Here is a 110162-nt window from a genome sequence, read left to right as displayed (position 1 = left end):
CGCCGCTGCCGGACGAGGTGGCCGCCCGGGTCCGGCAGGTCGTCGACGGACTTTCCTGAACGCCCTGCTGGCCGCGCCGCCCGTCATGGGCTGTCGCCCGTCCAGTCCCAGTGGCCGGGATCGCCCGGACGGCACCGGTAGTGGGCGCGCCCGCCCGGACCGTACCGCCCTATCTCCGTGGGGAGCCGGGCCTCTTCGCCGAGCCGGGCCCCGCTCCACCCCGTGACGTCGAGGAGGAGCCCGTCGAGCGGCCCGCCCACGAGTTCGCCGTACTCGCGGTCGGGGCGCGGGCCCGGGTCGGGGTCGTCGTGGTCGGCGCCGTACACCCGGCGCCGGAGGATCCTGTCGTCCATACCGACCAGCTTCACATCCGGCACTGACAGTCGTCCGGCACCGACCGGCGGGCGGTCGGGCGCACGGACGGGAGGGGCCGGGACACGGCGGGCACCCGCCCGGGGCCGGATAGAGTGCCGCGCATGGGGGCGACGTTCATCTTCTGCGCGGATCCGCTCCGGCCCCGGCGGCCGGACGAGCACTACGCGGACGAGGCGGCCGCCGTGCGCGACCTCGGGCACCCCGTCGCCCTGATCGACCACGACGCACTGACCGCCGGCCGCACGGCCGCCGCCGTGGCACGTGTCCCGGAGGGCGCCGGACCGGCCTGGTACCGCGGCTGGATGCTCACGGCGGGACAGTACGCCGCCCTGTCCGAGGCCCTGGCCGCGCGCGGGGTGTCGCTCTCGACGGCCCCCGAGGGCTACCGGCGGGCCCATGAACTCCCCGGCTGGTACCCGGCGTTCGCGCCCGTCACCCCTCCGGCCGTGTGGCTCCCCACCCCGCCCGGCACGCCCCCGGCCGCACCCCGGCTCGCCACGGCGGCCACGACGCTCGGCGGCGGCCCGGCGATCGTCAAGGATTACGTCAAGTCCCGCAAGGACCGGTGGGACGAGGCCTGCTTCGTCCCGGACCTGGCGGACCCGCACCGCCTGGCCGCCGTCGTCGCCCGTTTCGTGGAGTTGCAGGACGCGTTCCTGACCGGCGGCGTGGTGATCCGCGCCTTCGAGGACTTCCGGACCACCGACGGCGAGGCGCGCCTGTGGTGGATCGACGGCGATCCGGCCCTCCTCACGGCACACCCCGACAGCCCGGCGCTGCGGCCGCGACCCGACCCCGCCTTCGTCGCCCTCGTACGCCCCCTGGTCGCCGCGCTGGGCTGCCGCTTCGTCACCACGGACCTGGCCCGGCGGGCCGACGGCGCCTGGCGGGTCGTGGAGGTCGGCGACGGGCAGGTCAGTGATCTGCCGAAGGGCGTGGCCGCCGGGCGGCTGGTCCACCCCCTGGCGACGGCGCTCCCGCCCCGGGCGGTGTGACCCGGCCGGTCGCGGCCGGCCGGTCACCCACCCGCCGCCGCGCCGGGGCGGAGGTCCGGGTGCTGCTCGGCGAGGCGGTCCGGCGCCGCCTGTCTCCACGAGTCGACCAGGATGTCCCGCAGCTCGTCCAGACCCTCCAGGGCGGCGATCCGCACCCGCACCCAGGCGGAGCTCGCCTCGTGCGGCGGCACCCAGAACTTCTCCGGCTCGGCGGCGATCAGTTCCGTGCGCTCCAGCTTGGGGCAGCGCACCGCGAACGAGGTCCGGTCGTCGGGAATCGTCACGTACATCTTCCCGGCCACGCGGAAGGTGGGCATGCTCCAAGCCTCCTTCTCCACCGTCTCGGGGAAGGACAGGGCGATACGGCGGACGTCTTCAGCGTCGATCATGAACACCACGGTAGCCAGCCCCACTGACAGCCCGGCGCCGTCCCCGGCGGCCCGGCGCCGTCCCCGGCGGCCCGGTGCGATCGCCGGCGGCCCGGTGTCCGCGGGGGTCCGGTGCCGGGCGTTCGGCGACCGGCGGACCGGCCTCTTCCGACCCCTCGCCACCGGCTGACCGACCGCTTAGCATGGTGCGCGGCCGCCGCCGGGCCTACCCCGACCGTGGAGAAGCCGCTGCCGCCCGGCGCCGCCGCGCCCCGGTCGGGAACCACACCCCACCGCCCCACGCGGCGAGCCGCCGTGGTGACCACGCACGTCCCGTCCGACTGGAGGGTCCATGCACACCAGTTCCGCCCCCGGTGGCGTCCGCCCGGTCGCCCGCACCACCCACGCCGACGAGGCCCTGCCGGTGCCGGGCGCGGAACCGCCGGGCCCCGAGGTGTTCCGGCGGGCCTGCCGGCGACTCCTCGGCAAGGGCACCGGCTTCACCGACACGGTGGTCCACCGGATCCGTACGGAGGTGCCGTACTACGCGGACCCCGTCCTCGCACCGCCCGACCTGCGGCCGACCGTCGGCACGGGCGTACGGCACGGGCTGGAGGCGGGCACCGACCCCGACGCCGTGGTGCTGGTCGAGCGGTACACGAGGGAACTCGGCGTCAGACGCGCCGAGCAGGGTCGTCCCCTCGACGAGGTGCTGCACGCCTACCGGGTGGCCGGAGCGGCGGTCTGGAACGGCATCGTCGCCGTCGTGGAGCGGGACGGGCCGGGCGAACTGCGCCACCTGGTCCACGCGGCCGAACTGGTGTGGAAGCACAACGACCGCGACGCCCTGCTGGTCGCCGACGCCTACCGGCAGGTGGCCAACGGCCTGGCGAGCAGACAGGCGGAACGCGTCCGCCTGGTGCTCGCGGCCCTCCTGGAGAGCGGCGGCGACCCGTGCTCCACCCGGGACGCGGCGGCGATCCTCGACCTGCCCCCGGACGGCCGGTACGCGGTGGCGGTGCTGCGGGCCCGGCCACCGTACGGCCGCGTACCGAGCTCCCTCCCGGACATCGCCGGGGTCCGGCTCCTGGGCCATCCCCAGGGGCAGTGGCACACCCTCGTCGCGCACCTCGGCGACCTGCCCCTGGACGTGTTCGCCGACGCCCTGGAGGCCGGACCGGGCCTGCGCGTCGGGATCAGCCCGGTCGTGCGCGGCCTGGACGGCCTGCCCCGAGCCCGGGACATGGCAGCCCTCGCGCTCTCCACCTGCCGCTCCGACGGCGAGGTCGCCCGGCTGGACGCCCGCCTGCCGGACGGCCTGCTCGTCTCGCGGCCCGATCTGTCGGCCGAACTGGCCCACCAGGTGCTCCAGCCCCTCCAGGAGCTTCCGCCGGCCGACCGGGACACCCTCATGGAGACGCTCGGGGTCTGGATCGAGTGCGGCGGCTCCGCCGCGCGCACGGCCCGGCGCATGCTCTGCCACCGCAACACCGTGCTCAACCGGCTGCGCCGCTGCGAGCAGATCACCGGCACCGACCTGACCCGTCCCCGCGACCTGGTACGGGTCGTCCTGGCCTTCGACGCCCACCGACTCCTCGGCCCCACCGCCGCGCTCCCCGCCCCCGCCCCCGCGCTCGGTACCGCCCCCGCGCTCGGCCCCACCACCGCGCCGGGCCGCACACCCGCCCCCGCGCTCGGCCCCACCACCGCCGCCCGACCCCGCTGACTGGGCAGCCGCACAACCGGGACGTGCGCGGGGTGGGAGCGGGCAACGACACCGGCGCCGCCCATGGCCCGGCCGGGCGGTCCGTGTTCTGGTGAGGCCGCGTCAGCGCGGGGAGCCACCCGCGACCAGGTCCGCCAGGAGAGCGCATGCCCCCTCAGCACGTCCCCCGCGTCCCGCACGCGCGGCACCCTCTTCCCCACCCGTCCCACCGCCACGGGGCGTCGCCGAGCCGTCCCGGGGTGGCCTTCGCCCTGCTGAACGCCGTCACCCTGGCCGTGCACCTGCTCCTCGCCTGCTCCGCCCCGGAGTTGCTGGCCACCCGTCTCGGCGACGGGGGAGAGGTCACCCTCGGGCTCGTCGCCCTCCTCCTCCAGGCCGCCCTGCTGCTGTGGACCGCGGCGCCCTACGACCACCTGGCCCGCCGCCGCGCCCAGTACCGGCGCGAGAGCGAACACGGGCGCGAGGAGGCGTACGGACCCGGCCGGGACCAGGGCGGGCGGCAGCCGGAGTGGGGGGCGGAGCGGTGACCGCGGCCCGGACACCACTCGCCGTACCGGCCGGGATCCTGGACTCGGACACGCGCGCCGCCGTGCTGGTCGGCTTCCTCACGATCATCGTCCCCGTGCTCTTCATCTGCGTCCTCAGCGGCCCCGAACGCGACCGGGTCCACGACTTCTACACGGCCGGACGCGCGGTTCCTCCCGTCCGGCGCACCCTGGTGCTGTCCGGCATCTGCCTGTCCGCCGCCACGGTCCTCGGCACCACCGGCAACGTGGCGCTGGTCGGCTACGACGGGCTCTTCATCGCGTTGTGCACGGTGCTCTCCCTCGGCGTGCTCCTCCTGCTCGCCGCCCCCCTGCGGGAGTTCGGCGGCTGCACGCTCGGGGACGCCTTCGCCCGCCGCGCCCCCGGGCCCGCGGTACGCGGCGCGGTCGCCCTGGTCACGCTCAGCGCCTGCGTGCCATACCTGGTCGTCCAGCTCACCGGTGCGGGGAAGACCACCGCCATGCTGCTGGGGCTGTCGGGCCCGGGCGCGGAACAGGTCGCGATCGTCATGATCGGCGCGCTGGTCGTCTGCGCCACCGCTTTCGGCGGCATGCGGGGCACCGTCACCCTGCAAGTGATCAAAACGGTGGTGCTCCTCGCGATGGCCCTGGCCATGACGGCCGTGGTGTTCCACCGCTTCGGCTGGAGCCCGGACTCCCTCCTCCGCGGCGCCGCCCGGGGCAGCGGTCGCCCGGACACCTATCTGCGCCCCGGCCTGCTGTTCGGCGCGGGCGGGGGAGCGGGCACCGACACTGGCACCGGGCTGGTGCCCGCACTGGACTTCGTCGGACTGATGGTCACCGTCGTGCTCGGTGTCGCCTGCATGCCCCACGTCGCCATGCAGCTCAACCTCGCGCCCGACGCGGACGCCGCCCGCCGCACGGTACGGAACACCACCGGCGTCATCGCCGGGTTCTGCCTCGCCACGGCGGCCCTGGGCTTCGGCGCGGCCGCCGTGATCGGGCCCGCCGCCATCACGGCGGCCGAGCCGGGCGGCCAGAGCGCCCTGCTGCTGCTCACCGGGGACCTGGCGGGCGGGGGAGCGGTGGGCACGTGGGGGACCCTGCTCGTCGTCCTGGTCTCGTCGGCGGTCTTCCTCACCACCCTGTCCGTCGTCGCCAGCATCACCCTCGCCGCCGCGGGCGCGATCGCGCACGACCTGTACACCCATGTCCTGGCCCGGGGGCGCACCACGGAGGGCCGGGAGGTGGCCGCCGCCCGGTGGGCCTCCGCCGGGGCGGGGGCGCTGAGCATCGCGCTGGCCGTGCGGGTGCAGGGCTGGAACGTCGGCTTCCTGTCGGTCTTCGGGCTGGCCGTGGCGGCCTCCTGCCTGCTGCCGGCCCTGCTCTACTCGCTGTTCTGGCGCGGCTTCACCAGGACGGGGCTGCTGTGGACGCTGTACGGAGGGCTGGGCTGCGCCATCGGCCTCCAAGTGTGCAGCCCCGTCTTCACCGGCGCCCCCACGGCACTGTTCCCCGGCCGGCACCTCGACTGGTTCCCCCTCCAGACGGTCGCCCTGGTGTCGGTGCCCGTCGGCTTCCTGGCCGGGCTGGCCGGCAGCCGCCTCGACCGGTACCGGTACCGGCGGCGGAGGGGAACGGCCGCCACCGCGTCCGCCGGGGGGTGAGGGTTGGCACCCGTGGCCGGCCCCCGTGCTACGGGCGTACGCCGGGTCCCGCTCCGCCGTTCCTGACCGGCCGTGTGTGGATCTTGGCGATGCACGCCGGCATGGCGGCGCCCTGCTCATGGCTCCGGGCCCGGTAGGCGCTGGGGGTCTCGCCGACCAACTGCGTGAAGCGCGAACTGAACGACCCGAGCGAGGTGCAGCCGACCGCGAAGCACACCTCGGTCACGGTCATGTCGCCACGCCGCAGCAGCGCCTTCGCCCGCTCGATGCGACGCGTCATCAGATAGCTGTACGGGCTCTCGCCGAAGGCGGCGCGGAAGCTGCGGGAGAAGTGGCCCGGGGACATCAGGGCGTCCCGCGCCAGCGCCGTGACGTCGAGCGGCTCGGCGTACTCGCGGTCCATCCGGTCACGCGCCCGCCGCAGCCGGACGAGGTCGGCGAGGTCCTGGCGTTTCACCCGAGCAGTTTCCCACAGCGCCCCCACAGCGCCCCCGCCGGCGGCAACGGGCGGCGCCAGGCCGGCCGCGCCGCCCGGACCACCGGCACCGGCACCGGCGCCGACGACGGCCGCGGCGGCGCCGGGACCGCCGCCGCGGACCGGTCAGGAATGGAGAAGCGTCCGCCGGGGGCCGTGCCTAGCCTGGGACCCATGGACCTCACCATCCAATGGACCTTCCTCCCGCACGACGACCCCGAAGCCTCCCTCGCCTTCTACCGCGACACCCTCGGCTTCGAGGTCCGCAACGACGTCGGCACCGACAGGATGCGCTGGATCACGGTCGGCCCGCCCGGCCGGCCGGACACGTCCATCGTCCTGGAGCCCCCGGCCACCGGCCCCGGCGTCACCGAGGACGAGCGCCGCACCATCACCGAGATGATGGCCAAGGGCACGTACGCCCGCATCACCCTCGCCACCGCGGACCTCGACGGCGTCTTCTCCCGGGTACGGGCCGGCGGCGCCGAAGTCGTCCAGGAGCCGGCCGAGCAGCCGTACGGCGTGCGTGACTGCGCCTTCCGGGACCCGGCCGGCAACCTGATCCGCGTCAACGAACTCCGCTGACCCGCAAGGCGATCGCACCCCCGCTCCCACCGCCGGGCGGCACGACGGCCGGCCGGCGCCGGGCCCCTGCCCCCGCCGGCCGGCCCGTCGCCGTGATCCGTACCGGAGGCGAGGGAACCGGACGTAGGCTCTGACCCGGCCGGATCGAGCACGGCGCGACGCCGACGGGGACCACGCAGGCGGCCCGCCCGACAGATGGAGACACCATGAGCAAGGCCAGGACGAGCACGGACGGGCCGTCGCCCGCCCCGCACGCCGCCGACAGCCACGATCTGATCCGGGTGCTCGGCGCCCGGGAGAACAACCTCAAGGACGTCAGCGTCGAGATCCCCAAGCGCCGGCTGACCGTGTTCACCGGTGTGTCCGGCTCCGGGAAGAGCTCACTGGTCTTCGACACCATCGCCGCCGAGTCCCAACGGCTCATCAACGAGACCTACAGCGCCTTCGTGCAGGGGTTCATGCCCACCACGGCCCGGCCCGACGTCGACGTCCTCGACGGGCTGACGACCGCGATCAGCGTCGACCAGCAGCGGATGGGAGGCGACCCGCGCTCCACGGTCGGCACCGCCACCGACGCCCACGCGATGCTGCGGATCCTCTTCAGCCGGCTCGGGAAGCCGCACATCGGCCCGCCCAGCGCGTACTCCTTCAACACCGCCTCCGTCCGGGCCAGCGGGGCCATCACGGTCGAGCGCGGTGCCAAGAAGGCGGTGAAGGCGACGTACCACCGCGTCGGCGGCATGTGCCCGCGCTGCGAGGGCCGCGGCACCGTCTCGGACATCGACCTGACCCAGCTCTACGACGACACCAAGTCGCTCAACGAGGGCGCGCTCACCATCCCCGGCTACAGCATGGACGGCTGGTACGGCCGCATCTTCGCCGGCTGCGGCTTCTTCGACCCGGACAAGCCGATCCGGCGGTACACCAAGAGGGAGCTGCACGACCTCCTCCACAAGGAACCCACCAAGATCAAGGTCGACGGCATCAACCTGACCTACGAAGGCCTGATCCCGAAGATCCAGAAGTCGATGCTGTCCAAGGACATCGACGCCCTTCAGCCCCACGTCCGCGCGTTCGTGGAGCGGGCGACGACGTTCGCCACCTGCCCCGAGTGCGACGGGACCCGGCTCAGCGAGGGCGCCCGCTCCTCGAAGATCGGCGGGATCAGCATCGCCGACGCCTGCGCGATGGAGATCAGGGACCTGGCCGTATGGCTCCGCGGCCTCGACGAGCCGTCGGTGGCACCGCTGCTGACCGCGCTCCGGCACAGCCTCGACTCGTTCGTGGAGATCGGGCTCGGCTACCTCTCGCTCGACCGGCCGGCGGGCACGCTGTCGGGCGGCGAGGCGCAGCGCGTCAAGATGGTCCGCCACCTCGGGTCCTCGCTCACCGACGTCACCTACGTCTTCGACGAGCCGACCATCGGACTCCACCCCCACGACATCCAGCGGATGAACGGCCTGCTGCTGCGGCTGCGGGACAAGGGCAACACGGTCCTCGTGGTGGAGCACAAGCCGGAGACGATCGCGATCGCCGACCACGTCGTCGACCTCGGCCCCGGCGCCGGCACGGGGGGCGGAACGGTCTGCTTCGAAGGCACCGTCGAGGAACTGCGGGCCGGCGGCACCATCACCGGCCGCCACTTCGACGACCGGGCCTCCCTGAAGGAAACGGTCCGCAAGCCCACCGGAACGCTGGAGATCCGCGGCGCGTCCACGCACAACCTGCGGGACGTCGACGTCGACGTCCCCCTCGGGGTGCTGTGCGTGGTCACCGGAGTGGCGGGCTCCGGCAAGAGCTCGCTGGTGCACGGCTCCATCCCGGCCTCGGAAGGGGTGGTGTCGGTGGACCAGGCGCCGATCCGCGGCTCCCGGCGCAGCAACCCCGCCACGTACACCGGACTGCTCGACCCGATCCGCAAGGCGTTCGCCAAGGCCAACGGCGTGAAGCCGGCGCTGTTCAGCGCCAACTCCGAGGGCGCCTGCCCCACGTGCAACGGAGCGGGCGTCATCTACACCGACCTCGCGATGATGGCCGGCGTCGCCACCACCTGCGAGGACTGCGAGGGCCGGCGCTTCGACGCGTCGGTGCTGGAATACCGCCTCGGCGGCCGTGACATCAGCGAGGTGCTCGCGATGCCGGTGGCGCAGGCCGAGGAGTTCTTCCGCGACGGCGAGGCCCGCACCCCGGCCGCGCACAGGATCCTGGAGCGGCTCGCCGGCGTCGGGCTCGGCTACCTCACCCTGGGCCAGCCCCTCACCACCCTGTCCGGCGGCGAGCGGCAGCGCCTCAAGCTGGCCACCCACATGGCCGACAAGGGCGGTGTGTACGTCCTCGACGAGCCGACCGCCGGTCTGCACCTCGCGGACGTCGAGCAGCTGCTCGGGCTGCTCGACCGGCTCGTCGACGCCGGCAAGTCGGTCATCGTCGTCGAGCACCACCAGGCGGTGATGGCCCACGCCGACTGGATCATCGACCTGGGCCCGGGCGCCGGCCACGACGGCGGCCGGATCGTCTTCGAGGGCACCCCGGCCGACCTCGTCGCCGCCCGCTCCACCCTCACCGGCGAACACCTCGCGGCCTACGTCGGCGCCTGACCCGCCGGGCCTCCGGCAACCGCGGCGGGGCCGGCCGTCCGATCCGGGCCGGCCCGCCCACGGCCACGGCCGTTCCGGCCGTACTGCTACCCCGCGTCCCGCCCGGTCCGCAGGGCGAAGACCGCCAGGTTGAGGTCCTTCATGGCCTGCCGCGCGGTTCCGGTGTCGTCGCCCCGGTCGATCGCCTCGAGCGCGGCGGCCGCCGCGGTGCGCACCGGGTGCGGCAGGCCCTCGTCGGCGGCGATGCGGTAGGCGATGGTCCGGCGGGCCGACCGCTCGTCGGGGGAGACCCCGCCACCGGTCAAGGGGAAGGCGGCGGCCTCGTACGCGGTGATGCCCAGCAGCACCGCGTGCGCCAGCCCTTCGGCGTAGCCGTGGTCGTGGGCGTCCCGGGCCGCCCGGCCGTAACCGGCGAAGACCCGCCGGCGGATCAGGAGGCAGCCGCCCAGGACCCCGGAACCGGTCACGACGCCCGCGATCGCCGCGGCGACGGGCCCGCTCACCAGGAGCCCGCCGAGAGCGGCGAGCACCGCGCCCGCGAGCGTCAGTTCGACGGAGATGAGCAGGTGTACGCGGCGGAGGGCGCGGGCCTGTGTCATGCCGGGCATTATGCCGACCGGCCCCGCCGCACACGACGCCCGCCCGGTGCCGTGCTCCCGCACCCGGGCTCAGGCCCCTCCCGGCCGCCCGGCCAGAACGCCGCCGTCGCCCATGGACCGGCGCGTACGTCCGGGCCACCCCCCGGGCCGGCCCCGGATGGCCGGCCGGCGTTTGCGGGGCACGGGACCGGGTGTTCCAGTGGAACCGGACACCGCAGGGCCGGCGAGGCCGCGAGGTGGCGCCCGCCACCGCACCGGTGAGCGCTCGCCGTACCCCCGGTGAGGAGGCGCTGCCCCATGCAGGAGTTCGACCGCGGTCCGACGGCCCAGTTCGCCGAACTGCTCGCGCAGGTGCCCGACCCACCCGTCCCGGCGGCGTTCTGGTCCGACTGGGGACCCGTCTTCTACCGCGGCCGGCTCGACGGTTCGGCCCGGGTGCTGATCGTGGCCTCGGACCCCGGACCGACCGAACGGATCGCCGGACGCAGCCTGGTCGGCAACGCCGGACAGCGGGTGCAGGGCTTCCTCACCAAGCTGGGGCTGACCCGCTCCTACGTCTGCCTCAACGCCTGGGCGTACGCGGTCCACCCCGGCCAGGCCCTGGCGATGAAGGACCGTCTCGACGACCCCGCGCAGAAGCAATGGCGCAACACGGTCTACGACCGGGCCACGGACGCGACACTCCAAGCCGTCGTCGCGATGGGGTTCATGGCCCGGGAGGCGGTACGGCTGTGGACGACCCGGCCCCCGGTGCCACTGATCGAGATCCCCCACCCGTCCAGCCACGACGAGCAGGCGCTGCTGAACGCCTGGCGCGACGCCGTCACCCGACTGCGCGCCATCGTGACGCCGGACGACGACGGCGACAACACCGGCCCCACCTACGGCACCGCCTTCGAGGAGTCCGACCACAGCCCCGTCCCGCGCCGTGACCTGCCCTTCGGCGCACCGGACTTCCTGGGCGACGACGCCTGGGTGCGCGCCCAGCCCGGTGACGCGCAGAACTCCGTGGGCCGCCCGTCGCCGGACGATGGTCACACCCTGGTCTGGAAGGCGCCGAGCTGATGGCCCTCGTCCTCCTCGGCACCGTCGTCACCTTCGACGACGATCACCGGATCCTCGACCCCGGCGCCGTGTACGTCGGCGACGACGGCCGCCTCGACGCGGTGCGACTCGCCGGCCAGGACCCGCCGGCCGGCTACTCGGACGCGCCCCGGATCGACACCGAGGGGCTGATCCTCCCCGGGCTGATCGACCTCCACAACCACATCGCCTACAACACCCTGCCGCTCTGGGAGGCCGTGGGCGTGCCCTACGCGCACCACGACCGCTGGGTCGACGAGAAGGACCCGCCCGACTACTCCACGGCCGTCACCTGGCCCGCCAGGGTCCTGCAACAGGCCGCCCCCGAGGCACTGCTCAAGTACGTCGAGGTCAAGGCCCTGGCCGGCGGGACCACGACCATCCAGGGCGCTCCGCTCTCCACCCGCCCCGTCAACGGCTGGATGCTGCGGATCGTCGACAACGAGAAACTGCCGGCGGGCACCGACATGGTGATGACCGCCGCGCTCCAGCGTGACGCGGAGGAACTGCGCGACGTCCGGGCACCGATGCTCGACGGCACCCGCGTGCTGATCTACCACGTCGCGGAGGGCCGGAAGGGGTCCCTCGTCCACCGCGAGTTCGACGACCTCGAACCGTGCCTGAGGCCCGGCCTGATCGGCGTCCACGGCACCGCGCTGGCCGCCGCCGACTTCACCAAGTGGCGGGACGCCGTCGCGGCCGTCAACGCCGCGGAGAAGGGCACCCTCGTCTGGTCGCCGTTCTCCAACCACTGGCTCTACCACGAGACGACCGACGTGGTCGCCGCCCACAAGAAGGGGCTGCGCATCGCCCTCGGCTCCGACTGGTCGCCCTCGGGCACCAAGCACGTCCTCGGCGAGCTGAAGGTCGCCGACGCCGTCAACCGCCACGACCTGGGCGGGCACTTCACCGACCGCGACCTGTGCGACATGGTCACCGCGAACCCCGGCGACGCCCTGGCCACCGCCTGGGGCCCCCACGTGGGCCGCCTCCGGCGCGGCAGCGCCGCCGACCTGCTCGTACTCGAACACCACGACCCGGCCGAGGACCCGTACCGCAATCTGATCGGCGCGACCGAACGGCACGTACGGCTGGTGATGGTGCGCGGCCGGCCGTTCTACGGCACACAGGCGCTGATGACCGCGGCCGGGGCCACGGACACCGACCCCCTGACCGTCGCCGGGGTCAAACGCCGCGTCGTGGTGCGCCGGCCGGACCGGACCGACGCCCGGCTCGACTGGCCCGGCGTCAAACGCGCCCTGGAGAAGGTCCGCCAGGACCCGGTGGCCGCCTGGCGCGCCGCACAGGACGCCCTCGCCGAATGGGGCGGGCCGCTGGACGACCCCGACGCGCCGCTCGTCCTCTTCGGCGACATGCCGGAGGGCGACCTCGGCGCCTTCGGCGCCGCCGGGGAGGTCCCGTTGGACCTGGTCATCCCGCGCCTGGACCCGCCGGCCCACGACGCCGCCTACTTCGCCGCGGTGGCACGCTCCGGTGTGCCGCGGCTCCAGCACCTCGCGGAGCACTACCCATGAGCCCGGCCATCGCGGAACCCTCCCGGACCCTGCCCGACTCCATCGGCCTCGACGCGTTCACGGCCCACGCCGGCGCCGACCCGCTGCCGCTCGCGGCGCGCTACCGGCTCGTGGCCGCCGCCCGCGTCCTCCTCGAGGAGCTCTACGTCCACCTCCCGCTCAAGCGGGCGATGCACGCCACCGATCCGGTCCAGCGGCTGCGCCTGCTCGAACGGCGGCTCGCCCCGCTCGGCGAGCTCCAGTTCCACGCCGAACTGGCCGGGATCTTCCGGGGACTGGGCGACCTCCACACCGTCTACCAGCTCCCCGACCCGTACCGGGGGCACGTCGCGGCGCTCGGCTTCCTCGTCGAGCGGTACACCGACCCGGACGGCACGCCCCACCACATCGTCACCCGGATCGATCCCTCGCTCGTCCACGCCGGCTTCGACGTCGGCGCCGAACTGGAGACCTGGAACGGCGTCCCCATCGAGCGGGCCGTCGAACGCAACGCGGCCGCGCAGCCCGGCTCCAACGCCGACGCCCGCCTGGCCCGCGGACTGGAGTCGCTGGCCCTGCGCCCGCTGCGGACCGGCCCACCGCCCGACGAGCACTGGGTGCTGCTGACGTACCGCACCCGGACCGGCCGGCGTCGCGAGACCCGGATCCCCTGGCGGGTGCGCGCCGCCGAGTGGTACGCGGGGCGCGCCCAGGACCCGGTGCCCACGCTCGCCACCGCCCTGGGCATCGACGCCGGCAACGAGGCCACGCGCCAGATCAAGCGCGCGCTGTTCGCGCCGCCCCCGGCACGCCGTTCGGCCGCGCGGGCGTTCCGCGGCGTCCTCGACCACCGGACGGTGCGCGTCCGCGGCCGCTCGTACGGCTACCTGCGCGTGTTCTCGTTCAACGTCCCCGGCGCACGGGCGTTCGCCGAGCAGATCGCCCGGATCGCGGCCCGCGCTCCGGCGGGCGGGCTGATCATCGACATCCGCGGCAACCCGGGGGGCCACGTACCGGCCGCCGAGTCCGCCCTCCAGGTCCTCAGCGAGAGCCCCGTCACCCCGGTGAGCTTCTCGCTGTCGACGACGCGCGCCGCACTCGTGCTGGCCCGGTCCCACCCCGGCTTCCGGATCTGGACGAACTCGATCCGCGACGCCGTGGAGACCGGCGAGGTGTACTCGCAGGGCTTCCCGCTCACCGACCCGGAGGCCATCACCGCCGGACTGCCGCGCCACACCGGCCCCAAGGTCCTCATCACCGACGCGCTCTCGTACTCGGCCGCCGACATCTTCGCCGCCGGCTTCCAGGACAACGGCCTCGGCCCCGTCCTCGGCACGGCGCACCGGACCGGGGCGGGCGGCGCCAACGTGTGGACGCACGAACTGCTGCGGGTGTGGCTGCCCGACCTGCTCGGCGACCTGCCGCGCGGCGCCGGGTTCCGGGTCGCGCTGCGGCGGGCCACCAGGGCACGCGGCAACGTCGACGTCCCGCTGGAGGACCTCGGCGTCCAGGCCGACGAGGTGCACCGGCTGACCGAGCGCGACGTCACCGGGCGCAACCAGGATCTGCTGGCGGCCGCCGCCGCGCTGCTCGCCTGATGCCCCGTCCGCCGGACGCCCGGCCGCCCGGCGGCCCGGCGGCCGTCCCGCCCCGGCAGCGGGCGGCGAGCCCGGGCCGGTGTCAGCCCTTCCGTACCGCCGTGACCGTGAAGCGCTCGACCTCGGCGATGTGCCCACCCGTGAACGCGACCACCGTCAGCACCGCGTCCTTGGCGCCCTTGAACGAGACGGACGACGACCAGGGCTGGCCGGAACCGCCCGCCGGGGTGCAGCAGGAACTGCCCAACGGGGCCTCGGAGGACGGCTGGCGCACCTGGACCCGCAGGCTCTCGTCCACGCCGCTGATCCGCCCGCCGACGGTCAGGGGGGAGCGGACCACGGAGCCGTAGGCCGGCGCGGTCAGGGTGAACGTCGTGTCGTCGGTGCCCACGACCTCCCAGGGCGCGTCCCGGCCGGTGCCGTACCGCACCAGGTGCACCACCGCCGCGCTGCCCGAGGACTCCGGACCGCGCAGCCCCACGCCGATGCGTGCCCGTGTCGCGCCGATGGACCGTGACGTGACGCGGTCGATCTCCGTGAAGCCCAGATAGCCCCGGGTGAACGACAGCGCGGTCTGCTCGGCGTCCAGGTGCCAGGGCTGGTGGCCTCCGGCGCGATACGCGCGCTGCCAGTCCTGCGCCTGCGCGGGCGTGGTGAAGGGCCACATGGGCTGGAACCGCCCCAGGCCCGGAACCGGCGCGGTGGCACCGGGACCGGCGGTGGTGGACGCGTCGGGCCGGGGCGTGCCCGGGACGGCCGGCGCGGACGTCGGCCGCCCGCTCGGCGCGGGCGCCGGACGCGAGGAGGAGGGCGGGGCCGCCGAGGACGGCGCCGACGGGACGGGTCTGGCGGACGGCGACCCCGAAGGCGCCGTGTCCGGGCGCCCGTCGGTGCCGCTGCAGGCGAGCAGCGACAGGCCGGTCGCGACCGTGACGGTCATGAGGCGGAAGCGGAGCCAGACGTTCATTGATGCCCCAGAGAACGAGTACCGACCCTCGGCACTGTTCGTCCGGCCATTTTGCCACGGAACGGGCCCGCTTCCCAGAGTGCCCCGGTCCGTCCAAGTGCCCCGCCGGAGCACGGCGTTTATAGGATCGGGAACCACACCGACACGGGAGGCGCACGAAACGATGGCCGTCATCCACCGGACCACGATGTCCCCGACGAAGCTCGAACTCCTCACGTCCTGGCTGCCCACGCGCCCCTGGTACGTCCCCACGGGCGCCACGCCCGCACTGGACAGGGCGGGCGGCTTCCGGCTCGACGACCCGGAGGGCGAGGTGGGCATCGAGTTCATGGTGGTCACCGACGCCTCGGGGGACCGGCCCGTCACGTACCACGTCCCCCTCACGTACCGCGCCGCGCCGCTGGAGCAGCCGGACGCCCACGGCGACGAGGCCCTCATCGGCACCTCCGAGCACGGCGTACTGGGCCGGCGCTGGATCTACGACGGCGCGCACGACCCGGTCCTCCACGCCCAACTCCTCGCCCTCCTCGCCGGGAAGGCGGAGCCCCAGGCACAGAGCGAATCCGGCACCCCCGACAAGACCGTCACCCGGCACGGCGCCGACGCCCCCTTCCCCGCCCCGTCCGGGCCGGGCACCGCCACCGACGGCGCGGAGGGCACCGACATCGTCCTCCCGGCGGGGTCCGGCCCGCTGACGCTCACCGTCACCCGCGTCCTGCGGCCCTCGGCCCCCGCCCCGGACCGCCCGTGCGTCACCGCCGCCTGGCGCCTGCCCGAGGGCACCGAGCACCGGGCCCCCTTCGCCCTCCTGCGCACCGCCCCCTGACGCCCGGGCGTCCCGACGCCGGTCCGCGCGGTCCGCGCCGCCCCGCCGGGCCGGCCGCGCGGGCCCGGCGCCAAGGCGCACGAACTGTCCGCGAGCGGCCGCACCACCGGCAAGATCGTCCTGGCCACCGGTCCGGCGGACCGCTGCTCTTCTTCGACCCCCGCGCCACCCCGCACCCCCTCGCCTCCCTCCTCCAGGCGGTGCGGCTGGAGGGCGGCCTCTGCCGGTTCCGTGACAAGTTCTACGTCTAGGCCACCGGGTGGCCCACCCCGTCGCCCTTCACCGAGCTGTACGAGCGGCTCGGCAAGGACCCGGAATGGCGGACCCACGCCGTCGCCAGCGGGCACAACATCATGCGCGACGCCCCCGAGGCGCTGCTGGAGGTGCTCCTGGGCCACGGGTGACCGGGCCCCGCGCCCGGCGGCACGGCCGCCCGGGTACCCTGTGCGCCGGCCGCCCGGTACCCCTGACGGTCCGGTCGGGAACCGGCCACGGCGCATCCGTGTCCCAGGGGGTGGAGACCGGCGGCAGGGGGGACGGAAAGATGAAGGCGTGGGTGGTCCCCGGTTACACGGAGACCAGAGAACTGGGCTCGGGCGCGAGCGGCCGGGTGGTGCTGGCGGTGCACGACGGGACGGGCATCCCCGTCGCGGTGAAGTACCTCAGCGACCGCCTGCGCCGCGACCAGGCGTTCGTACGGGACTTCCGGGCGGAGGCACGGCTCCTCGGTGGGCTGCACTCGCCGTACGTCGTCGGCCTCTACGAGTACGTGGAGGCGCCCGACGGCGCCGCCATCGTGATGGAACTGGTCGACGGCATCGCCCTGCGCGCCGTGCTCAAGCAGAGCGGGCACACCGACCCCGAGGCCGCCCTGGTCGTGCTCAAGGGCTCGCTGCTGGGCCTGGCCGCCGCCCACCGGGCGGGGGTCGTGCACCGCGACTACAAGCCGGAGAACGTGCTGGTCGCGGCGGACGGCTCGTCGAAGCTCGTCGACTTCGGCATCGCAGCCGACGACGGCACCACGCCCGGTGTCGCCGGCACCCCCGCCTACATGGCCCCCGAGCAGTGGCAGGGCGGGCCCGCCTCCCCGGCGGCCGACGTGTACGCGGCGACGGCCACCTTCTTCGAGTGCCTGACCGGGCGCAAGCCGTACACCGGGCAGAACTTCGCGGAACTGGCCCTCCAGCACATCGAGGCCCCGGTCCCCGAAGCCGACGCCCCGGAGCCGGTCCGGCCGCTCATCCGCCGGGGCCTGGCCAAACACCCCGAGGAACGCCCGGAGGACGCCGAGGCGTTCGTCGCCGAGCTGGAGGGCGTGGCCCGCGCGGCGTACGGACCGGACTGGGAGGAGCGCGGTCAGCGCAAGCTGGCGGCGCTGGCCGCGCTGCTGCCCCTGCTGTTCCCGTCGGCGGGCGCCCCGCCGGCGTCCGCCACCGCGTTCGCCACGACCTCGCTGTGGGCGCCCGGGCGGCGCGGCTGGCTGGGCGCCGGCGCGGCGCTGGCGCTGGGACTCCTGCTGATCTTCACCGAGGCGGAGGCCACGGACCTGACGGGCGGCGCGACGGTGCGCAGCGCGCGGGCGACGACCAGCGCGGCATCGGGCGCCCCCGTCCCGGGAGCGCCGGGAGCACCGTCCCCCTCGGCCTCGACCGGCACCTCCGCCCCGCCGTCCCCGTCGGCGTCCGCCAGTACCTCGCCGTCCCCCTCCGGCTCCACCTCCCCGGGCGCGTCCCCGACGACCGCACCGGCCACCCCCGGCGCGCCGGGGACGACCACGACGCCACCCGGCACCGGACCCACGGACACCAGCCCCACCACGACCCCGCCCACCACCCCGCCCCCACCGGCCCCGGTGGACGTGAAGGCGGTGAACGTGACCTCGTTCCGGCAGACCGACTTCACCGCGGCCCAGGTGACGCTGTCCGTCGACGCCTCCGGCCCGGCGACCGTCCTGCTCGAATGGTTCAGCAGCGACGCGCGGGGCACGCTCGGTGCGCCCGAGGGCTCCATGACCTTCCCGTCCGCCACGGCGGCCACCGCCCGGACCCTCACCTTCTCGGGCCAGGGCTGCTACTGGGGCGTACGGGCCACGACCACGCCCGCGGCCGGCAACGGGGCCGCGACCCAGCAGATCCTGATCAGGCGGTGCGAGATCCGATGAACGACGACGACTACAGCGCCACCGCCCTCGGCAGCCAATGGATCAGCGGCCCGCCCGCCACGGCCGACGTGACGGCCGTGGCACCCGACCGCGCCGACGGCTCCGTGCTGCGCTTCGGACCCGGGGTCACCGCTGCCGCCGTGGCCCCGTTCCCGGTGGAGCCGGCGCCCGCGCCCGCCCGGCGGGGCGGTGGACCGCGCCGGTACGCGCTCGCGGCGGCCGTGCTCGTCGCCGTCATCGGCTACCTCCTGTTCCAGCGCTACGGACCGGGCATCGAGGTGCGGGACCTCACCGTCACCACCGACCCGTCCGGCCCGGCCTGCGGCGCCGCCGCCGACGTGGTGGCCCTGGTGCGCACCAACGGCCGCGCGGGAACCCTGACGTACCGGTGGGTCCGCAGCGACGGCACCCGTTCCGAGCAACTGACCGAGCGGGTCGCGGGCGGCCACCGGGAGGCCACGCTGCACCTGCTGTGGACCTTCCAGGGGCCGGGCCACTACCCGGCCGAGGCGCGGATCGAGCTGCTGGAACCCGCCCGGCGCACGGCGGCGGTGGCCTTCACCTACGACTGCGCGACCTAGAGTCTCAGTCGGTGTCCTCCGGGGCCTCGGCGGAAGCACCCGGGCCCGGGGCCCCCGGCGCGTCCCGGCCGTCCGGTTCGGGGTGGTGGCCCGGCCGGGTGGGCGGGCCGGCGAGGGGCGTCGGCGAGAGGCTGGAGGGCTCCTCGCCGGGCTCCAGCAGCGTGTCGGCGGCGCCCACGATCAGGGGGTCCGGCTCACCGACCGCGGACGTGTCCTTGTTCTCGTAATCGACGCGCCACAGCAGGCTGCGTATCGCCTCCAGCCGGGCCCGCCGCTTGTCGTTGCTCTTGACCACCGTCCACGGCGCGTGCTCGGTGTCCGTCGCACGGAACATCGTCACCTTGGCGGCGGTGTACGCGTCCCACAGGTCCAGCGAGGCCACGTCGGTGGGCGACAGCTTCCACTGCCGCACCGGATCGACCTGGCGGATCGCGAACCGGGTCCGCTGCTCGCCGCGCGACACCGAGAACCAGAACTTCACCAGCAGGATCCCGTCCCGCACGAGCATCGACTCGAAGAGCGGGCACTGGCGCAGGAACCGTTCGTACTCGTCGTCCGAGCAGAAACCCATGACCTTCTCGACACCCGCGCGGTTGTACCAGGACCGGTCGAAGAACACGATCTCGCCGGCCGACGGCAGATGGGCGACGTACCGCTGGAAATACCACTGCCCCTTCTCCCGCTCGGTCGGCTTGTCCAGGGCGACGATCCGCGCCCCCCGGGGGTTGAGCCGCTCGGTGAACCGCTGGATCGTGCCGCCCTTGCCCGCCGCGTCCCTGCCCTCGCAGATCACCACCAGGCGGGCCCCGGTGTCCTTCACCCAGCGCTGGAGCTTCAGCAGCTCGATCTGGAGGATCCGCTTGGTCCGCTCGTACTCGCCGCGCCGGATCTTGCGGTCGTACGGGTAGTTCTCCCGCCAGGTACGGATCGGCTCGCCCGCCGAGTCCAGCACCACCGGCTGCTCCGGCCGGCTCGCGTCCACGCTCAGGCCCGCCAGCAGGTCCTCGGCCCGGCGCTCCCCGTGTTCCATGTCCTCCGCCATGTCCCACCCCTACCCGCCCGCGCCCGGACTACCGCCACCGCCGGCCCGTCCCGCCCGAACGGCTCCGGCGGCCGCCGCGGCGGCCCGTACGGCCCTCCCGGCGTGCAGGAGCGCGGAGGAGGGCGGAGCATGAACGTGAGGAAAGCGGCCAGCGGGGGGCGGTGACCCAGGAGGGTGCCATGCCCGTCCGGGACGAGGCCCGGCACGACGACGCGCTCGTCGTGCTGAAGAACGTCGACAAGCACTTCGGCGCGCTCCACGTGCTGCGCGCCATCGACCTGACCGTCGGCCGTGGCGAGGTCGTCGTCGTCATCGGCCCCTCGGGCGGCGGCAAGTCGACCCTGTGCCGTGCCATCAACCGGCTGGAGACCATCGACTCGGGCGAGATCCTCATCGACGGCAGGCCCCTGCCCGCCGAGGGACGGGAGCTGGCCGCGCTCCGCGCCGACGTGGGCATGGTGTTCCAGTCGTTCAACCTCTTCGCCCACAAGACGGTCCTGGAGAACGTCACGCTCGGCCAGATCAAGGTGCGGCGGAAGGACAGGAAGGCCGCCGAACAGCGGGCCCATGAGCTGCTCGACCGGGTGGGTGTCGCTTCCCAGGCCGACAAGTACCCGGCCCAGCTCTCGGGCGGTCAGCAACAGCGGGTCGCGATCGCGCGGGCGCTGGCGATGGAGCCGAAGGTGATGCTGTTCGACGAGCCGACCTCCGCGCTCGACCCCGAGATGATCAACGAGGTCCTCGAGGTCATGCAGCAACTCGCCCGTGAGGGGATGACCATGGTCGTCGTCACCCACGAGATGGGCTTCGCCCGCTCCGCCGCCAACCGCGTGGTGTTCATGGCGGACGGCAGGATCGTGGAGGAGACCACACCGGACCAGTTCTTCAGCAATCCGCGCAGCGACCGGGCCAGGGACTTCCTGTCGAAGATCCTCCATCACTGAGTCCACGTCCCGTGCCGCGCGCACCAGCTCCAGGGGTGATCACCATGAACCCGTACAAGCTCACCAAGGCCGGTGTGGCCGCGGCGGCCGCGCTCGCTCTCTCCTTCTCCCTCGCCGCCTGCGGCGACGACGGCGGGGACGGCGGCTCGGGAGGGAACGGCGACAAGATCAACGTCGGCATCAAGTTCGACCAGCCCGGCATCGGACTCAAGACCCCGGACGGCGACTACACCGGCTTCGACGTCGACGTGGCCACCTACGTGGCCAAGCAGCTCGGCCACGAGCCGGGTGACATCGTGTGGAAGGAGGCGAAGAGCGCCGACCGCGAGACGATGCTCCAGCGCGGTGACGTCGACTACATCGTGGCCTCGTACTCGATCAACGACGAGCGGGCCCAGAAGGTCGACTTCGCCGGTCCGTACCTGCTGGCGCACCAGGACGTCCTCGTGCGCGCCGACGACGACTCGATCACCAAGCCCGCCGACCTCAACAACAAGAAGCTGTGCTCGGTGACCGGCTCCACGTCCGCCCAGAACGTCAAGACGAAGCTCGCCCCCAAGGCCCAGCTCCAGGAGTACGGCGGGTACTCGGAGTGCCTGACCGGTCTGGAGAACGGTGTGATCGACGCCGTGACCACCGACGACTCGATCCTGGCCGGCTACGCCGCGCAGGAGCAGTTCAAGGGCAAGTTCAAGCTCGGCGGCTTCAAGATGAGCAACGAGAACTACGGCATCGGTGTCCAGAAGGGCAGCGAACTGAAGGCCGAGATCAACAGCGCGCTGGAGAAGATGGTCGCGGACGGCTCCTGGGAGGCGGCCGTGAAGAAGAACTTCGGCCCGGCCGGCTACAAGAACGAACCGGCCCCGAAGATCGGCGTCATCGTCGGCTGAGGGAACCGACGTGTTCGACTTCCTCGAGGGGTACGACCTGCTGGGAGCGTTCTGGGTGACGGTGCAGCTCACCGTCTACTCCGCGATCGGCTCCCTGATCTGGGGGACGCTGCTGGCCGCCATGCGCGTCAGCCCCGTCCCCCTGATGCGGGGCTTCGGCACCGCCTACGTCAACATCGTCCGCAACATCCCGCTCACGGTGATCATCGTCTTCACCTCGCTCGGCCTGTTCCAGACCCTCGGCGTCGACCTCGGCGCCAAGGACTTCACCACCATCAACTTCCGGCTCGCCGTGCTCGGGCTGATCACCTACACCTCCGCCTTCGTCTGCGAGGCACTGCGGTCCGGCATCAACACCGTCCCGCCCGGCCAGGTCGAGGCGGCCCGCGCCATCGGCCTCGGCTTCGGGCAGGTACTGCGGCTGATCGTCCTGCCACAGGCCTTCCGGTCGGTCGTGGGCCCGCTGGCCAACGTCCTGATCGCCCTCACCAAGAACACCACCGTCGCCGCCACCATCGGCGTCGCCGAGGCCGCCCTGCTGATGCGCGAGATGATCGAGAACGAGGCGCAGCTCATCCTCATCTCGGTGATCTTCGCCTTCGGCTTCATCTGCCTCACTCTCCCGACCGGCCTCTTCCTCGGCTGGGTCAGCAAGAAGGTGGCGGTGAGGCGATGAAGGAAACGACGAAGGAAACGACGGACAAGGCGACGAAGAAGGCGACGAAGAAGGCGGCGACGAACCGGCCGGCCGTCCTGTACGACGTCCCCGGACCGCGCGCGCGGCGCCGGAACGTCCTCTACAGCGTGGGCTTCGTCATCGCCCTCGCCGGGCTGGTCTGGTGGGTCGGGCAAAGCCTCGCCGACAAGAACCAGCTCGAGTGGGCCAAGTGGGACCCGCTCATCACCGACGGCCGGGCCTGGACGACGTACATCCTGCCCGGCCTGAAGAACACGGTGATCGCCGCCGCGCTCTCCATGGCCATCGCCCTGCCGCTCGGCGCGCTCCTGGGGATCGGCCGGCTCTCCGACCACCGGTGGGTACGTGGCGCGGCCGGCACGGTGGTGGAGTTCTTCCGCGCCATCCCGGTGCTGATCCTCATGCTGTTCGCCAACGCCGCCTACGCCGAGTTCACCAACATCAGCCCCGAGTCCCGTCCGTTGTACGCGGTGGTCACCGGGCTCGTCCTCTACAACGCCTCGGTCCTGGCCGAGGTCGTACGGGCCGGCATTCTGGCCCTGCCCCGGGGGCAGACCGACGCGGCCAAGGCCATCGGCATGCGCAAGGGCCAGACGATGACGTACGTCCTGCTGCCGCAGTCGGTGACCGCCATGCTCCCGGCGCTCGTCAGCCAGCTCGTCGTCATCGTCAAGGACACCGCCCTCGGCGGCGCGCTGCTGAACTTCTCCGAGCTGTTGGCCTCCGTCCGGCCGATGAGCGCCAACTACGGAGCGAACACCATCGCCAGCTTCACCCTCGTGGCGATCGTCTTCGTCGCCCTCAACTTCGCGCTCACCACCTTCGCCGGATGGCTCGAGCGGCGCCTGCGGCGGGCCAGGAAGTCGACCGGCGCGGTCGTGGGAGCCGGCGCGGTGGAGGAACTGGCGACGCCCGGCGAGCACGTCGGACCCGCGGACGTACGGGACGACGACACCAAGGCATGACGCCCGGCGCCACGCCCGCTGGTAAAATGACCCTGCGCTTCGACGCGACCGGGGCCCGTACCGACGAGGTACGGGCCCCGGTCCGTTCCGGGCGACCAGACCGAGGAAGGTTCCCCATGAACGCGAAGCCACCGTCCGCCGTGCCCCCCGTGCCCCCCGAGACCGGCGCGGCCCGCCCCGAGGCACGGCCCGGCGAGCCCGGGGACCCCGCGACCGTGACCCCGGGCCTGCCGCCGGCCGCGTCCTTCGCCGAGCTGGACCTGCCCCCGCGGCTGCTGGCCACCATGACCGGCCTCTCGGTGCGGGAGCCGTTCCCGATCCAGGCCGCCACCCTGCCGAACGCGCTCGCCGGACGGGACGTCCTGGGCCGCGCGCGGACCGGCTCGGGCAAGACGCTGGCCTTCGGTCTCGCGCTGCTCGTCCGCACGGCGGGCCGGCGCGCCGAACCCAAGCGACCCCTCGCGCTGGTGCTCGTACCGACCAGGGAACTCGCCCAGCAGGTGGGCGACGCGCTGGAGCCCTACGCGCGGACGCTCGGACTGCGGCTGGCGACCGTGGTCGGCGGGCTGTCCATCGGACGGCAGGCCTCGTCCCTCCGGGACGGCGCCGAGGTCGTCGTCGCCACCCCCGGCCGGCTGGCCGACCTGCTCTCCCGCCGTGACTGCCACCTGAACCGGGTCCGGATCACGGTGCTGGACGAGGCGGACCAGATGTGCGACATGGGCTTCCTGCCCCAGGTATCGGAGATCCTGGAGCAGACGCCCGCCGACGGCCAGCGGATGCTGTTCTCCGCCACCCTCGACCGGGACGTCGACCGGCTGGTGCGGCAGTACCTGCACGACCCGGTGCTCGCCTCCGTCGACCGGGTGGAGGGCTCGGTCACGACGATGGAGCACCACGTGCTGCACGTCCACCCCGCCGACAAGTACGCCACCGCCACCGAGATCGCGGCCCGGGACGGACGCGTGCTGCTGTTCCTGGACACCAAGGCGGGCGTGGACCGCTTCACCCGCCACCTCCGGGACAGCGGTGTACGGGCCGCCGCGCTGCACAGCGGCAAGTCGCAGCCCCAGCGCACCCACACCCTGGCGCAGTTCAAGGAGGGCACGGTGACGGCCCTGGTCGCCACCAACGTCGCCGCCCGCGGCATCCACGTCGACGACCTCGACCTGGTCGTCAACGTCGACCCGCCCGCCGACGCCAAGGACTACCTCCACCGCGGCGGGCGCACGGCACGCGCGGGCGAGTCGGGGCGGGTCGTCACCCTGGTCACGCCCGGCCAGCGGCGGGACGTGACCCGGATGCTGTCGGACGCCCGGATCAGGCCGACCGTCACCCAGGTGCGCTCCGGCGAGGAGAAGCTGACCGGCATCACCGGCGCCAGGCGCCCCCCGGCGGGCGACCGGGCGAAGAACTCCGCCGCCGGCACCACCGCCTTCCGGGGCATGGGCACCGGCCGCCCCGCCAAGGAGTCCCGCCGGACCACCGAGGCCCGCAAGCTCGCCGAGGCCCGGCGGGCCGCCCAGGTCCGCAAGTCCCGCTGACCGCCGGGGCGCGTCGCCCCGGCGGTGTCGCGACCCCCGCGAGCCGCTCCCCGGCCAGGTGGGAGGATGGGCGCATGACCGAGATCCACACACCACGCCTCCTGCTGCGCCGCTGGCGCGAGGAGGACCTGATGCCCATGGCCGAGATCAACGCCGACCCGGCGGTAATGGAATGGGTCCGCGACGGCTCCGTCCTCGACCTGGAGGAGACCGCCGAGGCGATCGAGCGCTGGGAGGAGGAGTGGGACGAGGAGGGCTTCGGGCTGTTCGCCGTCGAACTGCTCGGCTCGGGCGAGCTGGCCGGGTTCACCGGCCTGTCGGTGCCGGACTTCCTGCCCGAGGTGCTGCCGGCGGTGGAGGTCGGCTGGCGGCTGGGCCGGCCGTTCTGGGGCCAGGGGTACGCCTCCGAGGCCGCGCAGGCCACGCTGGAGTTCGCCCTCCAGGACCGCGGGCTGGACCGGGTCGTCAGCATCTGCCGGGCCGGTCACACCGCCTCGGAGAACGTGATGCGCAAGCTGGGCATGTCGCCGGAGCGCGAGACCGTCGACCCGCGGTACGGGTTCCCGCTGCGGGTGCACGCCATCGACCTGTCGGAGTACCAGGGCTGACCGCCGCCCGGGCCCGTGCGCGGACCGGGCCGAGAGGCCCCCGCTGCGGGTCGCCGCGGGGGCCTCACCGGCGGAGCGGCCCGCCCAGGGCTGCCGCCGGTGTCAGCGCCGCTCGGGCAGGTCCGCCTCGGCCGGCAGCACCGGCGGCACCCCGCGCGCGGCCCGCGCCTTCGCGGCCGCGGCCGGCTTCTTCCCGCAGAACGCGGCCTCCAGCGTCCCGCCGAGCGCGGTGTTGGCCGCGCCCCGGTTGGACGTGTTCGCCATCGCGGCGAGGCTGCGGCGGCCGTCCCGCGTCGAGAACGCGTAGGTGTAGTACCCCTGTACGGTGCCGGTGTGCCCGAACACCTGGGCGCCGCAGGACAGGTCGTAACGGCGCAGGCCCAGCCCGTAGAACCGTGTGTTGGTGGCGTCCGTCGGGGTGACCGTGGTCATCGCCTCCAGCGTCCGCGGCGACAGCAGCCTGCCCCGCATCAGCGCGGTCATGAAGGTGTTCAGGTCCGCCGGGGCGGAGATGACCGCACCGGCCGACTGCGCCCAGGACACCGTCTGCTCCGTGGAGTCGACCAGCGGCGCTCCGGCCTCGTCGGGGTGCAGGTAGCCGCGCACCCGCGGGCCCTCGATGCGGGTGTCGGGGTGCACGTACGACGTGTTGCGCAACCCGAGCGGCTTGATGATGCGGCGCTCGTACTCCTTGCCCACCGGCTTGCCGGTGACCTTCTCGATGAGCATGCCGACCACCACGAAGTTGGCGTTCGAGTACTTGTACGCCACCCCCGGCTCGGTGGTGCGCGGTTCGGCCAGCGACAGGTCCACCAGCTCCTGGTAGCTGAAGACCCGGTTCCGTACGGACTCGAAGCCCGGCACGGTCCGGGCGAACATGGCGTCGGTGTAGTCCGCCAGCCCACTGCGGTGCGTCAGCAGGTGCCGCACCGTGATCCGGTCGTCCGGCAGCAGGCCGGGCAGGTAGCGGTTGACCGGGGCGTCGAGCTCCACCTTGCGCTCGTCGACGAGCTGGAGCAGTACCACGCTGGAGAAGGTCTTGCTGACGCTGCCGATCCGGAAGCGCGCCCGGGTGTCCATGGCCGCGCCCGAGGCACGGTCACGGACACCGGCGGTCCGGGTCAGCACGCCGTCCGGGCCGGTGAACCGGGCCATCGCCCCGGGCGCCCCGTTGGCCATGGCGGCGTCCAGCGCCGCCGCCACGCCCTCCATGTCGGGGGCGGGCGCGGTGGACGCGGCCGGGCTCGCGGCGGCCGGCGCGTGCGCGGGGGCGGCCGGGGCGGAGGGCGCGGCGAAGGCGGTCGTGGCGGGGGAGACCACCCCACCGGCGATCGCGGCGATCAGGGTGGCGCTCAGTGCCAGGCGTCTGTGCGGCGACAAGGTCACGTCAGGTCCTCGACTCGATCGGTGGGGCACACGGGATGGCGTGTGCCGGGAATGCGGCGGGAGCTCCGGCGCCGTGACGCGCCGTCTCCCGTACCCATGGACCATGAGTGTCAACGCACGCCGCCGGTTCCCGACACGGCCCGCCCTTTTCATGGTTGACGCACCGTCAGGCCCCCGGGCGGGTCGGCGGCGGTGCGCGGGCCGCCGGGCCGTGCCGGACGGGGGCGGGGGCGCGACCGGGGGACCCGATCGGGGGACCCATAGGGTGGCCCCCATGTCTGCCCCCTTGAATTCCCGGAAGGCGGCCGCCGCGCTCCGTACGTCGGCGCGTGTGTCCGCCGAGATGCTGCTGGTGCTCGTGATGGCCGCGGTGGTCCTCTGGCTGCTGGGCCGGATGTGGTCGGTCGTGTGGCCGCTCATCGTGGGCCTGCTGCTCACCACGCTGACGTGGCCGCTGACGCGCTTCCTGCGGCGGCGCGGGTGGCCGCCCGCGCTGGCGGCGTCGGTGGTGACCGTGCTGTTCCTGCTGGCGGCCGCCGGGGTGGTGGCGCTGATCGCCGTGCCCGTGGCGTCCCAGTCGGGCGAGCTCGCCGACGGTGTGGCCGACGGCATCCAGAAGCTGCGCGAATGGGCCGCCGGGCCGCCGCTCAACATAGGCGACGACCAGATCACCGGTGCCCTCGACGCGGCGGTCGCCCGTGTGCAGAGCAGCCTGGGCAGCATGGTCACCGCCGTCGTCACGGGGGTGGGCACCGTGTTCAGCGGTCTGGTCACCGCCGTGCTGGCCCTCTTCCTGATGTTCTTCTTCCTCAAGGACGGCCCGCGCTTCCTGCCGTGGCTGACGCGTCAGCTTCCCGGCCGGCTGGCCTCCGACCTCCCGGTCGTGGCGGCGCGCTGCTGGGACACCCTCGGGGCGTTCGTGCGGTCCCAGGCCTTCGTCGGCCTGCTGGACGCCGTGTTCATCGGCATCGGCCTGTGGATCGTGGGCGTGCCGCTCGTCCTGCCGCTGGCGGTGCTCACGTTCGTCTCGGCGTTCGTGCCGATCGTCGGCGCCCTCTTCGCCGGTCTGGTCGCGGTGCTCATCGCGCTGGTGTCGAACGGGCTGACGGACGCCCTGATCGTGCTGGCGATCATCGTCGTGGTCCAGCAGCTGGAGGGCAATGTGTTCCAGCCGATGATCCAGAGCCGGGGACTCGGCCTGCACGCGGCGGTCGTCCTGCTGGCGGTGACCCTCGGCGGCAGCCTCGCCGGCGTGGTGGGCAGCCTGCTGGCGGTGCCGGCGGCGGCCCTGGTCGCGGTCGTCTGGAACCACCTGCGCGAGCAGCTCGCCGACCCGACGGAGGATCCGGACGCCCCGGAGGCCGGCGAGGAGCACCTGGGTTCCGCCGTCCCGTCGTAACCCTCCCGGCCCGGACGGCCCCACATGCCGTCCGGGCCGCGACCGCCGTGGTGTGATGGCCGTGATGTCAGGTTTCGCCCAGGATCACTCAGGGACGGTTCCATGAGCACCGCGGCTCCGGCGGCCACCCCGCGCGACGAACAGGGCCGCCACGCGGCGTGGCTCGAGCTGTTCTTCGACCTCGTCTTCGTCGCGTTCGCCGCCCAGCTCTCGCACACTCTCCACGGCGACCCGGGATGGCGCGAGTTCGGGGTGTTCCTGGGCCTGTACTTCCCGCCGTGGTGGATGTGGATCAACCTGATGGTGTCCGCCAACCTGTTCGACCTGGACAGCGCGCGCCGCCGGCTGCTGATGCTGTTCGCGATGCTCTGCCTGGCCACGATGGCCGCCGCCGTGCCGGAGGCGGACGAGGACGGGACGCGTTCGGCGGCGTACGCGCTCGGCTACGCCGGGACCCGGCTGGTGCTGCTCGGGCTCTGGTGGCCCGCGACCCGCTACCCGCCGCCCGCCCGTGTGCCCAGGTGGCGGCCCCTGACGTACTGCCTGGTGTCGGGGGTGCTGTGGGCGGCCTCGGTGGCCGTGCCCGGCGAGTGGCGTTACGTCGTGTGGGCCGCGCTCATCGCGGCGGAGCTGGTGCTGCTGCTGACCGCGCGCGGCAGGGGCATGCCCAGGCGGCTGCACACGGGTCTGCTGGTGGAGCGGGTGGGCCTGTTCGTCATCATCGTCTTCGGCGAGTCGGTGCTCTCGCTCGTCACCTCCACGGACCATGTCTGGACGGGCGCGGCCGGCGTCGTGGCGGTGCTCGGCTTCACGCTGCTGGCCGCCCTGTGGTGGTCGTACTTCGACTTCGGGTCGGTCGCGGCGGAGCTGGTGCTCGGCTCGGCCGAACCGGAGCGCGCGTACGTCCTCTCCCGTGACGTGGCGGCCTTCCTGCACTTCTTCGTCACCGCGGCGATCCTGTGCCTCGCGGCCGGTCTCGCGACCGCCGTCGAGGAGGCCGGGCACGCCCATCTGCACCACGGTGCGGTGTGGGCCCTCGCGGGCGGCCTCGCCCTCTACCACGCCGCGCACGCCGCGATCGCGCTACGGTTCGGCCGCCCCGTGGGCGCCGTCGCCGTGTGGGCGCTGCCGGGGATCGGCGTACCGCTGGTGCTGATCGCCGTGTCGGACCACCTGGCCCCATGGCTCGTCGTCGCCCTGCTGGCCGCCGAGGCGGTCCTGCACCTGCTGTACGCCAGGGCCGTCGCCCGGCGCCGGGCGGCGCCGGGCGGCACGGCGCTCGGCTGACGCCCCGGAACGCACCGGCCCCGGGCGGTGCGCGCACCGGGGCCGTACGGCCGCGTGGTGTGACGGCCGGTCAGCGGCCGGCGGGCTCGCCGTCGGACTCCAGCGCCTTCTTCAGACCCTCCAGCGTGGTGCGGATGTTGCGCCGCTGGAAGTCGGAGAACACCTGCCCCCGGGTCGCCAGCCGGTCGAAGGCGTTCGCCAGGGCGTCCGGCCACGCCCGCCGGTCGTCCGTCCACGTCTCCGTCACGCGGGTGCCGCCCTCGGCCGGCTCGAAGCGGTACTCCCACGTCGCGATCGCACCGGGCAGCCACGGCCGCCGCGCCCCGATGGCGTGCACCCGGAACGCGAAGCGCTCCCCGGGATCGGCGGCCGTCACCGTGCACTTGGTCGTCCAGGTGATGGAGCCGCGCTTGTTGTGCCCGGCGAAGACCATGCCCACGTACGCGCCACGCCGCTCACCGAGCACCGTCGCCCCGCGGTTCTCCGGGCTCCAGCGGCCCATCGCCGTGGGGTCGGCGACCGCCTCGTACACGGTCGCGGGGGCGGCGTTGATCACGATGCTGTCCGACACGGACATGGTGCGGGGCATGGTTGTGCCTCCTCGTCGCCGGCTGTCCCGTACAGTCCGGGGCCCACACCCTACTCACAGGTAGCCGGTCCCCGGCGGGGCGGTCCCCCGGCCCCCGCCGCCCCCCGTTCCCACACCGTCCCGGTCCCGGCCGCGCAGCGGGGTACGGCCCGGCTTCGGGAGCGCCGGCCGGCCGTGCATCATAGGCGCATGAACAACAGCGGGGGACGACAGCAGGAACCGACGAGCTACGGGCTCCAGCCACCTCTTCAGGCGTCCGTACCGGCGACCCGGGAGCCGGAGGCCGGGCCGCCGCGTCCGGACGGTCACGGCGGGGCCGCCGCCTCCGGGGCCGGCGCCTCCGGGGCCGGCGCCGCACAGCCCGGCGCGGGCCGCCTCGTCGGCGGCCGCTACCGGCTGCTGGAGAGGCTCGGCTCCGGGGGCATGGGCACGGTCTGGCGGTGCCGCGACGAGGTGGTGGACCGCGACGTCGCCATCAAGGAACCACGCGTTCCCGAGCACTTCAGCTCCGCGGAGCGCCACACCGCCTACCAGCGCATGCAGCGGGAGGCCCGTGCCGCGGCGCGCATCGACCACCCGTCGGTGGTGGCCATCCACGACGTCGTGATCGAGGGCGACAGCCCCTGGATCGTGATGGAGCTGCTGCGGGGCAAGTCGCTCGCCGAACTCCTCGACGAGGGCACGCTGCCGCCGCGCGAGGCCGCCCGGATCGGGCTCGCCGTCCTGGGCGCGCTCAGCGCGGCGCATGAGGCCGGTGTGCTGCACCGGGACGTGAAGCCCGGCAACGTGATGGTCGGCCGCCACGACCGCGTGGTGCTCACCGACTTCGGCATCGCCCAGGTCGAGGGCGAACAGAAGCTCACCGAGACCGGGGGCTTCGTCGGCTCGCCCGAGTACATCGCCCCCGAGCGGGTGCTCGGCCGCCGGGCCGGCGCGGAGTCCGACCTCTGGTCCCTCGGCGTGATGCTCTACCAGGCCGTCGAGGGCGTGTCGCCGTTCCGCCGCCAGACCACGCCGTCCACGCTCCAGGCCATCCTGCTCGCCGAACTCCCGCCGCCCCAGCAGTCGGCGGAGCTGACCGCGGTCGTCACCGGTCTGCTGCGCAAGGAGCCGGAGAACCGGCTCACCGCCCAGGCGGCGCTGCCGATGCTGCGTGCCGCGGCGGACCCCCCTCCCCGGCCGTCGGCACCCGCCCCCGCCCCCACCCGGCAGGCGGGCCCGGAGGCGGCGCTGCCCGCCCCCTCGCTCGCGCGCCGCCTGCTGCGGCCGCTGCCCCTCGCCCTCGCCGCCGCCGCGGTGGTGGCCGCCCTGGTCGTGGCCCTGGTCGTCCCGTTCGGCGGCGACGACGTCCCGGACGGCTGGAAGCGTTACGAGGAGTACCGCATGCGGGTCACCGTCGCCGCCCCGGCCGACTGGACCATCACCACCGCGGACGACCTGGAGAGCTCCGACGGCGCCTACGTCGCCACCCGCTACACCTCCCCGAAGGGCGACATGACGCTCCTGGTCGACAAGAAGGAGAAGGCCACCGAGACCGCCATGGCGACGGCCCAGCGCTGGAAGCAGGAGTACGAGACCGCCTCCCCTCCCACCGGCGGCACCGCCGCGGTCGCCTCCGTGAAGCCGGCCACCGAGCAGGGCCGTGACGCCGCCGTGCTCACCGTCACCTACAGCAAGCAGCAGGACGACGGCGCCCCGCGGCGCCTGTCCAAGACGCTCGTCGTGATCAACAGCAAGCAGGAACGTCTCACGCTCAACGTGGACGTGCCGGCCGGCAAGTCGGCGGAGGCGACGGCCGACGACCTGTTGGCCACCGCCCGCTCGCAGTACCGCATCGGCGACCTGTAGGCACCACGTCGGCCCGCGCTCCCGGCGCGGACCGACGTCCCCGAAAAAAGCCCGGCATGATCGCCGGTGCACGGGGCACCAGCACCTCAAGCCCCGCCGCGTCTCCCCCCCCTCGCGGCGGGGCTTCGCCGTCCCCGCGCGGCACCGGGCCGACACCTACGTCCGCCACCCCCAGGGCCACCGCGACGCCCCATCCGGTGACGCACCGTCAACAACCGGGTCAACCACCTTCGGAGGGCCCGTCCTCCCTGCCGGGCGTGGTCACGCGAAGCCGGCCCCACAGGTGTGTTTTCGGCCTGATCGCGGCGACGGCGCCCGCCGGGGTGATCTCGGCGGGATGCAGGGAAGGCGACACGCATGCACCCACCGCGGGCGCCGCCCACGCCTCACCGGGGACGCCCGTCCCACCGCGGGGCGACCACACCGGTCCGACCAGATTTGGTGATCATTTGGCACCCGGCCGCTGGTCCCGCCCCACGAGCGTGATCTACGTTTCGACTGTTGCACTGACCAGGCACTTTCAGGGGGAACCATGCCCGTCCGAGACACCCCGGACACACACGACGTACGCACGTCACCGGACGCGCCGGGGGACCGGGCCCAGGACGCCCCGGACCGGCCGGCCCGGTCCGGAGGCGCGGCCGCCCTCGGCTGGGCCGTGACCATCACCCTCAACGTCGTCGCGCCCATCATCACGTACAAGCTGCTCCGCGACCACGGCTGGAGCGAGTTCGGCGCGCTCCTCGCGGGCGGTGTCTGGCCGGTCCTCGACAGTGCGGTCCACATCGCCTGGCGTCGCCGCCTCGACGAATTCGCCGTCGTCACCCTGGTGTTCCTGGTGCTCACCGCGGTGGTGTCGCTCGTCGGCGCCCACACGGCCCGGGCCCTCATGGTCAAGGACTCCGCCGTCACCGGCCTGTTCGGCCTGCTGTGCCTGGCCACCCTGCTGGCCCCGCGACCGCTCATGTTCTACTTCGGCCGCAAGTTCGCGACCGACGGCACCCCGCGGAGCACCGCCTGGTGGAACGGCCTGTGGCAGTACGAGGGTTTCCGCAGGACCCTGCGGACGATGACGACGGTCTGGGGCGTGGCGTACTGCGTCGAGGCCGTCGCCCGTATCGCCCTGACCTACCTGCTCAGCACCGACACCATGGTGGTCCTCAGCCCGGTGCTGATCTACGGCGTCCTCGCCGCGCTGGCCGTGTGGACGGCCCTGTACGGCAAGCGCGCCCGGCGCAAGGGGCAGGAGCGCGACGTGGCGGTCGACGCCCCCACGTCGCCGGCGCGGGCGTCATGACGCTCCGCCGCCCGAGCGGCCCGCCGGGGCCCGACGGGGCCCGCGGGCCGACCGCCGGACCGGACGACGGGGACACGCCGGTGAGCGACGCGGAACTCCTGGCCCGCCGCTTCGAGGAACACCGCGCCCACCTACGGGCGGTGGGCTACCGCATGCTGGGCTCTCTCGGCTAAGCGGAGGACGCCGTCCAGGAAACCTGGCTCAGGCTCGACCGGTCCGACGTCTCGGACGTACGCAACCTGGGCGGCTGGCTGACGACCGTCGTCGGCCGCGTCTGCCTCGACATGCTGCGCGCCCGCGCCACCCGCCGCGAACACCCGCTGGAGGCCCCGGACGGACAGGTCAGGCTGCCGGACCCGGTGGTCAGCGGCCCGCACGGCGTGGACCCCGAGCAGGAGATGCTCGTCGCCGACGACGTCGGCATCGCCCTCATGATCGTCCTGGACACCCTCGCACCCGCGGAACGGCTCGCGTTCGTCCTGCACGACCTGTTCGCCGTGCCCTTCGAGGAGATCGCCACCGTCCTGGGCCGGACGGCCGCCTCCACCCGTCAACTCGCCGGCCGTGCCCGCCGCCGGGTCGAGAAGGCGGCACCCGCCCCGGACACCGACCCGGCCCGCCGGCGCGAGGTCGTGGACGCCTTCCTCACCGCCTCGCGCGGCGGGGACTTCGACGCGCTCCTCGCCGTCCTCGACCCGGATGTCGTGGCCCGCTCCGACGGCGGCGGCCTGCGCCCGAGCCTGCTGCGCCAGGGCGCGGCCGACGTGGCCTCGCAGGCCATCACGTTCGCCCGGTTCGCGCAGGCCGGGCTGCCGGTGCTGGTCAACGGCTCGCCGGGAGTGGTCGCGGTCGACGCGGGCCGTGCCGTGTCGGTGATGGCGTTCACCGTCCGGGGCGGCAGGATCACGGCCCTCGACATCCTCACCGACCCCGAGCGCCTCGCGGGGATCGACCCGGGCGCGCTGCACGACGGCGTGCCGCACGACGGCTGAACCGGGGGCGCGCGCCCGGGGGCCCGGGGCCGGGCCCCCGGGCGTGGGGTCACGGGGCCGGGGCGGCGCGACCGGTGAGCAGCCGTACCCCGTCGACGGCGGCCGGGGAGAGCACCGCGTCGCGCAGGTCCGGCAGCGGAAGCCAGCCGACCGCGTCGGTGGACCCCCCGGTCTCCGACACCTCCGGCGCGCCGCCGTCGAGCCCGACCGCGTAGAACAGTCCGGTCACGTGCCACTCCACCCCGCCGCGGCGGGCCGCGTAGGTCCGGGCGTCGAGCAGCCGGGCGGCGCGGAGCTCCAGGCCGGTCTCCTCGCGGAGTTCCCGCGCCAGGGCCTCCACCGGCTGCTCGCCGGGGTCGATCCCGCCGCCCGGCAGATGCCACAGCCCGGGAGCGAAGACCGGGGACGTCTCCGACAGCCGGGTGAGCAGCAGCCGGCCCTCCCGCAGCGCGAGCGCGTACGCGGACACCCGCGTCCGTACCTCGGTCATGCTCTTCCCCCTCCGCGGGACCCGGCGCATTACCGGGCCCGCCCCGGCGCCACGTGGGAGGATCATGGCACGGGGGCGGCCGGCCGGCCGCCGGGCTCCGGAAAGCGGGTCGGGTGAGGGACGACGACATACGTGCGCGGTTCGACGGACGCGGCCGGGTCGAACTGCTGCCGGGCGACGCCTCCGCCGCGACGCGCCGCCGCATCGAGGGGATCGGCCACGCGCTGGGCTACCGGCCGCTCGCCGTCGAGAACGTGTGGCCCGCGGGCGTGCGGCTGGTCTACCAGCGGGACGACGCCCCGGACGCCCGTCGCCGGGCCGCGCTGACCATCGCCCGGCTCCGCGCGGGCGGGCCGCTGCTGTCGGCGGCCGAAGCGCCTCCACCGCCTCCCCCCGGCCCACCGCCCCCCGCCCCGGCACCCGCGCCGCCCCGGCCCCGGCGCCCCGCTCGACCGGACCTCCCCCCGGCGGTCCCCCCGCCCCCCGCGGCCGCGCGGCCGGCCCGGCCCCGGGTCCCGCCCCCGCCGGCATACCCGCCACCACCGCCACCGCCGCCCGCTCCGCCGGGTCCCTGACGCACAGCCGGGTGCCCGACGGCTGCCGGGCGCGCCGTCACGCGCGTCGTCGTCACGCGCCGCCGGTGGTCCGGTTCGCCCCGGGTGGCGGCGGTACCGTGGGTGCTGTCGCGACGTGCCGACGGACGAGGTGACCATGCGGAACCGGCCAGTGCTGGTCTACGACGGGGACTGCGGTTTCTGCAGTACCTCGGTGCGGTTCGCCGGGCGGTACATCCGTCCCCGCTGCGCCATCACGCCGTGGCAGTTCACCGACCTGGAGGAACTGGGCGTCACGCGGCAGCGCGCCGCGTACGAGGTCCTCTGGGTGACCCCGGTCGGCACGGTGTACGGCGGGTCCCGGGCGGTGGCCAAACTGCTGCTGAGCTCCGGGGGCGGATGGCCGGTCGTGGGGGCGCTGCTCAACCTGCCCCCGGTGCGCTGGGCCGCCCACGGTGTCTACCGGCTGGTGGCGAACAACCGCCACCGCATGCCCGGCGGCACGGCGGCGTGCGCGCTGCCGGGCCGTCGCCCCTCGGGGGGCTAGGTCGTGTCCGGAAAGTCTCGCCTGGCCCGCGGTGTCCCGCACGCGCGCTCGCGGCGTTGTCGTCGGTCGTCATGGTCCCCCCGTAGCCCTTCGGGCACGGGAGGTGCCCCCACCGCCATGACTCCCTCCTCCGCCTTGCGATCGCACGCACCGGACACCGCGGCCCCCGCCCTCCGGGCGTACGCCGATACTTTCCGGACACTCCCTAGGCGGGCCCTCGCGGGCGCGGCCGGGCTGCCAGCGCGCTGTGCGCGGTCTGCCAGCGGCCCGGCGGAGGCTGAGGGCGTCACGTACGGCGCTCACCCGGAGGCATGGGTCCATGTCAGCCACTCCACAGCACTTCGCACCGCGCCCAGGGGCGGGGCCCCGCCGCCGCCGGGCCGTGCCCGCGGCCCTGCTGGCCCTGGCGCTCACGGCCGGGACCGCGTGCGCGGCGCCGTCCGCCGCGGCCCCGGTGGGCGTGGGGGACCGGCCCGCGCCGGCCGCCGGGAGCACCGGCCCGGAGCGGCACGACGACCTGGCCCGGCTCGCCCGGGAACTGGTCCACGCCGGGGCGCCGGGGGTGGTCGTGCGGGTGACGGGCGGCCGCGGGCGGCCCGTCGAGATCGTGCGACAGGCGCCGTGGGCGGCCCGGCTGCAACGGCTCGCGATGGACGACGAGTTCCGGATGGGCTCCAACACCAAGACCATGATGGCCACGCTCGTACTGGGCCTCGCCGCGGAGGGCCGTCTGTCGCTGACGGACCCGGTCGAGAAGTGGCTGCCCGGGCAGGTGCCCGGCGGCGCCGCGATCACCCTGCGGATGCTGCTCAACACCCGCAGACCCGCGCGAGCCGGGTCTTGCCCGCGCCCCCGGGGCCCACGAGGGTCACCAGCCGGGCACGACCGAGCAGTTCGGTCACCCGGCGGACATCGTCCGTACGCCCTGCGAAGCTCGTCGAAGGGACGTCCAGGTTGCCGCCGTCCCCCGCCGCCGGCCGCGCCGGCACGGGCGTCACCCCGGCTCCGGTGGCGGTCGTGCCGTCCCCCGCCTCCGCCGTGACGGGCCGGCCGCGCAGCACGGCGAGGTGCGCGGCCGCCACCTCGGGCCCCGGGTCGCTGCCGAAGGTGTCCGCGAGCCGTTCGCGCAGGTCCGCGAAGACCGCCAGCGCCTCGGCGTTCCGCCCGGCCGCCGCCAGGGCGCGGATCAGCAGGGCGTGCAGCCGTTCGTGCGGCGGGTGGTCGGAGGTCAGCGCCTGGAGTTCGGCGACCGGACCGGGCCCGGCGGCCGTCCGTACGAGACCGGGCCCCGTGGCCGTCCGTACGAGATCGGCCTCGATCCGGTCCTCCAGCGCGGCCAGCCGCGCCCGCGCGAGCCGCTCCGCCTCCCGCTCGGCGAACGGCGCCCCGCGCACGTCCGCGAGAGCGGGCCCCCGCCACAGCCCCCCATTGTCCCAGCCGCCTGCGCCCGACCGCCGTACGAGTCGGTTGATCTGACGGGTGGTCGGGTGCGGGCGGCACGATGAGCCGTGTGATGATCTGATCACACAGGGGCCGGCCCTCCGGGGAGGGTGGGAAGGCCGGGAACGAGGCGGGAGCAGAGGGTGAGCAAGGGCGGGGCGTCCATACCGGACGAGGAGTGGGAGCGCTTCCTGCGGGAAGCGGGGGCCGGGGACCAGGACGCCCCTCGCGAACCGTCCGCGCGGGCCCGGATGGTGACCGGGCGGCTGCGGGAGGAGCCGGACCGGCCGGAGGGATGGCGCACCTACCGGCCGGTCCGGCGCCGGCGGGGCAGGGGCTGGTACGTGCTCGGCCTGCTGGCCGCCGTCGGCCTGCTGGTCGTCGCGGTCGCGCCGGGACGCGTCGTGGGATGGTTCGCCCCCGGGAGCGGCGACACGACGCCGCTCGCCGCCGAGTCCCGGCGCCCCGACCAGCCGCCGCCCTCGGAGGCGGCGAACCGGCTCCCCACCCTGGAGCACCCGTTCCGGGGCTCACCCGCGGAGCGGTGGGGCGACGGGACGGCGGGGATCAACGTACCCCCGGCGCACGCGACGGGCTGGATGAGCGAGGAACAGGTGGCGGGGGCACTGGAACGGACCCGCGACTTTCTCGCCGCGTCGAGCCTCGACCCGGGGGTGCTGCGCGGGGAGCGGCCCCGGCGGGCCACGGCACTGATCAACCCCCACCAGCGGGACGTCCAGGACTTCCTGGCGACGGCGTTCCGCGCGCCCGACCGGGAGAACGACCCCCGCCTGCTGTTCAGCCGCTTCTCCCCGGGCGACGTGCGGCTCGTCGGGGACGTGATCAAGACCCGCGGCCGGATCACCTACCGGGAGGGCGAGCGCGGTGCGGTGCGGATGACCGCCGACGTCACCTTCGTCTACCCGGTCGTACGCGCCGAGGCGGGGAGCGAGGAGGTGACGCGGACCATCGTGCGCCGCGAGGTCGTACTGAGCTGGGACGACCCGGCCAGGGTCGTCATCGAGCCGGGGACCTTCTCCCTGGTCTCGTACAAGGCCGACATCACCAACGGCGGCTGCGGCACCTTCACGGGCTACCTCACCCCGGAGTTCGCCGCCGAGCGCGCGGTCACGGGGTCCGGTGGCGGTGCCGAGGTCGACCCGTACGACCGGAGCAGGTCGATGGACGCCCGGATGCGGGAGGCCGGGGGAGAGGAGTGCGGGACCGCCACCCGCTCGTGAGCGGCGGCCCGCGGGTGACGTCGTGACGGATCCGCCGGCCCGCGCGTGACGGCCTCCCGTGCCGGCCCGCGCGTGACGGCCCGCGCGTGACGACCTCCGGCCCCGGCCCGCGCGTGACGGCCTCCCGCGACGGCCCGGTGCGGGGCGGAGCGGGCGGTGGCAGGCCGGCGGGCTCGCGAAATCGCGGTCGCCGTGGGGGACACGGCGCTGCTAGCTTGCGGCCGTGGACCTCTTCTCACGCTCCTGGACAGCCCTGCTCGAAGCGGTCGCCGACCTCCCGGACGAGGACTTCGCCCGGCCGTCCGGCTGCACCGGCTGGCTCGTCCGGGACCTCGTGTGCCACCTGGTCATCGACGCCCAGGACGTGCTGATCACGCTCGCCACCCCCTCCGACGCCGAACCGACCCGGGACGCGGCGACCTACTGGAACGTGGTCGAGGCCCCGACGGGCGACGACCCGCTGGACGCGCTGACGGTGCGTCTGGCCGCCGCGTACGAGGAGCCGGGACTGCTCAAGTTCCACCTTAACGACGTCGGTTCGGCGGCAGGCCGCGCCGCCGGGCTCGCGGACCCCGGCGCCCGGGTCGCCACCCGCGACGTGGTGCTCACCGCGGGCGACTACCTCTCCGCCTACGTCCTGGAATGGACGCTGCACCACCTCGACCTGATCGCGCACCTCCCGGACGCGGCGGACCCGCCCGCCGAAGGGCTCGCCCGGTCACGCGCGTTGCTGGAGCGGATCGCGGGCGATGCGCTCCCCCCTGGGTTCTCCGACAAGGACGCCCTGCTGATCGGCACCGGGCGGCGGGCCCCGACGGAGGCCGAGCGGTCCCGACTGGGCGACCTGGCAGGGATTTTCCCGCTGGTCATCGGCTGATCCGGCGGCCGCATACCGGGGTCGCCGCCCACATACGTCAGACCGGCGGCCTCGGACTGTCAGCCGTCGGCCCCGGGGACCCAGTGGTGGTGCACCGGCAGGATCCTGGGACCGTTCCCCGTGTCCGGCCAGCCCAGTTCGGTGGCCACCGGCATCATCTTCTCGACGAACGCGTTCATCTGCTGCTCGGTCTCCCACAGGTCGAAGACCTCCAGACCGCCGTCCGTCGGCACGCACGCGTGGGACAAGCAGCCGTCGAAGACTCCGGGTATCTCCTGGAGCCTGGCGTTGAGGGCGTCGTACTGGTCCGTGGTGACACCGGGGGCCACGGCGTGGACGAAGATCGGCATGGTGGGACCCTCCTCGTGTGGCGGGCAGGACCTCCCGTGCCGCCCCTGTGGCGGTATCCCGCCCCACCTTCCAGCACACCATGTACGCCCGGGGACGGCATCCCGCCCGCACGATGCTGGGCGCGGTGGACGAAAAGCAGGTCAGTGGCTGCGGGGCGCGTACATGATCACGGCCATCCCGGCGAGGCAGACCAGGGCGCCGATGACGTCGAAGCGGTCGGGGCGGTAGCCGTCGGCGGCCATGCCCCAGGCGATCGACCCGGCCACGAAGATCCCGCCGTACGCGGCGAGGACGCGGCCGAAGTCGTCGTCGTGCTGCCAGGTCGCCACGACGCCGTAGAGACCGAGGGCGATGACGCCGGCGCCGATCCAGATCCAGCCCTTGTGCTCGCGGATGCCCTGCCACACCATCCAGGCGCCGCCGATCTCGAAGAGGGCGGCGACGACGAACAGGGCAAGGGAACGAGCGACAGTCATAGCGGCTGACCCTACCGGCGGCCCCCGCTCGTGACCTTCGGCGGGACGGCCGGCTTCCGGCAGCCGCCCCACCACCGCCCCGGCCCCGGCACCGGCGCCGACGACCCCGGCCGCGATCAGGCGGACCCGGTCCTCCACGCCTCTCCGCCGGCCAGGTCCGGCGCGGCGGAGCGGCCGCGGCCTCGACAGCGAGGTCAGCCGCTCGGCGAACAGCGCGTCCCACTCGGCGACCCGCAGGGGCCACTCCTTGGTGGGCAGGGTGCAGGACCGCGGCGCCCACCCAAGATCTCGCGCTCGGCAGTCAGGATGCCTGGACCTGGTCGAAGAGGGCGAGAGCTTCGGCGGGGTCCGGACTCACGAGGCGTTCCAGACCGGCCGTCGTGATCTCCGCCCACCTGCCGGCCCGTGCCCACATCTGCTCCTCGAAGGCGCGGACGGCCTCGTCCAGATCTTCAGGGCCGGTGGCGATGGACTCGGCGAGTTCGGCGCCCTCCAGCATCGCGAGGTTCGCGCCCGCCCCCAGTGGGGGCATCAGATGGGCGGCGTCGCCCAGGAGCGTCACCCCGGGGACATGGGTCCAGGTGTGGGACACGGGCAGGACGAAGAGGGGGCGGTGGACGAAAGCGGTGCCGTGGCGGAGGAGGTCGAGGACGGGAGCGGCCCAGCCGTCGAACAGCGCCAACAGACTCGATCGGACGGCTTCGGCGTTGGCCGGGTCCAGGTCCCTGTGCCAGTCCAGCGGCGCGCGGAACTGGGCGTACACCTTGACGTGGCCGCCGCTGTTGCGCTGGGCGACGAGAGCTCGGTTCACCCCGTACGCGGCCACGGAACCGTCGCCGATCAGCCGGGCGAGGCCGGGGTGGCGGGTGTCGACGTCGTCGAGGGAGGTTTCGACATAGGTGACGCCGGTGTAGTGCGGCATCACCGACGAGACTGCCGGGCGCGTCCGGGACCAGGCGCCGTCGGCGCCGACCACGAGGTCGAACGTCTCCTGTCGCCCGTCCGCGAAACGGACTGCCACACCCTCCCGGCTCCCTGGCACCACCTGCGTCACGCTCCGCCCCCACCGGACGTCGAGAGGGCCGAGCAGCAGGTGACGGAGTTGCCCGCGGTCGATCTCGGGATTGGCCCGGTCATCCGGACGGGGTCGCCAGTCGCGCAGGACGGTGCCGTCCGCGTCCAGGATGCGCATGGCCTGCCCCTCGGGGCGGGACAGCGCCCGGAACTCCGCCAGCAGCCCCGCCTTGTCCAGCGCGAGCTGGCCCAGCCTCTCGTGCAGGTCCAGCGTGCCGCCCGGGGGGCGGACGTCAGGGCCGGGATCGCGTTCGAGGACGGCGACGGGGTAGCCGTGGCGGCGCAGGACACGGGCGAAGGTAAGCCCTCCAGGGCCGCTGCCGACCACAGCGATACGATGTCTCATGGCGATACACTGTATTGCCCCAAACGATGTATCGCAGCAGAACGGTGTGAACCATGAGTGTGTGGGACCGGCCGGAGCCGCCGACTCGCCCCGTGCCGCTCGACCGGGAGCGGATCGTTGCCGCCGCCATCGCGCTGGCCGACGAGGGCGGGCTGGACGGGGTGTCGTTGCGCAAGGTCGCCGCCCGGCTGAATGCGGGCCCGATGCGGCTGTACGGATACATCTCCACCAAGCAGGAGCTGTTCGACCTCATGGTGGACGAGGTCTACGCCGAGATCCTCCCCCCAGAGCCGCCCGGTGACTGGCGTGAGGCGCTGCGTACCCTCGCCCACCGCACCAGAGACGCCGCTCTCCGGCACCAATGGCTGGCCGACCTGCTTGGTGGCCGCCCGGCCCTGGGACCGAACGCCCTCGCCGTGGGCGAGGCCACGCTGGCCGCCCTGGACAGCCTCACCGACATCGACACCGCCATGCGCGCGGTGGAGACCGTCGGTGCCTACTTCACCGGCGCGATCAGGCGCGAGATCGCGAACCTGCGGGCCGAGCGCGCCACGGGACTGTCGAAGCACGACTGGCAGCGCGCCTCCGGCCCGCATCTGACAAGGATGTTGGCCACCGGTCGCTTCCCGGCGCTGACCAAGGCCGTGTACGACGGCACGGACGTGGACGCTGAGGCATCCTTCGCAACCGGCCTGGACTGGGTCCTCGACGCCGTGGCCGCCAAACTCGCCCGGCCGCCGGCATGACGCTCAGCCGTTGTTCCCTACCAGTCTCAAGTCCCGTAAGGGGTTGGCGGTACGCGCGGCGGGTCCTACCGTCGTCCTGATGGAGATCGCCTTCCGGAAGCTGCCGGACAACCAGCACGACATCCTGGTCCGTGCCCGCAGGGGACCCGACGTGCGGCTGCCCGCACAGCCCACGGGTCCGTCCATGCCGCACGACCTGGTGCACGCCGTGGTCGAGACGGCCCTGGGCCTGGACGACGGGTTCTGGGGCGCGATGGCGCGGGGTGCGACCTTCCAGGGCTTCGAGCTCGTCGAGCCCGGCCGCCACCGCCGCTCGGGGCTGAAGGCGCTGCGCCGCGGAGGCGACGCCGTGATGGCCGCCGAACTGTCCGTGAACTGGGCGTACCGGGTGTGGCGCGGCCTGCCCACCGAGGGCCGGGGCGTGGGCCGCGCGCCCCTGGGCCCGGAGGCCGTGGCGCGCACGGGCCCGCCCCTGGACGCCGCGGCCGCCCGCTGGGCGGCCCTCGCCGAGGGCGCGTCACTGGTGTGGCGCTGGGGCAGGGACCGCTAGTGGGGGAGCGCGGCGAGTTCCGGCCGCTGGTCGTCGGCATGCTCGTGGCCGCGTCGCTGGCGGGCTGTTCGGCGCCCGACGACGTAGGTCCGCCGGCACCGGAGGGTAGGACCTGTCCCGCGGTGCCGGCGGAGGCCGGATGGTGCTTCGACGAGCGGCTGTACGAGGAGTACCCGCCCAAGGGGGACATCGACATCGTCTTCGGCATCCTCAGCGAGTACCGGGTCGGTGAGCCGGTCGACCTCCGTCTCCGGGTCACCAACCGCACGCCTGCGACGTGCCGGTACGAGTTCGAGGTCGAGAGCAAGGGCTTCGCCGACGGGGAACCGGCCGGCTTCACCGTCGTGGTGCCGTACGAGGTACCCCCGTCCGCGACACGGGAGTTGGTGCGGCGCACCCCCGTGGTGAAGGACCCCCATCCGCTCTTCGAGGTGGACGACGTCTACCGCCGCTGCCGCCCCTAGGTCATGTCCGCACCGTATCGGCGACCGCCCGGAGGACGGGCCGGGCGAGACTTCGCGGACACGACCTAGGACCCCTGGGCGTGGTCCCGGCGGGCGAGCGGGGTGGCCAGGAAGTGGAGCAGGCGGACGTACGGTGACCAGCGGGCGGGCCGGGAGACCCGGCCGGTGCAGGCGAGTTCGGCCCGGTCGAGGGCGTCCTCCAGGCAGGCGTCGTGCATCGGTCGCCAGGCCAGCGGCCAGGTGAGGCGCGTCGGGCCGCCGGTCGTCATCGCCAGGGTGTGGTGCAGCAGCGTGTGTTCGGGATCGACCGGCAGGACGGCCAGTTCGTGGAAGCCGTGGAAGCCGCGCGGCCCGGTGAACCGGAAGCGGATCCAGCGCTTGGGCGCGTACCCGGAGACGGTGTAGCGGACGGGGCCGTGGCCGCCGACCGCGCCCACGCCGAGAGGCCGGTCGAACCTCATCGGCGGCCAGGGGCGGCCGGGCCACAGCAGGTCGTCCTCTCCGCTCGCCAGGGAGTCCAGGAGGGCTCCCACCTCGTCCTGCCCGGCGCTCAGCAGGCGTTCGTGCACGTTGTAGACGGCCATGCGGCCCCCTCTCCACAATATTGGAGACTGTCCTCCAATATTGTGGAGGGTACTCTCTGTTTCATGGCGCGACCACCCCGGTTCGACACCGGCCAACTCCTCGACGCCGCGGTCCGTCTCGCGGCGGCCGGCGGTCCGGCCGCGGTCACCATGTCGGCGGTCGCCCAGGCCGTCGGCGCGCCGAGCGGCTCCGTCTACCACCGTTTCGCCGGGCGCCCGGCGCTCCTCGCCGAGGTGTGGCTGCGGACCGTGGAGCGTTTCCAGGAGGGGTACGCCGCCGTCCTCGACGGTGAGCCCGACCCCCACCGGGCGGCATGCCGGGCCTCCCGGTTCGTGGTGTCCTGGAGCCGCCGGAACCCCGAGGAGGCCGCCCTCCTCCTGCACGGCCCGGCCGAGTTCGGCAGGGCCGACTGGTCCGCGGACCACACCCGCCGCGCCGATGCCGGGAACGAGCGGGTGTTCGCCCGGCTCGGCGTCCTGGCGGAAGCCCTGGGCGCCATGGGCGATCACGACCGGGACCGTGTCGTCCTCGCCCTCGTCGATCTGCCGCTCTCCCTGGTCCGCCGCCACCTCCGCGCGGGCACGCCGCTGCCGCCGTACGCCGAGGACCTCGCCGAGGAGAGCACGGCCGCGCTGCTGGCCTGAACCCGGCGCCCGGGCCGGGCCGTAGCCCGTACGGGCCGTGTCGCCGTGGGGCGGGGCGCGGGTCCGGGTGGGCTACGTCGCCGTGTGCGGGCGCGGGAACGCTTCGATACTGGCCGCGCGGGGCCCCGACGGGGCGCCATGACGAAGGAGTGCTGACGTGAACCAGCCGGCGGGCCGGGAATCCGGATGCCAGATGATGAAACGCATCGCCAAGGAGCTCAAGGCGAGCATTCGTGCCGCCGAGGGCCACGCGGACGAGCTGTCGCGCCGTATCGCCGAGCTGGAGGCGCAGCCCGGTCCCGAGGTCGAGCTGGAGATCACCGCCCTGGTGAAGGCGCGGGAAGCCATCGAGAAGAAGATCGCCGAGGAGCACGCGTCCCTCTCCACGCTGGAAGACGTGATCATCGAGAACTGCTGACACGCGTGTCCGGCGCCCTTTGCGGCCCGACCCGCGGCCGGCCTCCCCAGCCCCGGGGGCCGGCCCCAGCCCGACCCGGCCCCCTGACCGGCCGCCCCCCGAACCGGCGCCCCCGGCGCCCGTCCTACAGTCGCGGCCCGATGAGGCGCGCTCCGTCGAGGACGGTGATGGCCGCCGCCGGGCACGAGTCCGCGGCGTCCAGGGCACGCTCGTCCGCGCCGATCTCCTCACGCACCGGTTCGGCGCGCTCACCCTCCAGGCGGTACAGCTCGGGGGCGAGCGCGGCGCACATCCCCGAGCCCAGGCACTGCTCCCGGTCGATCCGGGTCGTCCACGACATCCGGCTCACCAGCCCACCGGCATCTCGCGCGGCCCCCGCACCAGCATCTGGTTCTTCCACACCACGTCGCCCGCGAGGTGCAGCGTCGGGAAGCGGGTGATCAGGGCGCTCAGCGCCTCCTGGAGCTCCAGGCGCGCGAGGGGCGCGCCGAGGCAGTGGTGGACGCCGTGGCCGAACCCGAGGTGCTGTACTCCGGTGCGGGTGATGTCCAGCGTCCCCGGCGCGCCGAACTTGAGCGCGTCGCGGTTGGCGGCCCCCACCGCGACGAGCACCGGCTCCCCGGCGCGCACGAGCGTGCCGCCCACCTCGACGTCCTCCTTGGCGTACCGGGGGAAGGCCGCCGCGCTGCCCAGCGGGACGAAGCGCAGCAGCTCCTCGACGGCACCGGCGACGAGCTCCGGCCGTGCGCGCAGCAGGGCGAGCTGGTCGGGGTGGTCGAGCAGGGCGTACAGGAAGTTGGGGATCTGGCTGGCGGTGGTCTCGTGCCCGGCGACCAGGATCCCCACGCACAGGTCGACCAGTTCCAGCTCGGTCAGGCGGTCGCCGGTGTCCCGGGCCTCGATGAGGCCGGTCATCAGATCGGGGCGGGGACGGTCCCGGTGGTCCTTGATCAACTCGCCCATGTAAGCCCGGAGTTCCTCGCGGTTGCGGGTCGCCTCCTCGGCGGTCAGGGAGCTGGTCGACAGGGCGGCGTCGCTCCAGACGCGGAACTTCGGGCGGTCCTCCTCCGGCACGCCCAGCATCCGGCAGATCACGGCCACCGGGATGGGCAGCGCGTAGTGCTCCACGAGGTCCACGGGCGGGCCCATGGCCTCCATCCGGTCGAGGAACCCGTGCGCCAGCTCCCGCACCTGCGGGCGCTGCTTCTCCACCTGGTGCACGGTGAAGGCCTTCGCCACGAGGGTCCGCAGCCGGGTGTGTCCGGGCGGGTCCATGCTGAGGATGCCGGCGTCCTGCTGCGCCGCGGACTGGCGGGGCTCGTCGTGCTCCAGCGCGTCGGCCCGGCTGAAGCGCCGGTCGCCGAGGACGAGCCGGGCGTCCGCGTACCGCGTGGCCAGCCAGGCGGGCTCGCCGTACGCCATGCGGACGCGTAAGAGGCCGGGGTGCTCCAGCGCCTCCGCGTAGGCCTCGGCCAGGTCCAGTCCTTCGGGCTCGTTGAAGGGGTAGGCCAGCGGGGGCTGCTCGTGCGTGGCGGTCATGGGGAACCTCCCAGGTGTAAGCGGCTGCTTACCAACCTAGAGTTGGGCTTCCGGGCGGTCAACGGGGCCTCGAGCGCGGGCTGGTGGGCGCGGCGCCGGACGAACAGGGGGTGGCAGGTGGTGGCCATGAAGGCGGACGACGAGGCAGGGCCGTCGCGCGGGGGACCGCGGGTGCGGCCGGCTCCGCCACCGGCAGCGGACGACGACGGTGCACCGCCGCCGGACGGCGCCCCGGCCCGGCAACGGCCCCCGGGCGGTGGCGCCCCGGCCGGGGAGCGGCCCCCGGACCGCGCCTCGACCCGGGAGCGGTTGCTCGCGGCCGCGTCCGGCCTGTTCGCGGAGCGCGGCTACGAGCGCGCCACCGTACGGGACATCGCCTCCCGCGCCCGGGTCAACCAGGCGCTTCTCTTCCGCCACTTCGGTTCGAAGCGTGCCCTCTTCGGCGAGGTGGTGTCACGCGACGGGACGGAACAGCTACGGAACACCCCGCCGGAACGGCTCGTGGAGACGGTACTGACGAGCATGCTCGCCCCGCCCGCGCTCGACGGCGGCGGCGGTTCCAGCCGCTCCCTGGAGACCCTGCTGCGGTCGGTCGGCGCGGGGGACGAGGTGTCCGCGGCCGTCACCGCGCTGGGGGACGACTACGCCCGGGCCCTGGCCACCCTGAGCGACGCCGACGACAACGGCCTGCGCGGGGACCTGGCCCTGTCCTGGCTCCTCGGCATCGGCCTCATGCGGGTGGTCGTGGGCAAGCGACCGCTGGCGGACGCGGACGCCGGCGAGGTGAGCCGCCTGGTGGTCGGCACTCTCGGCGGGCTGCTCGACGGTATGGCACCGCCCCGGGACCGGGGCGCCGGCCAGGACTGACGCCGGCCGATGCCGGTGGCTCCCGGAACCCCGGGCAGGGCTCCGCGTACCCCTGCCCGCCGTCCGGACGGCGCGTCGCGGCCCCTGGCGGACAGGAGTTCACCTTGTGCCGGACCGTGGAACCCCTACGCTGGATCACCGACACGACGGCGTCCTCGGGGGTGCGGATGCAACGCGGCGAGCTGGTGGCGGGCCGGTACGAACTCGTGGAACGGCTCGGCCGGGGCGGCATGGGCGACGTGTGGGCGGGACGGGACCGCACACTGCGCCGGGACGTGGCCGTCAAACTGCTGGTGCTCGACGCCACGGTGCCGCCGGACCTGCCCCACCGCTTCGAGCGGGAAGCCGTGGCCGCCGCGCAGATCAACCACCCGAACGTGGTCGCCCTGCACGACTTCGGGGTGCACGAGGACCTGCTCTACCTCGTCATGGAGCGGGTCGAGGGCGCCACGCTGGCCGCGCACCTCGGTGACTGGGGCCCCATGGAGCCGGCCCGCGCGCTGGAGGTCGCCCAGCAGATCTGCGAGGCGCTCGCCGCCGCGCACCGGGCCCGTGTCATCCACTACGACATCAAGCCCCACAACGTGATGCTGACCCGGGACGGACGGGTGAAGGTGGTGGACTTCGGCATCGCCGGCTTCGTCCACCTGCCCTACACCCTCGTCCCCTCCGAGCAGCTCGCCCCGGCGGGCACTCCGGAGTACGGGGCGCCGGAGCAGTTCCTCACGGAACGCGGGGACGAACGCTCGGACCTGTACGCCCTCGGCAGCGTCCTGTTCGCCCTGCTCACCGGCCGTCCGCCCGTGACCGGTCCCAACGGTTACGCGGTCATGCGCCGCAAGCTCGACGAGGAGGCGCCCTCCCTCGGCACGTTCCGCCCCGACCTGCCGCCGGACCTGATCCGGCTGGTCGCCGACCTGTTGCGACGCGATCCGGCCCGCCGCCCGCCGACGGCGGAAGCGGTGGAATACCGGCTCCGACGCCTGCGCGCCACGACCGGCGCGCCGGGGACCTCCGGCACCGCCGGCGACACCGGGGAACGGACCCGCACCCCCACCGGTACCCACACCCGCCGCATCCCGACCTCCGGCACCCCCAACCGGACCCCCGTGCCCACCTCGTCCCGCACCCCCACGCCCACCGAGCCGATCCGGCCGGGCGAGGAACCGTTCGACATCACCTGGAGCGTCAAGGACCGCTCCACCGTCGGCCCGCGTCCCCGCTACGGACCGGCGCTCGCGTGCGCCTGGATCGTGGCCCTGGTCCTCGCGACCGCCGTACTCTCCCGGGACTACTTCCCCCCTGACGGCGCCGCCCTGCGCAAGGCGTACGAGGAGGACGACGATCCGGTGCTCGGCACGGTCTTCCTGCTCGTCGTCGCGCTCTCGATCGCCACCGTGACCACCGTCGCGGGCGCGCTGCGCCGGCGCCTCCGCAACGGCCGCGCCACCGCCTGGTCCCTCCGGATCGGCCCGCAGGGCATCGTCACCACGGACGCGTCCGCCGCCACGACCGCCACCGGCCCGACGGGCCGCCACGCCATCGCCTGGGACCGGGTCCGCATGGTCACCCTGGAGGACGTCCGGGCGGGCGTACCCCGACGGAGCACCGGGCTCCATGTCCGCTTCACCCCCGACGCCCCCGCGCAAGCCCCCGGCCGTCCGGCGGGCTGGAACGGCCCGCTCCCCCTCCGCCCCCGGGCGGACGGCAGCGTCCCCCTGTGCGTGCTCGGCCCCCTCACGGCCGAGCAGCGCTCCGCGCTCACCGACGCCCTCGGCCACTACGCCGGCCCTCGCTGGCGCCCCGAGATCGGCCGCCTGGGGGACGCCTGACGGGAAAGCGGCTTTTGGGAAGCGGCTTTCCGGAGAGAGCCCGTCACGCGGACGGCCCATGACTTGACGTGTCTGCGACATACGGATAGTCCAAGGGGGCATCCATGGAGTCGCTCCGGAGAGGCCTTCCTTGTCCCACAGACCGAGAACGCGCCGGGCCGCCGTCATCGCCGCCACCACCGTCATGCTGCTCGCCGGCTTCCCCGGCAGCGCCCACGCCGCACCGCCCCGTGCCCTGCCCGGTGACGCGAGCGCGCTGGAACGGGCCTTCCAGCCCGCGTACGACTACGACAAGGACGGCTGCTACGCCACGCCGGCCATCGGCCCGGACGGCACCGTGTCCCCCGGTCTGAAGCCGTCCGGCACCGTGAGCGGACAGTGCCGGGACGCGTCGGACCTCGACAACACGAACGGGTACGCCCGCGCCCTGTGCAGCGACGGCTGGTGCGCCGTGATGTACGACCTGTACTTCGAGAAGGACCAGGCCGTCTGGGGCAGCGGACTCGGCGGGCACCGCCACGACTGGGAGCACGTCGTCGTCTGGGTCCGCGACGGCACCGCCCAGTACGTCGCCACGTCCGCCCACGGGAAGTTCTCCGTCCACGGGCGGGACCGGATCCGCTGGGACGGGAGCCACCCCAAGATCGTCTATCACAAGGACGGGGTGAGCACGCACTGCTTCCGGCCCGCCTCGGCGAACGACGAACCGCCGGAGAACCACCGCGGCACCTGGCAGTACCCCGACCTGGTCGGCTGGGAGGGCTACCCGCCCGGCGTGCGGGACCGCCTCGTCCAGGCCGACTTCGGCTCGGCCGGCTTCGGCCTGAAGGACACCGCCTTCCGCTCCCTGCTCACCAAGGCGAAGCCGGCCGGCATCACGTTCGATCCGCCCGCCGTGCGGGGGTGAGGAGAGGGACGGCCGGCCGCGCCGTTAGGGTTCCTCCCATGAGTGAGCCGGTGCTGCGCGCGATCGAATGGGACGGGACGAGCTGGGACGACCCGTCGGAGGACCGTCTCCACGACCTGCTGGCCGACATGAACCTCACCTGGCGGTTCGTCATCGTGCGGCGTCTCGACCGGGAGCCCGCCGACCAGCACTACATCCAGGTCGGTCTCAACGACGACCTGAGCTACCAGGTGGAGTTCCGGGACGGGGGACCCGACAGCCACTTCCAGGCGCGGGTCCCCCGGGACCACGGTGTCTTCTCGCTGGAACCCGTGGCCAAGGTGGTCCAGGACTGGGCCTTCGGGCGCCCGGGGTGGCGCGAGGCCCTTCCCTGGACGCCCTGGCCGTCCACGGAGCCTGCCCCGCCTCCACCGGCGGGGCCGCCCGCGTGAGCGGTGGCCTCCTGAGCGGTCGTGCGTGCCGGGCCGCGACACCGTCCGCGTACCGGTGCCGGCCGGCCCTCAGACCGCCGTCCACGGGCGGAGCTTCTCCGGGTTGAGCACGGCCCACACCCGCCGGATCCGGTCGCCCGCGAAGTCGAACGCCATCACCGAGACCGTGACGCCGTCCAGTTGGGCCACCAGCCCGGGCCGGCCGTTGACCGTGCGCTCCACGAGCGTCACCGCGGGCGCGGCACCCGCCCGGTCGGCGAAGAAGCGGGCCACCTGTTCGGCGCCCTCGACCGGCCGGGGCGCGGCCGTCACGAGGCCGCCGCCGTCCCCGGTCGCCGTGGCGTCGGGGGCCAGCAGGCCGATGAGAGCGTCGACGTCCCGTGCTTCCCAGGCTCGCTTGAACGCCCGGACGACATCGGCGTGCCCGCCCGTCACGGCCGGGCCGGGCGTGGCCGCGCCGACGCGGCGGCGGGCGGACGAGGCCAGTTGGCGGCACGCCGCCGGAGTGCGGCCGACGATCCCGGCCACCTCGGGGAAGGGGTAGCGGAAGACGTCGTGCAGGACGAACGCGACCCGCTCCGCCGGGGTCATCGCCTCCAGGACGACGAGGAAGGCCATGGTCACCGACTCGTCGAGGGTGACCTGGTCGGCCGGGTCGGCGATCCCGGCCCCCGCCCGCCCGCTGATCCACTCCGTACGGTCCGGCAACGGCTCGGGAATCCATTCCCCCACGTAACGCTCGCGTCTGACCCGCGCCGAACCGAGCAGGTCGAGGCAGATCCGTCCGGCGACGGTCGTCAGCCAGGCTCCCGGCGAGTCGATGGCCCGCCGCTCCTCCGGTGACCTCGCGTACCAGCGTGCGAAGGTCTCCTGGACCACGTCCTCGGCATCGGCGAGCGATCCGGTCAGCCGGTACGCGAGGTTGGTCAGATGACGCCGCTCGGCCATGAGCACGCTGAGCTCCGGTTCGGAACGGCCGCCGCGTGCCCGCTCGGAACCGGACGGGGACGCGGGGCCGGACCCGGACCCGGGCCGGGACTCGCACGCGGGCCGGGATTCGCACGCGGGCTCGGACGCGGACGCGGGCTCGGACGGGTGGGGCATGGTGACACCGGCTCCTTCGGACGTGGTCTCTCGCTCCTGACGTCCCTTACGACGATCCGTGGCGTCCCTCTGTGAGGCCGGCGGTACGTCACCGGGGCGGTACGTCACCGCTGAGCACCACCGACCACCGGCCCCCGTGGTTCCGGGGCGGGCCGGCGGGCCCGGTGTGCCGGCCGTCAGTGGTCGTCCTCGTCCCAGGAGTCGTCGCCGTGCTCGCCGAACCCGGTGAACGGGAGCGGGTCCACCACCCAGCCGGCGCTCAGTACCAGGCGCGAGGTGCGGTGGACGGCCAGGAAGGCGAAGGGCCGGTCGAAGGTGACCTCGACGACCCGGACCGAGTACCGAGGGGGCCGGGGCGCACCCCCGGCCACGGCTCCCAGGGCCGTCACGGAGGCCGCTTCGAAGCCCTCGGCGTCGAAGACGGCGAGGGCGGTGTGGCCGGCCGTGCCGACCGCCAACGGCTCGGGCCCGATGCCGGGGAAGTGGCCACGGCTCGGGTCCGAAGCCGTCGACAGACCGAACGGGGCGGGCCGTCGCAGCAGGTCGTGGCGCGCCTCGACGCGGAACGGCACGGTCAGGACCTGGAGTTCGGGCTCGGGGGTCTGTCGGCGCTGCGTGTACACCAGGACGCCCGGGCCCGGCGCGCCATCGGCGAGCCGGTCGCCGGGCACCGGTGAGCCGGCGCCGGTGAGCGTGCCGATCCCGTGGCACAGGACCCGGTCGGGCGGCATGCCGTCGGCACCCATGCACAGGTGCACGTCGACGTCGGTGGTGCCGAGCACCTTGAGCACGGTCAGGGGACCGTCCGGGGTGTCCGCCACGGCCACCCGGTCCAGGACCGAGGTGGTCCGGCACAGTCCGCGGAGGGCGCGTCCCCGCCACGGACCGGTGTCGCACTCCACCACTGTCTCGACGAACGGCCGGAGCCAGCGGGTCCGCAGTGTCTGGGCCGCCGCCAGCACCAGCTCGGTGTCCTTCTCGATCCGCACGGGCATGTCCCTGACCAGGCCGCCGGTGGCCTCGGCGACCCAGGCGTCGAGGCGCTCCCGGTCGGCCGCCTGATCGCCGAGGAACGTACCGTGCGTACCGGCCGGCAGCCCCGCCGTCCAGGCCGCGTCCAGCGGGAAGCCGGCCCGGGTCCACAGTCCCAGTGCCGTCCGCGTGCCGCGGAGCGACCCCAGGGCCTCGATGAAGCACCGCGCGGCTCCGGCCGCCTCGGCCGCCGGCAGCCCCACCGCGTCCTCCAGCTCGTCACGCGCCGGTCCGTCGGCGGCGGACGCCAGGAAGCCGAGCAACGGCCAGAGCGTCGCGGCGGACAGGGCGGCACCTTCCGGGGCCGCACCACCGCCCGCCGCCCACCGCGCGGTGAGCCGGTTGACGGCGCGTACGGAGCGTGCTGCGGGCTGCATGGTGTCTCCCCCGGATCGTGTGGGGCGGCAGGCCCAACTCCGGCCCCGGTCACGCCCGCTCGCGTCCGCCCCGGCGACACCTTAATCGCACGGGCGGGCTCCACGCCGGGGGGCCGGTTGTCAGTGGGGCAGTGCATCATCGGTGCCATGACACAAGGCACCACCGACGCGTTGAGCCGACTCGCCCGTGAACACCTGCCCGGCGAGATCGCCGAGCGCTGGACAGGCCTGCTGCGGCCGAGCATCCGGCTGGAGAAGAGCGCGGGACCGGGACCGGGACCGTCGGGGATTCCGGGTCCGGGTTCAGGTCCGGCTCCGGGAGCGGGTCCGGGCGCGGTCGTCGGACGGCTCGGCGGGCTGCCGCGGTTGCCGGAGGGCGAGGAGTGGCCCCAGTGGGAGGGGCACGGACCGCTCTCCTTCGTCGCCGCGCTCGACTGCGCCGCGCTCCCGTCCGCCGCCCTCGACGTGGCGCTGCCGGCCGGAGGCACGCTGCTCTTCTTCTATTTCGACGGGCAACTGGACGACGGGGAGGCGGTGGTCACCCCCGACGAACCCGACACCTGGGCGGGCGCGCGCGTGCTGTACGTGCCGGCGGGCGTCCCGGTCGCCGAGCGGCCCGTGCCCGGGGAGCTCGAACCGTACCCCGAGGTGGAGCTGACGGCCCGGGTGGAGCCGACCGCCCCGTACCTGCGGCATCCCGTGGTGCACCGCGAGTTCGGTCCGGAGCGGGACGGCCACCCGCTGTGGGGCGGGGCCTTCGAGGACGCGCTGTGGGACCACACCGGAGGCACGGAGCACCGGATAGGCGGCCATGCGACCCCGGTGCAGGACGCGGTGGAGCTCGAGGTCGCCCGCGGGGCCCTGGGCGGCCCGCCGTGGGACGACCCGCGCATCGGCGAGGAGGCTCTCCGCTGGGTGCTGCTCGCCCAGTTCGACTCGGACGACGACGCCGACATGATGTGGGGCGACTGCGGTGCCCTCTACTGGCTCATACGCCCCGAGGACCTGGCCGAACGCCGCTTCGAGCGGGCCCTTCTCACCTGGCAGTGCGGCTGAGAACCCGACCCCGCCCCGTCGCGTCCCGGCGGCTCCCGTGCATTGCAACGCTGGTTCCTCTCGTTGCCTTCACCCGCAGTGTCATTGCTTCAAATAACCGGCTCTGACCTGGTGTTACGCCCACAAGTCCATTGACCGAATAGTGAACGCAACGTAGCTTTCGGGGTGCGTCAACGAGTGGCGCAACGAGGTGAGGAACAGTCATGAGCGAATCCCTCCACACCGTCACGTCGCTGCCGACGGAGCGACGACCCGGCTGCCCCTTCGACCCGCCGGCGGAGCTGGTCGACGCCCGGCGGCACGGCCCGATCAGCCGCTACACCCACCCCGGCGGGAAGCCCGGCCGGCTGATCACCGGACACGACCTCGTCAGGTCCGTCCTGGCCGACCCGCGGTTCAGCTCCCGCAAAGAACTGCTGAACGTGGTCGACTTCGAACTCCCCCCGGCGCCGCCGGGCGAGTTCCTGCTCATGGACGAACCCCGGCACAGCCGGTACCGCAAGCCGCTGGTGGGCAAGTTCACCGCACGGCGGATGCGGCTGCTCACCGAGCGGATCGAGCAGATCACCACCGACTGCCTGGACGCCATGGAGGAGGCCGGGCCGCCCACCGACCTGGTGACCGCGTTCGCCAAGCCCATACCCACCATCGTCATCTGCGAGCTCCTGGGCGTCCCCTACGAGGACCGGGAGTCCTTCCAGGAGCAGATCGACGCGTTCATGAACGGCGAGACGAGCGACGAGGACCTGGTCGCGGCCTACACCGCCACCCAGAACTACCTCGCGGAGCTGGTGGCCGCCAAGCGGGCGAACCCCACCGACGACGTGCTCAGCGAACTCACCGACAGCGACCTGACCGACGAGGAACTCCAGGGAATCAGCCTGATCCTGCTGGCGGCAGGGTTCGACACCACGGCGAACATGCTGTCGCTGGGCACCTTCGCGCTGCTCCAGCACCCCGCGCAACTGGCCGCGCTGCGCGCCGATCCCACGCTCATCGACGGGGCCGTGGAGGAACTGCTGCGGTACCTGAGCGTCGCCAAGTCGTTCATGCGGACCGCATTGGTGGACGTCGAGGTGGGCGGCCACACCATCGAGGCCGGGACGACGGTCGTCCTGTCGTACCACACCGCCAACCGCGACCCCGAGCGCTTCACCGACCCCCACGCCCTCGACATCCACCGGCGGGAAGGCGGGCACCTGGCCTTCGGCCACGGCATCCACCTGTGCCTCGGCCAGCAACTCGCCCGCGTCGAGATGCGGGTCGCGCTCTCCCGGCTGCTCCAGCGCTTCCCCACCCTTCGCCTGGCCGTACCGGCCGAGGACGTCGCCCTGCGCCCGGAGGCCGCGGACATCCACGGGGTGAAGAGCCTCCCCGTCACGTGGGACGCCTGACCGGAACCGGACCGTGCGGGCCGGGCGGGACCGTGCGGACACTCCTGGGGAGTGCCTGCGGACGCTCCTAGGGAGTGTGTTCCGGATCCCGCCCGGTGCGCCGGGCGGGGGCGCCGGGCGCCGGTGCGCCGGACGCGTCCAGGAGGATGCGGGCCACCTCCTCGGGGTGGGTCAGCTGCGGATAGTGCCCGGCGCCGGGGACGGTGAGGTGGACCGCCCCGCCGGCGGCCGGAAGACCGCACGCCAGGGGGTCGGCGGCGCCGGTCACGACAGTGACGGGCACCCGAACACCGGCCAGCTCCCGCCGCAGCGCGCCCTGCTGAAGGCGGCCCGCCCGCAGTGCGGCCATGGTGCGCCGGGCGGTGCCCGGCCGGTGCAGGGCCGCCGCCGCGCTGTCGAGCGCGGGGCCCGCGGGGACGCCGAGACGGGAGGCGAGCCGGGCCGCGGACACCCGGCGCAGGGCCATTGGGGTCATCAGGTCGCGCACCCACCGGCGCGGCGCGTCCTGGAGGAACGCCGGGGCGACGAGGACCAGTCCGCCGATCCGCTCCGGGTGGCGCCGCGCGTAGCGTACGGCGGGCCCACAGGCGAGGGAGTGCGCCGTGAGGAGCGGACGGCTCGTCACCGGCTCCAGCAGTTCGGTGAGCCAGTGCTCCAGATCGGTGTCCGCCGGACCGGACCGGCCCAGGCCGGGCAGGTCGGCGGCGAGCGTAGGAGCGCCCAGGCGCGCGGACACCGGGGTCCACGACTCGGCGTCCAGCGGAAGGCCGTGCAGCAGCACGTGCGCCGGCGTTCGCCGGTCTCCGGCGATCCAGGTGCGGCTGCCCGCGACACCCTGGTAGCCGTACGGCCCCGCCGGTGCGACGCCCCTGCCGAAGCGGGTCGCGACGAGGTGGTCGGCCCAGGTGCGCAGCACCTCCCCGACCGGCGGCGCGGCCAGGCCGTGGCTGCGGGCGAAGGCGTCCGCCGGGCCGGTCGGGTAGCGGTCGGCGGACAGGAACGAGAACGTCTCGGGGTCGGCACCCGTCAGGGCGCGCGGCAGCCGCCGCAGCAGCGGCACGGGGACGTGGCGGCGCGGCGCGCGCACCCCGGTGTGCTCGGCGACGAGCCGGAGCAGCGCGGGGAGTTCGGGGGTCGAGTCGTCGAGGATCCAGTAGTCCCGCCCGGCGGCGTCCGGGTCCTCGGGCAGGGCGGCGAGGAACCGCGCGACATGGTCGAGGGCCACGACCGGCAGGAAGGTGGCCGGCGTGCCGGGGACGGCGGGCATCCGGCCGTGCCACAGGTCGTCCACCAGGGAGGCCAGCCCGATGTACTGGCCGGGGCCCACCACGCTGGCGGGGTTCGCCACGGTGAGGGGGACGCCCAGTTCCGCGGCGCGGCGGCGGACCGCCGCGTCACCCTCCCGCTTGGACGCCTCGTAGGCGCCCAGCCGGTCGTAGTCGTCGTCACCGCCCCGGGCGCCCACGCGGTAGCCGCTGAGGTGCACCAGCCTGCGCGGGGCGGGCCGTGCCGCGGTCCACTCGACGGCGTTGACCGCGCCGGTGACGTTCACGGCCCGCGCCTCGTCGGTACCGAGGCCGAAGGCGAAGCGGGCGGCGCAGTTGTACACGTCCCGGACGGCGGGCAGGGCGTCGGGCGCGAGGCCGAGGCCTGGGCGGGTGAGATCGACGCGGACGACGGTCAGGGCGCCGGTGTCCGCGCCCGCACGGGCCAGTGCTTCCACCAGCGGCTCGGCGGACCCGCGTACGGCGGCGGCCACCCGCCGTCCCCGGCGGAGCAGTTCGGCGACGAGTGCGCGTCCGACGAAGCCGGAGGCTCCGAGGACGAGGGTGTCGGCGGAGGAGGACATGACTCACTCACTTTCAGTAGACCGATCTATATATTTTTGGGTCCGGAAAACGCCCACCCGAAGGTGGGCGGGGGAGCGGGGGGTCAGGTCAACAGGGTGAGCGCGCGGGCCGCCCGTTCCAGCGGGTCGCGGCTGCGATGGGCCCTCGCCAGCAGCAACGCCCCCTCGATCAGGGCGAGGACGGCCGTGGCGGCCGTCTCCGGGGAAGCGTGGCCGTCGGCGGCGAGCCGCTCGGTCAAGGTCGCCTCCCACGAGCCGTACACCTCGGAACAGGCCCGCTGGAGCGCGGGGTTGCCGACGGCCATCTCCAGGGCGACGGTCGCCACCGGGCACCCCTTGTGCCAGTCCGACGCCTCCAGCCGGTCGCCGAGGACCTTCAGGAGCGCGGCGAGCGTCTCCGCCGTACCGGCCGCGCCGGAGTCGTGCTCCAGGCCGGCCAGGAGCGCCGAGACCTCCTCGCCACCCCGGCGGACGGCTTCCTCGACCAACTGGTCCTTGCCGCCGGGGAAGTGGAAGTACAGCGACCCCTTCGGGGCGCCGCTCGCGGCGACGACCTGGTTGAGCCCCGCGTGGTGATACCCGCCCGCCTCGATGAGGTGCTGCGTGGCGTCCAGGAGTTTGCCGCGGGTCTCCTCGCCCTTCTGTCCCATGCCGAAAAAATAGACCGGTCGTCTTATTTTGGCAAGCGCTCACGCGACCGGCGCCCCGCCGCCCCGCCGCCGCGACCGCCGGAGCTCCCCACCCGCTCTTACGGCGGCGGGCACGTCACCCGTTCCGGCCCCGGGCCGGCCGGGCCCGGTGCCCGTCCTCCGGAGCGGCCACGCCGGGGCGCTCGCGCCAGTACACGCCCGAGACCCGGCGCCACACCAGCATCACCAGCACGCCGGTGACCAGGATGCCCAGCGCGATGACGAGCGGCGGGCCGAGACCGAACCAGTCGGTGCCGCTGTAGCTCTTCTCGGGTTCCGCCATGTCGATGACCGCCTCGGCCAGCAGCCACACCAGCAGCAGTGAGCCGACGACCGGCCCCGCGCCGATGAACAGGAAGCCCCGGACGCTCTCCGTCAGACGGCGCCGGTAATAGACCGCGCAGGCCACGCCGGTGAGCGCGTAGTAGAAGGCGATGAGCAGGGACAGGGCCGTCAGCGAGTCGAACAGGGCGTTGGCGCTGATCCGGTTGACCACCAGGTACCAGGCGATGGCCACGGCCGCGACCCACCAGGTGCTGGTGTGCGGGGTGCGGAACCGGGGGTGGACGCGGGCGAGCCGGCCGGGCAGCGCCCCCCGGCGGGCCATGGACAGCACCGTACGGGAGGCCGGGATGATCGTGGTCTGGGTGGACGCCACCGCGGAGGTGGAGACGGCCAGCAGCACGATCCAGTCCCACCCGCCCATCACGTCCTCGGCGAGCAGGCCGAAGACGTACTCCTCCTCGCCGGCGTTCTCGACGAGGAAGGCCGTTCCGGCATAGGCCACCACGGCGAACGCGACCGACACGTACGTCACCAGCAGCACGACGGTCGACCACACGCCCGCCCGGCCCGGCGCGCTGGTGGGGTCCTTGACCTCCTCGGTCAGGTTGACCGCCGACTCCCAGCCCCAGTAGGTGAAGACGCCCAGCAGCAGCCCGCCCGTCAGCGCCGCGCCCCCGGCGCCGAACGGGTTCAGCCAGGCCGCCGCGGGGGTGGCCGACCCGGGCGCCGCGCTCCCGGCGTACACGCGGTACAGCGCCACGACCGCGAACACCAGCAGGCAGGCGACCTGCGCGAGGATGAGCACGTTCTGCACCTTGGCCGAGACCTCGGTGCCGATGACGCACACCGCCGTCATCACCAGGATGAGCAGCACGGACAGACCTTGGCGTACGGCGTCGTTCCCGGCCGCGCCGTCCAGGCCGACGGTGAGCAGACCGAAGGTCACCGCCACGTCGGCGAGCGACCCCACGACCAGCACACCCGTCATCGCCACCGCCCAGCCGGCGAGCCACCCGGCCCACGGCCCCATCGCCCGGGTCACCCAGGAGAAGGTCGTGCCGCAGTCCGGGTCCACCTTGTTGAGGTAGTAGAACGCCGACGCGATCAGCAGCATCGGCACGAAGGACGCGACCAGGACGCCCGGGGCGTGGACGCCGACGAGCGCGACGATCGGGCCGATGACCGCCGCCAGGGAGTAGGCGGGGGAGGTGGAGTTGAGTCCGATGACGAGCGCGTCGGTGAAACCGATCGCACCGGCCTTGAGACCGGCGGGCGGATCCGCGCCCGTGTCCGTGTCCTCGTCCTTCATCTTCCCTCGCTTCCGGGGTGTGGTCGACGCCTGGTGGAATGATCCTCAGCGGGAGTACGCGGAGCACGTGACGGCCCCGGACCGGCGCGCCGCGGGAGCGGGAGCCCCTCGGGCGGCGCGCCGCGCGGACGGGTGTGCCTACTCGCGTACGCCCCAGGGGGAGCCGTACGCGGTCAGGAGGTCCAGGAAGGGGCGCGGGTCGAAGGCCTCCGGGCCGAGGATCCCGGCCCCGAGCCACGCGCCGTTCGCCACCAGCTCCAGGGCGACGACCGGGTTGACGGCGGTCTGCCAGACGACCGCCTGTGAGCCGTACTCGCTCATCGACCACTGGTTGTCCACCACGTGGTACAGGTAGACCTCGCGGGGCTTCCCGTCCTTGACGCCCTTCACCCAGGTGCCGGCGCAGGTCTTGCCGTGCATGCGGTCGCCGAGCGTCGCCGGGTCGGGCAGGCACGCCGCGACCACGTCACGCGGGGAGACCTCGGACCCATCGGGCAGCCGCACCTTCCCGGTGCGGTCCAGGCCGAGTTTGTGCAGGGTCTTGAGGGTCTCGATGAACTCGTTGCCCAGCCCGTACTTGAAGGTGACCCGCCGGGCGTCCACCCAGCGGGGGATGAGCAGCACCTCCTCGTGCTCGACGTTCACGCACTCCACCGGGCCGATGCCCTCGGGGAAGTCGAACACCTCAGGCTCGCTGAAGGGCGCGGTGGTGTACCAGCCGCGGTCCTTCTCCCAGACGACCGGAGGGTTCAGGCACTCCTCGATGGTGGTCCAGATGGAGAACGACGGGGCGAAGTCGTATCCGTCGACGGTGAGGTTCGCGCCGTCCCGTACCCCGATCTCGTCGATCTCGTCGAACAGCTCCTCGGCGGCGTAGCGCGCGAAGACGTCGGAGAGGCCCGGCTCGACGCCCATGCCGACGAGCGCGAGGCGACCGCTCCCCTCCCACGCGGCGGCGCGCGCGAACTGCGCGTCGCCCAGCTTCGTCCCGCACTCCTCGTACGGGCGCGCCCGGTGCGGGGAGGACAGGGACATCGCCATGTCGAGGTAGTGCGCCCCGGCGGCCAGCGCGGCCTCGAACAGCGGCATCACGAAGCGCGGGTCGGTGGCGTTCAGCAGGACGTCGCACCGCTCGGCGGCGAGGAGGGCGGCGACGGCCTCCTGGTCCGAGGCGTCGACGCGTGCCGCGCTGAACCGGGTCTCCCCGTCGCCGAGCGCGGCGACCGCCGCGTCGGCGCGGGCCGGGTCGTAGTCGGCGACGACCATGTGGTCGAAGAAGGAGCGGCGGGCCGCGATCCGGGTGATCGCGGTGCCCACGCCACCGGCGCCCACAAGCAGAATGCGCATGGCGGAGGAGCCTTTCGTCGAGGGTGGCCGAAGCCGGGAGGCGTCATGAAACGGGCCCGCCGAAAGCAACGTCAAGGGCGTTGGCATAAGCTCGACGGGAGCGGAGGAGGTACCCGGTGGCGAAGAAAGTGGTGCCGGAGGCGGACCGGCGGCGGAGGAAACCGACCAAGCAGGGCGTGGTCCTCTCGGCGGGGCTGATCGTCGAGACCGCCCTGCGGTTGCTGCACGAGTACGGCCGGGAGGGCCTGACGGTACGGCGCCTGGGCGCGGCGCTCGGCGCGGACCCGAGCACCCTGTACCGCTACTTCCGCGGCACCGACGACCTGACCCTGGCCATCGGCGACGAGCTGATCGGCCGAGCGATGCGCGGCTGGCGGGCCACCGGCGACTGGCGCGCCGACCTGCGCGAACTCGGCCTGCGCATCTACACCGCCTACCTCGCCCATCCGGAGGCGGCCGTCCTCACCGCCAGCCGGGTCAGCGGCCGGGCCAACGAGATCGCCACGGATGAGGCCATCCTCGGCGTGCTGCGGTCCACGGGGCTGCCCGACCCCGAAGTGGTGCGCGTCTACCACGCCTTCATCGACCAGACCCTGGCGTTCGCCGCGCTCGACGCCGCCGGCCTGGCGCTGCCGGAGCGGGCCCGGGCGGCCGACCAGGCGGTGTGGCGCGCCACGTACGCCCGGCTGCCCGCCGGCACCCACCCGAACATCGCGGCCACGGCGCCGCTGCTGGTGGCCCGGATGAACGCCAGCGCCTATCCCACGGCCCTGGAGATGCTCCTCGACAACGCGGAGGCGACGCTGGCGGCCGGCTGAGCCGTCGCGGCGGACCGCCGTCCCGCTCCGCGGCCGCTCTCATGACGGCCCCGAAGCGGCCCACGGCGCACCCGGGTTCACCGCCCGGATCCAGGGAGGGCCGACCGGTTTCCGATAGGCCGGTGAAAAAGGGACACATTCGCAGGCATGAGCGTGTGAGCGGCGGGTAGGCGCGGCCCATCGGCTTGTCGGGGGACGACGGCGTGAGTCGACGGTATGGGAGGGAAGAAGCATGACGGTGATGACGACGACTCAGCAGGCGGCGCCCACTGAGAGCCGCCCCGCGGCCGCGGCCCTGCCCGAGATCGCCAACCCGCGGCAGGTGGCCCCGAAGGACGCCCGGGCCCTGTCCAAGGTGTTCTTCGACCAGCTCGCCGTGCTGGAGGAGGGCACCGCCGCGTACCAGGACGTCCGCAACACGCTGATCGAGATGAACATGTCGCTCGTCCGGTACGCGGCCGGCCGGTTCCGGAGCCGGGGCGCGGACGAGATGGAGGACATCGTCCAGGTCGGCATGATCGGCCTGATCAAGGCGATCGACCGGTTCGAGCTGACGCGCGAGGTGGAGTTCACGACCTTCGCCGTGCCGTACATCGTCGGTGAGATCAAGCGCTTCTTCCGCGACACCTCCTGGGCCGTGCACGTCCCGCGCCGCCTCCAGGAAGCCCGGGTGGAACTGGCCCGCGCCACTGAGGAACTGCGCACCCGCCTGGGCCGCACGCCCACGGTCAAGGAACTGGCCACGCTGATGAACCTCACGGAGGAGGAGGTCATCGAGGCCCGTCTGGCCTCCAACGGGTACAACTCCAGCTCGCTGGACGCCACCATCAACAGCGACAGCGACGACGGTGAGGCGGCCCTCGCCAACTTCATCGGCGCCGAGGACCCGGCGATGGAACTCGTCGAGGACTTCCACGCCCTGGCCCCGCTGCTCGCCGAGCTGGACGACCGGGACCGGCAGATCATCCACATGCGCTTCGTCGAGGAGCTCACCCAGTCCCAGATCGGCGAGCGCCTGGGCTGCTCGCAGATGCATGTCTCCCGTCTTCTGTCCCGCACGCTGAAGCGACTGCGGGAAGGCATGCTCACCACCCACTGAACCGGAGCGCTGCCGCCGCACCGGCGCGGGTGCCACGGGGCCCTGAGGACCGAGGTCCTCAGGGCCCCTGCCGTTGGCCGGAGCGCCCGCCCGCAGGGGCGGCGGGCCGTGCGCCGCTCACGGCGTCGCCGCATCGTCGGCCACCGGGGCCGGCGAGGGGGGATGGAGGTCGAACGTGGTGCGGGTGTTGGCCGCGAGCGTCTCGAAGAGGCGACGACGGCGTCGCAGCTCGACGATGTCGACCGTCCGCATCCTGGAGGTCGGTGACGGCATGAAGATCGAGAGTGCCGTGCAGGCCGATCCGCAGGCCAGCAGAAGCCAAAGCGTCAGATGCACAACGAGGTCCTTCCCCGCGCGAGAAATGTGACAACAAGGCAGATTCGCGGTCTTTCTGACCGCCGCAGTGGCGAGAGCCATACACATAACGCGATGGCATATGCCGGGTTACGAGCCATTTGGGCGGTCCGTGCGAGGCGCGACCGGGGGCGTTCGGACGGAAGCCGGGGGAGCCGGGGGTGATGCCCCGGTCCGGTGGTCGCGGACTCCCGCTCCCTGTGTACGGGGAAAAGAGGCGTGAAGTAGCGCTTGTCCGTCGTGCCGACGCCCTCACGACGGTCCCGGGCGCCGCGCCGGCCATGGCCGAAAGGGTGTGGGGCGGGGAGCGGTGCCGGAGCCGGCGGATGCGGCGACCGGAGGCCCGCCGCCGCCCGGGGGTCGCCGCCCTCGTGGAGAAGGGGCCTGCCGGGCCGCAATGCCGCCGTGCGGGGCATCGGAATTTCAGAGCCGCGCAACTCCCCGTTCCCGAGTTATTCCTGACGGGCGGTATTTTTGAGAAAAGAAGGAAAATCGCCATTCCAGAACAGGGCATAACGGGCGCCGGAGTTTCACGCTGAGTGATCATCGCAGGCGAGTGGGTCGGTGGAGGTCAATCACGAACGGCCGATACGTGGCCGCTGCATCCACGCCGCGCCGGTTGACGCCTGTAGGGTGATTCATCCAGCCACAAGAACTCCGCTGGAAAGGCGAGTACATGGCAGTACTGCACGACGCCATCCTTTTCGACCTGGATGGCACACTGGTCGACTCCTATCCCGATGCCGAGGACTGCTGGAACGAATGGGCCGAATCCGTCGGCCTCGGCGACAGCTTCGACCTCGCCCCCTTTTACGGGCAGAAGCGCGCGGACATCATCCGGACCCTCCTGCCCCACCTGACGCAGCAGGAGATCGAGGAACACGCCGAGAACGTGCGTCTGGCCGAACGGGCCAGGGTAGCCAAGGTCGTCGCGCTGCCCGGCGCCGCGGACGTGCTGGCCGCGCTGCCCTCGGAGCGCTGGGGCATCGTGACCTCCAACGACACCGAGGTGGCCCAGGCCCGACTGCGCAGCGCCGGACTGCCCGTCCCCGAAGTGATCGTGAGCGCGGACCACGTGGTCCACCCCAAACCGCACCCCGAGGGTTTCCTCCTCGCCGCCCAGAAGCTGGGTTTCGAGCCCGCCGCGGTCGTCGGCATCGACGATTCCCCGATCGGCATCAACGCCGCCAGGGACGCCGGCATGACGGTCGTGGCCGTGCGGTTCCGGCACGAGCTCGATGAACTCACGGGAGCGCACGTCATCGCGGACGGCGTCGGCGTCATCGACTTCGAGGTCCAGCCCGAAGGCATAACCCTCACCATCGACGGAGAGCCCGTATGAGCATTCGCATTTCCCCCAGCATATTGGCCGCTGATTTCACCCGCCTCGCCGAAGAGGCGGACGCGGTCGCCGATGACGCCGATCTGCTCCACGTGGACGTCATGGACAACCACTTCGTGCCCAACCTCACGGTCGGGTTACCCGTCGTGGAATCCCTGGTGAAGAAAGTCCGTATTCCTCTCGACATCCATTTGGGCGTGGCCGACCCGGACCGGTGGGCACCGGACTACGCGGAGGCGGGCGCGGGCAGCGTCACCATCCACGCCGAGGCCACCCATTCCCCCGTGCGCACACTCCGGGCCATCCGCGCCGCCGGCGCCCAGGCGGGGCTGGCGCTCAATCCCGCCACCTCCCTCCAGCCGTACGAGGGGCTGCTGGCCGAGGCCGACACCCTGCTCATCATGACCGTGGAGCCGGGCTTCGGCAGCCAGCCGTTCCTGGACTTCACGCTGGACAAGGTCCGCGAGGCCCGTCGGCTCATCGACCAGCTCCGCCGCTTCGGCGGCCGCGACATCCCCCTGTGGCTCCAGGTCGACGGCGGCGTCAACGAGAACACCATCGCGCGGTGCGCCGAAGCCGGCGCCGACTCCTTCGTCGCGGGATCGGCCGTCTACGCGGGCAGCGACCCCGGCGCCGCCGTGCGCGCCCTGCGCCACCGCGCCGACGAGACGCGTTCGGTCGGCGCACGCGCCTCCTGACGGCGCCGCACCCGCACGGACGTACTCCCACACGGACGTACTCCGCCACCTCCCACACCATCCGCTCTGCCACGGACAAGGAAGACACGCACATGGGACGCGTAGAGGGCAAGGTCGCCCTGATCACCGGAGCCGCCCGCGGCCAGGGACGCTCGCACGCCATCCGGCTCGCCCAGGAGGGCGCGCACATCATCGCCTCGGACATCTGTGAGGAGATCGGCAGCACCCACTACTCCCTGGCCACGTCCAAGGACCTGGAGGAGACTCGCCGCCTGGTGGAGAAGGAAGGCGGCAGGATACTCACCGTCGGCGCCGACGTCCGGGAGCTCGACCAGGTCGAAGCCCTGGTCGCCGCCGGACTGGAGGAGTTCGGGCACATCGACGTGGTGTGCGCCAACGCCGGCATCGGCTCGCTGGGCCGCTCCTGGGAGCTCACCGAGAAGCAGTGGCGCGACATGATCGACGTCAACCTGACCGGCGCCTGGCACACCATCCGCGCCGCCGTCCCGCACATGATCGCCGCCGACCGCGGTGGCTCCATCATCTTCACCAACTCCGTCGCCGGAACCCTCGGCCGGCCCAACATGTCGCACTACGCCGCGTCCAAGCACGGCCTGGTGGGACTCATGCGGTCCCTGGCCAACGAACTGGCCCCCTACTTCATCCGGGTCAACAGCATCCACCCCGGCAACGTGGACACCGACATGGTCCAGAACGTCACCGGACGCCGCCTCCTGCTGCCCGACGTCGAGAACCCCTCCCGGGAGGAGTTCGCCGCGGCCGCCACCGAGCTGAGCGTCATCCCGGTGCCCTGGGTGGAGTCCGTCGACATCAGCAACGCCGTGCTCTGGCTGGCCTCCGACGAGGCCCGTTACGTCACCGGCGCCACGCTGCCCGTCGACGCCGGCGCCGCGATCAAGGCCTGACAACACAAGGAGTCGTAACCCCCCATGGCAGGACCCTTACGGCAGCTCAGCGACCACGGCGTCTCCATCTGGCTGGACCACCTCAGCCGCGAGCGCCTCACCGGCGACGGCCTCGCCACGGCCATCCGCGACCAGGAAGTCGTCGGTGTCACCACCAACCCCTCCATCTTTCACCAGGCCATCGCCGGCGGGACCACCGCCTACGACGACGACCTGCGCGACCTGGCGCTGCGCGGCGTCACCGCCGAGGAGGCCGTCCGCACTCTGACCACGGCGGACGTGCGCGCCGCCGCCGACCTCCTCCGGCCCGTGTACCAGCGGACCGACGGGCACGACGGGCGCATCTCCCTCGAGGTCGACCCGCGCTTCGCCCACGACACCGAGGCGACCCTCGCGGAGGCCCGTCACCTGTGGTGGACCGTCGACCGCCCCAACCTGCTCATCAAGATCCCCGCCACCCCCGCGGGACTGCCCGCCATCAGCGCGGCGATCGCCGAGGGCATCAGCGTCAACGTCACCCTCATCTTCTCCATCGACCGCTACCGAGCCGTGGCCGACGCCTACCTGACCGGCCTCGAAGCGGCGCTGGACGACGGCCGGGACCTGTCCACCATCGAATCGGTGGCCTCCTTCTTCGTCTCGCGGATGGACACCGAGGTCGACCCGCGCCTGGAGAAGATCGGCAGCGCCCGGGCACTGGAACTGCGGGGCGAAGCCGGCCTCGCCAACGCACGGCTCGCGTTCCGGGCCCATGAGGAGATCGTGCGCTCGCCGCGCTGGCAGGCACTGCGGGCGGCCGGCGCCAATGTCCAGCGGATGCTGTGGACCTCCACCAGCACCAAGAACCCGGCCTACCCGGACACCCTGTACGTCAGCGGTCTGGTCACCCCCGGCACGGTCAACACCTTGCCTCCCCAGACCCTCGGAGCCGTCGCCGACCACGGTGACGTCCCGACCGAGACCGTACGCGGCAACTACGAGCACGCGGCCCGCGTCCTGGCCGGCCTGGCGGAACTCGGCATCGACTACGACGAGGTCGTCCAGCTCCTGGAGGATCAGGGTGTCCGGGCGTTCGAAGAGGCCTGGGCATCCCTCCTGGAAAGCGTCGAAGCCTCTCTCGACCGCCTGCCCCGCGCCTCGAAGACCCGGTGAACATCGTTCCATGACGTCCCTGACCCCCCGGGCCGAGACCGGACCACGAGTGTCACGCGCCTTCGTGGTCCGGCTCGGGCTCGCCTACCTCGGGCTCTACAGCGCGGTGCTGTCCGTCGCGCTGGTCACCCTCGCCCTGCGCATCGAGCACGTCGACCCCGCCCACAAGGAGAACAGCCTGGCGGTCGCGGCCGCCCTCGGCGCGCTCGTCGCCCTGTTCGCCAACCCCCTCGCCGGGCGGCTGTCGGACCGTACCACCGCCGCCTGGGGGCGCCGCCGGCCCTGGCTCGTCGTCGGCGTCCTCGGCGGCGCCGCGGGTCTCGCCGTCGTCGCCCTGGTGCCGTCCGTCCCCGCGATCACCGCGGGCTGGTGCCTCGCACAGGCCAGTTTCAACACCTCCATCGCCGCGCTCGCCGCCACCGTGCCCGAGCAGGTCCCGCTCGCCCAGCGGGGCATGGTCTCGGGCGTCATGGGCTTCAGCCAGCGCCTGGCCGTGCCCGTCGGCATGGGAGCCGCGGCCCTCTTCTCCGCCGGGCCGGCCGGCTTCCTGGTGCCGGCCGCGGCGGCCATCGGCTGTGTCTGCCTGTTCGCGCTGCCCTTGCGGGACACCCGGGCACCGGCCGGCCGGCCGCCCTTCTCGGCGCGGGAGTTCTTCGGCAGCTTCTGGACCGACCCGCGCAGCCACCCCGACTTCGGCTGGGTGTGGCTGACCCGCTTCCTGACGTACTTCGCCTCCGTGGCGCCGGTGCCCTACCTCGCGTACTACCTCAGCGACCGCATCGGGCTGACCGGCGGCACGGTCGCCGCGACCGTCGCCCTGCTGACGACGCTCAACTACACGCTCAGCGCGGTGACCGCGGCACTGTGCGGATGGCTCTCCGACCGCCTCCACCGGCGCAAGGTCTTCGTCACCGCGGCCGCCGTGCTGCTCGCCGCCGGCCTCGCCCTCCTCGCCGTGGCCGACACCCTGCCACCGGTCTACCTCGCGCAGACCCTCCTCGGCATCGGGTCCGGCTTCTACTTCGCCGTCGACATGGCCCTGGCCACCGAGGTCCTGCCCAGCTCCGACGACGTGGGCAAGGACCTGGGCGTCATCAACAGCGCCGACGTCCTGCCCCAGTCCATCGGCCCCGCACTCGCCCCGCTGCTGCTGTCCATCGGCCCGGGCCACAACTACACCGCGCTGTACGTGTTCACCATGGCGGTCGGCCTGCTGGCCCTCCTCACCGTGACCCGCATCAGACAGGTCCGCTGAACGCGTCCGGCGTCACCACACGCATCCGAAAGGAATCCCGATGATCCACGAGTACGCCTACCTCTACATCACGCCGGGCCGTGAGGAGGAGTTCGAGCAGGCGCTCCTCGCCGGCGCCCCCATCCTCGAATCGGCCGAAGGCTGCCTCTCCGTCGAACTGCACCGCGACGTCGAGACGCAGGGCTCCTACCTGCTGCGCGTCGGCTGGGAGACGCTCGCCCACCACCTGGACGGCTTCCCCCGGAGCGAGCAGGCCCCGCGGTTCGCGGCGGCGATAGAGCACTTCTTCGCGAAGGAGCCCGAGCTGCGGCACTTCTCCGCCGAACCGGTCGGCGCGCCCACCGCACAGGACTGACCTCCGGGCCGGCCGGGCCCGCACGGCCACGGCCCGCCGAGCCCACCGTCGTTCCGTCGCCGCCCCGCCGCCCGTCAGCGGCTCCGGGCGGCGTCGGTCATGGCGCCCCCGTCCGGGTCCCGACCGCCGGCGACGGTGAGGTGCTCCAGGGTCTGCGTGAGAGTGAGCATGCGGTCGAGGACCTCCGGCCTGTTGTCCAGCCGCAGGACCGCGCCGACCGCCGTGGCGTGACGGTGGGCCATCAGCAGCGTCGACAGGCCCATGGAGTCGATCCACGTCAGCCGCGCGAAGTCCAGGCGTACGACGTGGGGCGGCGGGTGCTGCGCGAGCCGCTCCACCACGGCGTGCAGCAGGTCGCCGCTGGTGTCGTAGTCCAGATCACCGGAGACGCGGAAGGTGAGCGTGCCGGACCGGTGGTCGATGTCGATTCCGAAAGGTCTGTGCGAGGTCATGCGTCCGTGTTCGGTCCGGGGGCTGGGGAAGGGGTACGGCCGCCGAGGCGGCCGGCGGCGTCGCCGAGCAGGGCGGCGGCTCGGGGGAATTCGTTCAACTGCTCGCCCAGGATGCCCAACCCGGTGGTGAGCGAGTGGCCGGGCACGCCCCGGGCGCCGAGGATGTCCGCCGTCCACGCCACGAAGGTGGAGAACAGGGCGGGGTCGTCCACGTAGAGCGCGGTGGTGAGGAAGTCCACGATGTGGGCGATGTCCTCCGCGGTGCGCTCGCGCTGGGCCTCACTGTAGGACCGCATCGCGGGGAAGCGTTCCTCCAGATCGACGAGGGTCTGTTTGACCAGCCGGCCGCGAGAGCGGGCGATCATCGTGTACTCCTGGTCGACCAGGTGCGGCAGGTCGTCCACCGCGTGCCGCGACGCGGCCGGGTCCGGCCGGGGCGGACCGGCTTCCAGCACCGCCGCCGCGCCGCGGGCGTCGGCCGCCCACCGGTCCGCCCCCAGCGCCCGCGCGTAGCGGCCGTCCGTGCCGAACGCCCGTCCGCCGGCCAGGACGGGCACGCCCACGGCCTGGCAGGCGGCGACGGCCGAGTGGGCGGTGGGCAGATGGGTGGGCAGCGAGCTGGACAGCAGCACCGCCTGCGGGTTGGTCGCGTGCAGGTGGGCGATCAGGTGCGCGGTGGGGATCTGGGCGCCGAGGAAGTCGACCTGCCAGCCGCGCAGTCGCAGCACCTCGGCGACCAGACGGGCGGGGAGGGCGTGCCATTCCCCGTCCACACAGCTCACGGTCACCCGGCCCCGGCTGCTGCCCGCGGGCCGGTCCCGGTGGACCACGGCGGCGATCGCCCGCTCGTTGATGGCGGTGGCCGCGTGCTCCTGGGCCACGGTCATCCGGTCCGCGGCCCACTCGGCGCCGACCTTCTCCTGGACGGCACCGATCACGTCCAGCAGCAGCGCCTCCTTGTCGCGGCCCTCGTCCAGGGCGTCATGGACCACGTCGACGGCCGCGTACTCGTCGCCGCCGGACACGGCCGTCCAGAGCCTGCCGCCCACCTCGTCGACCCACGCGGGGCGGGAGTCGTTCACATGGTCCTCCTGACACGCTGTTCCCGACGGTGCACTCGGCCGTCGACGACCGACAGCGGACCGGTCTTCGGCGCGCTGATCGCCAGCGTGGCCATGTCGTCGTGCCGGCCCTTGCCCAGCCACTGCGCGGCCAGCATCTGCACCCGCTCCACGACCGCCTCGGCCGGCATGCCGGCGCACTCCACGAGGGACCGCCGCAGCCGCTGCTCGCCGAAGAACTCGTCGCCCAGCGGGCCGCCGCGCGCCTCGGTGATGCCGTCCGTGTAGAGCAGGCACGTCTCGCCGGGCGCCAGGACGGCCGTGGCCGACCGGGAGGTGACCTTCGGCAGGGCGCCCACGAGCTGTCCCGAGGTGCTCGCCTCCTCCACCCGGCCGTCCGTACGGATGATCAACGGGGGCAGGTGGCCGGCGCTGGTCAGCCGCAGATGCACCTGCCCGGCCTTGCGTCTGGCGGAGGCGAGGACCAGTGTGACGAACCGGGCGTGGTGGGAGGTGAGCAGCGCGCCGTTCAGCAGGCCGAGCACGCGCTGGTGGTCGCCGGACAGCGGCAGCAGGGCCTGGAGCACGCTGCGGATCTTGCCCGTGAGCGCGGCTGCTTCCAGCCCCTTGCCGGCGACGTCGCCCAGGACGACGAACGTCTCCTGCGCGGGGTCCGCGCCGGGGTGCACGTCGTAGAAGTCGCCGCCGACCCGTTCGTGGTCGTTGGCGGGCCGGTACCTGCCCGCGTAGTCGACGCCGTGGACGCGCTCCAGCACCGGCGGCAGCAGCTCCCGCATCAGCACCGAGGTGATCGCCGCCTGCTCGCTGTACATCCGCGCGGCCGACAGCGCGGCTCCGGCCCGGGCGGCGAAGAGCCGGGCGAAGACCTCCTCACCGTCGGTGAACGCCCTGTGCGCGCTGGCCCGCAGCAGGATCAGCACACCGGCCGGCACGCCGTGGCCCGGCAGCGGGGTGACGATCACCGATCCGATGGGTCCGGTGAATCCCGGCGGGACCGCCCAGTCCGGAATGTCGTCCGGACTGATCCAGCGGGTGGGCACGGGTGGGAAGCCCTGGAGTGCCTCGGCCAGGCCCGGCACTATCGACGGGTCGATGTGCGCCGTGCTCTGTGTGACCGGGCCGCCCACCTGGGCGTAGGTCAGGGGGTAGCGGCGCCCCTGGGCGGGGGCGACGATGACGGCCGCGTCGGCGAGGTGATCAGCGGCCATGCGCGCGGTCACCTCCGTACAGCGCTCGACGTTCAGCGAGGACAACAGGGTGTTGGAGACGTGCGCCAGCAGACCGGTCCGCTCCCGCTCGTCCCGCAGCTCCTGCTCGGCCAGGCGTACGTCGGTGTTGTCCACCAGCCACCACACCACCCCTCCTTCACCGGTGGTGGAGGGGTGGGCCTCGAAGCTGCGGTGGTCGATCGCACCCGAGGGTGCGGGGCCGTCGGCGGAGTCGGGGGCCGGCCGGAGCCGGTCGCGGTGTGCCTCGGCGAGCCAGGCGGGGACGGGCAGGTCCGCCAGGAGGTCGTCCCCGGGGCGCCGGAACAGGGCGCGGGCGGACTCATTGGCCTCCACCACGGCGCCGGACCGGTCCATCACCAGGGCCGGGTACGGGGCCGTGCGCCAAGCCGTCGTGCTGAGCGCGGCGGATCCGCGCGGGTGGGCGGGAGGGCCGGAGGAAGGAAACACAGGCGGGGGAACGCATCGTGCGCACCCCACCCCCCTTCTACGCTCGGAAATGTTGTCTCACGGCAACCGTCTCGCACCCCTCGCGGCATACGCAACCCAGTGCCGGAAAGACCACAATTCCGCCACATGTCGGGGAAACCCCGTAACCGGCCCGGCCCGGCCCGCCGGCCGGGGGGAGGGACGCCACCTGCCGGGCGGCTTTCGGTGACGTACCGCCACCGTCCCCCGCCCCTTAGGGCCCCGGCGGTGACGCACCGCATTCCGGAGCCCGGTCGTCACCGGCGTCCGGCCGCCCACGGGGGCACCTGTCCCGGTGCGCTTTCCCGATCGCCGCCCGATGTCCGGGCCCGTGGTCTCCGATTCACATGTCGCCCGGTCAACTTCGGCGTCATTCCGGGCGGCCCGTCGCGGGTCACCGCTTTCCGCCGGCCGACCGCGCGTCAACTACCCCGCGTGACATAGCAAAGGGCAACGCAAAGCCGCCGGAAAACGCGCCGGGCACCATATGCACGGGCCGGTGGAAGTGCCTAGCATGAAAGCAGGGAAGGGAAAAGCGTCCACCACGCGGTGAAGGCGGGTGACGCGCCGCACGCCACGCGATCAGCCGGTGGAACGGACCCCGCGGTACCGCCAGTCCCGCGCCACGAGGAGGGCGGTCACGATCACCCGGCCCCGGCGAGCCGGACGGGCCTCCGGGGCCGGACGGACAACCCCGGAACAGGACCGGAGGGTCGGTCATGGCAGTGACGGTCGACACACGCTCGGAACGGCTGAAGCAGGCCGAGGCCGCGGCGGAGCGGTACGAACGGACCAGCACGGAACGTCACCAGGTGGAGCGCCGGCTGGACGCCGGCGTCAGGTTCCCGGACTCGCCGGAGGCGATCGCGGCCCGCGCCGCGCGGCTGCTCGACCGTCAGGCGGTGCCCGCCGCCGCGGCGGTGGACAGCATCCGTGAGGAGCGGCTCAGCGCCCCCGCGGCGTACGAACGCATCCTCGGCCTGTCCAAGGAACTACAGGCATGGAGCTTCCTGCCGCGCGGTGCGCGCGCCGCCCGTACCGTGGCACGGATCCTGGCCAGGGAAAACGGCCGCGAGCTGCCGATCGGCACCGGCTTCCTGGTCTCCCCCCGCCTGCTGATGACCAACCACCACGTCCTGCCCGACGAGACGTCGGCCCGGCAGTGCCTCCTGGAGTTCGACGCCCAGGTCACCATCGACAACGCCCCCGGGGTGTCGACCCGGCTGGAGCTCGACGTCGGTGGGTTCTTCCTCGCCGACGAACGGCTCGACTTCGCCCTGGTGCTGGTGGCTCCCCCCGCCGACGGCCGGCCGCCGGGGGAGGTGTTCGGGTGGAACAGGCTCAGTGTGCAGCGTGGAAAGCTGGTCATCGGCGAGCCGGTGAACGTCATCGGTCACCCGATGGGCCGCCTCAAGGAGATCGCCGTCCGTGACAACGCGCTCCAGGTACGCCTGGACGACTTCCTGCACTACAGGACCGACACCGAGCCGGGGAACTCCGGCTCACCGGTCTTCAACGACCAGTGGGAAGTGGTGGCCTTGCACCACAGCGGCGTACCGGACAAGGACGCCGAGGGCCGTACGCTGCGCAAGGACGGCAAGGTGTGGGAGCCCGGCGACGGGGAGGACGCCGTCGCCTGGGTGGCGAACGAGGGCGTACGCATCAGCTCCGTGCTCCGGCACCTCGCCGCCGTCCCGCTCGACCCCGTACGGCGTGCCCTGCTCGCCGAGATGGGGCCCGACTCCGGCCTGCGGGTCGACGGCGCGGTGCCGCGAGCGGTCGCACCCCCTCCGCCGGCGGCCGTCTCCCCGCCGGGGGACGCGACCGGAGACGCCACCGGTGCGGCCGTCGGGACCGCCGTGGGAGCCACCGCCCCCGTGGACGCCGTGGCGGACGCCGCCCCCGTGGGCGCCGTCCCGCGTTCCGCGCGCGTGGCCGCCGGCGAACGCGTCGGTCTCCGGCCCGCCACGAACGCCTTCGGCGGCCACCGGCACCTCGTCTTCCTGCACGGCAGGAGCCAGCAGGGCAAGGACACGGAGAAGCTCCGGCGCGACTGGTCCGCCGGGCTCAACCACGGGCTCACCCGGGCCGGGATGGCCCCCGTCGATCCGGAGGACGCCTGGTTCCCGTTCTACGGCGACACGCTGATCGCGGCGCTCGAGCGGAACGAAGCCGTCCCCCGCCCGTACGTCGATGTGACCGCCGTCCCGGTGGCGGAGGCGTGCGCGCCCACGGGACCGGCCCGGGACACCTACGAGCGGCTCATCGCCGATGCGGCGGCCGACGCGCACATGCCCCCGCAGGCGGGTCCGGAGGACGAGCGGTTCGGCGCCCCGGCCATCGGCGCACTGCAACGGCAGCTTAGTTGGCTGGCCGCCAAGACGGACCTCGACGAGTGGTTCATCGCCGCCGTCCTGCGGGACGTCGCGGCCTACCTCGACGACACCCGGGTCAGGAACGCGGTCCTCGACACCGTCCTCGCCTCGATACCGGCCTCCGGCGAGCTCGTCCTGGTGACGCACAGCCTCGGCACGGTCGTCGGCATGGACCTCCTCACCCGGCTCGGTCCGGAAACGGACATGGCCCTGCTCGTCACCGCGGGCAGCCCTCTCGGGCTGGACGGCGTGCACAGCCGGCTGCTCACCGGCGGACCCGAGCGCCCGGACGGCACGTACCCCTGGATCAACGCCTGGTGCCCGACCGACGCCGTGGCCATCGGCTGCCCGCTCGGCGACACCTGGAAGGGCGACCCGATCGACGTGGCCGTCACCAACTCCCGTGACCGGGCGCACCACATCGAGGAGTACCTCACCCACCCGGAGGTGGCCGCGGAGATCGGGCAGGCCCTCAAGGCCGCCTGACGGGCGAGCGTGGGCGAGGGGGAGCGCCGGGATTCCTCCCGGCGCTCGTCGAGCGCGTCGTCGGGGGCATTCGCCGCCGTCGTCACGCCCTTTCGGCCGGAACGCGGCTCGGGACGGTGGGGAGCACCACGTACTGCGGCGCCGCCGCCGGGAGACGCTCCGAGGTGGCGATCGCGAGCAGGTCGGGGAGCTCGTAGTCCTGGGCGGCGTCGAGGTCGACCGTGTACCCCAGGTCGCCGAGGCTCGCCACCGACAGCCGACTCAGGGGGTTGTCCCGCTCCGCGATGCTCGGCGACATCAGCTCGTTGTCGAACACGCTCTCCCGCCAGTGCCCGCCCGCGCTGCCGGCCCCGCCGACATTGGCCACCGGCACCGGCACGGGGCCGCCCTGCTTGAGCCGGCCGAACTCCGCCATGGCGCCGGAGCCGACGAAGGTCGGGTCGTCGCCCGGGAAGTCCTTGAGCAGACCGAAGTCCGTCCAGATGGTCCCGATGCCCAGCACGTGTCCCATCTCGTGCGTGATGACGTCGAGCAGTGTCCCTTCCTCCTCCATCTGTGCCAGGTCGGCACTGTCGAACCTCATGTGGCCGGTCGCCGGGAGTCCGGCGCCGCTGGCGGCCTGTTCGCTGCGCAGCCGTGTGGGTCCGGCTTCCCCAAGGACGTTGCGGACGTTGTTGACCCCGTCGATGGGGACGCCCTCGGCGTCGATCAGGAGGTCGTCGATCACGACGTCACCCGTGAAGTCACGGACGACCGCCGTTTCCAGGTCGCCCACGATGACCCGCGTCCAGCGGTCCGCCGCCTCGGCGAAGACGTCCTTCTGACCTCTGGTCAGGCCTTTGATGAAGCGCACCTCGATCTGGAACGGAGACGTGGTCAGCGCCAGCTCCGCGGCCCGCTCGCTGTCGGCGACGGCCCGGTACGTCTCGAAGGCGTAGGTGGTGTGCTGCCTTCCCATGGCTGAATCTCCCCTCGCCTGCTCGGTATGGCTCGGTCTGGAATTCATCCCTCAATACCACGTTAACCCCGACGAGCTGGTATTCTCCGCTCCCAATTTTGGTTGAAAATTCCCTTGTTGACGTGTCATCGAAGTCAACTCCGGTCGGCATGCGCCCGCATATGACATGCGAAAAGCAATGCGGCGAGGTAGGCTGACGGCAGGAAAAAAGCAGGGTGTACCCCACGTCATCGGGACGGGGCACCCGGCGCGGACGCCGCCCGCATCGGCCCCCCGCATTTCGGCATCACGGCCCCGCGTTTCCGGACGGGAATCGGCCTTCCCTCTTCCCGGAAACCCCGACGCGTGGCGTTGCACCGGAGAACGGCCTCGTTGCCGCCCGGAGTCCTCGGAACGACCTCTGCGTACGGGAGTGCGCCATGCCCAGCGACATCTGCACCATCACCAACACCCGCCCCACGATCAAGGCCGGCTCGTCAGGAGCGGCCGTCAAACAGGCGCAGTGCTACCTCAACAACTCGCTCACCGGTGACAAGCTCCTCGTCGACGGAGTCTTCGGACCGGTCACGGGGGCGGCGGTGCGCCGGTTCCAGGGGTGCGCGGACATCATTGTCGACGGCGTCTGCGGCGCTCAGACCTGGTCCCACCTCGCCTTCTGGGCCAACAGCCCGGAATTCGCCTGCTGAAGCGGCTGAAGCGGCTGAAGCGGCTGAGGCGGCTGAAGCGCGATGCGCATGCCCGACGGGCCCGGGCTCCCCGATCGCCGGCGGGCCGATCCGTGTGAGAAGGGCCTGTGGGAGCTGAGGGAGGGCCTGGCCTCACGGATCAGCGAACTCGAGGCGCTGCTGCGGTCCAAGACGGCGCGTGCCCAGCTCCCGGCGGGGGCGCAGGCGCTGGCCGCCCAGGCCTTCGAGGAGCTGGCGGAAGCCCGCACCACGCTCCGCCACGACCACCGCCGGCGCCTCCCCGCCGCGCACCTGGCCGTCGCCCAGACCCGCTTCGACATGGCGCACAACCTTATGCTGCGCCTGTCGTCGCTGGACGAGGTGACGGCGATGATGCCGGGCCTGGTGGCGTACGTCCGCGAACACCTGCCCATCAACGACGAACGCAGGGTCCAGGTCGAGGAGATCGCCCTGGCCCTCCGCAGCGGCACCCCGTTGCAAGAGGTGCAGCGGCAGGTGGTCGTCGACGCGGTCGCCGTCGCCCGCCAGTCCCACATCCGGGAGAACCTCCGGGTCCGCAGCTTCACCCACGTCGTCTACGGGATGGCGATCGTGCTGTCCGTGGTCGTCGCCCTCGTGGCCGCCTTCGGCGCCCTGGCCCCGGGGACCGTGCCCCTGTGCTTCCACCCCGAGAAGATCGGCATCGTCTGCCCCACCGCGAGCGACATGTCCCCCCGGAGCGCGGAGCCCGGCGGCGACATCGACGAGCTGTACGCGGCGGTCGCCTCCCCGTGGGACTACCCCGTCGTCGCGTTCACCGGCATCGTGGCGGCCACGGTCGCCGCCACCACGTCACTGCGGAGGATCAGGGGCACGTCCACCCCGTACAACGTCCCCGTGGCACTGGCCCTGCTGAAGCTGCCGACCGGCGCGCTCACCGCCGTGCTCGGCCTGCTCCTCATGCGCGGGGAGTTCGTTCCCGGCCTCCAGGCCCTCGACTCGTCGGCCCAGATCATCGCCTGGGCCGTCATCTTCGGGTACGCCCAGCAGCTGTTCACCAAGCTCGTCGACAACCAGGCGCAGACCGTCCTCAACTCCGTCGGCGGCCCGCACAACGTCCAGGGAAAACCGACCCGCGAACCCCATGCGCCGGCCGGCTGACGGCCGGCGCCGCAAACCGTCACCAGTGCGTATCCATATGTCAACAGCCGTTCATACCAGCGGAGTTGAGCCACGAGTAGGGGCCGAGTAGGGGTAGGCGCCATCGGTGTGGCCCGATAGCGTCGCCATGCGCGATCAAGGTCGCGCCGACCTCCGGGACGAGGTCCCGGAACAGCAAGCAACGAGGGGAACCACAAGTGAAGAGGATCAACAACGCCCTGCTCGGCGCCACACTCGGCGGCGTCATGGCGTTCTCGCTCGCCACCCCGGCGCTCGCCGACAGTGCCCCCGCGGCCGCGTCCACGCCGGGCGCTTCCGCCGCGGCCGTGGAGGGCGAGTCGGTGGCCGCCGCGGTCACCCGGCAGCAGAAGCTCAACCGGCTGAAGCACCTGACGGAGGCCAGCCAGGACGCCCTCGGCGACTGGACGGTGGACCGCGACAAGTGGAGGCGCACCGGTAGCAACAGGTACGGCTTCAACTGGAACACCGACGGTTGCAGCGGCGCCTCGGACAACCCGGGCGGCTTCCACTTCTGGTCGGCCTGCGCGCGGCACGACTTCGGGTACCGCAACTACAAGGGCCTGAACGCCTTCAGCGCCGGCAACAAGAAGCGCGTCGACAAGACGTTCCTGTACGACATGAACAACACGTGCGACCACCAGTGGGGCCCGTACACCCAGGCCCAGCGCAAGGCGTGCAAGCGCGTCGCCAAGAAGTACTACGACGCCGTCGTGGCCCTCGGCCACCTCTAAGCCGTCCGACCGGACGCCCCCGGCCTCACCGGCCGGGGGCGTCCGCCCGCTCCGGGTGACGCCCCGCCGTCCCCGCCCCGGTGTTCCGCGCGCCGTTCATCTCCGGTCCCGTCCGCCGTCCCCCGTGCCGCGCCGACGCGCCCGCGTCACGGCGAGCACCCCGCCCGCGACGGCGATCAGCGCGATGGCCAGGGCGATGCTGACGCCCCCCTCGGTGTCCCAGTACACGTCCTCAAGGCTGATCAGCAGCGCGGCCTCGTCCACGACCAGCGCCAGCCCGACCCCGTAGGCGAGCCCCATCCAGGCGCGTGCCCGCGCGGAGCGCTCGACCAGCCCGGCCGCGCCCACCCCCACGAGCAGCAGGATGCCCCACACGTAGTGGTGCAGGTGGACCCCGCCGGCCTGTACGTCGCCCACCCCCGCCACGTCGATGTGGATGAGCCAGGTGAGCAGGCGCATGCCGCCGAAGGTGAGAGCGAAGCCCCACCACGCCAGCACGAAACCCCGCCGCTCGGGGGAGATGCCCGGCAGGATGCGCAGCCAGGGCGACGGGCGGTCCGTGTCCTCGGACGGCGAACCGCCGGACGTCCTCGTCGGTCTCACGTGTGTCCTCCAGCGGTGAACTGCTCGATCAGCGCGGCCACGGCACCCGGCGCGCTGTAGTGCGCCGCGTGCGCGGCACCCCGCACCTCGGCCGCGCGGCCGTCACCGACCACGCGCGCGACACGCCGGGTCCAGTCCCTGGAGGCGATCGTGTCACCCGCGCCCCGCAGGACCAGGGTCGGTGCGGCCACCCGGGCCAGATGCCCCTCGAACGACTCGGCCGCGTCCCGCAGCGCGTGCCGGAACGAGGCGGCGAACCGGAGGGGGCCGGTCACCAGGTAGTCGCCCACCGCCACCGCGAGCAGCGGGAGCGGTTCGCGGGGCGCGTCCGCCAGCAGCCGCAGGCACTGACGCCAGCCGCCCGCGCCGGGCTCCAGCGCCGGACCGACCATCACGACGCGGCGCACCAGCCGCGGATGACGGGCGGCGAAGGCCGCGACCACCTGGCACCCGACCGAGTTCGCCACCAGCAGGCTCGGCCCCAGGCCCAGCCCCCGGTGCCAGCGCTCCAGGGCCCCGGCGAGTTCCGCGACGCACGGCGCCCGCCGTACCGCGCCCCGCGACCGCGCGTTGCCCGGCAGGTCCGGTACGAACACGGTCGCCCCGCCCGCCGCCAGCAACCGCGCCAGCGGCACGAAGTACCGCCCCGAGAGCCCCAGACCGTGCACCAGCACCACACTGGGCGAGCCCTCGCTCGGCGGGGGACCGAACCTGCGGGTGAAGAGCCCCGCGTACGTCGACTGTTCCATCCCTTCACCATCCCCCGGCCCGGCCCTTTCACCGCCCCGGGCGCGCGTTCGGCACCGGCTGGAGCACGGGCTGGAGCAGCGGTTGGAGCCCCGGCTGGATCACCGGCTCGGAAAAAATCTTGGAAAGAGCGCGCCGGCGATGTCGAGAACCCGCGACCGGCTCCGTCCCCGCCGTGAACGCGACCACAATGGGTCGTACCAGGACCGAGGAGACACCCCATGGCCAAGTACCTGCTGCTCAAGCACTACCGAGGCGCTCCGTCCCCGGCCAACGACGTCCCCATGGACCGGTGGACCCCGGAGGAGATCTCGGCGCACGTCCAGTACATGCAGGACTTCGCGGCCCGCCTCGAGAAGACCGGCGAGTTCGTCGACGGCCAGGCGCTCGCCCCGGAAGGAGTGTGGGTCCGGTACGACGGCGAGGGCCGGCCCCCGGTCACCGACGGCCCGTTCGCCGAGACCAAGGACCTCATCGCCGGGTGGATGGTGATCGACGTCGACAGCCACGAGCGCGCCGTCGAACTGGCCGGCGAACTGTCGGCAGCCCCCGGCAAGGGCGGTGAGCCGATCCATGAGTGGCTCGAACTGCGGCCGTTCCTGACCGCGCCGCCCACCGTCACGGAGTGACCACCCGTATGGACGAGCTCCTGCTCCGAAGCCTCACCCCGGGCGTGCTCGCGATCCTCGTCCGCCGCGGAGCCGACTTCGCGGCGGCCGAGGACGCCGTACAGGAAGCGCTGGTCGAGGCCCTGCGTGTATGGGCGGCCGATCCTCCGCGGGACTCCAAGGGCTGGCTGGTCACCGTGGCCTGGCGCAAGTTCCTCGACCAGGCGCGGGCGGACGGCGCCCGCCGCCGGCGCGAGGAGCTCGTCGAGGAGGAGCCCCCGCCCGGGCCGGCGCCGGACGTGGACGACACGCTCCGGCTCTACTTCCTGTGCGCCCACCCCTCCCTGACGCCGTCGTCGGCGGTCGCGCTCACCCTGCGCGCCGTCGGCGGGCTCACCACGCGGCAGATCGCCCGGGCGTATCTGGTGCCCGAGGCGACCATGGCGCAGCGGATCAGCCGGGCCAAGCGCACCGTGTCCGGGGTGCGGTTCGACCGGCCGGGCGACGTCGCCACCGTGCTGCGCGTGCTCTACCTGGTCTTCAACGAGGGGTACTCCGGCGACGTCGACCTCGCGGTCGAGGCCGTCCGCCTCACCCGGCAGCTCGCGGCCGCGATCGACCACCCCGAGGTGGCGGGGCTGCTCGCCCTGATGCTGCTCCACCACGCCCGGCGTAACGCCCGGACCGCGGCCGACGGCAGCCTGGTCCCGCTCGCCGAACAGGACCGGGGCCGGTGGGACACACGCCTGATCGCCGAGGGCGTCGGGATCCTCCGGACGGCCCTCGCCCGCGACCGGCTCGGTGAGTTCCAGGCCCAGGCCGCCATCGCGGCGCTCCACGCCGACGCGCCCAGCGCCGAGGAGACCGACTGGGTCCAGATCGTCGAGTGGTACGACGAGCTCGCGCGGCTGACCGACAGCCCGGTCGTGCGGCTCAACCGGGCGGTGGCCGTCGGCGAGGCCGACGGACCGCGGGCCGGGCTGGCGGCGCTCGCGGCGCTGGACGACGCCCTGCCCCGCCACACCGCGGCCTCGGCCTACCTCCACGAGCGCGACGGCGACCTGGTGACGGCGGCCCGGCTGTACGCGGAGGCTGCCCACAAGGCGACCAACCTCGCCGAGCGCGACCACCTGATTCGGCAGGCCGCCCGGCTCAACGCCCTCCGGGACCGCTGACGGGCCGTGCCGGCGGTTCCGTGCCGCCGGGGCGGTGCCGGACGCGGGCGGCGGGATGCATGGTCCGTATCCGGGGCGGGACGCGCGCCGGGGACCTGGCCGCCGCCGGCCGCGTCCTCGCCCTGGTCCGCCTGCCGGGTTCGTCCGCCTGCCGGGTCCGTCCGCCCGCCGGCCGCGTCCGACGTGATGGGCACCGCGTCGCTTGCCTAATCTGTCGGCGTGGCCGAGGACGTCTTCGGAGCCACGGAACACCGGCTCGGCAGCCCGCGCCAGGCGGTCTCCCCGTACCTGGCCGTGCCGGAGCCGCCGGACCCACCCAAACCCGGCGGGCGGGCGGCCACACGTTCCACGCCGCCGACGCGGGCTCGTGCCCGGCGCACCCGCACCCGGACCCGCACCCGGACCCCAGGAGGGCCCCTCGTGAAGATCCATATGACCAGCGTCTTCGTCGACGACCAGGCAAAGGCCCTGCGCTTCTACACCGAGGTCCTCGGCTTCGTGAAGAAGTACGACGTCCCGGTGGGGGAGGAGGGGGACCGGTGGCTGACCGTCGTCTCGCCGGACGAGCCCGCCGGCACCGAGCTGCTCCTGGAGCCCGCCCGCCACCCGGCCGCCAAGACGTACCGCGACGCGCTCGTGGGGGACGGCATCCCGCTCGCCCAGTTCGCCGTCGACGACGTGCGGGCCGAGTACGAGCGACTGAGCGGCCTCGGCGTGCGCTTCGTCCAGGAGCCCATGGAGATGGGCCCCGTCACCACCGCCGTCTTCGACGACACCTGCGGCAACCTCATCCAGATCGCCACCGAGCCGCCCGCCGGTTCCGTCGAGGTGGGCTGAACCCCACGGCCAGGGCCCGCCCCCCGCCCCCCGCCCGCGTTCCACGGCAGGGCCCCGCCGGGGGTTGGTCAGCCGGTCCAGGGCCGCCAGTGCTCCTCCCGCGCGGGGTCGACGCCGCCGAGCCACACCAGGGCCCCGCCGATCAGGCCGGGCCTGTCCCGGGTGGCCAGGGCCGGGGCTTCGAGCATGTCGGCCGTCTCCTCCAGGTACGTGACCAGGGTGTCGGACTCCGCGGCGGGGGAGTCGCCGAAGCGCGACCAACTGCCCAGACGGCCCGTCGAGGCGTCCAGGTACAGGCCCGAGGTGGTGTCGGCCGGGCCGAGGGCGACGAACGGTATCCAGGTCGGCCTCCAGGACTCCCCCCGAGCCCGGGACCGCGTCTTCAGCCGGTAGGCGGCGGCCACGGAGTCCAGGTCCATCAGGACCCGGTTGCCGGGCAGGCATCCCCCGCCGCCCGCCCCGCCGTCGCCGGCGGTCAGCGACCACAGGGCGCGTAATTCGAGGGGTATGGCCATACCCAACCTCTCCTCCAGCGCGGCGAGCGCCGCCGGGCCGGCGCCCTCATGGAGCGCCGCGTAGGACGCGGGGGCGTGGCTCCGCAGCCACACCGTGACGCGGTGCCAGGCGTCGGCGACCTGTCGCACGGTGATCGAGGCGGTGACGGTGTCGTACGGCGGAGCCTCGACGGGCCCCCCGTCGGCGCTTCCCTTCGGGGGCCCGGTCGCGGACTCGGCCGCGCCCCCGGCCGGCTCGGCGGAGGGGGCCCGGGAGACGTACCGGATCTCGATCCGGTCGGGCTCGCGGACGTAGCCGACGGCCAGGGCGGGGCAGTCCTCGAACAGGTCGCCGTCGACCATCACCGTGAGGATCCCCGGCAGTCCGGAGGGGTGGCCCAGGTCCGGTTCCTCGGCCAGCCGGCCGGCCAGCACCTTCAAGGCGTACGGAACGCCGGCGCCCAAGTGGCGGGCGGTGTCGCGGATGAGCGGGGGGATCTCGACGTGCACGACGGGTACTCCTTGTCGGTCGGGCCTGGGGGGACTGGGGCGGGGGTGCCGCACACACTAGGGCGCCCGGTTCGCCGGGTACGCGCGCCGGTGACGTCGGGGATGGGTGCAAGGTGGCGCCACTTGGTGCCATCCGGCGCCATCACGCAACACCCGGCCGCTCCACCCGTGCGTGGTGCCACGGACGCCCGGGTTGGTGCCACGCTGTTTTCCCAGGTCAGCCGCGTGCGCACGGAGGTGATTGCCAGGGTGTGCCACGGGCGCTTGCCAATGGCGCCAGGATGGTGCCATGATGGCGTCATGGACCTCACCCCCTATGTCGACACCCTTCGCCGTGAACTCGCGGTGGCCGCCGAGGCCGGCGGTGACGAAGCCCGCGAGCTGGCGGAGCGGCTCACCGCTCCGCTGGAGTCGGCGACCCGGCTCACGATGCTCAACGTGCTGTCGGCCGCGATGGCCGAGATCACCCGTGAACTGGCGCCCGGCTCGGTCGACGTACGGCTGCGCGGGCTCGACCCCGACTTCGTGGTCACCCCGCCGCCCGGCGACGGCGGCGCCACCATGGAGCCGGTCGCGCCCGTCGAGCCGCTCAAGGCCCCGGCTCCGGCTGCCGAAGGCGACGAGGGGGGTACGGCCAGGGTCAACCTGCGCCTGCCGGCCCACCTGAAGGCCCGCGCCGAGGAGGCCGCGAACCGCGAGGGCCTGTCGGTCAACGCCTGGCTCGTACGCGCCGTGTCGGCGGCGGTCGAGGGCGGCACCCGGCCGCGTACGACCGAGAAGGCCCGAACCGTCGGACAGAGCTTCACGGGCTGGGTGCGCTAGCGCCCGGCACCGCCCGCACCACTTCACCCACATCACGTCCCACCAGCGGGGACGCCCCGAAGACCCAAGAGGACGGGACAGCCATGCCTTCTTTCGACACCCCCGCAGCAATCTCGCTCACCGCGCACGTGGAAGCCGGTTCCCTCCAGTTCACCGCGAGCGACCGGCCCGACACCGTCGTCGAGGTACGGCCCCGCGACCCGAAGAAGGACCACGACGTACGGGCCGCCGACCAGACCGAGGTCGCGTACTCCGGTGGCGTACTGACCGTCAGGACGCCCAAGCCCAACCTGCTCGGCCTGGGCTTCGGCATCGGCCGCACCGGCACGGTCGACGTGACGGTCGACCTCCCCACCGGCTCGCGGATCGACGTCACCGGCGCCTGGGCCCAGGTGCTCGGCGAGGGCCGGCTCGGCGAGGTGAACGTGAAGACCTCGTCCGGGGACGTCCGCCTCGACACGACCGGCCCGCTGAAACTGACCGCGTCGCACGGTTCGATCACCGTGGAGCGGGTGGAGGGCGCCGCCGAGATCACCACCAGCTCCGGCAGCCTGCGCGCCGGACTCCTGGACGGCGCGGCTGTCCTGAAGAACTCGCACGGCACCACGACCGTGGGTGCCGCCACCGGCGCACTGCGGGTGAGCGGTGCCAACGGTGACATCGACATCCAGCGCGCGGAGGACTCGGTCACCGCCACCACCGCCCACGGCACGCTGCGGGTGGGGGAAGTGGCACGGGGCACCGTCCAGTTGGAGACCTCCTACGGTGCCATCGAGGTCGGTGTCCGCGAGGGCACGGCCGCCTGGCTCGACGTCAGCTCGGGCTCCGGACAGGTGCGCAACGCCCTTTCCGCCTCGGAGGGTCCGGAAACCGCCGAGGACACCGTCAAGATCCGCGCCCGCACCCGGTACGGCAACATCGACGTCCGTCGCGCCCGGGTCTGAGCGCCCGGCTCCTCTCCCGCGCTCCCGCCCCCCAGGCACGGCCGCCTCGCGCACCGCGCCCTGCACCCCGCATCTGCACGCGCACCTCCACCCCACCCCTTCACCACCCCTCGAACGGAGGGCTCCATGCCGTCATCTGTCATGCCCACGTCCAATCGGGACGGCCGTCGTCCCCAGTCTCCCGCCGCCGTCTCCGCCGTCGGCCTGCGCAAGTCGTACGGCGACAAGACCGTCCTCGACGGCATCGACCTGCGCATCCCGGCCGGCTCGGTGTTCGCGCTCCTCGGGCCCAACGGGGCCGGCAAGACGACCACCGTGAAGATCCTCTCCACCCTCATCGCCGCCGACGGCGGCGAGGCCCAGGTCGCGGGCCACGACCTCGCCGCCGATCCGCAGGCCGTCCGCGCCGCGATCGGCGTCACCGGTCAGTTCTCCGCCGTCGACGGGCTGATCACCGGCGAGGAGAACATGCTCCTCATGGCCGACCTGCACCACCTGTCCAAGCGCGAGGGACGGCGGGTCACCGCCGAACTCCTGGAGCGCTTCGACCTGGTCGAGGCCGCCAAGAAGCCGGCGTCCACCTACTCCGGCGGCATGAAACGGCGCCTCGACATCGCCATGACCCTCGTCGGCGACCCGCGGATCATCTTCCTCGACGAGCCGACCACCGGCCTCGACCCGCGCAGCCGCCACAACATGTGGCAGATCATCCGCGAGCTCGTCACGGGCGGCGTCACCGTCTTCCTCACCACCCAGTACCTGGAGGAGGCCGACGAACTCGCCGACCGCATCGCGGTGCTGAACGACGGCCGGATCGCCGCCGAGGGCACGGCCGACGAGCTCAAGCGGCTGGTTCCCGGCGGGCACGTCCGGCTCCGCTTCACCGACCCCTCCGCCTACCGGAGCGCCGCCTCCACCCTGCGCGACGGCACCCGGGACGACGAGGCGCTGGCGCTGCAGATCCCCAGCGACGGCAGCCAGCGCGACCTGCGCTCGGTCCTGGAGCGGCTGGATTCCGCCGGCATCGAGGCCGACGAACTGACCGTGCACACCCCCGACCTCGACGACGTGTTCTTCGCCCTCACCAGCGGCGCCGACCTCCCCCACCAGCCCAAGGAGACCGTCCGATGAGCTCCCTCTCCCTCGCCGTCCGTGACTCGTCCACGATGCTGCGCCGCAACCTCCTGCACGCCCGGCGCTACCCGTCCCTCACCCTGAACCTGCTGCTGACCCCCGTCATGCTCCTGCTGCTGTTCGTCTACGTCTTCGGCGACGTGATGAGCGCGGGGATCGGCGGCGGCCGGGCGGACCGTTCCGACTACATCGCCTACGTCGTGCCGGGGATCCTGCTGATGACCATCGGCGGCACGGTGGTCGGGACCGCGGTGTCCGTCTCCAACGACATGACCGAGGGCATCATCGCCCGCTTCCGCACCATGGCGATCCACCGCGGCTCGGTGATCATCGGGCATGTGATCGGCAGTGTGCTCCAGTCGGTCCTGAGCGTGACCCTGGTGGGGGCGGTCGGCGTGGCCATCGGCTTCCGGGCGACGGACGCCACGGCCCTGGAGTGGCTGGCCGCTTTCGGACTGCTCGTCCTCTTCGCCACGGCGCTCACCTGGATCGCCGTCGGCATGGGCCTGATCAGCCCCAACGCCGAGGCCGCCAGCAACAACGCGCTGCCCATGATCCTGCTGCCGCTCCTCTCCAGCGCCTTCGTCCCGGTCGACGCGATGCCGGGCTGGTTCCGGCCGGTCGCCGAGTACCAGCCGTTCACCCCGGCCATCGAGACGCTGCGCGGACTGCTGCTCGGCAGCGAGATCGGCCACAACGGGTGGCTCGCGGTCACTTGGTGCCTGGGGCTCGCGGTGCTCGGCTACTTCTGGTCGGCCGCGATGTTCCAGCGCGAGCCGAAGTGACCGGGACGGTCCCGGACCCCGTACCGCCCGTGGGGCGGCGCACCCCGGCACCCGCCGGGGCGCGCCGCCCCGGCCCGCTGTCGGTGTCGCAGGGGTCGAGCTTCGGCATGATGCCCCACGGCGTCGGCCAGGGGTAGGGCGTCTCGTGCCGGTAGACGTACGGAACGGCGTGGTCGATGAGCGTCTTGCCGTCGAGGTCCTCCGCGACGGCCGACAGGGCGGCGACCGCGTGGTGCCCGTCGATGCCGTTGATCACCAGTTCCCCGGCGGCGGCAGCGGCCTTACCGCCCGGGGGTGAGTGCGTTCGCACACGGAAGGGGTGGCCGGAAACGGACATGGCAGCGCAAACCCGTTTGACCCGGTGCCGGGCGTCACACAAGATCGACAAGCGTTTGGAGATGACGTGAAGATCGTTCCTTGATTTGGTAGGTGCGCATGAAGCTGGCCCGGATACCGGCCATCGTCGCGGCGGTGGCCATCACCCCCGCTCTCCTCTTCTCCGTCCCGGCGCTCGCCGCGGACGCCGACGCTCCGGCCGCCCCGGCGCCGAGCGCCTCGGCAACGGACACATCTCCGGCCGAGAAGGACCGGGCCGCGATCCTCAAGATGCTGGCCAACCCCTACAACGGCCGGGGCGTCCGGGAGGCCGCACAGAAGGCGCTGGAGGGAACGCCCGAGGACATGCGGCGCTTCCTGGAGTCCGGCCAGTACGAGGAGCGGCTCGTCGACGACGAGGTGCGGGTCTCCCAGATCCTCAGCCGCGGTGGACCCGGAGTGAAGGAGGCGGGCAAGAAGGCGCTGAAGGGCAGCCCCGAGGACATCGTCGACTTCCTGGAGCACGGCCAGTACGAGGCCCGGCTCCAGGACGACCGGGTGCGGGTCTCCCAGGTCATCAGCGTGGGCGGCCCGGCGGTCAAGGAGGCGGGCAAGCAGGCCATGCGGGCCGGTACCCGGCAGGCCATCGAGGCCTTCCTGGAGACGGGCCAGGACACGGCGCGCCTCGCGGACGACCGGGCGCGGGTCGCGCGCATCGCCGCGACGGGCGGCCCCGCGGTCAAGGCGGCCGCGGCGAAGGCCCTGAAGGGCACGCCGGAGGAGCTGCGCCACTTCCTGGACGTCGGCCAGGACGCGGTCCGCGCGAAGGACGAGGCCGCCAAGAAGAAGCCGGTCCCGACGAAGAAGCCGGCCCCGAAGAAGCCCGCGAAGCGCTGACCGGACGCCCCTCGGGGCCCGGCCTCCCTCGGACGCCCGAGGCCCGCACCTGTTCGGTGCGCGCCTCCGGGCGTCCCGGCGGGACCGTACCGCCCGGGACCTCTTCTTCCACGCCCGGAACCCCGGCTCCGCGGCTGCCTTCGGGCCCGTGGGCACCGTCATGACGGCAGCCGGGTCGCCGTTCCGCCGTCGAGGGGGATGCCGTGGCGCTCCGCGAGGGACGTGAGCGCGGCTCCCAGGGGGAGGGCGAGCCGGGTGACGGCGTGCCGGTCGCCTCGGGTCGGGTCCTGGTTGACGATCAGCACCGGAGTGCCGGCCTCGGCAGCCTGGCGGACGAAGCGGAGCCCCGACATCACCGTGAGGGACGAGCCCAGGACCAGCAGCGAGGCCGCCTCGCGGACCAGCCCGCGGCAGTGCTCGACCCGCTCCGGGGGAACGGCTTCGCCGAAGAACACCACGTCCGGCTTGAGAATGCCGCCGCAGACCGCGCAAGACACCACGCGGAAGTCCCCGACCTGCAAGTCGGTGAGGTCGGCGTCCCCGTCCGGCTTGATCGCGGCGGCCACCGGATCGAACCCCGCGTTGGCCTCCTCCAGCCTCTGTGCCAGGTCGCGCCGCGCACTGAAGGCACCGCAGGAGAGGCAGACGACCCGCTCCAGGCTGCCGTGGAGCTCCACGACACCCTCGCTGCCTGCGGCCTGGTGCAGCCCGTCGACGTTCTGCGTGATCACGCCCGAGAGCAGACCGTGCCGCTCGAACGCGGCCACGGCCCGGTGCCCGGCGTTGGGCCGGGCGCGGCCGAACGTACGCCAGCCGAGGTGGCTGCGCGCCCAGTACCGGCGCCGGGCCTGTGCGCAGGCGGTGAAGTCCTGGTAGGTCATCGGGGTGTGCCGGCTCAGGCTGCCGCCCTCGCCCCGGTAGTCCGGGATGCCCGACTCCGTGGACAGACCCGCGCCGCTGAGCACCAGCACACCGCCGTCGCTCAGCGCCCGCGCGACCGGCTCCAGGTCCGTGGTGCCCGGAGGCCAGTCCTCCGCCGGGGTCCAGCTCAACGTGGGGCGCATCCGCATGCCGCAAGGGTACGGAACCCACCCCGCCACCCGCTTCGCCGCGCGGCCGGGGCGGCCGTCGAGCGACGTACCGGCCCCGGCCCGGCGTCCTGATGGGCATGACGGCCAGTGGCGATACTGGAGGGGTGACGGACAGCGAAAGGCGGCTGGACCGGCGCCTGGAACGAGCCATCCTGGATCTGCTGGCTCGGCGCGCTCCGACCGCGACGATCTGCCCCTCCGACGCCGCCCGTGCGGTGTACGAGGAGGACGACGACGGCTGGCGCGCGCTCATGGAACCCGCCCGCAGCGCCGCTCGGCGTCTGGTCACGGCCGGGGAGGTCGAGATCACCCAGGGGGGACGCCCCGTCGATCCGACGGAGGCCCGCGGCCCGATCCGCATCCGCCGCGCCCGCTGAAACCCCGCCGCGCCGGCTTGAGACATTGCCCCCGGCCCCCCGCCGCCACGGCGAGTGGTGACCCAGGGATGAAGCACACCGCCGATGGGGAGGGTAGCGGGCGGACGGTGGCGCGGGGGAGGAGCGGGGCATGGGAACGGGCGCCTGGGTGCTGGTGGTCTCGGTGGTCCTGGGGGCCGGGGCTCTGGTGGGGGTGCTGGTACGGGCGGGGCTGCGGGAAGCCGAGGCCGAGAGGATCCGTCTGGCGGAGCAGGCGCGGCTCCGCGCGGTGCGCTCGATGGAGGCGGTGTGGGGCATGGGCCACCGGGAGTTCGAGGAGTTCGTCGCGGACCTGTGCCGCCGGGACGGGTGCACCGGAGTCCGCCGCGTGGGCGGCGCGAACGACCTGGGCGCCGATGTGACGGGCCGCCTGCCGGACGGCCGGAGGCTCGTCGTCCAGTGCAAGCGCTACGCCAAGCACCGCTCCGTCGGCAGTCCCGACCTCCAGAAGTTCAACGGCACCGCCCGCAGCGAACACGGCGCGGACGTCCCGCTCTTCGTCGCCTCGTGCACCTTCACCCGGCAGGCCAGGGCCTTCGCGGCCCGTCACCGTCTGGTCCTCGTCGACGTCGACCTCCTCGGGTTCTGGAACAGCGGCACGGCCCTGACCGCGCTCCTCGACCTGGACATCGGCCGGTCCGGCAGCCACCGGCGGCTCGGCCCGGACAGGTGAACACCGCGCGCGGGCCGGGGCGGCCGCGGGGCGACGGCAGGGGAACGTCAGTGAAACGTTAGGGGCCCTCGACAGGCTGGGCGCATGCCGCGCCGCGGTGCCGTGTCGCCCGTGGCGGGCGCGCCACCCGGCGGCCCATCCGTCGCGTACGAGGAGACACCGCATGCCCGCTCATGTCCCGAACCGTTCCGTCCCGTCCGGCCCGTCCAGGCGGTCGGTGCTGACGACCGCCGGCCTGGTGGCCGCCGGAGTGGCGCTCGACGGCACCGTGGGCGCGTCCAGCGCCTCGGCGGCGGCGGCGCCGGCGATCTTCTACTCGCCCCACCAGGACGACGAGGCCATCGGGCTCGCCGGGTCGATCCTGGAACACAAAGCGGCCGGGAGGCCGGTGTACCTGGTGCTGGTGAGCAAGGGGGAGAACGGCGGCCTCGCCGAATACATGAACCAGGGCGACTGCAAGACGCTCGGCGACAGGTGCTCCGCCCCCGGGCACCATCACCGGCTCGGCTGGCAGGAGAGCTGGCCGACGCCGGAGGTGGTCGCGGGCCGTACCGCCGAGTTCGCTCTCTCCGCCAAAGCCCTCGGGGTGGACAAGGTCATCAACTTCAAGCTTTCGGACGAGGCCTTCGGCGACTACGACAACTTCGTCAAGAAGGTCATGGCCAAGGTCCGGGCCCTCGCCCAGCAGTACCCCGGTGCCTCGCACAAGTTCGCGGCCGGATGGCTGGACGGGACCGACACGCACAAGGCGTGCAGCGATGCCGCCTACTGGCTCATGAAGAACGGTGAGCTCACCGACGTCCGCTTCAACTACATCTACGCGTACAAGCACTTCTCCGACCCGGCGGACCGCGGTCGCGGCGCCGACTACGTGCTCCACATCCCGGCGGCCCACATGGCCAGGAAGCGGGCGTCCATCCTGGCCTACAACACCTGGGACCCGGGCCGGAACCTCTACTCGCTCGGGTACCACAGCGTTTCGGACTGGCTGGAGCCGGCGTACGCGGACCCGCGGGAGTTCGTCTACACGCTGCCGAAGAAGTACAAGCCCGGAAAGCTCTAGGGGGTGTCTTGCCGATCCGGCCGGATCGGCAAGACACCCCTGCCCCGGAAAAACGGGGCGGCGCTCGGCAGGCGGCGGCCCGGACGCGCGTCGCACGGCGGGGCCGTCACGGCCCCGCCGTGCGACGGGTGTGGTGCGGGAGGCGGGCCCGGTAGGGGCGGGGGGATCAGAACGCGAAGACGGGGTTCCCGTTGAACGTCACCGACATGGTGCACGCGTTGGAGAAGGTGTGCTTCCAGGAGACGCGGCTGCCCTGCCAGACGCCGTCCGCGGTGACCGTGACGGGGTCGTAGTGCATCGGACAGGCACGGCCGGTGTCCGGCGACGCCAGGAGCGTGTCGAAGGTGCCGGCGGTCGCCGCGAGGGCCGCGCAGGCGGCCTCCGGGTTGGGGTGAGTCCCCTGGGCGGTCGGCGCGCAGCTCAGGGTGGACGCGCGTACGACGGTGGCTGCGTCCCCCGCGCCCTTGGCGATGGTGAGGACCATCGCGGACGGGGCGTAGAGGCTGGAGGGCTTGGCTTCCGCGGCGCCGGTGGCGCAGGCCAGGCTCAGGAGGGCGGTGGCGGAGACAGCAGCGATGTGGCGACGCACGACAGGACTCTCTTTCGATTCAAAGGTTGAATGCGGTAGTTCTCTGCGCTTCGTTGTGCAGACGCCGCTGAGTCTGTCGAATGTGAAGGTCACCTGCACATCGATGACCGATTTACAGACAACTCGTTCGATTATCGGCGACCGAATGGTCGTTCTGGCAGCTCAGAGGGGGTGGGCGCGGTGCGCGACCGGTCCTTGACGGACGGTGAGCGCCCGAAGTGCCCCATGTGGCACGGTCGCTGACCTGCCGTCGGCCGTGCCCGGTTCATCGAACGTCCATCCAAGGTGACTGAATAGCACCGGTTCGCCGGAGGGGCGGGGCGGGCCGTGGTGGCAGTCGGGGTGAACCGGGCGCGGACGTGAACGGCGGTCAGTGGGTGCGGGCCCCCGACATCGCGGTGTCGACGGAGGCGTACGTCACGCCGTGGTCGGCCAGGGTCTCCGCCACGACCCCGCCGGTCGTCGTCAGGGCCAGGAGGATGTGCTCGTCGCCGATCTCCCGGTCCTTGCGGGCCAGGGCCATCCGGAGGGACTGCTCCAGCACCGCCCTGGCCTCCCGTGAGAACGGCCGGCGGCCCGAGCGCCGCGCCGGCCTCCTGGCGCCGCCCGTCAGCGCGCCCGGGCCATGGGTCTCCTCGATCCGCGCCACGATCGCTCCGACGTCGATCCCGAGGTCCGCCAGCGCCTCGGCGTCCGCCCGCGACAGCCCCGCCCGGCGCCGGGCGTCATCGAGGGCGGCCACTAGCGACGGGCGGCGGTCCGGCGGGCACAGCCCTCGCAGGGCGTCCGCCGCCCGGGTGTCCTCCCGGTCGAGCAAGGCCAGCAGCAGGTGCTCCTGGGTGACGGCCGTCGCGCCACCCCGCTCGGCGTGCTCGAACGCCCCCTTCACCACGGAACGTGCGGCCTTCGTGAACTTCTCGAACATCACTGCCTCCCGTACTTCTTGTGGACGGCCTGGCGGCTGACGCCCAGTTCGGTCGCGATCTCCTGCCACGACCACCCCTGGTTGCGCGCACTGCGCACTTGGACGGCTTCCAGTTGTTCCAGTAGTCGCCGCAGGGCGGAGACGGCCCGGAGCCCGACTCGGGGGTCCCGGTCGCCCGCCCGTGCGGCGAGATCGGTCGCATCGGTCATGGTGTCAACGTACGTTGACAGCGACCGCATGTCAACTGTGGTTGACATGCGGTCGCTGTCGAGCACCGGGTGAGCACCGACGCCCTCGTCAACGGCGTCGTCCGGCCCGGCGGATCCTCGTCGCCCGGCCGGGGGAGTGGTGTCCGCTCCTGCCGCACCGGGTACCGCCCCGGCGCATCGGTGACGGAGCCGCCCCCCCCCGGTGGGCCCCACCCGGGGCCCCCACCCGGGCCCTCGCCCGGGCTGCGCGCCGCGGTCAGGGAGTGTGCGGGCCGCTCTTCACGCTCTTCCAGACGCCGCCCTCCACCGCGTGCACGGTGAGTCGGCGGTTCACCGTGTCGCCGTACGCGTCGAACGCCACCCGCCCGGTGACGCCGTCGAACGACACCTCCGCCACGGCCCGTGGCATCTTCGCCCGCGCGTCCGGGGGAAGGGTGCCGCCGTTGGCCGCCGCCACGGCCTTCACCGCCTCGATGACGGCCCAGGTCGCGTCGTACGCGTAGGCGCCGTACGCGCCGGGGTCCTCCGGGTAGCCGGCCGCCCGGTACTCGGAGAGGAAGCGGGGTCCGCCGGCCAGCTCCTCGGCGGGCGCGCCGATACCGGTGGCCAGGTCGCCCTCGGCCTTGGTGTTGGACCGGATGAACTGCGGGTCGAAGACGCCGTCGCCGCCCATCAGCGGGACGTTCACGCCCGCCTGCTTGAGCTGCTGGGAGAACGGCGCCGCGGTGGTGTAGTACCCACCGAAGTACACGGCGTCGGCACCGGAGGCCCGGACCTTCGCGACGAGGGCGGAGAAGTCGCTCTCGCCGGGGCCGACGTGGTCCGCGCCGACGACCGTGCCACCGAGCTCGACGAACTCGCTCCTGAACCCGGTGGTGAGGCCCGTACCGTAGGAGGTCGTGTCGTCGACGACGAAGACCTTGGTCCTCCGCGCGTCGCCGTGGAGGTACCGGGCGGCGAACGGCCCCTGGTCCACGTCCGTGGCGACGGTGCGGAAGTAGGTGTCGTACGGGCGGGACGTACTCCCCCCGGCCCAGTCGGGGCCGCGCGTCAGGGCGGTGTCGGTGTTGGCGGGGGAGACGTTGACCAGGCCCGCCCGTTCGAGGGGCCCCACCATGGTCTGGGCGACCGCGGAGTTGAGCGGCCCGACGACGCCCACCACCTTGTCGTCGGCGATGAACCGGGCGGCGTTGTTCCGGCCCTCGGCGGGCACCGCCCGGTCGTCCAGCGCCTTGATCTCGAACGTCACTCCGGGGACGTGGCGGGTCCGGTTGGCGTTCCTGACGGCCAGGTCGGCGGAGTTCTTCACGCCGACGCCGAGGAAGGACAGGTCACCGCTGAGGGGCGCGTCCACCCCGATCACGACCCGGGTGGCGGCCGGGCCCGCGGCGCCTCCGGCCCCCTTGCCGCCGCCCGCGTCCGTGCCCCTGCCGCCGGCCGGCGCCCCTCCGGTGAGGTTCCAGGCCAGGATGCCGCCGGCGGCGACCGTGGCCAGGGCGACGGCCAGGACGGCGGACCGCCGGACGAGCGTGCGCCGCCGGGTACGGGCCCCTTCGTCCCGTCCGTCGTGGTCCGCCCCGCCGAGCGAGACCAGGTCGTCGTGCTGCGGCAGGGGGGTGGTGGGCGGCGTGGCCGGGAGGGTTGGCCGCTCCGGCGGGGGCGGGAGTTCGCCCTCCGGCTCTCCGGTCGGCCCGGGTACCGGTTCCGCCTTCGGGTCGGGCCGGGTGGGGGTCGGAGCGGTTTCCGTGGCCGCCTCCCCGAGGTCGGTCCGGGGGCCGGCCGTGCCGGTGCCGGGCTCCGCCGCCGGCCCCGGCAGGGTGCCGCGCAGCACCGAGGCCAGGAGCGCGGCGGCCTCGACGGCGCTCGCGCGCTGCTCCGGGTCCTTGGTCAGGAGCGCGTCCAGGACGGGGGCCAGCGGGCCGGCGTGGGTCGGTGGCCGGTGGGGGCGGGTGAAGACGGCGACGGCGAGGGCGTGGAGCCCGTCGGCGTCGAACGGCGGGCGCCCCTCGACGGCGTGGTAGAGGGTGGCGCCCAGGGCCCAGAGGTCGTTGGCCGGTGTGGGCCGCTTGCCCTCCAACTGCTCCGGCGGCATGTACTGCGGGGTGCCGATGACGGTCCCGCTGCGGCTGAGCCTGGTCGTGGCGTCCGACAGGTGGGCGATGCCGAAGTCGGTGAGGACCACCCGGTCCTTGGTCAGGAGCACGTTGTCCGGCTTGATGTCGCGGTGGACGATCCCCGCCTCGTGCGCCTCGGTCAGGGCGTCGAGCATGGCGGCGCCGATCTCGGCCACCCGTCGCACCGGCAGCCGGCCCTGCTCCCGGACGGCCGCGGCGAGGGACTGGCCCCGGATGAACTCCATGACGATGACAGGTGCGCCGTCGTGCTCCACGACGTCGTGGATGGTGATGATCCCGGGGTGGCTGAGCGTGACCGCCGCCCGGGCCTCGCCGGTGAAGCGCCGGAGCAGTGTGGCGCGTTCGCCGTCGTCCAGCCCGGGCGGGAAGAGGATCTCCTTGACGGCGACCTCGCGGCCGAAGAGCTGCCGGTCGACGCCCCGCCAGACCCGGCCCATGCCGCCCTGGCCGATCAGCTCGACCAACTGGTAGCGCCCGGCGATGACTGCGGAGTTCTCCTCGTTCACGCGCACACTCTAGGACCTGCCCAGACGATCATGTGACGAGCCGGGGGCACCGGCCCACGGTCCCGCGGAGAGCCTCGGCAACGCCCCGAACGCCGGGGCGGCGGCGGGTCCCGTCCCTCAGCGCGTCAGGAAGCGGGCGGCCGGAGGGCCGCCACCGTCCACCTCGCCCGGGTCGACAGGGCACTCAGCGCCTTCGCCGCGTTCCCGCCGATCCTCTCCAGCAGGCGCTCGCCGTGGGCCATCGTCGTGCGGGCGAGGCCCACTTCGCCGGCCCCGGCGGCCGCGAGGGTCAGTTCCAGGTGCTCCTCGGTGACCCGGCGGCCGAGGCCCAGGCGGTAGCCCTCGGGGTAGGCGTCGAGCGCCTCCCGCGCCCGGTCCAGGGCCCCGGGACGCCGCCGCGCGGTCCCCCGTGCGGCGTTCCGGACGGGCCAGTACGTACGCCTCGGAAGCCCGGTCCCGGGGCGTCTCCTGGAGAGAGAGGAGCCAGGACCGGGCGCGCGCCGCCTGGGCGTGGTCCCCCAGACGTTCCAGCGCCCGGCTCAACCGCCGCAGCCGGTCCGCGTCCGGGCCGGTGTCGTCCAGCAGCCGGACGAGAGCGGTCCTGGCGTGCTCGACGCGACCCTGCCGGTGCGCCAGGTCGGCCCAGACGAACGCGCTCTCGGCACGCTCCCGGTCCTCCGCGTGCTCCCGCTCCCGCGCACGGGCCCACGCCACCGCGCTCGCGGCGTCGGTGATCAGCCCGGCGGTGGCGGCACGCAACAGCGGTACGTCCTCGGGCCGGCCGTACGCGGCGACCAGCTCCGCGGCCAGCCACCGTTCCTCATGGCGCTCGGACCGTACGGCGTTCTCGCACTCCAGCAGGAACCGCAGCACCGGAAGGTCGCCGTCACGGCGGTCGTCGCACAGCGCGCGCAGCACCCCGGCGCGCAGCACCGGATCGGCGGCGGCCTCCTCCCGTGCGGCGCTCTCACCGCGGCGCATCCGCTCCAGCACCTCCCGCCCGGGGCCGAGGACGATGTCCCGCAACGGCTGCCGGTAGGACTCCTCCAGCCGGTACGCGCACAACTCCTCCGCGTTGAGCAGGAGGAAGTCCGGCTCGGTGCGCCGGGTGGCCGCCTCGGCCAGGGCGTGTAGTTCGGCGAGCGGGCGGTCCGGCAGCCCCAGCCCCCGGACCAGCGCCTCACGCTGCGCGTCCAGGTCCGGAGCGAACTCCTCTCGCGCCTCCGCGTCACCCCGGCGCACGGCGGCCCGCAGGCCCTCCTCGTCCAGGCCGGCCGTCACGTCCTCGCACCACCAGGGCAACCGGACCAGGATTTCGAGCGCCTCCGTCACCGAGTCGGCGAGCAGTGAGGCGTACCCGTCGGAGGAGGCGTGCAACACGGCCGTTCCCCCGCAGAGGAAGTACGTCCCGCCGGTGGCGTCACCGGCGATCGCCTCCAGGGACGCTCCGGACGCCAGGCGCACCTCTTCCACGTGATACGCCCGGTCGATGTCGAAGTCGAACGGGAAGGCGGCCTGTTCGGCGAGGTCCGGGCGGCTGCGCAACAGTTCCAGGGCTCGGTCGGTCATACGGAGCAACCCTAAGCGCAGCCCTGCCGGGAGCCGATGGGGGCCTCAGTTCATCAGCAGCAGCCGCGTGTTCGGCACGAGCTTGCGGTTGACGCTGGTGCTCTGCACGAAGATGGTGAAGTCGTCGTTGTGGTCGGGCCTGATGCGCACCTCCACGTCCGGCAGGCCGAGCAGGGCTCGGGCCTCGGGTCCCGCGTACACCCGGTCCGTCTTCTTCTCCAGCACCGCTATCCGCTTCCGCGCCTGGATCTTCTCCGACTTGCTCAGCTCGTAGAACGCACCACCGGTCCGGTAGGTGTGACCGCTCTCGACGACCCAGTCCCGGATTCCCGCGTCCCGTGTCACCGGGATCAGCTGGTACTCCGACGCCTTCACCGGCGTGAGGCCCGCCGCCTTGATCGTGTCCTTGTTGACCGCTTCGGCACCCGTCGAGAACACCGCGCGCGACCCGCGGATGCCCTTGGTGCGGCCCACCATGAACTTCTCGGTGGCCTGCTGGATGACCTGCCCGGCCTCCTCCAGGCCCTGCGTGCTCGTAGCGTCCCAGATGGCGATGTTGTCCTTCGGGAAGCCGCACTGCATGGCCTCGCGCTTGCCCATCTGGTCCGGCACGAGGACGGCGAGCGTCCAGTTGACCCCCTGCGTCTCGATCATCTCCGCCACGGCCGCGACCAGTTCACCCGCCTTCCTCGACGGGGCGTCCGGGCAGCGGTGACTCGCGTTCTCCTGCCCGTCGGTGAGAATGAACGTCAGGAAGCTGTGGTCGCCGTACAGTTGCGCCGTCTGCGCCAGCTCCCGCTGCGACTTCAGCGCGGCCGCCAGCAGGGCCGTCATCCCCCCGACCCGGTACAGCTCCTTCAACGACGGCATCCGCAGCACGTCCTTGTCGTAGATGACGCAGTCCACCGTGTCCGCGAAGACGTACACCGTGACGCGGGTCTCCTGGTCCAGCTCCCTGGACCGGCGGGCGAGGTAGGCGATCTGCTGGTCGGCGACCTCGACGACCTTGCGGCTCAGGCCCGACATGGACGAACTGGCATCCAGCACGAGAGCAACGTGGTTGATGTAGTTCTGGGTTCCGGACATGACATCCCCCTGGTTTCCGGCGTTCCGAATCGATGGATCCACCGTCTCACCCACCACTGACAATCGACCGTGGACAGCGGTCGCGGGCCTTGCCGGACACCGAGCCCACCCTCTCCCGTCCCGCCTCCTCCGTCCCCACCCCCACCCCGCGTCCCGATGAGTTCCGGCCGGGCGGCGCGTCCAACGGGTGGGCGTCGCGGAACGTGGTACGACGCTGCCCGGTACGAGACACCACGGAGGACACCATGACGACCGCCCCCGACGACCCGTCCGCCCCGCCGCCCGGCCGCCCGCCCGTGGTCGACCTCGCCACCTGGCAGGCCACCCGCGACGAGCTGCTGGTCCGGGAGAAGGCCCACACCCACGAGGGGGACGCCATCGCGGCGGCCCGTCGCCGGCTGCCGATGGTGGAGCTGGACGGGACGGTCGAGGTCGTCGGTCCCGACGGCCCGGTCCGGTTCCTGGAGCTGTTCCAGGGGCGCGACGAGCTCGTCGTCTACCAGCACATGTGGTACGACGGAGCACCCCACCAGGGGCAGTGCGAAGGCTGCACCACCACGGTCTGGCACCTCAAGGACGCCGTCTACCTCAACGCCCGCGGCGTCTCGTTCGCCGTCCTGACCACGGGCCCCTGGGACGAGGTGGCCCCGTACGTCGCGTTCATGGGCTACACCCAGCCCTGGTACTCCGTGCGCGGCGTCGACGCGCCGATCGGCGGCGAGATGGGCCACCTCGTCTGCTTCCTGCGCGACGGCGACCGCGTGTTCCTCACCTACTCCACCACGGGCCGTGGCAACGAGCGGGTGAACGGGTCCCTCGGCCTGCTCGACATGACCCCCTACGGACGCGGCGAGGCCTGGGAGGACAACCCCGACGGCCGGCCCCGGGGTCACGAGCCGTGCTGGTCCTGGCGGACGGACGCGGACGGCAACGCCACCTGGGGCCCGACCAGCCGCCCCGTACCGCAATGGACCCGTCCCGGTGCCACGCCCGTGCGCACGCTCGGCCGCCACGGCCACCACCACTGACGCACCGTCGGGCGACGGTGCGCGTGCGCGACGCGCGGGCCGTGCGCGTGCGGGCCGTGTGCGGGCCGGGAGAACCGGGGAAGGGCAGGACGTGCTGCGTACGCAAGGCCCCCTGAGCAGGGCATTCCTGGTTCGCCGAAGGTTTCCCCAAGGCCGGGGCGCCACGGTGCTGTCACGGTCGGCTTCCGCAGCCGACGAAAACCGCCCGACAGGGAGTCCTCATGCGACGCATACGCATCTCGGCGTCGGCCTTGGCCATGACGGTCGTCGCGGCCACCCTCACCGTGTCCGGTGCCGCGGCCGTGACCTCCGGAGCCGGGCCGGCCCCGGCCCCGGCGCCGGCCGCGGCACCGGCCCCGGTGGCGCCGGCGGCCCCCGTGGTCCCCATCTCGCCCTCGGAAGTCCGCGATTACGCCTGGTTCAACACCAAGGCCGAGAGCCAGGACATGCACGCCGGGGTCTCCGGCCATGTACGCCGCCTCATCGACGCCGCGCCGCCCGGCGCGACCCTTTCCCTGACCCTCTACTTCTTCAACCGGCAGGAGGTCCTCGACGCCCTCCGCGGCGCCGCCGCCCGGGGAGTGCGCGTCCGCATCGTCATCAACGGCAGCCAGGTCCACGACGGCGACGCCTACTACAAGGCGCTCAAGGCCACCCCGTCGATCAAGGTGGTGGAGTGCGGTCGGAGGCGTTCCGACGGACAGTCCACCCGCGGCTGCATGAGCGACCGCTCCGGGGCGTCGCCGCTGCGCAACCCGCCTCTCATGCACAACAAGTTCATGACGATATCCAGCGTGCGACTGGCTGGAGGGGGAACGGCCAGGAACGTCCTCTACGTCTCCTCCGCGAACCTCGACCACTACACCGCGTACGAGAACGCCCTCACCGTCAGTCATGCCGGCCTGTACGCGGACTACCTGACCTATTTCAACGCCCTGATGCGCCACGGCGCCTCGGGAGACGTCGACGACGACTACGGCAGGACCGCCAAGGCGGGCGCACACCGTGTCCTCACCTTCCCGAGGAAGGAGGCCGCCGGGGGCCGGCCGGGCGGCGGGAGCAACGACCCGATCGTCGACATCCTGACCCGTACCCCGTGCGCGTCCACCGGACGGACGCGCATCGACCTGGCCAACTTCCGCATCCAGCGGACCGCCGTCGTCAAGGCGCTCAAGGACGCCCGCGAGCGGGGCTGCCGCGTCAGGATCGTCACCGGTGCCGTCTCGGGCGCACCGCACGACGCGGGTCCGCCGATGCGGGCGCTGGTCGACCTGGCACGGGCCATGCCCGTGCACCTCTGCGGCTACACCCCCGGCGGGGGGATCCCGATGCACGAGAAGTTCATGATCGTGCGTCAGGGCGCGAGGTCGACGCTCTACGTGGGCAGCCACAACCTCACCTACCGGGCGCTGCGCCAGAACGACGAGAACATCCTGGCGCTGCGCGACCACGCTCTCGGCGGACCGTTCCAGCAGAGGTTCGAGTCGCACTACCGCACGTGTCTGCCGTGGAAGCCCCGGCCGAACGTCACCACGACGACCAACGCCGCCGACCACGAGGACACCGACTGAACCACCCGGGGGAACACATCGGCGCCGGCCTGGCACGGGGGTCCAGGCCGGCGCCGAGCCACGGTCGCGGCCCCGCCCCGGGACCACCGGGCCACCGCACCCCGGCCCTACGGATCACCGCCGGTCCGGCCCTCGGACGGCAACGCCTCGGGGAGCGTCCGCGCACCCCCGGCCCCCGGCCCGTCCATGTGGTCGGCGGCCCGGTAGTGGTACGCGTCGGCCCACCAGTCGTCGTCCACCCCGTGCCCGGCCGTCCCATCGCCGGCCTCGCCCCCGTCACCGCCCTCGTGGACGATCCGGTCGCCCCCACGCCACCCGCCGTGGTCGTCGAGGCTCCGCCGGACGAGGTCCCGCCGCCGCTCGTCCAGTGCGGCGAGAGCCGGATGCGACGCGGCGCGGATCCGGTCGCCCAGCGGGTCGCCGTACGCCGTGCGGGCGCGGACCGCCTTTCCGGCGCGGTCGGTGAGACACAGTGCCGCCAGGCCCACCGCGGCCACCGCGGCGGCCGCCCATTCCAGAACGCCCCGCGGGCGGGCCGCGAGCAACAGCGCGGCCGCCAGGACCCAGAACTGCATGAGGAGCAGCACGCCGACGCAGGCGCAGCAGGCCCGGAGCTGTCCCCCCTCGTGGTCGGGCAGACGCGGGATCTCGGGAAGCACGGCGTCGCGTGCGCGGCGGTACGCGCTCCGCCGCGCGCCGTACTCCTCGTCGTACCGGTCGGTCCAGCCGATCGGCACCGGCTCGGGGCCGTGCCGCCGCAGGGCGTCCAGCAGGGCGGCGGGCAACGGGTGGCCGGGCGCCCGTTCCGCGTCGCGGCCCGCCTCGGTCAGGCGCACCGCCCCTTCCCCGCCGATGTCCAGGTAACCGCCGAGGAGCAGCTCGGCGGCCGCCGCCCCGGTCGCCCCGTCCGCGATCGCGGCGGCATGGTACGGCTCCAGCTCCGCACCGGCGACCAGCGCGAGCGCGGCACGCCGGATCCGCGCCCGCCGATGCCAACGGAGGCCGATGGCCCCGTACACGACGGTGACCACGGCGCACACGGACGCGGCGACGACGAGGTGGAGCACGCGCCGACGCTACGTGGACGGGCCACGTTCCCGCACCGGATTTCCGCCTCCCCGGGGGGCGCGCTCGCACGACGTTCCGGGAACAGCCGCCGATCGGTGACACCACCGTGTCCGATCAGCGAAAGGCTGCTTACATGGGGGCCAGCGAGAACGCCACCTGGCGTCGGCCGTGGGAAGGCCGCTCGAAGGCCGAGCAGCCGGGTCCGGCACGTGCCCGCTCCACGAGCTTCCGTCGGCTCCATGCATGCGGCTCCGACGACAGGGCATCGAATCTGGCATATGCGCGATGGAGCGGTCGAGACACGAGGGATCGAGGTACGTGCGATGGGCGGTTCCTCCAGATCGCCGAAGGCGGGCGAAGGGCGTCAGGGGTTGCAGCGTCTGTTGGGTGACGCGCTGGACCGCCTGGGCCTCGGCGCGTACGCCGTGGACGCCGACGGGTTCATCGCGGCGGTCAACGCGCAGGCGGAGGTCCTGCTCGGGCGCACCGCGGACGAACTGCTCGGGCAGGACGCGCACGACCTGCTGCACCGGGACGCCCGCGGGATGGGTATGCCCCGGAGCCAGTGCTCGATGATGGAGGCCTTCATCGCCGGCCGGGCACGGCAGGAGGACCTGGGCTACTTCGAGCGCGGGGACGGGTCACTGCTGGCGATGTCCTGGCTGGTCGCCCCGCTGCGGCTCACCGCGGGGCAGACCGGCGGACTGGTGACGTTCCACGAGTACGATCCGGCCGGTGCGCACCTGCCCGCGCCGGCCATCGAGGCGGGGCTGCTCCCGGAGCTTGAGCGGCTGGCCCTGCTGGCCGAGACCACCACACAGCTCACCGCCACCCTGGACGTGGAAGAGGCACTGGACCGGCTGGTGCGCCTGGTGGTCCCGCTGCTGGCGGACTGGGCCGTCATCGACCTGATCACCGACCGCGACGAGGTGTGGCGCACGGTCGTCGCCTGCGCCAAGGACGGTTCGGTCGTACGCCGGGATGATTTGGAGGGGGCCATGCCGCCGGTGCCCCCGGCCTCGCCGATGCCGTTGTCCCGGGCCCTGCGGGGCGCCGGCGCCACGGTGGCGACGCCCCAGACGTACCAGGGACCACCGGACTCGGGCATAGCCGTGGAGCAGCGCAACCTGTTCGACGCCACCGGCATCCACTCGGCCGTCATCGCTCCCATCCGGGGACTGCGGGAGGTTCTCGGAGCCCTCACCCTCGGGAGATCCGAGCGGCCGGAGACGTTCACCACGGCCGACATCCCACTGGTCGAGGACATCACCCGCCGTGCCGGGCTCGCGCTCGACAACGCCCGTCTCTACCAGCGCCAGCGCAAGGTCGCCGAGACCATGCAGCGGCACCTGCTGCCGCAGATGCCCCGCACGCCCGGCCTCCAGATGACCGCTCGCTACCTGCCCGCACCCCACGCCTCCCAGGTCGGCGGCGACTGGTACGACGCCTTCCACCTGCCCGACCGGTCCCTCGCCCTCGTCATCGGCGACGTCGTGGGGCACGATCTGGACGCCGCGGCCGGCATGGCCCAGCTCCGCAACATCCTCCGCGCCTACGCGTGGTCCCAGCAGGAGCCGCCCGGCGTCATCGTCAGCCGCTTCGACCGGGCGCTGCCGCACATCGCGGAGGTCGCCATGGCCACCCTGGTGCTCGGCAAGCTGGAAGCCGGGACGGACGGCCAGTGGCACCTCGAGTGGACGAACGCCGGACACCCGCCGCCGCTCCTGGTCACGGGCGACGGGCAGGCCCGGTACCTCACCGACGGCCATGGACTGCTGCTGGGGACCGAGGCCCGTATCGCCCGGAACAACGCCACCTGCGTGCTGCCGCCGCTGTCCACCCTGGTGCTCTACACCGACGGTCTGATCGAATCCCCGCGGCACCCCCTCGACCACGGCATGGAACGGCTGCGCCGGCACGCCGCGTCCCTGGCCCACCGGTCACCGGAATCCTTCATCGACCTGCTCATGGAGCGGACCCGCCCCGTCGACAACGACGACGACGTGGCCGTACTCGTGATCCGCATCCCGGCGCGGGACCAGCCCACCGACGGGCCGGTCGGCAGGTAGCCGCCCGGCGGGACCGGACGCCGATGACGCCGGTTCATCGTTTCCGGCCGGTCAGGGCCGCCGTCACCGTCAGCACCGTCCCCACGAGGAGCGGCCCGAGCGCGGCGGGCGGGAGCCACACCGGGGGCTCCTGCCCGGGCGCGGTGTGCCACAGCGCCGCGCAGCCGGCGAGGAACGAGAGGCCGATGCAGGCGTTGAGCACCAGGAGGGCCCGCGCCATGCGGCGGGCCGAGGCGCGACTGCCCGGGCGATGGGGTGGCGAAGGAGGAAGTCCGCCCGCGAACGGCCCCGCGCCCACGGGCAATTCGTCACGGGGCGTAATGCGCAGCGTCATTTCCGCACAAGCGGCCATCACCACCGTGACCCCGGCGTAAATGAGGACCGGCGTAAAGGCGCTGCCGAACGACCGTTCCGCCCAGGCGTCCACGCCGTCGATGCCGATGTGCCCGGGGATCAGGTCCGGCAGCCGCGGATAGCGGATCGCCCCCCACACCACCAGCGTGGCGAGCAGCGCGACGCTGGGGAGGAACCACCGTCGGAGACCGGGGGACAGGAGAAGCATGAGCATGATCGTCGACGGTCGCCACGGAATTGCCAAGACGGGACCCGGCCAAGCGGGGGTGTTTTTCGGGCGCCCGCTTCGCATTCATTCATGAGGCATTCATGTGATGAGTGGTCATGTGGCCTGCGCTAGGCTTCTTTGCCAAGCCATTACGCTTCCTTGGGGTGCGGGGTGCTCATTCGGCGTTTGCCCGGACAGGTCGTCCGGCGGGGCGCCCCGCCGCGGCCGCGGGGGAGCGCGCCCGGCCGACCGCTCGACCCGACCGATCGGCCCCGACCGGATCGACCGATCGACCCCGACCGGATCGACCGAGCGATCCGGTCGATCGACGCGGCCGGCCGACCGATCGACCCCATCGATCGGCACCCCAGGAGCGGCGCGAAGCCCGCGCGCCTCCACCACCTCGCCACGGAGTACGCCATGGATCCCACGACCCACACGCGCACCACCGTCCTGCCCGGCGTCGGTACCCGCCACGACCTGGAGACCGAAGCCGGCCGTCACCTCTCCCTCGTCGTCCACCAGGACGGGCGGCGGACCCTCGCCTTCCATGACCCCGCCGACGACGACAGCTGCCGGGACTCGGCGACACTCGCGCCGCACGAGGCATCCGCCCTGGGCGCGCTGCTGACCCCCGACCCGGTCGCGCACCTGCGGCCCCTGGAGATCGACCTCGTCACCGAGCACATCGAGGTCACCGCACGCTCGCCGTACGCGGGCCGCACCCTGGGCTCGACCCGGGCCCGCACGCGCACCGGAGCGTCCGTCGTCGCCGTACTGCGCCGCACCGCCGCCGTCCCGTCCCCCGCCCCCGACTTCCGCCTCGCGATCGGCGACACCCTCGTCGTCGTCGGCACCCGCGAAGGCGTCGACGCCGTCGCCGGACTGATCACCGGAGGATAGAGGCCGTGCACGACACCACCGCCATGCTCATCGAGCTCGGGGCCGTCATCCTTGCCCTGGGCATCCTGGGACGCCTCGCCGGACGCGTCGGCTTCTCGCCCATACCCCTCTACCTGCTCGCCGGCCTGGCCTTCGGCCGCGGCGGTCCCTGGACGAGGTGCTCAGCGCCACCGTGCGCCGTACCGGGGCCTTGGCCGGGGGCGTTCACCTGGCGGCCGCCCTGAGTCAGACGGTCACCGTGGCCGACGTGACCAGTGTGGTCGCCGACCAGATCCTGCCCGCCTTCGGAGCCCAGGGCATGGTCCTCTCCGCCGCCGATGCCGGACGCCTGAAGATCATCGGGTACCGGGACTACGACCCGCGCACCATCGCCCGTCTCGACGGCCCGCCCCTGGACACCGACCTCACCCCCGCCGGGCACGTCCTGCGCAGCGGCTTCCCCGCCTTCTTCGCCGACCCCGACCACATGACCCGGGAACACCCCCGCGCCCCCGCGCTGAGCGGCAAGCAGGCCTGGGCCTTCCTGCCCCTGCTGGTGTCCGACCGCCGCGTCGGCTGCTGCATCCTGTCCTACGACCGGCCGCACCCCTTCAACGCGAGCGACCGTGCCGTCCTCGTCTCGCTCGCCGGCCTGATGGCCCAGTCCATGGACCGCGCCCTGCTGTACGACGCCAAACACGACCTCGCCCACGGTCTGCAACAGGCCCTGCTGCCGGTGACCCTGCCCCACGTCCCCGCCCTCGACGTCGCGGCGCGGTACCTGCCGGCCGCGCACGGCATGGAGGTCGGCGGCGACTTCTACGACCTGATCCGCCTCGGCGACACCACCGTCGCCGCGGTCATCGGAGACGTACAGGGCCACAACATCTCCGCCGCCGCGATCATGGGCCAGGTCCGCACCGCCGTCCACGCCACCGCCGGCGCGGCGCCCGGTGACGTCCTGGCCCGCACCAACCGCGTCCTGCTGGACCTCGAGACCGACCTGTTCGTCTCCTGCCTCTACGTCCACATCGACCTCGCCGCCCGGCGGCTCCACCTCGCCAGCGCGGGGCACCCTCCTCCGCTCCTCCGCACCTCCGCGCCCGCCCCGGACACCCGTGTCCTGGAGGTGGACCCGGGCCCCGTCCTCGGCATCGGCCTCGGCATCGAGGCCGGCTATCCCGTCACCACGGCACCCTTCCCCGCCGGGGCACTCCTCGCCCTCTACACCGACGGGCTCGTGGAGTCCCCCGGCACCGACATCACGCGCTCCATCACCGACCTCGCCCGGCACCTCACCCGGAGCGGCCACCAGCCGCTCGACGAGCTGGCCGACGGCCTCGTCCGCCTCGCCCACCCCCACGGCGCCTACACCGACGACATCGCCCTGCTGCTCCTGCGCAGCCGGTGACCCGGCCCCCCGGCGAGTCCCGCTCCGGGTGCGGCCGTCGCGTCCGTCAGTCCGGAACCGGGAGGGCGCACAGGTCCTCCAGTCCCGGGAAGGGGTTGTCCGGCCGGAGCCGGCGGTACGCGATGTCGACGAACGACAGCGGTACCCACTTCGACGGGCGCTCGTCGATCTGGTGCACCACCGCTTCGAGGATGCGGTCGCGCAAGTCCAGCCACGGGAAAGCCGCTCGGGCGGCGTCGAGCACCGCCCGGTCCACTTCCTCCGCTCCGAAACCGAAGACGTCGGCGCCGATGCCGAGGTGCGCCAGGGCGACGACCGGCTGCTTGTGGACCGCGATCCCGCCGGAGGTGTGCAGCGCCACCGCGTCCCAGATCAGGTCGACGGCGGTGTCGGGCAGGCCGTGCTCCCGGGCGAACCGGGCGGCCCGGAAGGCGCCGTCCACCTCGAACCGGTGGGGACCGCCGCCCTCTTCGGTCAGACCGATGTCGTGCAGCACCGTCGCCAGGAAGAGGGTCTCGTCGTCGTAGTCGGTCCCCGCGACGAGGTTCCTCGCGGTGGCGATGCTGTGGGCGTAGAAGTAGCTGCGGACACAGTGGTTGAGCAGGTAGGCGGGGGAGTGCTCGGCGGTGAAGGCGACCGCGGCCTCCGTGGCCGCCGTCCGCGGCCACGTCCCGATCTCCTCCGGAAGGGTGTCGAGCGGGTTCACCGTTCCGCCCTCCTGCGCCCGACCGCCATCGATTCCGATCGTGTTCCGCACTATCCACCTTCCCTTCGCATCCGCTCATCGAGGTGATGGGGACACGCTAGGAGCGACCGCACCCGCCGTACGATGGCCGAGTGGACGTGATTCCCAAGGATCTGGCCAAGGTCGCGCTGGTGGTCCAGCGCGGCTTCGTTCCGCTGGACGTCGCCGTCCCGCAGCAGGTGTTCGGTCGCTGGCCGGACCACCTCACCGCCTCCCGGCCCGGCGGCAACCCCTACGAATTGACCCTGGTGGCCCCCGCGTCCGCGGACGGGCCGTGGGTACCCCGCGAGGCCGCGGCGCTGGACCGGTTGGAGACGGCCGGCACCGTGATCGTGGCCGGTGTGGAGGACCCGAGCGCCCCCGTGGACGCGGATCTCGTCGAGGGGCTCCGGGACGCGTACCACCGGGGCAGCCGCATGGTGTCGATCTGCACGGGCGCGTTCGCGCTGGCGGCGGCCGGGATCCTGGACGGCCGGAGCGTCACCACCCACTGGCACTGGGCGGGACTGCTGCGGGAGCGGCACCCCTCGGTGACGGTTCGTGAGGCGGAACTGTACGTCGAGGACACCGGCGTCTTCACGTCGGCGGGCGTTCTCGCCGGGACGGACCTGTGCCTGCACCTGTTGCGGCTCGACCACGGCCAGGTCGTCGCCAACGCGATGGCCAGGTTCCTGGTCAGCCCGCCGCACCGGGAAGGCGGACAGGCCCAGTTCATCGAGCACCTTCCGCCGGCCGGCGACCCGGACATGGCCGCCGTGACCGCCTGGATACTGGAGCACCTCGACGAACCGCTCAGTCTGGAGACCGTCAGCCGGCACAGCCATATGAGCACCAGGACACTGCGCCGCCGGTTCCGGGCCGTGACCGGCACGAGCGTCATGCACTGGGTGGCCGTGCAGCGGGTGGCCCGGGCCCGGGTCCTCCTCGAAACCACTCGCCTCGGTGTCGACGAGATCGCGCACCGCTGCGGCTTCGGCTCCGCGGAGTCGCTGCGGGTGCACTTCTCCGCGCAGACACGGACGAGCCCGTCGGCGTACCGCCGTACCTTCGCCGGCTGAGCGTCCCCCGGGGCGCGGCCCCCGGCGGGCAACCCCGGCAACCCCGCGTTCCTGGCCAGCGCGCCGCCGAATGGCCCGAACTCGTGGGGGTGCGCCAGTGCCCGACAGGGTGTCACCGCAGGTCGGGGGAGTGGTGTCGAGGGCGGCGCCGCTCGCGTGCCGATGCCGGTCGGCTCGAATCGGCATCCGCCGACCGTGAAGGGCAAGGCACGTACCCCACCGGGCCCGAAGTATGACCGACCGGTCGAGGGCGGACCCGAAAAGGGGGGAGAAAGGCGGGGATGGCGGCGGCGGGGCCGCGTCGAGGCAGGCCGGTCTCCGCCGTTGCCGGAGGGGACGGCGCCCACCTAGCTTGGGGCACTGCGCCGACGGAGGGGCGGGGAAACCGGCCCGTGCCGCCGGCCGGCGAGAAGCACGTCAGTCCTGCTCATCTCACGACGAAGGGATACGACGATGGCCTACGAGCGTCCCACCCTCACCAAGGTCGGCGACTTCCAGAAGGTGACCGGTCTGGCCGGCACCGGCAGCCCCGACCTGCTGGGCGGTCACAGCCTGCTGTGACACCGGCCGCCTCGGCGGTGTTGTTGACATGTACATGAAATAGCGGGCCGCCGGGTCCGGAGGGTGGGCGGCGCACACGCGCCGCCCACGCTCCGAAAGCCGTCGGCACCATCGACCAGGAGGGGCTGCCCATGACGACCGGCACGTCGTTCCCCGCGAAGGCCGACTGGTTCGTGGTCCTCCCGGACACCGATGCCGTCGCGGCCCTGGCCGCCCGGGTCCGCCCCGGCGCGGTGCGGCAGATCCACCACGCCTCGGGCCGACCCTGGCTCCTGGGACGCTGGCCGTCCCACGGCCTCACCACGGCGGCCTGCGGACGGACCCGCCTGTGCGTGCTGGGACAGCACGCGGTGACGGAACAGGACGCCCTGCGAGCCGCCCGTACCGGCTCCGTCGAGGCCGCCGAACACCTCGCCCGCACCTGGCCGGGCAGTCACCACCTGCTCGTCAGTTCCGGTGGTACGACCCTGGCCCGAGGCACCGTCAGCGGCGTACGCGCCCTGTTCACCGCCACCGCC

108 protein-coding genes and 4 pseudogenes (2 of these 112 cut by a window edge) are annotated in these 110162 nt (G+C 73.3%); 72 read left to right on the top strand and 40 right to left on the bottom strand.

The features are described from left to right. Positions 1-59 carry the end of a phosphate ABC transporter substrate-binding protein PstS gene (gene pstS / locus ACZ7LK_RS11985; RefSeq protein WP_471140004.1) on the top strand. 1060 nt of this gene lie to the left of the window's left edge, so only the last 59 of its 1119 coding nucleotides appear in the window; the start codon falls outside the window, past its left edge; the stop codon is at positions 57-59. Between the two features lie 24 nt (positions 60-83). Here the strand turns inward: pstS and ACZ7LK_RS11980 are convergent, their stop codons facing one another. Next, positions 84-353: a hypothetical protein gene (locus ACZ7LK_RS11980; RefSeq protein WP_392273003.1), complete on the bottom strand. Its 270-nt coding sequence runs from the start codon at positions 351-353 to the stop codon at positions 84-86. 123 nt (positions 354-476) lie between these two features. Between ACZ7LK_RS11980 and ACZ7LK_RS11975 the strand changes: the two genes are divergently transcribed. Then, positions 477-1370 carry an ATP-grasp domain-containing protein gene (locus ACZ7LK_RS11975; protein WP_471140001.1) on the top strand — a complete coding sequence of 298 codons (894 nt, stop codon included), beginning with the start codon at positions 477-479 and terminating at the stop codon, positions 1368-1370. Between the two features lie 23 nt (positions 1371-1393). Here ACZ7LK_RS11975 and ACZ7LK_RS11970 read toward each other — a convergent pair whose 3' ends face one another. Further along, positions 1394-1759, bottom strand: coding sequence for an MmcQ/YjbR family DNA-binding protein (locus tag ACZ7LK_RS11970; RefSeq protein WP_392273005.1), 366 nt, complete (start codon positions 1757-1759; stop codon positions 1394-1396). Between the two features lie 331 nt (positions 1760-2090). On the opposite strand from ACZ7LK_RS11970, the gene ACZ7LK_RS11965 reads away from it, so the two are divergent. The 3 genes from ACZ7LK_RS11965 to ACZ7LK_RS11955 all read left to right on the top strand — a co-directional run bounded on the left by ACZ7LK_RS11965 (position 2091) and on the right by ACZ7LK_RS11955 (position 5637). Then, positions 2091-3464: a PucR family transcriptional regulator gene (locus ACZ7LK_RS11965; protein WP_471139998.1), complete on the top strand. Its 1374-nt coding sequence runs from the start codon at positions 2091-2093 to the stop codon at positions 3462-3464. A gap of 146 nt (positions 3465-3610) precedes the next feature. Then, positions 3611-3991: a hypothetical protein gene (locus tag ACZ7LK_RS11960; RefSeq protein WP_471139996.1), complete on the top strand. Its 381-nt coding sequence runs from the start codon at positions 3611-3613 to the stop codon at positions 3989-3991. Further along, positions 3988-5637, top strand: coding sequence for a sodium/solute symporter (locus ACZ7LK_RS11955; RefSeq protein ID WP_392273008.1), 1650 nt, complete (start codon positions 3988-3990; stop codon positions 5635-5637). Before ACZ7LK_RS11960 ends, ACZ7LK_RS11955 begins: the two co-directional genes overlap by 4 nt. Positions 5638-5665: 28 nt before the next feature. Here ACZ7LK_RS11955 and ACZ7LK_RS11950 read toward each other — a convergent pair whose 3' ends face one another. After that, on the bottom strand, positions 5666-6094 hold the full coding sequence (locus tag ACZ7LK_RS11950; RefSeq protein WP_392273009.1) for a helix-turn-helix transcriptional regulator: 429 nt from the start codon (positions 6092-6094) through the stop codon (positions 5666-5668). Between the two features lie 192 nt (positions 6095-6286). On the opposite strand from ACZ7LK_RS11950, the gene ACZ7LK_RS11945 reads away from it, so the two are divergent. Beyond that, a complete protein-coding gene (locus tag ACZ7LK_RS11945; RefSeq protein WP_471139992.1) occupies positions 6287-6697 on the top strand; it encodes a VOC family protein in 411 nt (136 codons plus the stop codon). 206 nt (positions 6698-6903) lie between these two features. Beyond that, positions 6904-9294, top strand: coding sequence for an ATP-binding cassette domain-containing protein (locus tag ACZ7LK_RS11940; protein ID WP_392273011.1), 2391 nt, complete (start codon positions 6904-6906; stop codon positions 9292-9294). Positions 9295-9380: 86 nt separating this feature from the next. Here the strand turns inward: ACZ7LK_RS11940 and ACZ7LK_RS11935 are convergent, their stop codons facing one another. Next, positions 9381-9893, bottom strand: coding sequence for a hypothetical protein (locus ACZ7LK_RS11935; RefSeq protein WP_471139988.1), 513 nt, complete (start codon positions 9891-9893; stop codon positions 9381-9383). Between the two features lie 297 nt (positions 9894-10190). On the opposite strand from ACZ7LK_RS11935, the gene ACZ7LK_RS11930 reads away from it, so the two are divergent. The 3 genes from ACZ7LK_RS11930 to ACZ7LK_RS11920 are packed head-to-tail and all read left to right on the top strand — an operon-like array spanning position 10191 to position 14088. Continuing rightward, on the top strand, positions 10191-10958 hold the full coding sequence (locus tag ACZ7LK_RS11930) for a uracil-DNA glycosylase family protein (protein ID WP_471139986.1): 768 nt from the start codon (positions 10191-10193) through the stop codon (positions 10956-10958). Beyond that, positions 10958-12511: an amidohydrolase family protein gene (locus ACZ7LK_RS11925; protein ID WP_471139983.1), complete on the top strand. Its 1554-nt coding sequence runs from the start codon at positions 10958-10960 to the stop codon at positions 12509-12511. Before ACZ7LK_RS11930 ends, ACZ7LK_RS11925 begins: the two co-directional genes overlap by 1 nt. Then, positions 12508-14088, top strand: coding sequence for a S41 family peptidase (locus tag ACZ7LK_RS11920; RefSeq protein WP_471139980.1), 1581 nt, complete (start codon positions 12508-12510; stop codon positions 14086-14088). The genes ACZ7LK_RS11925 and ACZ7LK_RS11920 overlap by 4 nt, the downstream gene beginning before the upstream one ends. 82 nt (positions 14089-14170) lie before the next feature. Here the strand turns inward: ACZ7LK_RS11920 and ACZ7LK_RS11915 are convergent, their stop codons facing one another. Beyond that, positions 14171-15055, bottom strand: a complete 885-nt coding sequence (locus ACZ7LK_RS11915) for a hypothetical protein (RefSeq protein WP_471139977.1) — start codon at positions 15053-15055, stop codon at positions 14171-14173. Between the two features lie 163 nt (positions 15056-15218). Between ACZ7LK_RS11915 and ACZ7LK_RS11910 the strand changes: the two genes are divergently transcribed. The 3 genes from ACZ7LK_RS11910 (at position 15219) to ACZ7LK_RS11900 (ending at position 18623) form a co-directional block, all read left to right on the top strand. After that, positions 15219-15881, top strand: coding sequence for a maltokinase N-terminal cap-like domain-containing protein (locus ACZ7LK_RS11910; protein ID WP_471139975.1), 663 nt, complete (start codon positions 15219-15221; stop codon positions 15879-15881). 544 nt (positions 15882-16425) lie between these two features. Further along, positions 16426-18042: a serine/threonine-protein kinase gene (locus tag ACZ7LK_RS11905; RefSeq protein ID WP_469465104.1), complete on the top strand. Its 1617-nt coding sequence runs from the start codon at positions 16426-16428 to the stop codon at positions 18040-18042. Continuing rightward, complete coding sequence (locus tag ACZ7LK_RS11900; protein ID WP_392273020.1) at positions 18039-18623, top strand: hypothetical protein; 585 nt, start codon at positions 18039-18041, stop codon at positions 18621-18623. The genes ACZ7LK_RS11905 and ACZ7LK_RS11900 overlap by 4 nt, the downstream gene beginning before the upstream one ends. Before the next feature lie 4 nt (positions 18624-18627). Here the strand turns inward: ACZ7LK_RS11900 and ppk2 are convergent, their stop codons facing one another. Further along, on the bottom strand, positions 18628-19665 hold the full coding sequence (ppk2, locus tag ACZ7LK_RS11895) for a polyphosphate kinase 2 (protein ID WP_469465098.1): 1038 nt from the start codon (positions 19663-19665) through the stop codon (positions 18628-18630). Between the two features lie 179 nt (positions 19666-19844). On the opposite strand from ppk2, the gene ACZ7LK_RS11890 reads away from it, so the two are divergent. The 6 genes from ACZ7LK_RS11890 (at position 19845) to ACZ7LK_RS11865 (ending at position 25313) form a co-directional block, all read left to right on the top strand. Continuing rightward, complete coding sequence (locus ACZ7LK_RS11890) at positions 19845-20609, top strand: amino acid ABC transporter ATP-binding protein (RefSeq protein WP_469465097.1); 765 nt, start codon at positions 19845-19847, stop codon at positions 20607-20609. A 44-nt stretch (positions 20610-20653) separates the two neighbouring features. Further along, the gene (locus ACZ7LK_RS11885; protein WP_392273023.1) at positions 20654-21499 is read left to right on the top strand and encodes a glutamate ABC transporter substrate-binding protein; all 846 of its coding nucleotides are present in this window, start codon (positions 20654-20656) and stop codon (positions 21497-21499) included. A gap of 10 nt (positions 21500-21509) precedes the next feature. Beyond that, positions 21510-22175 (top strand): amino acid ABC transporter permease, encoded by a 666-nt coding sequence (locus tag ACZ7LK_RS11880; protein WP_392273024.1) that lies wholly within the window; start codon positions 21510-21512, stop codon positions 22173-22175. Continuing rightward, a complete protein-coding gene (locus ACZ7LK_RS11875; RefSeq protein ID WP_392273025.1) occupies positions 22172-23161 on the top strand; it encodes an amino acid ABC transporter permease in 990 nt (329 codons plus the stop codon). The genes ACZ7LK_RS11880 and ACZ7LK_RS11875 overlap by 4 nt, the downstream gene beginning before the upstream one ends. A 116-nt stretch (positions 23162-23277) precedes the next feature. Then, on the top strand, positions 23278-24705 hold the full coding sequence (locus ACZ7LK_RS11870) for a DEAD/DEAH box helicase (protein ID WP_471139967.1): 1428 nt from the start codon (positions 23278-23280) through the stop codon (positions 24703-24705). Positions 24706-24779: 74 nt separating this feature from the next. Then, on the top strand, positions 24780-25313 hold the full coding sequence (locus ACZ7LK_RS11865; RefSeq protein WP_392273027.1) for a GNAT family N-acetyltransferase: 534 nt from the start codon (positions 24780-24782) through the stop codon (positions 25311-25313). A 102-nt stretch (positions 25314-25415) separates the two neighbouring features. On the opposite strand, the gene ACZ7LK_RS11860 is transcribed toward ACZ7LK_RS11865, so the two are convergent. Next, a complete protein-coding gene (locus tag ACZ7LK_RS11860) occupies positions 25416-26699 on the bottom strand; it encodes a serine hydrolase domain-containing protein (RefSeq protein WP_471139964.1) in 1284 nt (427 codons plus the stop codon). A gap of 274 nt (positions 26700-26973) precedes the next feature. Between ACZ7LK_RS11860 and ACZ7LK_RS11855 the strand changes: the two genes are divergently transcribed. After that, positions 26974-28098, top strand: coding sequence for an AI-2E family transporter (locus ACZ7LK_RS11855; RefSeq protein ID WP_469465094.1), 1125 nt, complete (start codon positions 26974-26976; stop codon positions 28096-28098). 102 nt (positions 28099-28200) lie between these two features. Beyond that, a complete protein-coding gene (locus ACZ7LK_RS11850) occupies positions 28201-29385 on the top strand; it encodes a low temperature requirement protein A (RefSeq protein ID WP_471139961.1) in 1185 nt (394 codons plus the stop codon). 70 nt (positions 29386-29455) lie between these two features. On the opposite strand, the gene ACZ7LK_RS11845 is transcribed toward ACZ7LK_RS11850, so the two are convergent. Further along, complete coding sequence (locus ACZ7LK_RS11845) at positions 29456-29974, bottom strand: SRPBCC family protein (protein WP_392273031.1); 519 nt, start codon at positions 29972-29974, stop codon at positions 29456-29458. Positions 29975-30163: 189 nt separating this feature from the next. Here ACZ7LK_RS11845 and ACZ7LK_RS11840 point away from each other — a divergent pair, with 189 nt between their 5' ends. The 3 genes and pseudogenes from ACZ7LK_RS11840 (at position 30164) to ACZ7LK_RS11830 (ending at position 34111) form a co-directional block, all read left to right on the top strand. Further along, the gene (locus tag ACZ7LK_RS11840; RefSeq protein WP_471139958.1) at positions 30164-31822 is read left to right on the top strand and encodes a serine/threonine-protein kinase; all 1659 of its coding nucleotides are present in this window, start codon (positions 30164-30166) and stop codon (positions 31820-31822) included. Positions 31823-32354: 532 nt separating this feature from the next. After that, positions 32355-33119, top strand: coding sequence for a VC0807 family protein (locus ACZ7LK_RS11835; RefSeq protein ID WP_392273033.1), 765 nt, complete (start codon positions 32355-32357; stop codon positions 33117-33119). A gap of 80 nt (positions 33120-33199) precedes the next feature. Further along, positions 33200-34111 (top strand): annotated as a pseudogene (locus ACZ7LK_RS11830) (sigma-70 family RNA polymerase sigma factor). A gap of 49 nt (positions 34112-34160) precedes the next feature. Here ACZ7LK_RS11830 and ACZ7LK_RS11825 read toward each other — a convergent pair. Then, positions 34161-34601: an NUDIX hydrolase gene (locus tag ACZ7LK_RS11825; RefSeq protein WP_392273035.1), complete on the bottom strand. Its 441-nt coding sequence runs from the start codon at positions 34599-34601 to the stop codon at positions 34161-34163. A gap of 113 nt (positions 34602-34714) precedes the next feature. Here ACZ7LK_RS11825 and ACZ7LK_RS11820 point away from each other — a divergent pair, with 113 nt between their 5' ends. The 3 genes and pseudogenes from ACZ7LK_RS11820 to ACZ7LK_RS11810 form a co-directional block, all read left to right on the top strand. After that, positions 34715-35176, top strand: coding sequence for a hypothetical protein (locus tag ACZ7LK_RS11820; RefSeq protein WP_471139956.1), 462 nt, complete (start codon positions 34715-34717; stop codon positions 35174-35176). A 136-nt stretch (positions 35177-35312) separates the two neighbouring features. Then, on the top strand, positions 35313-35702 hold the full coding sequence (locus ACZ7LK_RS11815) for a thiol-disulfide oxidoreductase DCC family protein (protein WP_392273037.1): 390 nt from the start codon (positions 35313-35315) through the stop codon (positions 35700-35702). Between the two features lie 319 nt (positions 35703-36021). Beyond that, positions 36022-36459, top strand: a pseudogene (locus ACZ7LK_RS11810) (serine hydrolase); the annotation flags it as partial. Positions 36460-36511: 52 nt separating this feature from the next. Here ACZ7LK_RS11810 and ACZ7LK_RS11805 read toward each other — a convergent pair. Next, the gene (locus tag ACZ7LK_RS11805; protein ID WP_392273039.1) at positions 36512-37228 is read right to left on the bottom strand and encodes a BTAD domain-containing putative transcriptional regulator; all 717 of its coding nucleotides are present in this window, start codon (positions 37226-37228) and stop codon (positions 36512-36514) included. A 57-nt stretch (positions 37229-37285) separates the two neighbouring features. On the opposite strand from ACZ7LK_RS11805, the gene ACZ7LK_RS11800 reads away from it, so the two are divergent. Both ACZ7LK_RS11800 and ACZ7LK_RS11795 read left to right on the top strand, forming a co-directional pair. Beyond that, positions 37286-38383, top strand: a complete 1098-nt coding sequence (locus ACZ7LK_RS11800; RefSeq protein ID WP_392273040.1) for a hypothetical protein — start codon at positions 37286-37288, stop codon at positions 38381-38383. A 223-nt stretch (positions 38384-38606) separates the two neighbouring features. After that, entirely contained in the window at positions 38607-39260 is a 654-nt protein-coding gene (locus tag ACZ7LK_RS11795) for a maleylpyruvate isomerase N-terminal domain-containing protein (protein WP_469464652.1), read from the top strand. 59 nt (positions 39261-39319) lie between these two features. Here ACZ7LK_RS11795 and ACZ7LK_RS11790 read toward each other — a convergent pair whose 3' ends face one another. The 3 genes from ACZ7LK_RS11790 to ACZ7LK_RS11780 all read right to left on the bottom strand — a co-directional run bounded on the left by ACZ7LK_RS11790 (position 39320) and on the right by ACZ7LK_RS11780 (position 41507). Next, complete coding sequence (locus tag ACZ7LK_RS11790) at positions 39320-39610, bottom strand: hypothetical protein (protein WP_469464651.1); 291 nt, start codon at positions 39608-39610, stop codon at positions 39320-39322. A gap of 141 nt (positions 39611-39751) precedes the next feature. After that, positions 39752-40087, bottom strand: coding sequence for a YnfA family protein (locus ACZ7LK_RS11785; RefSeq protein ID WP_471139953.1), 336 nt, complete (start codon positions 40085-40087; stop codon positions 39752-39754). A gap of 301 nt (positions 40088-40388) precedes the next feature. Further along, on the bottom strand, positions 40389-41507 hold the full coding sequence (locus tag ACZ7LK_RS11780; protein WP_471139952.1) for an FAD-dependent oxidoreductase: 1119 nt from the start codon (positions 41505-41507) through the stop codon (positions 40389-40391). A gap of 53 nt (positions 41508-41560) precedes the next feature. Between ACZ7LK_RS11780 and ACZ7LK_RS11775 the strand changes: the two genes are divergently transcribed. The 3 genes from ACZ7LK_RS11775 (at position 41561) to ACZ7LK_RS11765 (ending at position 43267) form a co-directional block, all read left to right on the top strand. Then, complete coding sequence (locus ACZ7LK_RS11775) at positions 41561-42253, top strand: TetR/AcrR family transcriptional regulator (RefSeq protein ID WP_392273045.1); 693 nt, start codon at positions 41561-41563, stop codon at positions 42251-42253. Positions 42254-42332: 79 nt separating this feature from the next. Beyond that, on the top strand, positions 42333-42803 hold the full coding sequence (locus ACZ7LK_RS11770) for a hypothetical protein (protein WP_392273046.1): 471 nt from the start codon (positions 42333-42335) through the stop codon (positions 42801-42803). Continuing rightward, a complete protein-coding gene (locus ACZ7LK_RS11765; RefSeq protein ID WP_471139949.1) occupies positions 42803-43267 on the top strand; it encodes a hypothetical protein in 465 nt (154 codons plus the stop codon). The genes ACZ7LK_RS11770 and ACZ7LK_RS11765 overlap by 1 nt, the downstream gene beginning before the upstream one ends. A gap of 65 nt (positions 43268-43332) precedes the next feature. On the opposite strand, the gene ACZ7LK_RS11760 is transcribed toward ACZ7LK_RS11765, so the two are convergent. Then, positions 43333-43851 (bottom strand): SRPBCC family protein, encoded by a 519-nt coding sequence (locus tag ACZ7LK_RS11760; protein ID WP_392273048.1) that lies wholly within the window; start codon positions 43849-43851, stop codon positions 43333-43335. Positions 43852-43914: 63 nt separating this feature from the next. On the opposite strand from ACZ7LK_RS11760, the gene ACZ7LK_RS11755 reads away from it, so the two are divergent. Together ACZ7LK_RS11755 and ACZ7LK_RS11750 are read left to right on the top strand one after the other, a co-directional pair. After that, positions 43915-44496, top strand: coding sequence for a TetR/AcrR family transcriptional regulator (locus ACZ7LK_RS11755; protein ID WP_392273049.1), 582 nt, complete (start codon positions 43915-43917; stop codon positions 44494-44496). A 157-nt stretch (positions 44497-44653) separates the two neighbouring features. Beyond that, complete coding sequence (locus tag ACZ7LK_RS11750) at positions 44654-44914, top strand: hypothetical protein (protein WP_469464650.1); 261 nt, start codon at positions 44654-44656, stop codon at positions 44912-44914. A 124-nt stretch (positions 44915-45038) separates the two neighbouring features. On the opposite strand, the gene ACZ7LK_RS11745 is transcribed toward ACZ7LK_RS11750, so the two are convergent. Then, on the bottom strand, positions 45039-45254 hold the full coding sequence (locus ACZ7LK_RS11745; protein ID WP_392273051.1) for a ferredoxin: 216 nt from the start codon (positions 45252-45254) through the stop codon (positions 45039-45041). Positions 45255-45259: 5 nt separating this feature from the next. After that, complete coding sequence (locus tag ACZ7LK_RS11740; RefSeq protein ID WP_392273052.1) at positions 45260-46453, bottom strand: cytochrome P450; 1194 nt, start codon at positions 46451-46453, stop codon at positions 45260-45262. 126 nt (positions 46454-46579) lie between these two features. On the opposite strand from ACZ7LK_RS11740, the gene ACZ7LK_RS11735 reads away from it, so the two are divergent. The 4 genes from ACZ7LK_RS11735 (at position 46580) to ACZ7LK_RS11720 (ending at position 50490) form a co-directional block, all read left to right on the top strand. Next, positions 46580-47320, top strand: a complete 741-nt coding sequence (locus tag ACZ7LK_RS11735; protein WP_471139944.1) for a TetR/AcrR family transcriptional regulator — start codon at positions 46580-46582, stop codon at positions 47318-47320. A 116-nt stretch (positions 47321-47436) separates the two neighbouring features. Next, positions 47437-49152: a serine/threonine-protein kinase gene (locus ACZ7LK_RS11730; protein ID WP_471139941.1), complete on the top strand. Its 1716-nt coding sequence runs from the start codon at positions 47437-47439 to the stop codon at positions 49150-49152. Positions 49153-49336: 184 nt separating this feature from the next. Continuing rightward, on the top strand, positions 49337-50059 hold the full coding sequence (locus tag ACZ7LK_RS11725; protein WP_469464661.1) for an NPP1 family protein: 723 nt from the start codon (positions 49337-49339) through the stop codon (positions 50057-50059). Positions 50060-50097: 38 nt separating this feature from the next. After that, positions 50098-50490: a hypothetical protein gene (locus ACZ7LK_RS11720; RefSeq protein ID WP_392273055.1), complete on the top strand. Its 393-nt coding sequence runs from the start codon at positions 50098-50100 to the stop codon at positions 50488-50490. A 69-nt stretch (positions 50491-50559) separates the two neighbouring features. On the opposite strand, the gene sigJ is transcribed toward ACZ7LK_RS11720, so the two are convergent. Next, entirely contained in the window at positions 50560-51438 is an 879-nt protein-coding gene (gene sigJ, locus ACZ7LK_RS11715; protein ID WP_471140625.1) for an RNA polymerase sigma factor SigJ, read from the bottom strand. Positions 51439-51770: 332 nt separating this feature from the next. Continuing rightward, the gene (locus ACZ7LK_RS11710; RefSeq protein WP_471139937.1) at positions 51771-53003 is read right to left on the bottom strand and encodes a serpin family protein; all 1233 of its coding nucleotides are present in this window, start codon (positions 53001-53003) and stop codon (positions 51771-51773) included. A 147-nt stretch (positions 53004-53150) separates the two neighbouring features. Here ACZ7LK_RS11710 and ACZ7LK_RS11705 point away from each other — a divergent pair, with 147 nt between their 5' ends. Both ACZ7LK_RS11705 and ACZ7LK_RS11700 read left to right on the top strand, forming a co-directional pair. Further along, positions 53151-54059 carry a YwqG family protein gene (locus tag ACZ7LK_RS11705; protein WP_471139935.1) on the top strand — a complete coding sequence of 303 codons (909 nt, stop codon included), beginning with the start codon at positions 53151-53153 and terminating at the stop codon, positions 54057-54059. Between the two features lie 203 nt (positions 54060-54262). Continuing rightward, the gene (locus ACZ7LK_RS11700; RefSeq protein ID WP_471139932.1) at positions 54263-55453 is read left to right on the top strand and encodes a cytochrome P450; all 1191 of its coding nucleotides are present in this window, start codon (positions 54263-54265) and stop codon (positions 55451-55453) included. Positions 55454-55520: 67 nt separating this feature from the next. Here the strand turns inward: ACZ7LK_RS11700 and ACZ7LK_RS11695 are convergent, their stop codons facing one another. The 4 genes from ACZ7LK_RS11695 to ACZ7LK_RS11680 all read right to left on the bottom strand — a co-directional run bounded on the left by ACZ7LK_RS11695 (position 55521) and on the right by ACZ7LK_RS11680 (position 60932). After that, complete coding sequence (locus ACZ7LK_RS11695) at positions 55521-57302, bottom strand: alpha/beta fold hydrolase (RefSeq protein WP_471139929.1); 1782 nt, start codon at positions 57300-57302, stop codon at positions 55521-55523. An 83-nt stretch (positions 57303-57385) separates the two neighbouring features. Beyond that, the gene (locus ACZ7LK_RS11690; protein WP_471139927.1) at positions 57386-57952 is read right to left on the bottom strand and encodes a TetR/AcrR family transcriptional regulator; all 567 of its coding nucleotides are present in this window, start codon (positions 57950-57952) and stop codon (positions 57386-57388) included. Between the two features lie 115 nt (positions 57953-58067). Continuing rightward, the gene (locus ACZ7LK_RS11685; protein WP_392273061.1) at positions 58068-59585 is read right to left on the bottom strand and encodes an APC family permease; all 1518 of its coding nucleotides are present in this window, start codon (positions 59583-59585) and stop codon (positions 58068-58070) included. A gap of 138 nt (positions 59586-59723) precedes the next feature. Then, positions 59724-60932 carry a saccharopine dehydrogenase family protein gene (locus ACZ7LK_RS11680; RefSeq protein ID WP_392273062.1) on the bottom strand — a complete coding sequence of 403 codons (1209 nt, stop codon included), beginning with the start codon at positions 60930-60932 and terminating at the stop codon, positions 59724-59726. Positions 60933-61048: 116 nt separating this feature from the next. Between ACZ7LK_RS11680 and ACZ7LK_RS11675 the strand changes: the two genes are divergently transcribed. Together ACZ7LK_RS11675 and ACZ7LK_RS11670 are read left to right on the top strand one after the other, a co-directional pair. After that, positions 61049-61750, top strand: a complete 702-nt coding sequence (locus tag ACZ7LK_RS11675; RefSeq protein WP_471139923.1) for a TetR/AcrR family transcriptional regulator — start codon at positions 61049-61051, stop codon at positions 61748-61750. Positions 61751-61991: 241 nt separating this feature from the next. Further along, positions 61992-62849 (top strand): RNA polymerase sigma factor SigF, encoded by an 858-nt coding sequence (locus ACZ7LK_RS11670; protein WP_392273064.1) that lies wholly within the window; start codon positions 61992-61994, stop codon positions 62847-62849. 117 nt (positions 62850-62966) lie between these two features. Here the strand turns inward: ACZ7LK_RS11670 and ACZ7LK_RS11665 are convergent, their stop codons facing one another. Beyond that, positions 62967-63185, bottom strand: coding sequence for a hypothetical protein (locus ACZ7LK_RS11665; RefSeq protein ID WP_392273065.1), 219 nt, complete (start codon positions 63183-63185; stop codon positions 62967-62969). A 694-nt stretch (positions 63186-63879) separates the two neighbouring features. Between ACZ7LK_RS11665 and ACZ7LK_RS11660 the strand changes: the two genes are divergently transcribed. The 6 genes from ACZ7LK_RS11660 (at position 63880) to ACZ7LK_RS11635 (ending at position 68931) form a co-directional block, all read left to right on the top strand. Next, positions 63880-64545, top strand: coding sequence for an HAD family hydrolase (locus ACZ7LK_RS11660; protein ID WP_471139919.1), 666 nt, complete (start codon positions 63880-63882; stop codon positions 64543-64545). Continuing rightward, positions 64542-65243 (top strand): ribulose-phosphate 3-epimerase, encoded by a 702-nt coding sequence (rpe, locus tag ACZ7LK_RS11655; protein ID WP_392273067.1) that lies wholly within the window; start codon positions 64542-64544, stop codon positions 65241-65243. The genes ACZ7LK_RS11660 and rpe overlap by 4 nt, the downstream gene beginning before the upstream one ends. 92 nt (positions 65244-65335) lie before the next feature. After that, a complete protein-coding gene (locus ACZ7LK_RS11650) occupies positions 65336-66169 on the top strand; it encodes a mycofactocin-coupled SDR family oxidoreductase (RefSeq protein ID WP_471139916.1) in 834 nt (277 codons plus the stop codon). Between the two features lie 24 nt (positions 66170-66193). Continuing rightward, the gene (tal, locus tag ACZ7LK_RS11645) at positions 66194-67321 is read left to right on the top strand and encodes a transaldolase (RefSeq protein WP_469464641.1); all 1128 of its coding nucleotides are present in this window, start codon (positions 66194-66196) and stop codon (positions 67319-67321) included. Positions 67322-67331: 10 nt separating this feature from the next. After that, on the top strand, positions 67332-68576 hold the full coding sequence (locus ACZ7LK_RS11640) for an MFS transporter (protein ID WP_392273070.1): 1245 nt from the start codon (positions 67332-67334) through the stop codon (positions 68574-68576). Positions 68577-68616: 40 nt separating this feature from the next. After that, positions 68617-68931: an antibiotic biosynthesis monooxygenase family protein gene (locus tag ACZ7LK_RS11635; protein WP_392273071.1), complete on the top strand. Its 315-nt coding sequence runs from the start codon at positions 68617-68619 to the stop codon at positions 68929-68931. 74 nt (positions 68932-69005) lie between these two features. On the opposite strand, the gene ACZ7LK_RS11630 is transcribed toward ACZ7LK_RS11635, so the two are convergent. Genes ACZ7LK_RS11630 through ACZ7LK_RS11620 form a run of 3 tightly spaced genes read right to left on the bottom strand, consistent with a single transcriptional unit; the run spans position 69006 to position 72048 of the window. After that, a complete protein-coding gene (locus ACZ7LK_RS11630; protein WP_392273072.1) occupies positions 69006-69383 on the bottom strand; it encodes an STAS domain-containing protein in 378 nt (125 codons plus the stop codon). Then, complete coding sequence (locus ACZ7LK_RS11625) at positions 69380-70465, bottom strand: cobalamin B12-binding domain-containing protein (protein ID WP_469464638.1); 1086 nt, start codon at positions 70463-70465, stop codon at positions 69380-69382. The genes ACZ7LK_RS11630 and ACZ7LK_RS11625 overlap by 4 nt, the downstream gene beginning before the upstream one ends. Beyond that, positions 70462-72048 (bottom strand): PP2C family protein-serine/threonine phosphatase, encoded by a 1587-nt coding sequence (locus ACZ7LK_RS11620; protein ID WP_471140622.1) that lies wholly within the window; start codon positions 72046-72048, stop codon positions 70462-70464. Before ACZ7LK_RS11620 ends, ACZ7LK_RS11625 begins: the two co-directional genes overlap by 4 nt. Before the next feature lie 830 nt (positions 72049-72878). On the opposite strand from ACZ7LK_RS11620, the gene ACZ7LK_RS11615 reads away from it, so the two are divergent. After that, a complete protein-coding gene (locus ACZ7LK_RS11615) occupies positions 72879-75020 on the top strand; it encodes a trypsin-like serine peptidase (protein ID WP_471139910.1) in 2142 nt (713 codons plus the stop codon). Between the two features lie 82 nt (positions 75021-75102). Here the strand turns inward: ACZ7LK_RS11615 and ACZ7LK_RS11610 are convergent, their stop codons facing one another. Further along, positions 75103-75978, bottom strand: coding sequence for a leishmanolysin-related zinc metalloendopeptidase (locus ACZ7LK_RS11610; RefSeq protein WP_392273075.1), 876 nt, complete (start codon positions 75976-75978; stop codon positions 75103-75105). A gap of 419 nt (positions 75979-76397) precedes the next feature. Here ACZ7LK_RS11610 and ACZ7LK_RS11605 point away from each other — a divergent pair, with 419 nt between their 5' ends. The 3 genes from ACZ7LK_RS11605 (at position 76398) to ACZ7LK_RS11595 (ending at position 78556) form a co-directional block, all read left to right on the top strand. Then, positions 76398-76664, top strand: a complete 267-nt coding sequence (locus ACZ7LK_RS11605) for a peptidoglycan-binding domain-containing protein (RefSeq protein ID WP_392273076.1) — start codon at positions 76398-76400, stop codon at positions 76662-76664. Positions 76665-76712: 48 nt separating this feature from the next. Continuing rightward, a complete protein-coding gene (locus tag ACZ7LK_RS11600) occupies positions 76713-77804 on the top strand; it encodes a hypothetical protein (protein ID WP_469464636.1) in 1092 nt (363 codons plus the stop codon). A 197-nt stretch (positions 77805-78001) separates the two neighbouring features. Next, positions 78002-78556 carry a phospholipase gene (locus ACZ7LK_RS11595; protein WP_392273078.1) on the top strand — a complete coding sequence of 185 codons (555 nt, stop codon included), beginning with the start codon at positions 78002-78004 and terminating at the stop codon, positions 78554-78556. 96 nt (positions 78557-78652) lie between these two features. Here ACZ7LK_RS11595 and ACZ7LK_RS11590 read toward each other — a convergent pair whose 3' ends face one another. Together ACZ7LK_RS11590 and ACZ7LK_RS11585 are read right to left on the bottom strand one after the other, a co-directional pair. Next, entirely contained in the window at positions 78653-79159 is a 507-nt protein-coding gene (locus tag ACZ7LK_RS11590) for a hypothetical protein (RefSeq protein ID WP_392273079.1), read from the bottom strand. After that, positions 79156-79908 carry an alpha/beta fold hydrolase gene (locus ACZ7LK_RS11585; RefSeq protein WP_392273080.1) on the bottom strand — a complete coding sequence of 251 codons (753 nt, stop codon included), beginning with the start codon at positions 79906-79908 and terminating at the stop codon, positions 79156-79158. The genes ACZ7LK_RS11590 and ACZ7LK_RS11585 overlap by 4 nt, the downstream gene beginning before the upstream one ends. Positions 79909-80127: 219 nt before the next feature. Between ACZ7LK_RS11585 and ACZ7LK_RS11580 the strand changes: the two genes are divergently transcribed. The 3 genes from ACZ7LK_RS11580 to ACZ7LK_RS11570 all read left to right on the top strand — a co-directional run bounded on the left by ACZ7LK_RS11580 (position 80128) and on the right by ACZ7LK_RS11570 (position 82526). Next, positions 80128-80535, top strand: a complete 408-nt coding sequence (locus ACZ7LK_RS11580) for a YciI family protein (RefSeq protein ID WP_392273081.1) — start codon at positions 80128-80130, stop codon at positions 80533-80535. 8 nt (positions 80536-80543) lie between these two features. Beyond that, positions 80544-81689: an RNA polymerase sigma factor gene (locus tag ACZ7LK_RS11575; RefSeq protein ID WP_471140620.1), complete on the top strand. Its 1146-nt coding sequence runs from the start codon at positions 80544-80546 to the stop codon at positions 81687-81689. Between the two features lie 420 nt (positions 81690-82109). Continuing rightward, positions 82110-82526 (top strand): VOC family protein, encoded by a 417-nt coding sequence (locus ACZ7LK_RS11570; RefSeq protein WP_392273082.1) that lies wholly within the window; start codon positions 82110-82112, stop codon positions 82524-82526. Positions 82527-82594: 68 nt separating this feature from the next. On the opposite strand, the gene ACZ7LK_RS11565 is transcribed toward ACZ7LK_RS11570, so the two are convergent. Next, a complete protein-coding gene (locus ACZ7LK_RS11565; protein WP_471139902.1) occupies positions 82595-83530 on the bottom strand; it encodes an SMI1/KNR4 family protein in 936 nt (311 codons plus the stop codon). A 300-nt stretch (positions 83531-83830) separates the two neighbouring features. Between ACZ7LK_RS11565 and ACZ7LK_RS11560 the strand changes: the two genes are divergently transcribed. The 5 genes from ACZ7LK_RS11560 to ACZ7LK_RS11540 all read left to right on the top strand — a co-directional run bounded on the left by ACZ7LK_RS11560 (position 83831) and on the right by ACZ7LK_RS11540 (position 88427). Then, a complete protein-coding gene (locus tag ACZ7LK_RS11560; protein WP_469464634.1) occupies positions 83831-84352 on the top strand; it encodes a toxin-antitoxin system HicB family antitoxin in 522 nt (173 codons plus the stop codon). An 83-nt stretch (positions 84353-84435) separates the two neighbouring features. After that, positions 84436-85296, top strand: coding sequence for a DUF4097 family beta strand repeat-containing protein (locus ACZ7LK_RS11555; RefSeq protein WP_392273085.1), 861 nt, complete (start codon positions 84436-84438; stop codon positions 85294-85296). A 126-nt stretch (positions 85297-85422) separates the two neighbouring features. Continuing rightward, a complete protein-coding gene (locus ACZ7LK_RS11550) occupies positions 85423-86427 on the top strand; it encodes an ATP-binding cassette domain-containing protein (protein ID WP_392273086.1) in 1005 nt (334 codons plus the stop codon). Continuing rightward, a complete protein-coding gene (locus tag ACZ7LK_RS11545) occupies positions 86424-87215 on the top strand; it encodes an ABC transporter permease (protein ID WP_471139898.1) in 792 nt (263 codons plus the stop codon). The genes ACZ7LK_RS11550 and ACZ7LK_RS11545 overlap by 4 nt, the downstream gene beginning before the upstream one ends. 435 nt (positions 87216-87650) lie before the next feature. Continuing rightward, positions 87651-88427, top strand: a complete 777-nt coding sequence (locus ACZ7LK_RS11540) for an ALF repeat-containing protein (protein WP_469465303.1) — start codon at positions 87651-87653, stop codon at positions 88425-88427. Positions 88428-88585: 158 nt separating this feature from the next. On the opposite strand, the gene ACZ7LK_RS11535 is transcribed toward ACZ7LK_RS11540, so the two are convergent. After that, positions 88586-89497 carry an NAD-dependent protein deacetylase gene (locus ACZ7LK_RS11535; protein ID WP_471139896.1) on the bottom strand — a complete coding sequence of 304 codons (912 nt, stop codon included), beginning with the start codon at positions 89495-89497 and terminating at the stop codon, positions 88586-88588. Between the two features lie 125 nt (positions 89498-89622). Here ACZ7LK_RS11535 and ACZ7LK_RS11530 point away from each other — a divergent pair, with 125 nt between their 5' ends. The 3 genes from ACZ7LK_RS11530 (at position 89623) to ACZ7LK_RS11520 (ending at position 91670) form a co-directional block, all read left to right on the top strand. Beyond that, positions 89623-89895: a DUF3253 domain-containing protein gene (locus ACZ7LK_RS11530; RefSeq protein WP_471139893.1), complete on the top strand. Its 273-nt coding sequence runs from the start codon at positions 89623-89625 to the stop codon at positions 89893-89895. A gap of 130 nt (positions 89896-90025) precedes the next feature. Further along, positions 90026-90607, top strand: coding sequence for a restriction endonuclease (locus ACZ7LK_RS11525; RefSeq protein WP_471139890.1), 582 nt, complete (start codon positions 90026-90028; stop codon positions 90605-90607). 163 nt (positions 90608-90770) lie between these two features. Continuing rightward, the gene (locus tag ACZ7LK_RS11520) at positions 90771-91670 is read left to right on the top strand and encodes a PIG-L deacetylase family protein (protein ID WP_469465302.1); all 900 of its coding nucleotides are present in this window, start codon (positions 90771-90773) and stop codon (positions 91668-91670) included. A gap of 166 nt (positions 91671-91836) precedes the next feature. Here ACZ7LK_RS11520 and ACZ7LK_RS11515 read toward each other — a convergent pair whose 3' ends face one another. The 6 genes from ACZ7LK_RS11515 to ACZ7LK_RS11490 form a co-directional block, all read right to left on the bottom strand. After that, positions 91837-92259, bottom strand: a complete 423-nt coding sequence (locus ACZ7LK_RS11515) for a subtilase-type protease inhibitor (RefSeq protein WP_469462775.1) — start codon at positions 92257-92259, stop codon at positions 91837-91839. A gap of 370 nt (positions 92260-92629) precedes the next feature. Continuing rightward, positions 92630-93184, bottom strand: coding sequence for a Clp protease N-terminal domain-containing protein (locus ACZ7LK_RS11510; protein WP_469462776.1), 555 nt, complete (start codon positions 93182-93184; stop codon positions 92630-92632). Then, the gene (locus tag ACZ7LK_RS11505; RefSeq protein WP_030315760.1) at positions 93184-93393 is read right to left on the bottom strand and encodes a helix-turn-helix domain-containing protein; all 210 of its coding nucleotides are present in this window, start codon (positions 93391-93393) and stop codon (positions 93184-93186) included. Before ACZ7LK_RS11505 ends, ACZ7LK_RS11510 begins: the two co-directional genes overlap by 1 nt. Before the next feature lie 256 nt (positions 93394-93649). Continuing rightward, positions 93650-96034 (bottom strand): bifunctional serine/threonine-protein kinase/ABC transporter substrate-binding protein, encoded by a 2385-nt coding sequence (locus ACZ7LK_RS11500; RefSeq protein WP_471139886.1) that lies wholly within the window; start codon positions 96032-96034, stop codon positions 93650-93652. Positions 96035-96151: 117 nt separating this feature from the next. Further along, a complete protein-coding gene (locus ACZ7LK_RS11495; RefSeq protein ID WP_471139883.1) occupies positions 96152-97603 on the bottom strand; it encodes a hypothetical protein in 1452 nt (483 codons plus the stop codon). 45 nt (positions 97604-97648) lie between these two features. Further along, complete coding sequence (locus ACZ7LK_RS11490; RefSeq protein WP_392273096.1) at positions 97649-98689, bottom strand: vWA domain-containing protein; 1041 nt, start codon at positions 98687-98689, stop codon at positions 97649-97651. A 245-nt stretch (positions 98690-98934) separates the two neighbouring features. On the opposite strand from ACZ7LK_RS11490, the gene ACZ7LK_RS11485 reads away from it, so the two are divergent. Further along, positions 98935-99717 carry a DUF899 family protein gene (locus ACZ7LK_RS11485; protein ID WP_471139880.1) on the top strand — a complete coding sequence of 261 codons (783 nt, stop codon included), beginning with the start codon at positions 98935-98937 and terminating at the stop codon, positions 99715-99717. 221 nt (positions 99718-99938) lie between these two features. After that, a complete protein-coding gene (locus ACZ7LK_RS11480; protein ID WP_471139877.1) occupies positions 99939-101288 on the top strand; it encodes a phospholipase D-like domain-containing protein in 1350 nt (449 codons plus the stop codon). Between the two features lie 107 nt (positions 101289-101395). Here ACZ7LK_RS11480 and ACZ7LK_RS11475 read toward each other — a convergent pair whose 3' ends face one another. Next, positions 101396-102355, bottom strand: a complete 960-nt coding sequence (locus ACZ7LK_RS11475; RefSeq protein ID WP_471139874.1) for a hypothetical protein — start codon at positions 102353-102355, stop codon at positions 101396-101398. A 324-nt stretch (positions 102356-102679) separates the two neighbouring features. Between ACZ7LK_RS11475 and ACZ7LK_RS11470 the strand changes: the two genes are divergently transcribed. Beyond that, on the top strand, positions 102680-104425 hold the full coding sequence (locus tag ACZ7LK_RS11470; protein WP_471140617.1) for a PP2C family protein-serine/threonine phosphatase: 1746 nt from the start codon (positions 102680-102682) through the stop codon (positions 104423-104425). Positions 104426-104459: 34 nt separating this feature from the next. Here the strand turns inward: ACZ7LK_RS11470 and ACZ7LK_RS11465 are convergent, their stop codons facing one another. Next, positions 104460-104987 (bottom strand): DUF1648 domain-containing protein, encoded by a 528-nt coding sequence (locus ACZ7LK_RS11465; protein ID WP_471139872.1) that lies wholly within the window; start codon positions 104985-104987, stop codon positions 104460-104462. Positions 104988-105407: 420 nt separating this feature from the next. Between ACZ7LK_RS11465 and ACZ7LK_RS11460 the strand changes: the two genes are divergently transcribed. The 3 genes and pseudogenes from ACZ7LK_RS11460 to ACZ7LK_RS11450 all read left to right on the top strand — a co-directional run. Further along, positions 105408-105890 carry a cation:proton antiporter regulatory subunit gene (locus tag ACZ7LK_RS11460; RefSeq protein WP_471139869.1) on the top strand — a complete coding sequence of 161 codons (483 nt, stop codon included), beginning with the start codon at positions 105408-105410 and terminating at the stop codon, positions 105888-105890. A gap of 5 nt (positions 105891-105895) precedes the next feature. Further along, positions 105896-106036 (top strand): annotated as a pseudogene (locus tag ACZ7LK_RS11455) (cation:proton antiporter); the annotation flags it as partial. Positions 106037-106092: 56 nt separating this feature from the next. Next, positions 106093-107280, top strand: a pseudogene (locus ACZ7LK_RS11450) (PP2C family protein-serine/threonine phosphatase); the annotation flags it as partial. A 46-nt stretch (positions 107281-107326) separates the two neighbouring features. Here ACZ7LK_RS11450 and ACZ7LK_RS11445 read toward each other — a convergent pair. Further along, positions 107327-107986 (bottom strand): HD domain-containing protein, encoded by a 660-nt coding sequence (locus ACZ7LK_RS11445; RefSeq protein ID WP_471139867.1) that lies wholly within the window; start codon positions 107984-107986, stop codon positions 107327-107329. Positions 107987-108117: 131 nt separating this feature from the next. On the opposite strand from ACZ7LK_RS11445, the gene ACZ7LK_RS11440 reads away from it, so the two are divergent. The 3 genes from ACZ7LK_RS11440 to ACZ7LK_RS11430 all read left to right on the top strand — a co-directional run. Continuing rightward, the gene (locus ACZ7LK_RS11440) at positions 108118-109083 is read left to right on the top strand and encodes a GlxA family transcriptional regulator (protein WP_392273103.1); all 966 of its coding nucleotides are present in this window, start codon (positions 108118-108120) and stop codon (positions 109081-109083) included. Positions 109084-109536: 453 nt separating this feature from the next. Then, a complete protein-coding gene (locus tag ACZ7LK_RS11435; RefSeq protein ID WP_110635242.1) occupies positions 109537-109644 on the top strand; it encodes a keywimysin-related RiPP in 108 nt (35 codons plus the stop codon). Positions 109645-109775: 131 nt separating this feature from the next. After that, on the top strand, positions 109776-110162 hold the 5' end (the start) of the coding sequence (locus ACZ7LK_RS11430) for an asparagine synthase-related protein (protein ID WP_471139863.1). The gene runs 1485 nt beyond the window's last position; 387 of the gene's 1872 nt are visible here — the first part of the coding sequence; the start codon lies at positions 109776-109778; the stop codon falls past the right edge of the window.

Source organism: Streptomyces sp. NPDC039423 (genome assembly GCF_055598725.1).
The sequence above is the reverse complement of the archived record's forward strand: the minus strand, read 5'-3'. Positions and strand labels throughout refer to the sequence as shown.

Excerpts from the sequence above, each read along its gene's own strand:
- ACZ7LK_RS11980 (WP_392273003.1), bottom strand. The coding sequence starts at position 353 with ATGGACGACAGGATCCTCCGGCGCCGGGTGTACGGCGCCGACCACGAC.
- ACZ7LK_RS11975 (WP_471140001.1), top strand. The coding sequence starts at position 477 with ATGGGGGCGACGTTCATCTTCTGCGCGGATCCGCTCCGGCCCCGGCGG.
- ACZ7LK_RS11970 (WP_392273005.1), bottom strand. The coding sequence starts at position 1,759 with ATGATCGACGCTGAAGACGTCCGCCGTATCGCCCTGTCCTTCCCCGAG.
- ACZ7LK_RS11965 (WP_471139998.1), top strand. The coding sequence starts at position 2,091 with ATGCACACCAGTTCCGCCCCCGGTGGCGTCCGCCCGGTCGCCCGCACC.
- ACZ7LK_RS11960 (WP_471139996.1), top strand. The coding sequence starts at position 3,611 with ATGCCCCCTCAGCACGTCCCCCGCGTCCCGCACGCGCGGCACCCTCTT.
- ACZ7LK_RS11945 (WP_471139992.1), top strand. The coding sequence starts at position 6,287 with ATGGACCTCACCATCCAATGGACCTTCCTCCCGCACGACGACCCCGAA.
- ACZ7LK_RS11940 (WP_392273011.1), top strand. The coding sequence starts at position 6,904 with ATGAGCAAGGCCAGGACGAGCACGGACGGGCCGTCGCCCGCCCCGCAC.
- ACZ7LK_RS11935 (WP_471139988.1), bottom strand. The coding sequence starts at position 9,893 with ATGACACAGGCCCGCGCCCTCCGCCGCGTACACCTGCTCATCTCCGTC.
- ACZ7LK_RS11930 (WP_471139986.1), top strand. The coding sequence starts at position 10,191 with ATGCAGGAGTTCGACCGCGGTCCGACGGCCCAGTTCGCCGAACTGCTC.
- ACZ7LK_RS11925 (WP_471139983.1), top strand. The coding sequence starts at position 10,958 with ATGGCCCTCGTCCTCCTCGGCACCGTCGTCACCTTCGACGACGATCAC.
- ACZ7LK_RS11920 (WP_471139980.1), top strand. The coding sequence starts at position 12,508 with ATGAGCCCGGCCATCGCGGAACCCTCCCGGACCCTGCCCGACTCCATC.
- ACZ7LK_RS11915 (WP_471139977.1), bottom strand. The coding sequence starts at position 15,055 with ATGAACGTCTGGCTCCGCTTCCGCCTCATGACCGTCACGGTCGCGACC.
- ACZ7LK_RS11910 (WP_471139975.1), top strand. The coding sequence starts at position 15,219 with ATGGCCGTCATCCACCGGACCACGATGTCCCCGACGAAGCTCGAACTC.
- ACZ7LK_RS11905 (WP_469465104.1), top strand. The coding sequence starts at position 16,426 with ATGAAGGCGTGGGTGGTCCCCGGTTACACGGAGACCAGAGAACTGGGC.
- ACZ7LK_RS11900 (WP_392273020.1), top strand. The coding sequence starts at position 18,039 with ATGAACGACGACGACTACAGCGCCACCGCCCTCGGCAGCCAATGGATC.
- ppk2 (WP_469465098.1), bottom strand. The coding sequence starts at position 19,665 with ATGGCGGAGGACATGGAACACGGGGAGCGCCGGGCCGAGGACCTGCTG.
- ACZ7LK_RS11890 (WP_469465097.1), top strand. The coding sequence starts at position 19,845 with ATGCCCGTCCGGGACGAGGCCCGGCACGACGACGCGCTCGTCGTGCTG.
- ACZ7LK_RS11885 (WP_392273023.1), top strand. The coding sequence starts at position 20,654 with ATGAACCCGTACAAGCTCACCAAGGCCGGTGTGGCCGCGGCGGCCGCG.
- ACZ7LK_RS11875 (WP_392273025.1), top strand. The coding sequence starts at position 22,172 with ATGAAGGAAACGACGAAGGAAACGACGGACAAGGCGACGAAGAAGGCG.
- ACZ7LK_RS11870 (WP_471139967.1), top strand. The coding sequence starts at position 23,278 with ATGAACGCGAAGCCACCGTCCGCCGTGCCCCCCGTGCCCCCCGAGACC.
- ACZ7LK_RS11865 (WP_392273027.1), top strand. The coding sequence starts at position 24,780 with ATGACCGAGATCCACACACCACGCCTCCTGCTGCGCCGCTGGCGCGAG.
- ACZ7LK_RS11855 (WP_469465094.1), top strand. The coding sequence starts at position 26,974 with ATGTCTGCCCCCTTGAATTCCCGGAAGGCGGCCGCCGCGCTCCGTACG.
- ACZ7LK_RS11850 (WP_471139961.1), top strand. The coding sequence starts at position 28,201 with ATGAGCACCGCGGCTCCGGCGGCCACCCCGCGCGACGAACAGGGCCGC.
- ACZ7LK_RS11845 (WP_392273031.1), bottom strand. The coding sequence starts at position 29,974 with ATGCCCCGCACCATGTCCGTGTCGGACAGCATCGTGATCAACGCCGCC.
- ACZ7LK_RS11840 (WP_471139958.1), top strand. The coding sequence starts at position 30,164 with ATGAACAACAGCGGGGGACGACAGCAGGAACCGACGAGCTACGGGCTC.
- ACZ7LK_RS11835 (WP_392273033.1), top strand. The coding sequence starts at position 32,355 with ATGCCCGTCCGAGACACCCCGGACACACACGACGTACGCACGTCACCG.
- ACZ7LK_RS11825 (WP_392273035.1), bottom strand. The coding sequence starts at position 34,601 with ATGACCGAGGTACGGACGCGGGTGTCCGCGTACGCGCTCGCGCTGCGG.
- ACZ7LK_RS11815 (WP_392273037.1), top strand. The coding sequence starts at position 35,313 with ATGCGGAACCGGCCAGTGCTGGTCTACGACGGGGACTGCGGTTTCTGC.
- ACZ7LK_RS11790 (WP_469464651.1), bottom strand. The coding sequence starts at position 39,610 with ATGCCGATCTTCGTCCACGCCGTGGCCCCCGGTGTCACCACGGACCAG.
- ACZ7LK_RS11785 (WP_471139953.1), bottom strand. The coding sequence starts at position 40,087 with ATGACTGTCGCTCGTTCCCTTGCCCTGTTCGTCGTCGCCGCCCTCTTC.
- ACZ7LK_RS11780 (WP_471139952.1), bottom strand. The coding sequence starts at position 41,507 with ATGAGACATCGTATCGCTGTGGTCGGCAGCGGCCCTGGAGGGCTTACC.
- ACZ7LK_RS11775 (WP_392273045.1), top strand. The coding sequence starts at position 41,561 with ATGAGTGTGTGGGACCGGCCGGAGCCGCCGACTCGCCCCGTGCCGCTC.
- ACZ7LK_RS11770 (WP_392273046.1), top strand. The coding sequence starts at position 42,333 with ATGGAGATCGCCTTCCGGAAGCTGCCGGACAACCAGCACGACATCCTG.
- ACZ7LK_RS11760 (WP_392273048.1), bottom strand. The coding sequence starts at position 43,851 with ATGGCCGTCTACAACGTGCACGAACGCCTGCTGAGCGCCGGGCAGGAC.
- ACZ7LK_RS11755 (WP_392273049.1), top strand. The coding sequence starts at position 43,915 with ATGGCGCGACCACCCCGGTTCGACACCGGCCAACTCCTCGACGCCGCG.
- ACZ7LK_RS11745 (WP_392273051.1), bottom strand. The coding sequence starts at position 45,254 with ATGTCGTGGACGACCCGGATCGACCGGGAGCAGTGCCTGGGCTCGGGG.
- ACZ7LK_RS11740 (WP_392273052.1), bottom strand. The coding sequence starts at position 46,453 with ATGACCGCCACGCACGAGCAGCCCCCGCTGGCCTACCCCTTCAACGAG.
- ACZ7LK_RS11735 (WP_471139944.1), top strand. The coding sequence starts at position 46,580 with ATGAAGGCGGACGACGAGGCAGGGCCGTCGCGCGGGGGACCGCGGGTG.
- ACZ7LK_RS11725 (WP_469464661.1), top strand. The coding sequence starts at position 49,337 with ATGCTGCTCGCCGGCTTCCCCGGCAGCGCCCACGCCGCACCGCCCCGT.
- ACZ7LK_RS11720 (WP_392273055.1), top strand. The coding sequence starts at position 50,098 with ATGAGTGAGCCGGTGCTGCGCGCGATCGAATGGGACGGGACGAGCTGG.
- sigJ (WP_471140625.1), bottom strand. The coding sequence starts at position 51,438 with ATGGCCGAGCGGCGTCATCTGACCAACCTCGCGTACCGGCTGACCGGA.
- ACZ7LK_RS11710 (WP_471139937.1), bottom strand. The coding sequence starts at position 53,003 with ATGCAGCCCGCAGCACGCTCCGTACGCGCCGTCAACCGGCTCACCGCG.
- ACZ7LK_RS11705 (WP_471139935.1), top strand. The coding sequence starts at position 53,151 with ATGACACAAGGCACCACCGACGCGTTGAGCCGACTCGCCCGTGAACAC.
- ACZ7LK_RS11700 (WP_471139932.1), top strand. The coding sequence starts at position 54,263 with ATGAGCGAATCCCTCCACACCGTCACGTCGCTGCCGACGGAGCGACGA.
- ACZ7LK_RS11695 (WP_471139929.1), bottom strand. The coding sequence starts at position 57,302 with ATGTCCTCCTCCGCCGACACCCTCGTCCTCGGAGCCTCCGGCTTCGTC.
- ACZ7LK_RS11690 (WP_471139927.1), bottom strand. The coding sequence starts at position 57,952 with ATGGGACAGAAGGGCGAGGAGACCCGCGGCAAACTCCTGGACGCCACG.
- ACZ7LK_RS11685 (WP_392273061.1), bottom strand. The coding sequence starts at position 59,585 with ATGAAGGACGAGGACACGGACACGGGCGCGGATCCGCCCGCCGGTCTC.
- ACZ7LK_RS11680 (WP_392273062.1), bottom strand. The coding sequence starts at position 60,932 with ATGCGCATTCTGCTTGTGGGCGCCGGTGGCGTGGGCACCGCGATCACC.
- ACZ7LK_RS11670 (WP_392273064.1), top strand. The coding sequence starts at position 61,992 with ATGACGACGACTCAGCAGGCGGCGCCCACTGAGAGCCGCCCCGCGGCC.
- ACZ7LK_RS11660 (WP_471139919.1), top strand. The coding sequence starts at position 63,880 with ATGGCAGTACTGCACGACGCCATCCTTTTCGACCTGGATGGCACACTG.
- rpe (WP_392273067.1), top strand. The coding sequence starts at position 64,542 with ATGAGCATTCGCATTTCCCCCAGCATATTGGCCGCTGATTTCACCCGC.
- ACZ7LK_RS11650 (WP_471139916.1), top strand. The coding sequence starts at position 65,336 with ATGGGACGCGTAGAGGGCAAGGTCGCCCTGATCACCGGAGCCGCCCGC.
- tal (WP_469464641.1), top strand. The coding sequence starts at position 66,194 with ATGGCAGGACCCTTACGGCAGCTCAGCGACCACGGCGTCTCCATCTGG.
- ACZ7LK_RS11640 (WP_392273070.1), top strand. The coding sequence starts at position 67,332 with ATGACGTCCCTGACCCCCCGGGCCGAGACCGGACCACGAGTGTCACGC.
- ACZ7LK_RS11635 (WP_392273071.1), top strand. The coding sequence starts at position 68,617 with ATGATCCACGAGTACGCCTACCTCTACATCACGCCGGGCCGTGAGGAG.
- ACZ7LK_RS11630 (WP_392273072.1), bottom strand. The coding sequence starts at position 69,383 with ATGACCTCGCACAGACCTTTCGGAATCGACATCGACCACCGGTCCGGC.
- ACZ7LK_RS11620 (WP_471140622.1), bottom strand. The coding sequence starts at position 72,048 with ATGGACCGGTCCGGCGCCGTGGTGGAGGCCAATGAGTCCGCCCGCGCC.
- ACZ7LK_RS11615 (WP_471139910.1), top strand. The coding sequence starts at position 72,879 with ATGGCAGTGACGGTCGACACACGCTCGGAACGGCTGAAGCAGGCCGAG.
- ACZ7LK_RS11610 (WP_392273075.1), bottom strand. The coding sequence starts at position 75,978 with ATGGGAAGGCAGCACACCACCTACGCCTTCGAGACGTACCGGGCCGTC.
- ACZ7LK_RS11605 (WP_392273076.1), top strand. The coding sequence starts at position 76,398 with ATGCCCAGCGACATCTGCACCATCACCAACACCCGCCCCACGATCAAG.
- ACZ7LK_RS11600 (WP_469464636.1), top strand. The coding sequence starts at position 76,713 with ATGCCCGACGGGCCCGGGCTCCCCGATCGCCGGCGGGCCGATCCGTGT.
- ACZ7LK_RS11585 (WP_392273080.1), bottom strand. The coding sequence starts at position 79,908 with ATGGAACAGTCGACGTACGCGGGGCTCTTCACCCGCAGGTTCGGTCCC.
- ACZ7LK_RS11580 (WP_392273081.1), top strand. The coding sequence starts at position 80,128 with ATGGCCAAGTACCTGCTGCTCAAGCACTACCGAGGCGCTCCGTCCCCG.
- ACZ7LK_RS11575 (WP_471140620.1), top strand. The coding sequence starts at position 80,544 with ATGGACGAGCTCCTGCTCCGAAGCCTCACCCCGGGCGTGCTCGCGATC.
- ACZ7LK_RS11560 (WP_469464634.1), top strand. The coding sequence starts at position 83,831 with ATGGACCTCACCCCCTATGTCGACACCCTTCGCCGTGAACTCGCGGTG.
- ACZ7LK_RS11555 (WP_392273085.1), top strand. The coding sequence starts at position 84,436 with ATGCCTTCTTTCGACACCCCCGCAGCAATCTCGCTCACCGCGCACGTG.
- ACZ7LK_RS11550 (WP_392273086.1), top strand. The coding sequence starts at position 85,423 with ATGCCGTCATCTGTCATGCCCACGTCCAATCGGGACGGCCGTCGTCCC.
- ACZ7LK_RS11545 (WP_471139898.1), top strand. The coding sequence starts at position 86,424 with ATGAGCTCCCTCTCCCTCGCCGTCCGTGACTCGTCCACGATGCTGCGC.
- ACZ7LK_RS11540 (WP_469465303.1), top strand. The coding sequence starts at position 87,651 with ATGAAGCTGGCCCGGATACCGGCCATCGTCGCGGCGGTGGCCATCACC.
- ACZ7LK_RS11535 (WP_471139896.1), bottom strand. The coding sequence starts at position 89,497 with ATGCGGATGCGCCCCACGTTGAGCTGGACCCCGGCGGAGGACTGGCCT.
- ACZ7LK_RS11525 (WP_471139890.1), top strand. The coding sequence starts at position 90,026 with ATGGGAACGGGCGCCTGGGTGCTGGTGGTCTCGGTGGTCCTGGGGGCC.
- ACZ7LK_RS11520 (WP_469465302.1), top strand. The coding sequence starts at position 90,771 with ATGCCCGCTCATGTCCCGAACCGTTCCGTCCCGTCCGGCCCGTCCAGG.
- ACZ7LK_RS11510 (WP_469462776.1), bottom strand. The coding sequence starts at position 93,184 with ATGTTCGAGAAGTTCACGAAGGCCGCACGTTCCGTGGTGAAGGGGGCG.
- ACZ7LK_RS11505 (WP_030315760.1), bottom strand. The coding sequence starts at position 93,393 with ATGACCGATGCGACCGATCTCGCCGCACGGGCGGGCGACCGGGACCCC.
- ACZ7LK_RS11495 (WP_471139883.1), bottom strand. The coding sequence starts at position 97,603 with ATGACCGACCGAGCCCTGGAACTGTTGCGCAGCCGCCCGGACCTCGCC.
- ACZ7LK_RS11490 (WP_392273096.1), bottom strand. The coding sequence starts at position 98,689 with ATGTCCGGAACCCAGAACTACATCAACCACGTTGCTCTCGTGCTGGAT.
- ACZ7LK_RS11485 (WP_471139880.1), top strand. The coding sequence starts at position 98,935 with ATGACGACCGCCCCCGACGACCCGTCCGCCCCGCCGCCCGGCCGCCCG.
- ACZ7LK_RS11480 (WP_471139877.1), top strand. The coding sequence starts at position 99,939 with ATGCGACGCATACGCATCTCGGCGTCGGCCTTGGCCATGACGGTCGTC.
- ACZ7LK_RS11470 (WP_471140617.1), top strand. The coding sequence starts at position 102,680 with ATGGGCGGTTCCTCCAGATCGCCGAAGGCGGGCGAAGGGCGTCAGGGG.
- ACZ7LK_RS11465 (WP_471139872.1), bottom strand. The coding sequence starts at position 104,987 with ATGCTTCTCCTGTCCCCCGGTCTCCGACGGTGGTTCCTCCCCAGCGTC.
- ACZ7LK_RS11460 (WP_471139869.1), top strand. The coding sequence starts at position 105,408 with ATGGATCCCACGACCCACACGCGCACCACCGTCCTGCCCGGCGTCGGT.
- ACZ7LK_RS11435 (WP_110635242.1), top strand. The coding sequence starts at position 109,537 with ATGGCCTACGAGCGTCCCACCCTCACCAAGGTCGGCGACTTCCAGAAG.